118 protein-coding genes and 2 tRNA genes (2 of these 120 cut by a window edge) are annotated in these 108,078 nt (G+C 66.7%); 73 read left to right on the top strand and 47 right to left on the bottom strand.

Features of this window, described 5'->3' with window-relative positions; translation table 11 throughout:
* The 7 genes from secY to rplQ all read left to right on the top strand — a co-directional run.
* Positions 1–909, top strand: partial view of a preprotein translocase subunit SecY gene (secY, locus tag FVF75_RS13930; RefSeq protein WP_148379018.1) — the 3' portion only. It extends 468 nt beyond the left edge of the window; the window shows 909 of its 1,377 coding nt (coding positions 469–1,377); its start codon lies beyond the left edge, outside the window; it ends in the stop codon at positions 907–909.
* Positions 906–1,547, top strand: a complete 642-nt coding sequence (locus FVF75_RS13925) for an adenylate kinase (RefSeq protein WP_148379016.1) — start codon at positions 906–908, stop codon at positions 1,545–1,547. Before secY ends, FVF75_RS13925 begins: the two co-directional genes overlap by 4 nt.
* Before the next feature lie 25 nt (positions 1,548–1,572).
* Complete coding sequence (locus FVF75_RS13920) at positions 1,573–1,998, top strand: hypothetical protein (protein WP_148379014.1); 426 nt, start codon at positions 1,573–1,575, stop codon at positions 1,996–1,998.
* A gap of 203 nt (positions 1,999–2,201) precedes the next feature.
* Positions 2,202–2,570, top strand: a complete 369-nt coding sequence (rpsM, locus tag FVF75_RS13915) for a 30S ribosomal protein S13 (RefSeq protein WP_148379012.1) — start codon at positions 2,202–2,204, stop codon at positions 2,568–2,570.
* 14 nt (positions 2,571–2,584) lie between these two features.
* Entirely contained in the window at positions 2,585–2,974 is a 390-nt protein-coding gene (gene rpsK / locus FVF75_RS13910; RefSeq protein WP_148379010.1) for a 30S ribosomal protein S11, read from the top strand.
* 105 nt (positions 2,975–3,079) lie between these two features.
* On the top strand, positions 3,080–4,096 hold the full coding sequence (locus tag FVF75_RS13905) for a DNA-directed RNA polymerase subunit alpha (RefSeq protein ID WP_148379008.1): 1,017 nt from the start codon (positions 3,080–3,082) through the stop codon (positions 4,094–4,096).
* 108 nt (positions 4,097–4,204) lie between these two features.
* Positions 4,205–4,630: a 50S ribosomal protein L17 gene (gene rplQ / locus FVF75_RS13900; RefSeq protein WP_148379006.1), complete on the top strand. Its 426-nt coding sequence runs from the start codon at positions 4,205–4,207 to the stop codon at positions 4,628–4,630.
* Between the two features lie 87 nt (positions 4,631–4,717).
* On the opposite strand, the gene FVF75_RS13895 is transcribed toward rplQ, so the two are convergent.
* Positions 4,718–4,900 (bottom strand): lysozyme family protein, encoded by a 183-nt coding sequence (locus FVF75_RS13895; RefSeq protein WP_148379004.1) that lies wholly within the window; start codon positions 4,898–4,900, stop codon positions 4,718–4,720.
* Between the two features lie 122 nt (positions 4,901–5,022).
* Between FVF75_RS13895 and FVF75_RS13890 the strand changes: the two genes are divergently transcribed.
* The 9 genes from FVF75_RS13890 to FVF75_RS13850 all read left to right on the top strand — a co-directional run bounded on the left by FVF75_RS13890 (position 5,023) and on the right by FVF75_RS13850 (position 14,119).
* Positions 5,023–5,634, top strand: coding sequence for a helix-turn-helix transcriptional regulator (locus tag FVF75_RS13890; protein WP_148379002.1), 612 nt, complete (start codon positions 5,023–5,025; stop codon positions 5,632–5,634).
* 84 nt (positions 5,635–5,718) lie between these two features.
* A complete protein-coding gene (locus tag FVF75_RS13885) occupies positions 5,719–7,029 on the top strand; it encodes a replication-associated recombination protein A (RefSeq protein WP_148378999.1) in 1,311 nt (436 codons plus the stop codon).
* 30 nt (positions 7,030–7,059) lie between these two features.
* On the top strand, positions 7,060–7,440 hold the full coding sequence (gene crcB, locus FVF75_RS13880) for a fluoride efflux transporter CrcB (RefSeq protein ID WP_148378997.1): 381 nt from the start codon (positions 7,060–7,062) through the stop codon (positions 7,438–7,440).
* On the top strand, positions 7,437–8,483 hold the full coding sequence (locus tag FVF75_RS13875) for an RluA family pseudouridine synthase (protein ID WP_148378995.1): 1,047 nt from the start codon (positions 7,437–7,439) through the stop codon (positions 8,481–8,483). The genes crcB and FVF75_RS13875 overlap by 4 nt, the downstream gene beginning before the upstream one ends.
* Before the next feature lie 24 nt (positions 8,484–8,507).
* Positions 8,508–9,218, top strand: a complete 711-nt coding sequence (locus FVF75_RS13870; protein ID WP_148378993.1) for an ATP12 family chaperone protein — start codon at positions 8,508–8,510, stop codon at positions 9,216–9,218.
* Between the two features lie 213 nt (positions 9,219–9,431).
* Positions 9,432–10,448 carry an amino acid ABC transporter substrate-binding protein gene (locus FVF75_RS13865; RefSeq protein ID WP_148378991.1) on the top strand — a complete coding sequence of 339 codons (1,017 nt, stop codon included), beginning with the start codon at positions 9,432–9,434 and terminating at the stop codon, positions 10,446–10,448.
* A gap of 119 nt (positions 10,449–10,567) precedes the next feature.
* On the top strand, positions 10,568–11,836 hold the full coding sequence (locus FVF75_RS13860) for an amino acid ABC transporter permease (protein WP_148378989.1): 1,269 nt from the start codon (positions 10,568–10,570) through the stop codon (positions 11,834–11,836).
* Between the two features lies 1 nt (position 11,837).
* Entirely contained in the window at positions 11,838–13,322 is a 1,485-nt protein-coding gene (locus tag FVF75_RS13855) for an amino acid ABC transporter permease (protein WP_246138094.1), read from the top strand.
* 11 nt (positions 13,323–13,333) lie between these two features.
* Positions 13,334–14,119, top strand: a complete 786-nt coding sequence (locus FVF75_RS13850) for an amino acid ABC transporter ATP-binding protein (protein WP_148378987.1) — start codon at positions 13,334–13,336, stop codon at positions 14,117–14,119.
* Here FVF75_RS13850 and FVF75_RS13845 read toward each other — a convergent pair.
* From FVF75_RS13845 to rpmH, 12 genes are all read right to left on the bottom strand, one after another.
* Positions 14,116–14,628: a SixA phosphatase family protein gene (locus FVF75_RS13845; protein ID WP_148378986.1), complete on the bottom strand. Its 513-nt coding sequence runs from the start codon at positions 14,626–14,628 to the stop codon at positions 14,116–14,118. The two genes, FVF75_RS13850 and FVF75_RS13845, sit on opposite strands and share 4 nt — an antisense overlap.
* Entirely contained in the window at positions 14,625–15,242 is a 618-nt protein-coding gene (locus FVF75_RS13840) for a ferredoxin (RefSeq protein ID WP_148378984.1), read from the bottom strand. Before FVF75_RS13840 ends, FVF75_RS13845 begins: the two co-directional genes overlap by 4 nt.
* A complete protein-coding gene (argB, locus tag FVF75_RS13835) occupies positions 15,242–16,105 on the bottom strand; it encodes an acetylglutamate kinase (protein ID WP_148378982.1) in 864 nt (287 codons plus the stop codon). The genes FVF75_RS13840 and argB overlap by 1 nt, the downstream gene beginning before the upstream one ends.
* A 48-nt stretch (positions 16,106–16,153) precedes the next feature.
* On the bottom strand, positions 16,154–16,798 hold the full coding sequence (yihA, locus tag FVF75_RS13830) for a ribosome biogenesis GTP-binding protein YihA/YsxC (RefSeq protein ID WP_148379106.1): 645 nt from the start codon (positions 16,796–16,798) through the stop codon (positions 16,154–16,156).
* 40 nt (positions 16,799–16,838) lie between these two features.
* On the bottom strand, positions 16,839–18,662 hold the full coding sequence (gene yidC, locus FVF75_RS13825) for a membrane protein insertase YidC (RefSeq protein WP_148379104.1): 1,824 nt from the start codon (positions 18,660–18,662) through the stop codon (positions 16,839–16,841).
* A 165-nt stretch (positions 18,663–18,827) separates the two neighbouring features.
* Positions 18,828–20,375 (bottom strand): putative bifunctional diguanylate cyclase/phosphodiesterase, encoded by a 1,548-nt coding sequence (locus tag FVF75_RS13820; protein ID WP_148378980.1) that lies wholly within the window; start codon positions 20,373–20,375, stop codon positions 18,828–18,830.
* 68 nt (positions 20,376–20,443) lie between these two features.
* Positions 20,444–21,301 carry a tRNA 2-thiocytidine(32) synthetase TtcA gene (gene ttcA, locus FVF75_RS13815; protein WP_148378978.1) on the bottom strand — a complete coding sequence of 286 codons (858 nt, stop codon included), beginning with the start codon at positions 21,299–21,301 and terminating at the stop codon, positions 20,444–20,446.
* A 72-nt stretch (positions 21,302–21,373) separates the two neighbouring features.
* Entirely contained in the window at positions 21,374–21,595 is a 222-nt protein-coding gene (locus tag FVF75_RS13810; RefSeq protein ID WP_148378976.1) for a hypothetical protein, read from the bottom strand.
* 317 nt (positions 21,596–21,912) lie between these two features.
* Positions 21,913–22,161 carry a membrane protein insertion efficiency factor YidD gene (yidD, locus tag FVF75_RS13805; protein ID WP_148378974.1) on the bottom strand — a complete coding sequence of 83 codons (249 nt, stop codon included), beginning with the start codon at positions 22,159–22,161 and terminating at the stop codon, positions 21,913–21,915.
* Between the two features lie 71 nt (positions 22,162–22,232).
* The gene (locus FVF75_RS13800; protein ID WP_148378972.1) at positions 22,233–22,574 is read right to left on the bottom strand and encodes a TusE/DsrC/DsvC family sulfur relay protein; all 342 of its coding nucleotides are present in this window, start codon (positions 22,572–22,574) and stop codon (positions 22,233–22,235) included.
* 80 nt (positions 22,575–22,654) lie between these two features.
* Entirely contained in the window at positions 22,655–23,083 is a 429-nt protein-coding gene (rnpA, locus tag FVF75_RS13795; protein ID WP_148378970.1) for a ribonuclease P protein component, read from the bottom strand.
* 23 nt (positions 23,084–23,106) lie between these two features.
* The gene (gene rpmH, locus FVF75_RS13790) at positions 23,107–23,241 is read right to left on the bottom strand and encodes a 50S ribosomal protein L34 (RefSeq protein ID WP_012177012.1); all 135 of its coding nucleotides are present in this window, start codon (positions 23,239–23,241) and stop codon (positions 23,107–23,109) included.
* 242 nt (positions 23,242–23,483) lie between these two features.
* Here rpmH and FVF75_RS13785 point away from each other — a divergent pair, with 242 nt between their 5' ends.
* The 4 genes from FVF75_RS13785 to FVF75_RS13770 all read left to right on the top strand — a co-directional run bounded on the left by FVF75_RS13785 (position 23,484) and on the right by FVF75_RS13770 (position 27,143).
* A complete protein-coding gene (locus tag FVF75_RS13785; RefSeq protein WP_148378968.1) occupies positions 23,484–24,203 on the top strand; it encodes a TVP38/TMEM64 family protein in 720 nt (239 codons plus the stop codon).
* Positions 24,200–25,570, top strand: coding sequence for a dihydrolipoyl dehydrogenase family protein (locus FVF75_RS13780; protein ID WP_148378966.1), 1,371 nt, complete (start codon positions 24,200–24,202; stop codon positions 25,568–25,570). The genes FVF75_RS13785 and FVF75_RS13780 overlap by 4 nt, the downstream gene beginning before the upstream one ends.
* 32 nt (positions 25,571–25,602) lie before the next feature.
* A complete protein-coding gene (locus tag FVF75_RS13775; protein ID WP_148378964.1) occupies positions 25,603–27,012 on the top strand; it encodes a sensor histidine kinase in 1,410 nt (469 codons plus the stop codon).
* A gap of 54 nt (positions 27,013–27,066) precedes the next feature.
* Positions 27,067–27,143, top strand: a tRNA-Arg gene (locus tag FVF75_RS13770).
* Positions 27,144–27,166: 23 nt separating this feature from the next.
* On the opposite strand, the gene FVF75_RS13765 is transcribed toward FVF75_RS13770, so the two are convergent.
* Complete coding sequence (locus FVF75_RS13765; protein ID WP_148378962.1) at positions 27,167–27,637, bottom strand: MarR family winged helix-turn-helix transcriptional regulator; 471 nt, start codon at positions 27,635–27,637, stop codon at positions 27,167–27,169.
* A 272-nt stretch (positions 27,638–27,909) separates the two neighbouring features.
* Between FVF75_RS13765 and ectA the strand changes: the two genes are divergently transcribed.
* Genes ectA through FVF75_RS13745 form a run of 4 tightly spaced genes read left to right on the top strand, consistent with a single transcriptional unit; the run spans position 27,910 to position 31,586 of the window.
* Entirely contained in the window at positions 27,910–28,404 is a 495-nt protein-coding gene (gene ectA / locus FVF75_RS13760; protein WP_246138092.1) for a diaminobutyrate acetyltransferase, read from the top strand.
* 34 nt (positions 28,405–28,438) lie between these two features.
* Positions 28,439–29,728 (top strand): diaminobutyrate--2-oxoglutarate transaminase, encoded by a 1,290-nt coding sequence (ectB, locus tag FVF75_RS13755; RefSeq protein WP_148378958.1) that lies wholly within the window; start codon positions 28,439–28,441, stop codon positions 29,726–29,728.
* A 4-nt stretch (positions 29,729–29,732) separates the two neighbouring features.
* The gene (locus FVF75_RS13750; protein ID WP_148378956.1) at positions 29,733–30,125 is read left to right on the top strand and encodes an ectoine synthase; all 393 of its coding nucleotides are present in this window, start codon (positions 29,733–29,735) and stop codon (positions 30,123–30,125) included.
* 33 nt (positions 30,126–30,158) lie between these two features.
* Entirely contained in the window at positions 30,159–31,586 is a 1,428-nt protein-coding gene (locus FVF75_RS13745; RefSeq protein ID WP_148378953.1) for an aspartate kinase, read from the top strand.
* A 90-nt stretch (positions 31,587–31,676) separates the two neighbouring features.
* Here FVF75_RS13745 and FVF75_RS17615 read toward each other — a convergent pair whose 3' ends face one another.
* Complete coding sequence (locus FVF75_RS17615; RefSeq protein ID WP_222861231.1) at positions 31,677–32,129, bottom strand: hypothetical protein; 453 nt, start codon at positions 32,127–32,129, stop codon at positions 31,677–31,679.
* Positions 32,130–32,282: 153 nt separating this feature from the next.
* Between FVF75_RS17615 and FVF75_RS17610 the strand changes: the two genes are divergently transcribed.
* The 3 genes from FVF75_RS17610 to FVF75_RS13730 all read left to right on the top strand — a co-directional run bounded on the left by FVF75_RS17610 (position 32,283) and on the right by FVF75_RS13730 (position 35,283).
* A complete protein-coding gene (locus FVF75_RS17610) occupies positions 32,283–32,978 on the top strand; it encodes a hypothetical protein (RefSeq protein WP_187393081.1) in 696 nt (231 codons plus the stop codon).
* Positions 32,975–34,468 (top strand): O-antigen ligase family protein, encoded by a 1,494-nt coding sequence (locus FVF75_RS13735; RefSeq protein ID WP_187393080.1) that lies wholly within the window; start codon positions 32,975–32,977, stop codon positions 34,466–34,468. The genes FVF75_RS17610 and FVF75_RS13735 overlap by 4 nt, the downstream gene beginning before the upstream one ends.
* 92 nt (positions 34,469–34,560) lie before the next feature.
* A complete protein-coding gene (locus FVF75_RS13730) occupies positions 34,561–35,283 on the top strand; it encodes a metallophosphoesterase (protein WP_166131593.1) in 723 nt (240 codons plus the stop codon).
* 41 nt (positions 35,284–35,324) lie between these two features.
* On the opposite strand, the gene FVF75_RS13725 is transcribed toward FVF75_RS13730, so the two are convergent.
* Both FVF75_RS13725 and FVF75_RS13720 read right to left on the bottom strand, forming a co-directional pair.
* Positions 35,325–35,398: transfer RNA gene (locus FVF75_RS13725), tRNA-Gly, on the bottom strand.
* Between the two features lie 84 nt (positions 35,399–35,482).
* Positions 35,483–36,649, bottom strand: coding sequence for a nucleotide sugar dehydrogenase (locus FVF75_RS13720; RefSeq protein WP_148378945.1), 1,167 nt, complete (start codon positions 36,647–36,649; stop codon positions 35,483–35,485).
* Positions 36,650–37,117: 468 nt separating this feature from the next.
* Between FVF75_RS13720 and FVF75_RS13715 the strand changes: the two genes are divergently transcribed.
* A complete protein-coding gene (locus FVF75_RS13715) occupies positions 37,118–37,576 on the top strand; it encodes a hypothetical protein (RefSeq protein ID WP_148378943.1) in 459 nt (152 codons plus the stop codon).
* A gap of 15 nt (positions 37,577–37,591) precedes the next feature.
* Here the strand turns inward: FVF75_RS13715 and FVF75_RS13710 are convergent, their stop codons facing one another.
* Positions 37,592–37,852 carry a DUF6455 family protein gene (locus FVF75_RS13710; RefSeq protein WP_148378942.1) on the bottom strand — a complete coding sequence of 87 codons (261 nt, stop codon included), beginning with the start codon at positions 37,850–37,852 and terminating at the stop codon, positions 37,592–37,594.
* Between the two features lie 104 nt (positions 37,853–37,956).
* Here FVF75_RS13710 and FVF75_RS13705 point away from each other — a divergent pair, with 104 nt between their 5' ends.
* The gene (locus FVF75_RS13705) at positions 37,957–38,202 is read left to right on the top strand and encodes a hypothetical protein (RefSeq protein ID WP_148378939.1); all 246 of its coding nucleotides are present in this window, start codon (positions 37,957–37,959) and stop codon (positions 38,200–38,202) included.
* A 7-nt stretch (positions 38,203–38,209) separates the two neighbouring features.
* On the opposite strand, the gene FVF75_RS13700 is transcribed toward FVF75_RS13705, so the two are convergent.
* Positions 38,210–38,464, bottom strand: a complete 255-nt coding sequence (locus FVF75_RS13700) for a DUF167 domain-containing protein (protein WP_148379102.1) — start codon at positions 38,462–38,464, stop codon at positions 38,210–38,212.
* A gap of 76 nt (positions 38,465–38,540) precedes the next feature.
* Between FVF75_RS13700 and FVF75_RS13695 the strand changes: the two genes are divergently transcribed.
* From FVF75_RS13695 to FVF75_RS13685, 3 genes are read left to right on the top strand one after another with little or no spacing between them, the layout of a single operon-like run.
* Positions 38,541–39,656: a class II histone deacetylase gene (locus tag FVF75_RS13695; RefSeq protein ID WP_148378937.1), complete on the top strand. Its 1,116-nt coding sequence runs from the start codon at positions 38,541–38,543 to the stop codon at positions 39,654–39,656.
* 46 nt (positions 39,657–39,702) lie between these two features.
* On the top strand, positions 39,703–40,281 hold the full coding sequence (locus FVF75_RS13690; RefSeq protein WP_148378935.1) for a nitroreductase family protein: 579 nt from the start codon (positions 39,703–39,705) through the stop codon (positions 40,279–40,281).
* Positions 40,281–40,973, top strand: coding sequence for an EI24 domain-containing protein (locus tag FVF75_RS13685; protein ID WP_148379100.1), 693 nt, complete (start codon positions 40,281–40,283; stop codon positions 40,971–40,973). The genes FVF75_RS13690 and FVF75_RS13685 overlap by 1 nt, the downstream gene beginning before the upstream one ends.
* Here the strand turns inward: FVF75_RS13685 and FVF75_RS13680 are convergent.
* Both FVF75_RS13680 and mce read right to left on the bottom strand, forming a co-directional pair.
* On the bottom strand, positions 40,970–41,251 hold the full coding sequence (locus FVF75_RS13680) for a DUF1467 family protein (protein ID WP_148378933.1): 282 nt from the start codon (positions 41,249–41,251) through the stop codon (positions 40,970–40,972). The two genes, FVF75_RS13685 and FVF75_RS13680, sit on opposite strands and share 4 nt — an antisense overlap.
* Positions 41,251–41,655: a methylmalonyl-CoA epimerase gene (gene mce, locus FVF75_RS13675; RefSeq protein WP_148378931.1), complete on the bottom strand. Its 405-nt coding sequence runs from the start codon at positions 41,653–41,655 to the stop codon at positions 41,251–41,253. Before mce ends, FVF75_RS13680 begins: the two co-directional genes overlap by 1 nt.
* 139 nt (positions 41,656–41,794) lie before the next feature.
* On the opposite strand from mce, the gene FVF75_RS13670 reads away from it, so the two are divergent.
* A complete protein-coding gene (locus FVF75_RS13670; protein ID WP_148378930.1) occupies positions 41,795–42,487 on the top strand; it encodes a response regulator in 693 nt (230 codons plus the stop codon).
* A 2-nt stretch (positions 42,488–42,489) separates the two neighbouring features.
* Here the strand turns inward: FVF75_RS13670 and FVF75_RS13665 are convergent, their stop codons facing one another.
* Positions 42,490–43,209: a GNAT family N-acetyltransferase gene (locus FVF75_RS13665; RefSeq protein WP_148378927.1), complete on the bottom strand. Its 720-nt coding sequence runs from the start codon at positions 43,207–43,209 to the stop codon at positions 42,490–42,492.
* Positions 43,210–43,364: 155 nt separating this feature from the next.
* Between FVF75_RS13665 and FVF75_RS13660 the strand changes: the two genes are divergently transcribed.
* Together FVF75_RS13660 and FVF75_RS13655 are read left to right on the top strand one after the other, a co-directional pair.
* Positions 43,365–43,553: a hypothetical protein gene (locus FVF75_RS13660; protein WP_148378925.1), complete on the top strand. Its 189-nt coding sequence runs from the start codon at positions 43,365–43,367 to the stop codon at positions 43,551–43,553.
* A 136-nt stretch (positions 43,554–43,689) separates the two neighbouring features.
* Positions 43,690–44,166 carry a hemerythrin domain-containing protein gene (locus FVF75_RS13655; protein ID WP_148379098.1) on the top strand — a complete coding sequence of 159 codons (477 nt, stop codon included), beginning with the start codon at positions 43,690–43,692 and terminating at the stop codon, positions 44,164–44,166.
* Positions 44,167–44,195: 29 nt separating this feature from the next.
* Here FVF75_RS13655 and aspS read toward each other — a convergent pair whose 3' ends face one another.
* Positions 44,196–45,974, bottom strand: coding sequence for an aspartate--tRNA ligase (aspS, locus tag FVF75_RS13650; protein WP_148378923.1), 1,779 nt, complete (start codon positions 45,972–45,974; stop codon positions 44,196–44,198).
* Positions 45,975–46,232: 258 nt separating this feature from the next.
* Here aspS and FVF75_RS13645 point away from each other — a divergent pair, with 258 nt between their 5' ends.
* The 4 genes from FVF75_RS13645 to lfb1 all read left to right on the top strand — a co-directional run bounded on the left by FVF75_RS13645 (position 46,233) and on the right by lfb1 (position 52,662).
* Complete coding sequence (locus FVF75_RS13645) at positions 46,233–47,471, top strand: SAM-dependent methyltransferase (RefSeq protein WP_148378921.1); 1,239 nt, start codon at positions 46,233–46,235, stop codon at positions 47,469–47,471.
* 108 nt (positions 47,472–47,579) lie between these two features.
* Positions 47,580–48,863 (top strand): glycosyltransferase family 87 protein, encoded by a 1,284-nt coding sequence (locus FVF75_RS13640; protein WP_187393079.1) that lies wholly within the window; start codon positions 47,580–47,582, stop codon positions 48,861–48,863.
* A 64-nt stretch (positions 48,864–48,927) separates the two neighbouring features.
* Positions 48,928–52,260, top strand: a complete 3,333-nt coding sequence (carB, locus tag FVF75_RS13635; RefSeq protein WP_148378917.1) for a carbamoyl-phosphate synthase large subunit — start codon at positions 48,928–48,930, stop codon at positions 52,258–52,260.
* 69 nt (positions 52,261–52,329) lie between these two features.
* The gene (gene lfb1, locus FVF75_RS13630) at positions 52,330–52,662 is read left to right on the top strand and encodes an LIC10280 family protein (RefSeq protein ID WP_148378915.1); all 333 of its coding nucleotides are present in this window, start codon (positions 52,330–52,332) and stop codon (positions 52,660–52,662) included.
* A gap of 9 nt (positions 52,663–52,671) precedes the next feature.
* Here lfb1 and rimO read toward each other — a convergent pair whose 3' ends face one another.
* Positions 52,672–54,036 carry a 30S ribosomal protein S12 methylthiotransferase RimO gene (rimO, locus tag FVF75_RS13625; RefSeq protein ID WP_148378913.1) on the bottom strand — a complete coding sequence of 455 codons (1,365 nt, stop codon included), beginning with the start codon at positions 54,034–54,036 and terminating at the stop codon, positions 52,672–52,674.
* A gap of 114 nt (positions 54,037–54,150) precedes the next feature.
* Positions 54,151–54,732: a GcrA family cell cycle regulator gene (locus tag FVF75_RS13620; RefSeq protein ID WP_148378911.1), complete on the bottom strand. Its 582-nt coding sequence runs from the start codon at positions 54,730–54,732 to the stop codon at positions 54,151–54,153.
* 350 nt (positions 54,733–55,082) lie between these two features.
* Between FVF75_RS13620 and FVF75_RS13615 the strand changes: the two genes are divergently transcribed.
* Together FVF75_RS13615 and argF are read left to right on the top strand one after the other, a co-directional pair.
* Entirely contained in the window at positions 55,083–56,264 is a 1,182-nt protein-coding gene (locus FVF75_RS13615) for an aspartate aminotransferase family protein (protein WP_148379096.1), read from the top strand.
* On the top strand, positions 56,261–57,187 hold the full coding sequence (gene argF / locus FVF75_RS13610) for an ornithine carbamoyltransferase (RefSeq protein WP_148378909.1): 927 nt from the start codon (positions 56,261–56,263) through the stop codon (positions 57,185–57,187). The genes FVF75_RS13615 and argF overlap by 4 nt, the downstream gene beginning before the upstream one ends.
* 102 nt (positions 57,188–57,289) lie before the next feature.
* Here the strand turns inward: argF and FVF75_RS13605 are convergent, their stop codons facing one another.
* Complete coding sequence (locus FVF75_RS13605; RefSeq protein ID WP_148378907.1) at positions 57,290–58,036, bottom strand: GNAT family N-acetyltransferase; 747 nt, start codon at positions 58,034–58,036, stop codon at positions 57,290–57,292.
* Positions 58,037–58,118: 82 nt separating this feature from the next.
* Here FVF75_RS13605 and FVF75_RS17605 point away from each other — a divergent pair, with 82 nt between their 5' ends.
* Complete coding sequence (locus tag FVF75_RS17605; protein WP_187393078.1) at positions 58,119–58,256, top strand: hypothetical protein; 138 nt, start codon at positions 58,119–58,121, stop codon at positions 58,254–58,256.
* Between the two features lie 84 nt (positions 58,257–58,340).
* Here FVF75_RS17605 and FVF75_RS13600 read toward each other — a convergent pair whose 3' ends face one another.
* On the bottom strand, positions 58,341–59,165 hold the full coding sequence (locus FVF75_RS13600) for a sulfotransferase family protein (RefSeq protein ID WP_148378905.1): 825 nt from the start codon (positions 59,163–59,165) through the stop codon (positions 58,341–58,343).
* A 143-nt stretch (positions 59,166–59,308) separates the two neighbouring features.
* Here FVF75_RS13600 and FVF75_RS13595 point away from each other — a divergent pair, with 143 nt between their 5' ends.
* The 4 genes from FVF75_RS13595 to polA all read left to right on the top strand — a co-directional run bounded on the left by FVF75_RS13595 (position 59,309) and on the right by polA (position 64,386).
* Positions 59,309–60,886 carry a DUF5928 domain-containing protein gene (locus FVF75_RS13595; protein ID WP_148378903.1) on the top strand — a complete coding sequence of 526 codons (1,578 nt, stop codon included), beginning with the start codon at positions 59,309–59,311 and terminating at the stop codon, positions 60,884–60,886.
* A 9-nt stretch (positions 60,887–60,895) separates the two neighbouring features.
* The gene (locus tag FVF75_RS13590) at positions 60,896–61,282 is read left to right on the top strand and encodes an HIT domain-containing protein (protein WP_148378901.1); all 387 of its coding nucleotides are present in this window, start codon (positions 60,896–60,898) and stop codon (positions 61,280–61,282) included.
* 80 nt (positions 61,283–61,362) lie between these two features.
* Complete coding sequence (locus FVF75_RS13585; RefSeq protein ID WP_148378899.1) at positions 61,363–61,542, top strand: zinc-finger domain-containing protein; 180 nt, start codon at positions 61,363–61,365, stop codon at positions 61,540–61,542.
* Between the two features lie 45 nt (positions 61,543–61,587).
* The gene (gene polA / locus FVF75_RS13580) at positions 61,588–64,386 is read left to right on the top strand and encodes a DNA polymerase I (RefSeq protein ID WP_148378897.1); all 2,799 of its coding nucleotides are present in this window, start codon (positions 61,588–61,590) and stop codon (positions 64,384–64,386) included.
* Between the two features lie 81 nt (positions 64,387–64,467).
* Here polA and FVF75_RS13575 read toward each other — a convergent pair whose 3' ends face one another.
* The 5 genes from FVF75_RS13575 to FVF75_RS13555 form a co-directional block, all read right to left on the bottom strand.
* Positions 64,468–65,025 carry a F0F1 ATP synthase subunit B gene (locus FVF75_RS13575; RefSeq protein WP_148378896.1) on the bottom strand — a complete coding sequence of 186 codons (558 nt, stop codon included), beginning with the start codon at positions 65,023–65,025 and terminating at the stop codon, positions 64,468–64,470.
* Between the two features lie 4 nt (positions 65,026–65,029).
* Entirely contained in the window at positions 65,030–65,572 is a 543-nt protein-coding gene (locus tag FVF75_RS13570; RefSeq protein ID WP_148378895.1) for a F0F1 ATP synthase subunit B', read from the bottom strand.
* 81 nt (positions 65,573–65,653) lie between these two features.
* On the bottom strand, positions 65,654–65,890 hold the full coding sequence (locus tag FVF75_RS13565; RefSeq protein ID WP_148378893.1) for a F0F1 ATP synthase subunit C: 237 nt from the start codon (positions 65,888–65,890) through the stop codon (positions 65,654–65,656).
* A 48-nt stretch (positions 65,891–65,938) separates the two neighbouring features.
* On the bottom strand, positions 65,939–66,703 hold the full coding sequence (locus tag FVF75_RS13560) for a F0F1 ATP synthase subunit A (RefSeq protein WP_148378891.1): 765 nt from the start codon (positions 66,701–66,703) through the stop codon (positions 65,939–65,941).
* Positions 66,693–67,040: an AtpZ/AtpI family protein gene (locus FVF75_RS13555; protein ID WP_148378889.1), complete on the bottom strand. Its 348-nt coding sequence runs from the start codon at positions 67,038–67,040 to the stop codon at positions 66,693–66,695. Before FVF75_RS13555 ends, FVF75_RS13560 begins: the two co-directional genes overlap by 11 nt.
* A 231-nt stretch (positions 67,041–67,271) precedes the next feature.
* On the opposite strand from FVF75_RS13555, the gene FVF75_RS13550 reads away from it, so the two are divergent.
* On the top strand, positions 67,272–67,613 hold the full coding sequence (locus tag FVF75_RS13550; protein ID WP_148378887.1) for an ArsR/SmtB family transcription factor: 342 nt from the start codon (positions 67,272–67,274) through the stop codon (positions 67,611–67,613).
* Here FVF75_RS13550 and FVF75_RS13545 read toward each other — a convergent pair.
* The 3 genes from FVF75_RS13545 to FVF75_RS13535 all read right to left on the bottom strand — a co-directional run bounded on the left by FVF75_RS13545 (position 67,610) and on the right by FVF75_RS13535 (position 70,080).
* Positions 67,610–68,365: an FCD domain-containing protein gene (locus FVF75_RS13545; RefSeq protein WP_148378886.1), complete on the bottom strand. Its 756-nt coding sequence runs from the start codon at positions 68,363–68,365 to the stop codon at positions 67,610–67,612. The genes FVF75_RS13550 and FVF75_RS13545 overlap by 4 nt on opposite strands.
* Positions 68,366–68,473: 108 nt before the next feature.
* Complete coding sequence (locus FVF75_RS13540) at positions 68,474–69,103, bottom strand: YiaD family glycine zipper/OmpA-like lipoprotein (RefSeq protein WP_148378877.1); 630 nt, start codon at positions 69,101–69,103, stop codon at positions 68,474–68,476.
* A 110-nt stretch (positions 69,104–69,213) separates the two neighbouring features.
* Complete coding sequence (locus tag FVF75_RS13535) at positions 69,214–70,080, bottom strand: methylated-DNA--[protein]-cysteine S-methyltransferase (RefSeq protein WP_187393077.1); 867 nt, start codon at positions 70,078–70,080, stop codon at positions 69,214–69,216.
* A 116-nt stretch (positions 70,081–70,196) separates the two neighbouring features.
* Here FVF75_RS13535 and nth point away from each other — a divergent pair, with 116 nt between their 5' ends.
* Entirely contained in the window at positions 70,197–70,841 is a 645-nt protein-coding gene (gene nth / locus FVF75_RS13530) for an endonuclease III (protein ID WP_148378875.1), read from the top strand.
* 35 nt (positions 70,842–70,876) lie between these two features.
* Positions 70,877–71,839, top strand: a complete 963-nt coding sequence (locus tag FVF75_RS13525) for an adenosine kinase (protein WP_246138096.1) — start codon at positions 70,877–70,879, stop codon at positions 71,837–71,839.
* Here the strand turns inward: FVF75_RS13525 and FVF75_RS13520 are convergent.
* The gene (locus FVF75_RS13520) at positions 71,836–72,585 is read right to left on the bottom strand and encodes a hydroxypyruvate isomerase family protein (RefSeq protein WP_148378870.1); all 750 of its coding nucleotides are present in this window, start codon (positions 72,583–72,585) and stop codon (positions 71,836–71,838) included. The two genes, FVF75_RS13525 and FVF75_RS13520, sit on opposite strands and share 4 nt — an antisense overlap.
* 55 nt (positions 72,586–72,640) lie before the next feature.
* The gene (locus FVF75_RS13515; RefSeq protein ID WP_148378867.1) at positions 72,641–73,240 is read right to left on the bottom strand and encodes a DUF1285 domain-containing protein; all 600 of its coding nucleotides are present in this window, start codon (positions 73,238–73,240) and stop codon (positions 72,641–72,643) included.
* A gap of 57 nt (positions 73,241–73,297) precedes the next feature.
* Between FVF75_RS13515 and FVF75_RS13510 the strand changes: the two genes are divergently transcribed.
* The 4 genes from FVF75_RS13510 to FVF75_RS13495 all read left to right on the top strand — a co-directional run bounded on the left by FVF75_RS13510 (position 73,298) and on the right by FVF75_RS13495 (position 80,115).
* Positions 73,298–74,305 (top strand): AAA family ATPase, encoded by a 1,008-nt coding sequence (locus tag FVF75_RS13510; RefSeq protein ID WP_148378865.1) that lies wholly within the window; start codon positions 73,298–73,300, stop codon positions 74,303–74,305.
* A 109-nt stretch (positions 74,306–74,414) separates the two neighbouring features.
* Positions 74,415–75,287: a DUF58 domain-containing protein gene (locus tag FVF75_RS13505; protein WP_148378863.1), complete on the top strand. Its 873-nt coding sequence runs from the start codon at positions 74,415–74,417 to the stop codon at positions 75,285–75,287.
* A complete protein-coding gene (locus tag FVF75_RS13500) occupies positions 75,287–78,046 on the top strand; it encodes a DUF4159 domain-containing protein (RefSeq protein ID WP_148378862.1) in 2,760 nt (919 codons plus the stop codon). Before FVF75_RS13505 ends, FVF75_RS13500 begins: the two co-directional genes overlap by 1 nt.
* Positions 78,043–80,115: a hypothetical protein gene (locus FVF75_RS13495; protein ID WP_148378860.1), complete on the top strand. Its 2,073-nt coding sequence runs from the start codon at positions 78,043–78,045 to the stop codon at positions 80,113–80,115. Before FVF75_RS13500 ends, FVF75_RS13495 begins: the two co-directional genes overlap by 4 nt.
* On the opposite strand, the gene FVF75_RS13490 is transcribed toward FVF75_RS13495, so the two are convergent.
* Positions 80,099–80,509 (bottom strand): CopD family protein, encoded by a 411-nt coding sequence (locus FVF75_RS13490; RefSeq protein ID WP_148378857.1) that lies wholly within the window; start codon positions 80,507–80,509, stop codon positions 80,099–80,101. The genes FVF75_RS13495 and FVF75_RS13490 overlap by 17 nt on opposite strands.
* A 104-nt stretch (positions 80,510–80,613) precedes the next feature.
* On the opposite strand from FVF75_RS13490, the gene FVF75_RS13485 reads away from it, so the two are divergent.
* The 4 genes from FVF75_RS13485 to FVF75_RS13470 all read left to right on the top strand — a co-directional run bounded on the left by FVF75_RS13485 (position 80,614) and on the right by FVF75_RS13470 (position 85,441).
* On the top strand, positions 80,614–82,050 hold the full coding sequence (locus FVF75_RS13485) for an FAD-linked oxidase C-terminal domain-containing protein (protein ID WP_148378854.1): 1,437 nt from the start codon (positions 80,614–80,616) through the stop codon (positions 82,048–82,050).
* Positions 82,051–82,120: 70 nt separating this feature from the next.
* A complete protein-coding gene (gene glcE, locus FVF75_RS13480) occupies positions 82,121–83,293 on the top strand; it encodes a glycolate oxidase subunit GlcE (RefSeq protein WP_148378852.1) in 1,173 nt (390 codons plus the stop codon).
* Positions 83,293–84,591, top strand: a complete 1,299-nt coding sequence (gene glcF / locus FVF75_RS13475; RefSeq protein WP_148378850.1) for a glycolate oxidase subunit GlcF — start codon at positions 83,293–83,295, stop codon at positions 84,589–84,591. Before glcE ends, glcF begins: the two co-directional genes overlap by 1 nt.
* Positions 84,592–84,622: 31 nt before the next feature.
* On the top strand, positions 84,623–85,441 hold the full coding sequence (locus tag FVF75_RS13470; protein WP_148378848.1) for a trypsin-like serine peptidase: 819 nt from the start codon (positions 84,623–84,625) through the stop codon (positions 85,439–85,441).
* Between the two features lie 48 nt (positions 85,442–85,489).
* Here the strand turns inward: FVF75_RS13470 and FVF75_RS13465 are convergent, their stop codons facing one another.
* From FVF75_RS13465 to rpmB, 3 genes are all read right to left on the bottom strand, one after another.
* Positions 85,490–85,981 carry a copper chaperone PCu(A)C gene (locus tag FVF75_RS13465; protein WP_148378846.1) on the bottom strand — a complete coding sequence of 164 codons (492 nt, stop codon included), beginning with the start codon at positions 85,979–85,981 and terminating at the stop codon, positions 85,490–85,492.
* A gap of 51 nt (positions 85,982–86,032) precedes the next feature.
* The gene (locus tag FVF75_RS13460) at positions 86,033–86,374 is read right to left on the bottom strand and encodes a hypothetical protein (protein ID WP_148378844.1); all 342 of its coding nucleotides are present in this window, start codon (positions 86,372–86,374) and stop codon (positions 86,033–86,035) included.
* A 97-nt stretch (positions 86,375–86,471) separates the two neighbouring features.
* A complete protein-coding gene (rpmB, locus tag FVF75_RS13455) occupies positions 86,472–86,762 on the bottom strand; it encodes a 50S ribosomal protein L28 (protein WP_148378842.1) in 291 nt (96 codons plus the stop codon).
* A gap of 228 nt (positions 86,763–86,990) precedes the next feature.
* On the opposite strand from rpmB, the gene hypF reads away from it, so the two are divergent.
* The 5 genes from hypF to FVF75_RS13430 all read left to right on the top strand — a co-directional run bounded on the left by hypF (position 86,991) and on the right by FVF75_RS13430 (position 93,788).
* Positions 86,991–89,234, top strand: coding sequence for a carbamoyltransferase HypF (gene hypF, locus FVF75_RS13450; RefSeq protein ID WP_187393076.1), 2,244 nt, complete (start codon positions 86,991–86,993; stop codon positions 89,232–89,234).
* A gap of 66 nt (positions 89,235–89,300) precedes the next feature.
* Positions 89,301–89,591 carry a HypC/HybG/HupF family hydrogenase formation chaperone gene (locus FVF75_RS13445; protein WP_148378838.1) on the top strand — a complete coding sequence of 97 codons (291 nt, stop codon included), beginning with the start codon at positions 89,301–89,303 and terminating at the stop codon, positions 89,589–89,591.
* Complete coding sequence (hypD, locus tag FVF75_RS13440) at positions 89,588–90,745, top strand: hydrogenase formation protein HypD (protein ID WP_148378836.1); 1,158 nt, start codon at positions 89,588–89,590, stop codon at positions 90,743–90,745. The genes FVF75_RS13445 and hypD overlap by 4 nt, the downstream gene beginning before the upstream one ends.
* Positions 90,742–91,764, top strand: a complete 1,023-nt coding sequence (hypE, locus tag FVF75_RS13435; protein ID WP_148378834.1) for a hydrogenase expression/formation protein HypE — start codon at positions 90,742–90,744, stop codon at positions 91,762–91,764. Before hypD ends, hypE begins: the two co-directional genes overlap by 4 nt.
* Before the next feature lie 194 nt (positions 91,765–91,958).
* Complete coding sequence (locus tag FVF75_RS13430) at positions 91,959–93,788, top strand: ABC transporter ATP-binding protein (protein WP_148378832.1); 1,830 nt, start codon at positions 91,959–91,961, stop codon at positions 93,786–93,788.
* A gap of 3 nt (positions 93,789–93,791) precedes the next feature.
* On the opposite strand, the gene meaB is transcribed toward FVF75_RS13430, so the two are convergent.
* Positions 93,792–94,769: a methylmalonyl Co-A mutase-associated GTPase MeaB gene (gene meaB / locus FVF75_RS13425; protein WP_148378830.1), complete on the bottom strand. Its 978-nt coding sequence runs from the start codon at positions 94,767–94,769 to the stop codon at positions 93,792–93,794.
* A gap of 201 nt (positions 94,770–94,970) precedes the next feature.
* On the opposite strand from meaB, the gene FVF75_RS13420 reads away from it, so the two are divergent.
* The 4 genes from FVF75_RS13420 to FVF75_RS13405 all read left to right on the top strand — a co-directional run bounded on the left by FVF75_RS13420 (position 94,971) and on the right by FVF75_RS13405 (position 100,153).
* On the top strand, positions 94,971–95,558 hold the full coding sequence (locus FVF75_RS13420; protein ID WP_187393075.1) for a DUF3108 domain-containing protein: 588 nt from the start codon (positions 94,971–94,973) through the stop codon (positions 95,556–95,558).
* 24 nt (positions 95,559–95,582) lie between these two features.
* Positions 95,583–98,021: an ATP-dependent helicase HrpB gene (gene hrpB / locus FVF75_RS13415; protein WP_148378826.1), complete on the top strand. Its 2,439-nt coding sequence runs from the start codon at positions 95,583–95,585 to the stop codon at positions 98,019–98,021.
* 139 nt (positions 98,022–98,160) lie between these two features.
* On the top strand, positions 98,161–98,574 hold the full coding sequence (locus FVF75_RS13410) for an NUDIX hydrolase (protein WP_246138090.1): 414 nt from the start codon (positions 98,161–98,163) through the stop codon (positions 98,572–98,574).
* 97 nt (positions 98,575–98,671) lie between these two features.
* A complete protein-coding gene (locus FVF75_RS13405; protein WP_148378822.1) occupies positions 98,672–100,153 on the top strand; it encodes an inorganic phosphate transporter in 1,482 nt (493 codons plus the stop codon).
* Here FVF75_RS13405 and FVF75_RS13400 read toward each other — a convergent pair.
* Entirely contained in the window at positions 100,150–101,076 is a 927-nt protein-coding gene (locus tag FVF75_RS13400; RefSeq protein ID WP_148378821.1) for a cation diffusion facilitator family transporter, read from the bottom strand. The genes FVF75_RS13405 and FVF75_RS13400 overlap by 4 nt on opposite strands.
* 66 nt (positions 101,077–101,142) lie before the next feature.
* Here FVF75_RS13400 and FVF75_RS13395 point away from each other — a divergent pair, with 66 nt between their 5' ends.
* Positions 101,143–101,547 carry a MerR family transcriptional regulator gene (locus FVF75_RS13395; RefSeq protein ID WP_148378819.1) on the top strand — a complete coding sequence of 135 codons (405 nt, stop codon included), beginning with the start codon at positions 101,143–101,145 and terminating at the stop codon, positions 101,545–101,547.
* Between the two features lie 19 nt (positions 101,548–101,566).
* On the opposite strand, the gene FVF75_RS13390 is transcribed toward FVF75_RS13395, so the two are convergent.
* Positions 101,567–102,268, bottom strand: coding sequence for an NAD-dependent deacylase (locus FVF75_RS13390; RefSeq protein ID WP_148378817.1), 702 nt, complete (start codon positions 102,266–102,268; stop codon positions 101,567–101,569).
* Between FVF75_RS13390 and FVF75_RS13385 the strand changes: the two genes are divergently transcribed.
* The 3 genes from FVF75_RS13385 to FVF75_RS13375 are packed head-to-tail and all read left to right on the top strand — an operon-like array spanning position 102,255 to position 103,463.
* Positions 102,255–102,563 (top strand): YdeI/OmpD-associated family protein, encoded by a 309-nt coding sequence (locus FVF75_RS13385; RefSeq protein ID WP_222861230.1) that lies wholly within the window; start codon positions 102,255–102,257, stop codon positions 102,561–102,563. The two genes, FVF75_RS13390 and FVF75_RS13385, sit on opposite strands and share 14 nt — an antisense overlap.
* Entirely contained in the window at positions 102,560–102,982 is a 423-nt protein-coding gene (locus tag FVF75_RS13380; RefSeq protein ID WP_148378815.1) for a hypothetical protein, read from the top strand. Before FVF75_RS13385 ends, FVF75_RS13380 begins: the two co-directional genes overlap by 4 nt.
* Positions 102,983–103,019: 37 nt before the next feature.
* Positions 103,020–103,463, top strand: a complete 444-nt coding sequence (locus FVF75_RS13375) for a low molecular weight protein-tyrosine-phosphatase (protein WP_148378813.1) — start codon at positions 103,020–103,022, stop codon at positions 103,461–103,463.
* A gap of 3 nt (positions 103,464–103,466) precedes the next feature.
* Here FVF75_RS13375 and FVF75_RS13370 read toward each other — a convergent pair whose 3' ends face one another.
* The 3 genes from FVF75_RS13370 to FVF75_RS13360 form a co-directional block, all read right to left on the bottom strand.
* On the bottom strand, positions 103,467–103,775 hold the full coding sequence (locus FVF75_RS13370) for a hypothetical protein (RefSeq protein WP_148378811.1): 309 nt from the start codon (positions 103,773–103,775) through the stop codon (positions 103,467–103,469).
* A gap of 95 nt (positions 103,776–103,870) precedes the next feature.
* The gene (locus FVF75_RS13365; RefSeq protein ID WP_148378809.1) at positions 103,871–104,818 is read right to left on the bottom strand and encodes a 1-phosphofructokinase family hexose kinase; all 948 of its coding nucleotides are present in this window, start codon (positions 104,816–104,818) and stop codon (positions 103,871–103,873) included.
* 72 nt (positions 104,819–104,890) lie between these two features.
* Positions 104,891–105,172, bottom strand: coding sequence for an acylphosphatase (locus tag FVF75_RS13360; RefSeq protein WP_148378808.1), 282 nt, complete (start codon positions 105,170–105,172; stop codon positions 104,891–104,893).
* A 73-nt stretch (positions 105,173–105,245) separates the two neighbouring features.
* Between FVF75_RS13360 and FVF75_RS17880 the strand changes: the two genes are divergently transcribed.
* The 3 genes from FVF75_RS17880 to lepA form a co-directional block, all read left to right on the top strand.
* Positions 105,246–106,874: a DNA methyltransferase gene (locus tag FVF75_RS17880; RefSeq protein WP_148378806.1), complete on the top strand. Its 1,629-nt coding sequence runs from the start codon at positions 105,246–105,248 to the stop codon at positions 106,872–106,874.
* A gap of 86 nt (positions 106,875–106,960) precedes the next feature.
* Positions 106,961–107,116 (top strand): hypothetical protein, encoded by a 156-nt coding sequence (locus FVF75_RS17600; RefSeq protein WP_166131737.1) that lies wholly within the window; start codon positions 106,961–106,963, stop codon positions 107,114–107,116.
* A 79-nt stretch (positions 107,117–107,195) separates the two neighbouring features.
* Positions 107,196–108,078: the 5' portion of a translation elongation factor 4 gene (gene lepA, locus FVF75_RS13350; protein ID WP_148378804.1), read on the top strand. The gene runs 917 nt beyond the window's last position; only the first 883 of its 1,800 coding nucleotides appear in the window; its start codon is at positions 107,196–107,198; its stop codon lies off the right edge, out of view.

Raw genomic sequence — 108,078 nt, 5'->3', positions numbered from 1 at the left:
ATCGCCTCGGCGGTGATCACGCTGGTCGGCGGCACGATGTTCTTGATGTGGCTGGGCGAGCAGATCACCGCGCGCGGCATCGGCAACGGCATCTCGCTGATCATCTTCGTCGGCATCGTGGCCGAGATTCCGGCCGCCGCGGCGCAGTTCCTGAGCCAGGGCCGGTCCGGTGCGGTCAGCCCGGCGGTGATCATCGGGGTGATCGTGATGGTGGCCGCGGTGATCGGCTTTGTCGTGTTCATGGAACGCGCGCTGCGCAAGATCCACATCCAGTATCCGCGCCGCCAGGTCGGCATGAAGGTCTATGACGGTGGCTCCAGCCACCTGCCGATCAAGGTCAACCCCTCGGGCGTGATCCCGGCGATCTTCGCCTCGGCGCTGTTGCTCTTGCCGACCACGATCTCGACCTTCAACACCGGCACGACCGGGCCGGTGATGGCCACGATCATGGCCTATTTCGGGCCGGGCCAGCCGCTTTACCTGCTGTTCTACGCGCTGATGATCGTGTTCTTCACCTTCTTCTATACCCGCGAGGTCGCGTTCAAGACCGACGAGGTTTCGGACAACCTCAAGAACCAGAACGGGTTCGTTCCCGGCATCCGCCCGGGCAAGAAGACGCAGGAATACCTCGACTATGTCGTGACCCGCATTCTCGTGCTCGGCTCGGCCTATCTGGCGGCGGTGTGTCTGCTGCCCGAGATCCTGCGCGCGCAACTGGCGATCCCGTTCTACTTCGGCGGCACGTCGGTTCTGATCGTCGTGTCGGTGACGATGGACACGATCAACCAGGTCCAGTCACATCTGCTGGCCTATCAGTATGAAGGCCTGATCGAGAAATCGCAGCTTCGCGGCAAGCGTGGCGGCGCGAAAGGCAAGGCCGGCAAGAAGAAGGGGCCCGCAAGACGATGAACATCATTCTGCTCGGACCGCCGGGGGCCGGAAAAGGCACCCAGGCGCGCAAACTTGTCGACGAACGCGGCATGATCCAGTTGTCCACCGGCGACATGCTGCGCGCCGCGCGCTCGTCGGGCACCGACATGGGCAAGAAGGTCGCCGCGATCATGGACGCGGGGGAACTGGTCACCGACGAGATCGTCATCGGCCTGATCGAGGAACAGCTCGATGCCCGGCCCGAGGGCGGGTTCATCTTCGACGGCTTCCCGCGCACGCTGGGCCAGGCCGATGCGCTGGGCGCGCTTCTGGCGCGGCACGGCATGACGCTGGATGCGGTGATCGAGATGCAGGTGGACGACGACGCGCTGGTGGCGCGGATCTCGGCCCGTTCGACCTGTGCCAAGTGCGGCGAGGTCTACAACGACCACACCAAGCCGATCCCCGCCGACGGCACCTGCACCAACTGCGGCGGCACCGAGTTTACCCGCCGCGCCGACGACAACGAGGAAAGCCTGCGCACCCGGCTGATGGAATATTACAAGAAGACATCGCCGCTGATCGGCTACTACTATGCCAAGGGCGACCTGCGGCAGATCAACGGTCTGGGCGAGATCGACCAGGTGGCCGGCGAGATCAAGGCGATCCTGGGCTGACATCCTTCGCCGTGGCACCCTAGCCATGCTATCCTTCGGAGACATCGTTTCCGAAGGATTTCTTTTGTCATGTTTTCGCCGTGCCGCCCTCGCGACCATCCTGCTCTTTCCTGGGCCCGCCCTTGCCGAAGGTCTGATCATCGTCAGCGATCCCCTGGCCTGCGGGCTGACCGAGGACTCCAGAGATGTTTCGGTTTTCAAGATCGTCGACGCGGGCCATCTCGTGTTGCAGGAACACGGCATCGACGGGTTCGAATACACCTGCGAATTCGAGCGTCCCATCGCGTTCGACTGGGCCGATTTCAAGATCGACAGCCGGTCAGGATATTGCAACGAACCGGGCTTTCTCGAACCCGGAGTATTCGCTATGATGTTCACCGAACCGGGCGAAATCATCGTCCACGCGACGATGTGGGACGAGCCCATTCCCTTTCGTGCCTGCCCGCGCTAGCGACGGTGGGTGCCGCCCCCTTGACGGCAGGGTGAATCCCATCTAAAGCACCGCATCCCACACGGGAATCGGTGCAATTCGGGCGGCGCGCGCCCTTCGCATCAGACCAGAACATCAGCTGCGGCCCGCAGGGACTTCCCCGCGGGCTTACGTTGTGAAAAAAGGACCTGGGGCTACGGGTCCGCAACGAAAGGAAGACCGACTTGGCACGTATTGCCGGCGTGAACATCCCGACGCACAAACGCGTCCCTATCGCCCTCACCTACATCACCGGAATTGGCCAATCGACGGCGAAATCCATCTGCGAGGCCGTCAACATCGACGAAGCCCGCCGCGTCAACGAGCTGTCCGATGCCGAAGTGCTCGCCATCCGCGAACATATCGACGCCAACATCATGGTCGAAGGCGACCTGCGCCGTGAAGTTCAGATGAACATCAAGCGCCTGATGGACCTCGGCGCCTACCGCGGCCTGCGTCATCGCCGCAACCTCCCGGTGCGCGGTCAGCGCACCCACACAAACGCCCGCACCCGCAAGGGCCCGGCGAAGCCGATCGCCGGCAAGAAGAAATAAGGGAGGGATAGGAAATGGCTCGCGAAAAACGCGCCCCGAAGCGCAAGGAACGCAAGAACATCGCCGCCGGTGTGGCGCATGTGAACTCGTCCTTCAACAACACCAAGATCCTGATCTCCGACGTGCAGGGCAACGCGATCGCGTGGTCCTCGGCCGGCACCATGGGCTTCAAAGGCTCGCGCAAGTCGACGCCCTACGCCGCCCAGATGGCCGCCGAAGACGCCGGCAAGAAAGCCCAGGAACATGGCGTCAAGACCCTCGAGGTCGAGGTCCAGGGCCCCGGTTCGGGGCGCGAATCGGCGCTGCGCGCGCTGGCTGCCGTCGGTTTCAACATCACCTCGATCCGTGATGTGACCCCGATCGCGCACAACGGATGCCGTCCGCCGAAGCGCCGCCGCGTCTGACTTTTTTGGCTCGGGCCCTGGGATTCCCCATGGCCCGAGTCCGCATTTTTGATCCTCGGGCGTTCTGCCATTTGGACATGGGGCAGAACTGGAATGGAGGGACGCATGATCCATAAAAACTGGGCAGAGCTGATCAAGCCGACGCAGCTTGAGGTGAAACCGGGCAACGATCCGGCGCGCCAGGCGACGGTGGTCGCGGAGCCGCTGGAGCGTGGTTTCGGCCTCACGCTCGGCAACGCGCTGCGCCGCATCCTGATGTCGAGCCTTCAGGGCGCCGCCATCACCTCGATCCAGATCGACAACGTGCTGCACGAGTTCTCGTCGGTTGCCGGTGTGCGCGAAGATGTCACCGACGTGGTGCTGAACCTCAAGGGTGTCTCGATCCGCATGGATGTGGAAGGCCCCAAGCGGCTGTCGATCTCGGCCAAGGGGCCGATGGTGGTGACCGCGGGCGACATCTCGGAAAGCGCGGGTATCGAGATCCTGAACAAGGATCACGTGATCTGCCACCTCGACGATGGCGCCGATCTGTTCATCGAACTGACGGTCAACACCGGCAAGGGCTATGTCGCCGCCGACAAGAACCGCCCCGAAGATGCCCCGATCGGCCTGATCCCGATCGACGCGATCTATTCGCCGGTCAAGAAGGTCAGCTATGACGTGCAGCCGACCCGCGAGGGCCAGGTGCTCGACTATGACAAGCTGACGCTGAAGATCGACACCGACGGGTCGATCACGCCGGATGACGCCGTGGCCTTCGCCGCGCGCATCCTGCAGGACCAGCTGTCGATCTTCGTCAACTTCGAAGAGCCGGAAGCCGCCGGTCGCCAGGACGAGGACGACGGGCTGGAGTTCAACCCGCTGCTTCTCAAGAAGGTCGACGAGCTGGAGCTTTCGGTGCGTTCGGCCAACTGCCTCAAGAACGACAACATCGTCTATATCGGCGATCTGATCCAGAAGACCGAAGCCGAGATGCTGCGCACCCCGAACTTCGGCCGCAAGTCGCTGAACGAGATCAAGGAAGTGCTCTCGGGCATGAGCCTGCACCTGGGCATGGAAGTCGAGGAATGGCCGCCGGAGAACATCGAGGATCTGGCCAAGAAGTTCGAGGACCAGTTCTAGGCGGGAGTTACACCCGCCACGGGCACAACGCCCCAAGGAGAGCGGCTGACACGCATCGGCTGCCGGACAAAGCAAAACCGCCCGTAGAGGGCACCAGGAGTAAGACACATGCGTCACGCAAAAGGCTACCGCCGCCTCAACCGCACCCACGAGCACCGCAAGGCGCTGTGGGCGAACATGGCCGGCTCGCTCATCGAACATGAGCAGATCAAGACCACGCTGCCCAAGGCCAAGGAATTGCGCCGGATCGTCGAAAAGCTCGTCACGCTGGGCAAGCGCGGCGATCTGCACGCCCGCCGGCAAGCGGCCTCGCAACTCAAGCAGGATGCCTATGTGGCCAAGCTGTTCGAGGTTCTCGGACCGCGCTACAAGGACCGCCAGGGCGGCTATGTCCGGGTTCTCAAGGCGGGTTTCCGCTATGGCGACATGGCGCCGATGGCGATCATCGAATTCGTCGACCGGGACGAAAGCGCCAAGGGCGCTGCCGACAAGGCCCGCGTCGAAGCCGAAGAAGAAGCCGCGTTCGAAGGCTGATCGCCGGGGCATGGCGCCAAGCGCGCCGCGCCGGACAATCTCAGGAAACCCCGTGCATCCGCGCGGGGTTTTCGCGCTTTGGATGGGTCAGTTCAGCCTGTTCAGTCGCGCCGCCTCGGCCAGAGCGCGCGCCAGTGCCAGGTGTTCCGCGTTCCGGTCGGGTTTCGCCCTGTCGCCCCCACTCAGCCCGAGCGCGCGAAACAGGCGCGCCCGGGTTTCATCGGGCAGGGCGTTCATCCAGTCGAGTAGATCGGGGTCGGTGCGGTCCATTGCCTCGGGTCACGTCATTGCGGCTTGCCACATCGCAATGCTGCAATCTAAAGTTGTCAAGACAATTCGTAATGGCCCGATCACCTCGGGGCCTCTGCCACGCCTGACAGCGAAGGAACGCAATGACCGACACGGCAAGACTGGATCGGGGGCTGGCGCAACTGTCTGATCTGTCGCCCAAGGGCTATGCGCTGGCGCTGCATATCCGGTTCGCCTCGGCGCACATGATGCTCCAGACCTACGATCCGCGCTGGACCGAAATCTATACCGAGCGCGGCTATATGCTGGCTGATCCGATGGTGTTCTGGGGCTTCGGCCATGAGGGCGCGATCCGCTGGTCCGAGGTCAACCTGCCCGACCCGCATGACATCTGGACGCAAGCGCGCGAGTTCGGGCTGCTCTATGGCGTCGCGGTGTCCTGCGGCCCGACCTCGTCGCGCACCATCGGCGGCTTTGCCCGCGACGACCGCGAGTTCACCGACGACGAGATCGCCGAGCTGGAGCGCATCGTCAAGAAGCTGCACGCCGAATCGACGCCGCCGGAAAAGCTGACCCCGGCGCAGCGCATGGCGTTGAGGCTGGTGGCGACGGGCCGCCGTCATACCGAGGCGGCGGCGCTCTTGGGGATTTCGGAAAGCGCGCTGAAAGCACGGCTGCGCGCGGCGCGAGAGCGGCTTTTCGTGCGCACCACCGCCGAGGCGATCCAGCGGGCGCAGGAATACAATCTGCTCTAGTTGGTGTCGCCCGAGGTATTTTCAGAGCAAAGAAGCGATGGGATCATGCTGGTGGCGGGGGGGCTGCACGGGTAATCTGCAGCCATGGCCGATCTTTTCGACACCGCCGCCGACCCCTTGCCGACCAGTGCGCCGCGCCCGCTGGCCGACCGGCTGCGCCCGCGCGCGCTGTCTCAGGTGATCGGGCAGGATGAGGTGCTTGGCCCCGAGGGGCCGCTGGGCGTGATGCAGGCGTCGGGCAGCCTTGGGTCGTTGATCCTTTGGGGGCCGCCTGGGGTGGGCAAGACCACCATCGCCCGGTTGCTGGCCGATGAGACCGACCTGACCTTCGTGCAGATCAGCGCGATCTTCACCGGCGTGCCGGAGCTGCGCAAGGTGTTCGAGGCGGCGCGGCACAGGCGGGCGAACGGGCAGGGGACGCTGTTGTTCGTCGACGAGATCCACCGTTTCAACAAGGCCCAGCAGGACGGGTTTCTGCCGCATATGGAGGATGGGACCATCCTGCTGGTCGGGGCGACCACGGAGAACCCGTCGTTCGAGCTGAACGCGGCGCTGTTGTCGCGGGCGCAGGTTCTGGTTCTGAAGCGGCTGGGGCCGGCTGACCTTGAACGCCTCGCGCAGCGCGCCGAGGGCGAGTTGGGGCGCGCGCTGCCGCTCGATCCCGGGGCGCGCGAGGCGCTGATCGAGATGGCGGACGGCGACGGGCGCGCGATCCTGAACCTGATCGAGCAGGTGATGGCCTGGAAGGTCGAGGCGCCGCTGGACCGCGACCAGCTTGCCACCCGGCTGATGCGCCGTGCCGCGCGCTATGACAAGTCGGGGGACGAACACTACAACCTGATTTCGGCGCTGCACAAGTCGATCCGCGGATCGGACCCGGACGCAGCACTCTACTGGCTGGCGCGGATGCTGACCGGCGGTGAAGACCCGCGTTTCCTGGCCCGGCGGCTGACGCGGATGGCGGTCGAGGATATCGGGCTGGCCGACCCCGAGGCCAACACGGTTTGTCTCAATGCCTGGCAGACCTATGAGCGTCTTGGCAGCCCCGAGGGCGAGTTGGCGCTGGCGCAGGCGGTGATCTACCTGGCGCTGGCGCCGAAGTCGAACGCAGGCTACGGCGCGTTCAAGCAGGCAATGGCGGCGGCGAAGAAGACCGGGTCGGAGCCGCCGCCCAAGCATATCCTGAACGCCCCGACCCGTTTGATGAAGGACGAGGGCTACGGGGCCGGCTATGCCTATGACCATGACGCGCCGGATGCGTTTTCGGGGCAGAACTACTTTCCCGACGGGATGAAGCGTGGCGTCTATTACCTGCCGGTCGAACGCGGATTTGAGCGTGAGTTGAAAAAGCGCATCGACTGGTTCGCCAAGCTGCGCGACAAGCGCCAAGGTTGACATCGGGCGCGCTTCGGACAAGGAAGCGCCATGTTCACGACGCTCATCTCCGTGGCCCTTGGCGGGGCAGTCGGCGCCTCGGCGCGGTATCTGACCAATGTCGCGGTGGCGCGTGCGGTCGGGTTCGGCTTTCCGCTGGGCACGATGGTGGTGAACGTGGTCGGATCGTTCCTGATGGGGGTTCTGGTGGTGGTTCTGGCGCGTAAGGGCGGCAATGCGTTCGCACCCTTTCTGATGACCGGCGTGCTGGGCGGGTTCACCACATTCTCGGCGTTCTCGCTGGACACGCTGACACTGGTCGAGCGCGGTGCGTTCGGGCAGGCGGGGCTTTATGCCGGGCTGTCCGTGGCGCTGTCGCTGGGGGCGATCGTGCTGGGCCTTGTGGCCGCGCGCGCGGTGGTGCCGCTATGAGCCAGGTGCAGAATATTGTCGTGGCGGCAGGCGATGGCGATCAGCGGCTTGACCGCTGGTTCCGGCGGCAGTTTCCGCATGTGCAGCAGGGCCGGATCGAGAAGATGTGCCGCAAGGGCGAAATCCGGGTCGACGGGGGCCGGGTCAAGCCCGCGACGCGGCTGATCGAGGGCCAGAGCGTGCGCATCCCGCCCTTGCCCGACACCGGCCCGCCGGAGCCGTTGCCGCAACCGCCGCGCGTTTCGGAGGCCGATGCCAGGCTGATCCAGTCCTGCGTGCTGTATCGTGACGATCACATCATTGCGCTGAACAAGCCCGCCGGTCTGCCCAGCCAGGGTGGCAGCAAGCAGACGCGCCATGTCGACGGGTTGGCCGAGGCGCTGCGCTTCGGGCTGGAGGAAAAGCCGCGCCTCGTGCATCGGCTGGACAAGGACACGTCCGGCGTGCTGCTCATGGCGCGCTCGCGGGCCGTGGCGGCGCGGCTGACGGATGCGTTCCGGTCGCGCGACACGCGCAAGATCTACTGGGCGGTGGTGGCGGGTGTGCCGCATCCGCGCATGGGCACGTTGAAATGGGGGCTGGTCAAGGCGCCCGGTCACGGCGCCAGGGGCGAGGCCGAGAAGATGCTGTGCATCCATCCCGCCGAGGTGGACAAGACCGAGGGCGCCAAGCGGGCCGTCACCGACTACGCGGTGTTGCAGGCGCTGGCCACCCGGGCGGCCTGGGTGGCACTGGTGCCGGTCACCGGGCGCACGCACCAGCTGCGCGCCCACATGGCCGAGCATGGCCACCCGATTGTCGGCGATGGCAAATATGGCGGCTCCGGGCAGGACAACCTGGGCGACGGCTGGGGGGCGATGCTGGGTGGCGAGATTTCGAAAAAGCTGCACCTGCACGCCCGCTCGGTCAGCCTGACGCATCCGATCACCGGCAAGCGCCTGACGATCACCGCGCCCCTTCCTGATCACATGGCGCGCACCTGGAAGACGCTGGGGCTGAGCGAGTCCGATGTGCCGGACGACCCGTTCGAACCCGAGGCATGACCACGCGATGAGTGAGGACAGAGGATGAACCGGGCACCCAAGCGGTTCTGGACGGCGACCGAAGTAGGCGAGGCCGAGGGCGGGTTGACCATCCTGCTGGATGGCCGGCCGGTGCGCACCCCGGCAAGGGCGCCGTTGATCCTGCCGACCCGTGCGCTGGCCGAGGCAGTGGCGGCGGAATGGCAGGCGCAGGAGGACGAGGTCAGGCCGGCGACGATGCCGCTGGCCCGGTTGGCGAACTCGGCCATCGACAAGGTCGCCCCGCAATTCACCGAGGTTGCCGAGATGCTGGCGGCCTATGCCGAGACCGACCTCTTGTGCCATCGCGCCGAGTATCCCGAGGCGCTGGCGGCGCGACAGTGCCAGGCCTGGGACCCGCCCCTTGGCTGGGCCGAGGTCGAGCTTGGCGCGCGGCTGGAGCCAACCGTCGGGTTGATTCCGCGCGAACAGGACCGGGCGGCGCTGTCCCGGCTGCGGGAATTGACGCATGCGCTGGATGCGTTCCAACTGGCGGCCTTTCACGACCTCGTGTCGATGTCGGGATCGCTGGTGCTGGGGTTTGCGACCATCCGCGGCTATGACGAGCCGGCGTCGATCTGGAATGTTTCTCGGGTGGACGAGACATGGCAGGAAGAACAGTGGGGTGTCGACGAAGAAGCCGCGGCGCACGCGGCTCTGAAACGCGCGGCATTCCTCGATGCGGCGCGGGCGTTTCGGCTGCTTCAGGACGATTGAGCCGGTGACAGGGGCCGTGCGCGGTAAAGAACCCGGTGCTTGCCCCTGGGTCAGGCGCGCGTATTCCCGAGCCTGCACTTGACCATCTGGACCGAATTTGACCACACTCGCCGGATGGAGGGGGGTTCATCCTTCTTCGACGTGCACCCGACCATTTCTGGTCGGGAATGAGATGCCCCTTTGCAAGGGGTGAAAGATCAGGAAGAGGTAAACATGAAAAAATCCGTTTTTCTTGGCGCGCTGACAGTGGCAGGCATGGTCGCCGGCTCCGCGGCGGCAGCCACACTGGACGACGTCAAGGCGCGTGGCACGCTGAACTGCGGCGTCTCCACCGGCCTGCCCGGCTTCTCCTCGGCTGACGAGAGCGGCCATTGGGAGGGCTTCGATGTGGCCGTCTGCCGTGCCGTTGCGGCCGCGGTTCTGGGTGACCCGGAAGCCGTCGAATTCGTGCCGACCACCGGCAAGACGCGCTTTACCGCGCTGGCCTCGGGCGAGATCGACCTTTTGGCCCGCAACACCACCTGGACGCTGTCGCGCGACGTCGACCTCAAGTTCGAATTCGTCGGCGTGAACTATTACGACGGTCAGGGCTTCCTGGTCCCCAAAGAGCTGGGCGTGACCTCGGCCAAGGAACTTGATGGCGCCACCGTCTGCATCCAGACCGGCACCACCACCGAGCTGAACCTCGCGGACTTCTTCCGCGCCAACAACATCAGCTACGAGCCGGTGCCGATCGAGACCAACACCGAAGCGCGCCAGCAATACATCGCCGGCGCCTGCGACGCCTACACCACCGACGCCTCGGGCCTCGCCGCCAGCCGCGCGACCTTCGAAGATCCGACGGCGCACGTGATCCTGCCCGAGATCATCTCGAAAGAGCCGCTCGGCCCGCTGGTTCGCCACGGCGACAACGCCTGGGGCGACATCGCGCGCTGGACGCTCAACGCGCTGATCGCGGCGGAAGAGTATGGCATCACCTCGACCAATATCGACGAGATGCTGGCCGGCACCGACAACCCGGAAATCAACCGGATCCTCGGCACCGAAGGCAACCTGGGCGAGATGCTCGGGCTTGACGCCGACTGGGCCGTGCGCGCCATCAAGGCCGGCGGCAACTACGGTGAGATCTTTGCCAAGAACATCGGCGAGGACACCACCATCGGCCTTGCCCGTGGTCTGAACGCGCAGTGGAAGGATGGCGGCATCCTCTACTCGATGCCGTTCCGGTAGGAACACCGGCGAAGGGCGCGGAGAAATCCGCGCCCTTCCCAACTTGAGGCAACCAAGAACAAACATCCGGTCAAGAGCGCGCCAACGCGCCGGGACACCGGGGGCAACGGGGAATACATATGACGACAATGACCGACCCGCACCGCGAGTCGTTCCGGCTGTCCATGCTCTTGTACGACAGCCGTTATCGGTCGATGACCATCCAGATCGTCGCGCTGATCGGCTTTCTCACCCTGATCGGCTGGCTGTTCAACAACACCGCACAGAACCTCGCCGATCTGGGCAAGGAGCCGAGTTTCAGGTTCCTGGGCGAAGCCGCCGGCTACGACATCAACCAGATGCTGGTGGAATACAACAACCAGGACACCCATCTGCGCGCCGCCTTCGTCGGGGTTCTCAACACCCTGCTGGTCGCCGTGCTGGGCTGTCTCGCGGCGACCATCGTGGGGGTGCTGATCGGGGTTCTCAGGCTGTCGAACAACTGGATCGTATCGCGCCTGATGACCATCTATGTCGAGATGTTCCGCAACGTCCCAGTGCTGCTGTGGATCGTGTTCACCATGGCGGTGCTGATTGAGACGCTGCCCGCGCCACGGGATTTCCGCGGCGATGACCCGAGCGCCACGATGTATCTCTGGGACACCGTCGCCTTCACCAACCGGGGCTTCTATATTCCCGAGCCGCTGTTCACCCGCAGCCTTGGCGACATTCACCTGTTCGGTGATGCCATGCTGCGCTTCAACCTCAGCCTCGATCTGATCGCGATCGCCTCGACGCTGCTTGCGGGCATCCTGATTTCCGGGCTGTTCAAGAAGCGCGCCGACCGGGTGCAGGAGGCCACCGGGCTGCGCCCGAAGACGTGGTATTGGCGTCTGGGCGTGGTCTTTTTGCCGACCATCGCGGTGCTGATGATCCTCGGGCTGAACTGGGGCCACCCGGAGCTCAAGGGCTTCAACTTCCAGGGCGGCACCTACATGCGCAATTCGCTGATCGCGCTGTGGCTGGCCCTGTCGCTCTATACCGCCGCCTTCATCGCCGAGATCGTGCGCGGCGGCATCCTGGCGATTTCCAAGGGCCAGACCGAGGCCGCCGCGGCGCTGGGCCTGCGCAACCGGCGCATCATGAGCCTGGTGATCCTGCCGCAGGCGCTTCGGGTCATCATCCCGCCGCTGATCTCGCAATACCTGAACCTCACCAAGAACTCGTCGCTGGCGATCGCGGTGGGCTACATGGACCTGACCGGCACGCTGATGGGCATCACCGCCAACCAGACCGGGCGCGAGCTTGAGACGGTGCTGATCGGGATGCTGATCTATCTCACCATCTCGCTGGCGATCTCGGCGGTGATGAACGCCTACAACAACCGCGTGAAGCTGAGGGAGCGCTGAGATGGAAAACACGTCCTTCGTCCGCACCGAAATGCTTCCCGAGACCGAGCCGCCGCGCTCGACCACCGGGGTTCTGGGCTGGATTCGCGACAACCTGTTCAACGGCGTGCTGAACTCGATCCTCACGATCCTGTCGCTGGCCTTCATCTACTACCTGCTGTCGATGCTGCTGCCCTGGTCGATCTCGCCGACCTGGGGCGCGAAATCGCTGAACGAATGCCGCGAGATCCTTGGCGCGACCGGGCGCGAGCACGGCGGCGCCTGCTGGGGCGTGATCAACGAACGCTGGTCGCAGATCCTCTACGGGTTCTACCCGGAGGAACTGCGCTGGCGCCCGACGCTGACCTTCTTCCTGCTGTTCGTCGCGATGATCCCGATCCTGTTCAACATGATCTCGCGCCGAATGAACTGGCTGCTTCTGGTGCTTGTGCTGTTCGGCGCGTCCTTTGCGGTCGAGAACTCGGCGCTGATGGTTGTGGTCAAGATCGTCCTCGGGCTGTCTCTGGCCTACCTTGCCTATACGGTGGTGAAAACCGACCGGGACGACCGCGCCGAGCAGATCAAGGAAGGCGCGAAGCGTCTGCCCAACCCGCTCTATTTCACCGCCATTTACGTCTTTCTGATGCCCTGGCTGTTGTGGGGCGGGTCGATCTGGTCGCCGGTGGCGGCGGCGCTGGGGTTCCTCGTCGGCTGGCTGGCCTTTCGCCTGCTGGCCCCGATCGCGGGAAACCTCGCGTCCCTGATCCTTGCGGTCATTGCCGCCGGCGTCTGGTGGCTGCTGCTGATCGGTCCGTTCACTGGCCTGATGAACGGCTTGGCCCCGATCGGGCTGATCCCGGTCGAAAGCCGGCTGTTCGGCGGGATGCTTTTGTCGCTGACCATCGGGGTGGTTGCGATTGCCGCCTCGCTGCCCCTGGGTATCGTGCTGGCGCTGGGTCGCAAATCCGACCTCTTGATCGTCAAGTGGCTCTCGGTCGGGTTCATCGAGTTCATCCGCGGCGTGCCGCTGATCACGCTATTGTTCGTGGCCTCGATGCTGCTGAACATCTTCATGCCGCCGGGCACGGATTTCGACATCATCCTGCGGGTCATCATCATGGCCACGCTGTTCGCCTCGGCCTACATGGCCGAAGTGGTGCGCGGCGGGCTGGCGGCTCTGCCGACCGGGCAGTATGAGGCCGCCGACGCGCTGGGGCTGGACTACTGGAAGGCACAGCGGCTGGTCATCATGCCGCAAGCGCTGAAAATCTCGATCCCGGGCATCGTCTCGACCTTCATCGGCCTGTTCAAGGACACCACGCTGGTGTCGATCATCGGGCTGCTGGACCCGATCGGGTTGTCCAGCACGATCCGCGCGGACCTGGCCTGGAACGGCATCGTCTGGGAGCTTTACGGCTTCATCGCGCTTCTGTTCTTCATCTTCACATTCCTGATGTCCCGCTATTCCATGTATCTCGAGCGCCGTCTGCGCACCGATCACAGTTAAAGGAGTTAACAATGGCACAAACGCAGACTGACCGCGAAATCGACCGGTCGCACATGCACGTGTCCGATCAGGTTGCGATCGAGATCACCGACATGAACAAGTGGTTCGGCAGCTTTCACGTGCTGCGCGACATCAACCTGACGGTCTACGAGGGCGAGCGGATCGTGATCTGCGGCCCCTCGGGCTCGGGCAAGTCGACGCTGATCCGCTGCATCAACCGGCTGGAGGAACACCAGACGGGGTCCATCGTGGTCGACGGGATCGAGCTGACCTCGGATCTCAAGAACGTCGACAAGGTGCGTTCCGAGGTCGGGATGGTGTTCCAGCATTTCAACCTGTTCCCGCATCTGACGGTGCTGGAAAACCTGACGCTGGCCCCGATCTGGGTGCGCAAGGTGCCGCGCAAGGAGGCCGAGGAAACGGCGATGCACTTCCTCGAGAAGGTCAAGATCCCGGAACAGGCGCGCAAGTTCCCCGGCCAGTTGTCGGGCGGGCAGCAGCAGCGGGTCGCCATCGCGCGCTCGCTCTGTATGAAGCCGCGGATCATGCTGTTCGACGAACCGACCTCGGCGCTTGACCCCGAGATGATCAAGGAGGTTCTCGACACCATGATCGAGCTGGCCGAAGAGGGCATGACCATGCTCTGCGTGACGCACGAGATGGGCTTTGCCGAGAAGGTCGCGAACCGGGTGATCTTCATGGACGCCGGCCAGATCGTCGAGCAGAACGAGCCGACCGAGTTCTTCAACAACCCGCAGTCGGAGCGGACCAAGCTGTTCCTCAGCCAGATTCTCTAACGGCCCGCAAGCAGGTCGCGCGGCACCACGAATGCGGTGATCCGCCCCGTGGTGTGCGCGATGTCGGCCCAGGTTCCGAGGTCGAACTCGAACACGGTGGTCGCGGCGGTCGGGTATTGCCAGAAGCGCGCATCCTCGGGCGGCGCGATGGCCAGGGCGCGTGCCAGGGACGCGGTGCCGGGGTTATGCGTGACCATCATCACCGTTGCCCCGGTCGCCTTGCGCAGCACCGCCAGCATCTGCGACGCGTCGGCAAGGTAAAGGTCATCGCGGAAAGTGGCCTCGGGCGGGGCGGGCAGTTGTGCGGCGATCCGCGCCCAGGTCTCGCGGGTGCGCGCCGCCGACGAGACCAGCGCCGAATCCGGCGCCTCGTTTCGGGATGCCAGCCATTTGCCGATGGCGTCCGCCGAGGCGCGGCCCCGGTCGTTCAGCGGGCGGTGGTGATCGTCCATCCGGGGGTCGTCCCAGGCGGATTTGGCGTGGCGGGTCAGGATCAGGCGCAGGGTCATTTCGGGTGAAACGCTTTCATGTGAAATCGGGATTGAGCCGGATCGCGGCCATAGGCGCGGCTGACCGGACAGGCCCGCCGCGCCGCGCAGCCCTTGTCGCGGCAGTCGTGCCCGGCGGGCGTGTCGAGAAAGGCGCGGCAGGCGGCGACGTCGTAGGCATCGGGTTTCAGCGCGTCGACCGGGCAGGCGGTGCGGCAGGGCTGGCCCTTGCAGGTGTCGCAGGGGCGGATGCCGGTTGCCAGATCAAGCCGGCCGGGCAACCGCACCGCGCCGCGAAAGCTCAGCCACAGGCCCTGGCGGTCATGCACCAGCAGCCCCACCGGCGACACCCAGGCCCGGCCTGACGCCAGAGCCCAGGTGATGAACGGCGGGTAAGGCGGCCCGTCCGAGGGAAACACCGCCGTGCCGCCCCAGTCCCGCGCCAGCGCCCAGATCAGCCGTTTCGACCAGCGGTCAAGCGGGTCGGGCGCCCCGTCGGCATACTCGGACGACGCGGTGAAGGCGGGCCAGAAACCGGGTTCGCGCGGGCCGAGCAGCAGAATCGTGTCATCGCCATCGGGGGCACCCCCGAGCAATTCGAGATCGACCCGCGCGGCGTCGGCGCCCGGGTCCATCAGCCTTTTCGGATGATCGAGCCGGCGCCGTGCTCGGTATAAAGCTCAAGCAGGCAGGCATTCGACGCGCGCCCGTCAAGGATCACCACGGCGCGCACCCCGGCGTCGATGGCCATCAGCGCGGTCTCGGTCTTGGGGATCATGCCGCCCGAGATCACGCCCTCGGCGGTCAGGTCCATGATCTGCTGCGAGGTCAATTCGGTCAGCACCGCGCCGGTGGCGTCCTTGACCCCCTCGACATCGGTCAGCAGCAACAGCCGATCAGCCTTGAGCGCGCCGGCAATCGCGCCGGCGGCGGTGTCGCCGTTCACATTGTAGGTCTCGCCTGACCGGCCCATGCCGATCGGCGCGATCACCGGGATCATCTCGGCCTCGAACAGCTTGGTCAGCACCGAGGGGTCCATCTCGGTCGGGGTGCCGACAAAGCCCAGGTCGGGATTGGTCTGGTCGCAGATCATCAGCCGTGCGTCCTTGCCGGACAGCCCGACCGCCTTTCCGCCAGCGTCGTTGATCGCCTGCACGATGCGCGCGTTGACGCGCCCGGCCAGCACCATCTCGACCACCTCGACGGTGGCGGCGTCGGTCACCCGCTTGCCGCCGACGAACTCGCTTTTGATGTCGAGCCGTTTCAGCATCTCGTTGATCATCGGTCCGCCGCCGTGCACCACCACCGGGTTCACGCCGACCTGGCGCATCAGCACGATGTCGCGGGCAAAGCTGGCCATCGCGTTGTCGTCGCCCATGGCGTTGCCGCCGAACTTGATGACCACCGTCGCGCCCTCGTAGCGCTGCAGGTAGGGCAGCGCCTCGTTCAGCGTGCGGGCGGTGGCGATCCAATCTCGGTTCATGGTCTGCTTTCTCATCGGCTGGTCCCCGGGATGCGCCGCAATGGTGTAACCAGCCGACTGCGGCTAGTCCAGCGCGGCGATGATGGCGCGCAGCGTCTCGATGCCATCGCCTTTTTCCGACGATGTCAGCACCAGTTCGGGGTAGGCGGCCGGATGTTTGGCCAGCGCCGTTCGCACCTGGGCCAGAACCGTGTCGCGGTCCTTGTCCTTGACCTTGTCGGCCTTGGTCAGCACCGCCTGGAAGGTCACCGCCGCGCGGTCGAGCAACGCCATGATCTCGTCGTCGACCGCCTTCACCCCGTGGCGGGCGTCGATCAGCACGAAGGCCCGGCGCAGGGTGGCACGCCCGGCGAGGTAGGACTTGAGCAGTCGTTGCCATTTCTCGACCACCGCCACCGGCGCATTGGCATAGCCATAGCCCGGCAGGTCGACCAGGTAGGGGCCGCCGGTGGTGGTGAAAAAGTTGATTTCCTGCGTCCGGCCCGGGGTGTTGGAGGCGCGCGCCAGCCCCTTGCGCCCGGTCAGCGCATTGATCAGCGAGGATTTCCCGACGTTCGAACGCCCGGCGAAACAGACCTCGGGCCGGTCGCCCGGCGGCAGGCCGTCCATCGCCACCACGCCCTTGAGAAACTCGGTCGGGGCCGCGAACAGAAGCCGCCCGGCCTCGCGCGCCGCGGCATCCGGCGGCTCGGCCAGCGGGAAGGGCATCGGCCCGCTCACTGGGTCACCCGGCGCGTCGCGAACGCGGTCACTTGGCGTCCTTTTCCTTGGGCTTTCGCTTGAAGGACTTGATGATGTTGCCGAAAACGTTCGGTTTGTGCCCGTGCAGGCGCATGATCGAATACTGCTGAATGAAGGTGAGCAGGTTGTTCGAGATCCAGTAAAGCACCAGGCCCGAGGCAAAGCGGCCCAGCATGAACATGAATACCCAGGGCATCCAGGCCATGATCGTTGCCTGGGTCTGGTCGGTGGGGGCCGGGTTCAGTTTCTGCTGCATCCACATCGAGATACCGAGCAGGATCGGCATCGCGCCGAGCGAGAAGAAGTAAAACCAGCTTTCCGGGCCGGGCGCGGCATAGGGCAGGAGGCCGAACAGGTTCAGGATCGAGCTTGGGTCAGGCGCGGACAGGTCCTGGATCCAGCCGATCCACGGCTGATGGCGCAATTCGAGGGTGACGAAGATCACCTTGTAGAGTGAAAAGAAGATCGGGATCTGCAAAAGCAGCGGCAGGCAGCCCGAGGCCGGGTTCACCTTTTCGCGCTTGTAGAGCTCCATGATCGCCTGTTGCTGCTTGGTCCGGTCGTCGCCGGCGTTTTCCTTGATCTTCTCCATCTCGGGCTGAAGCTCGCGCATCCTGGCCATCGAGATGTAGGATTTGCGCGCCAGCGGGAACAGGATCATCTTGATGATGACGGTCAGGCCGATGATCGCCCAGCCCATGTTGCCGATGAATCCGTGCAGCCAGTGCAGCACCGCGAACATCGGCTTGGTCAGGAAAAAGAACATCCCCCAGTCGATCGAATCGATGAACCGGTAGATGCCCAGGTCTTTCTCGTAATCGCGGATCGTGTCCCATTCCTTGGCCCCGGCGAACAGCATCGTCGTGGTTTCGGAACTGGCACCCGGGGCAAGCTCGACGGTCGGCAGGCGCACCTCGGTCTGGTAGATATCCGCACCCTGCACCCATTTCACCACGCTGGTGAACGGCTGGCCCGGCGCCGGGATCAGCGTTGTCATCCAGTAGTGATCGGTGAAGCCGATCCAGCCGTTCTGGCTGACCGGCACGGCTTCGGCATGGGCGGCCTCGCGCGGGTCGATGGCCAGATCCGCGGCGTCGTCGTAGTCGATTTCGGCGAGTTCGTTGTCGGCCTGGCGGATCACCCCTTCGTGGAGGATGAAGAACCCCATGAGATCGTCGGGTTCGCCGTGGCGCGCGATGATGCCGTAGGGCGCCAGGCGCTGGATCTCGTCGGAGCCGTTTTCGACCGATTGGGTGACCGAGAACATGAACTTGTCGTCGACGGCGATGGTGCGCCGGAAGGTCATGCCGCGGTCGTTGGTCCAGGCCAGGGTGATCGGGCTGTCCGGGGTCAGGGTTTCGCCTTCCACGAGTTCCCATTCGGTGGCCGCGCCGGGAACGTCGGCGGCCTCGAGCGCCCCGCCGGGGGCCCAGCCGTAGAGTGCGTAATAGGCGTGGTCGGTGCCCGCCGGCGTGAGCAGGGTGACGGTGTCGGACTTGGGGTCGATGGTTTCGCGGTAGGCTTTCAGGTGCAAGTCGTCGATCCGGCCGCCGATCAGCGACACCGAGCCGGCGAGGTCCGGGGTTTCGATCGGGATGCGCACGGTCTCGGCCAGGGCGGCGGCCCGGTCGTTCACCGGTGCGGCGGCCAATTCGCCGGCAACGGTGGGTGCCGTCGACGGGGTCGTCGCATCCCCGGGCGCGGTCGCGCCGGGGGCCGTGGCCTGCGGCGCCACTTCGGGTTCGGCCGGCGGAAACAGGATCATCCAGCCGGTGATCACCAGAAAGCTCAGCACCGTTGCCAGAAGGAGGTTCTTGTTCTGGTTTTCCATCGTGGCCCACCACGTCGTTTTCAGGTCACGGTGGTTCAACAGGCCACGGGCAGGAAGGTCAAGCGATTTTCCCTGTTTCGGTTCGGTCGGACGCGGGATGTCTGGGGGTTCGCGCCGGGGTTCGGGCCGTGTTCGATCTGTTTGTTCAGGGCTGGGACTGACGCGTCAGGCGGCGCCATGCGGGATTTGTGGTGGCCGCACAAGCTTTTGCCGGTGATCGCGGACCCAGGCGGCGACGTCTCCGGGCGGCATCGGTTTGGCGATCGAATAGCCCTGGACGTTGCGGCACCCCAATTGCGCAAGCATCGCGTGTTCGCCGTGCGACTCGACACCTTCGGCGACGGTGTCGAGGCCCAGTCGGTCGGCCATGGTCAGGATCGCGTCGACCATGTTCTGTTGGTCGCGGTCGGTGTCGACATGGGTGACGAAGGAGCGGTCGATCTTGATCCGGCTGACGGCGAAACGGCGGATGTTCGCGATCGAGGCATGTCCGGTTCCGAAATCGTCGAGGTCGATGCCGCACCCAAGCTGCGACAGGGCTGCGATGTTGCGGGTGATGGCGTCGTCGTCGGAGCGGGCGACGACATCCTCCAGCACCTCGAGTGTCAGGCGGTTCGGGGCGAGGTCGAAGCGGTCAAGCTCCCACCGGATCCGGTCGAACAGTTTCGGGTTCTGAAGTTCGTCGGATGACAGGTTCACCGCGACGGCGGGCACCTCGAGACCGGCGCGGTCCCATTCGCGGATGGCGGACAGGCTCTGGAACAGCATGATCTCGCCCAGACGCTCGAACAGCCCCGCCTCGGCGATGGCGGGCAGGAAGGCGCCGGGGGCAACCAGACCCTTGGCGGGGTGCTGCCAGCGGGCCAGCGCCTCGAGCCCCGAGAGGGCGCCGGTGTCGGTTGAAATCTGCGGCTGGAACCATGCCTGGATTTCGCCCGCCTCCAGCGCATGAACGACATCCTTGAGGATATTCTCCGGCAGTTCGACCCATGGCCGCATCCCCTTGGCGAAGGCCCGAACCGAGCCGGGGCCGGCGCGCCGCGCCTCGTCCAGCGCGCTTTCGGCGGCACCTACGAAGGCTTCGCCGGTTTGGGCCGCGACACGGGAGGGCAGGGCGAAGCCGACCGAGGCGGTCACCGCAACCCGGGCGGCGTCGACCATGATCGGCGCGGCGAAGGCGTCCTGCAAACGGGCCGACAGTTGCAGCATGGTTTCCAGGTCGACGCGCGGTGACTTGCCCAGCGCGATGCCGAACCTTGCCCGGCCCAGAGACGCGATGAAATCGGATTCGCGCAGCGTGTCGCGCAGGCGCACGGTTGCGGCGCGCAGGATCTTTTCAAGCCCTTCGGGGCCATAGGTGTCGCGCAATCGCGCGATATCGTCGATTTCGAGGGCAAGGCAGATTCGCAGGTCGCCGTCCGCCGTTGCCCCCGGCGTGAAGGCGGCGTCGACGTGGTGCACCAGCGCCTGCCGGTCGGGCAGGCCGGTGGTGCCGTCGCGCCGCCCGGGGCGGGTGTTTGGCCGCGTCACAAGGCCGGCGAAGGCCATCAGGGCCGGAAAGATCACCGCGACGGTCAGCAGGACGCCTTCGCCGCCGAACCAGTAGGCCCCCAACATGATCGCCGGCAGAAACGCGGCAAGCTGCGGGCCGACGAGCACGGTGCGCGCCGAGTTGCGCAGCGCGGCAAAGCTGGGTCTGGTCCTGTGCGCCATGCGCCCTCCAACCGGCAAGAGACGGGTGCCTACCGGAGCGACGCTAAACCATGGACGTCAAGCAAGGGTTAACGGGGCGAACTTTCCGCCGGATTGTCGGGCGCAGACGTGACTAGCCCCTGAAAATCAAACAGCTTCGGGTCGAGCAGATGCGACGGCCTCGTGTTCATCAGGGCGCGGAACATCTTTTGCCGCCGACCCGGGCTGCGGCGTTCCCATTCGTCGATCATCGCCTTGACCTGCTGGCGCTGCATCCCGTCCTGCGAGCCGCAGAGATCGCAGGGAATGATCGGGTAGTTCATCGCGATGGCAAAGCGCGCGCAATCGGCCTCGGCGACATGGGCGAGCGGGCGGTAGACGAAGAGATCGCCCTCTTCGTTGACCAGTTTCGGGGGCATCGTGGCCAGCCGCGAGCCGTGAAACAGGTTCATGAAGAAGGTCTCGAGAATATCGTCGCGGTGGTGGCCGAGCACCACGGCGCTGCACCCTTCCTCGCGCGCGATCCGATAGAGATTGCCGCGCCTCAGCCGCGAACACAGCGAGCAATAGGTGCGGCCCTCGGGCACCTTGTCCATCACGATGGAATAGGTGTCTTGGTATTCGATCCGGTGCGGCACCTGCATCCGTTCTAGAAACTCGGGCAGCACGGTCGCGGGAAAGCCCGGTTGGCCCTGGTCGAGGTTGACGGCGAGAAGCTCGACCGGCAACAGCCCGCGCCATTTCAGTTCGAAAAGCGCCGCCAGAAGCGTGTAGCTGTCCTTGCCGCCCGACAGCGCCACCATCCATTTCGCGCCGGGCTGGATCATGGCGTACTGGTCGATCGCCTCGCGCACGTTGCGCACGATCCGCTTGCGGAGTTTCTTGAACTCCGTGGTCGCGGGCGCGCCCTGAAACAGCGGGTGGATGTCGTCGGTTTCATCGAACATGGGCGCGGTTTACGCCGGGCGGGGCGGTCGGGCAAGCGGCATGATGCAAGGGGAAAGGGAGGGACACCCGCGTCAGCGGATGTCCCAGTAGCGTGGCGATTGCGCCTCGGGCGGCAGACCCAGGTCGCGCCGCAGGTGGTCGCCGAGGCCGTTCGGCACGCCGGGGCGGCGGCGGCGGGCGAACATCGCGGCGACAAGCGCGCGCAGGGTCGCCCAGGTTCCGTGGGCATCGAGTGCCCGGTCGAGCAGATGGCGGGCTGAAAGCTCCGCTGGCATGGGTTCAATACGGGTCATTGTTTCGCCCGGCAGATGCCGGGCCCCTGTCAAAAGAAATGGAGGATGCGCCGCGCGAATGGGCGCGGGCGGGACGTCATGTGTCTGAAAGGAAGCCCGAAAGGGCGTTGGCGCTTGGTGTCTAGGCGGTCTGGGTATGCAGACAGGCCCAGCCGAGGCCGAGGTTTCCGACACGGAGGTGCGCGGTGCTGGTGCTGGTCATCATGTCACGCCCTCCTTTGCTTGTGTGGGACGGCGCGTTTCTACCGTGCTGCGGGCATATGGCAAGAAAAACCTGCGACATCCCGCCGCAGCCGTGGCGGTTTCGCAACAGGATGTCAGGGCTTGTGGTCGTGCTCCGGGTCGGCGCCGGGCACCGGATCGTAGCCCGACCCGCCCATCGGGTGACAGGACAGGATGCGTTTGGCGGAGAGGTAGCCGCCCTTGAACGCCCCGTGCCGCTCCAGCGCCTCGAGCGTGTAGGCCGAACAGGTCGGCTGGTAGCGGCAGGAATGCCCCACCCAGGGGCTGAGAAGCAGCCGGTAGGCGCGCACGGGCAGGGCGAGGATATGGGCGAGCGGCGACATGGCAGGGATATAGGGTGCCACCGCAGGCGGGGCCAGAGGCGGGCGCGACGCGGTGCGCGCGCCCGCTGGCGTCAGTAGCCGCCCTTGCGCCGGCTTTCCGGCAGGCCGGCGATGCGCCCGCCCTGTTTCGACGGGTCGAGCGGGAACAGAGCATAGAGGTCGCCCTGCTTGATCTTCTCGCCCCATTCGTCGCTCATCGCCTTGATGATGGCGCGGGTGTTGGGCTGATTCTCGCGGTTGTCGAAATACTCGGACCGCAGATAGTTGATCACGTCCCAGTGCCGCTCGGTCAGCTCGCCGATGTCCTCGGCGGCGGCCATCGCACGGGCGAGGTCTTCGGACCAGTCGTCGTGATTGACCAGATAGCCGCTATCGGTGGTCTCAATGGTCTTGCCGTTGAGTTCAAGTGCCATGCGCAGTCCTCCCTAACCGGTCGATGGTCTGAATATGCAAATATAGCGATAAACGATTTTCATGGAACGCGCCGCCGCGGTCAAGTGCCTTTGTGCGGCTTTCGCGGCGCATGCACCTTGGCGATGGCGCGCTCAAGGTCGTGCTGCATAGCGGCAAAGTCGCGGCTGACGGTCTCGCCGGCGCGTGCCACCAGCACGTAATCCCAGCCGGGCTGGCCGTGGCCGGGCAGGGCGGCGCGGGCAAGCGCCCTGAGCCTGCGCTTGGCGCGGTTGCGCGCGACCGCGTTGCCGACTTTCTTCGAGGCGGTAAAGCCGACCCGGATCGCGGCGCTGTCATCGTGCCGGTCGCGGGCCTGGAGCAGAAACGCCGGCATCGGCTGCTTGCGCGCCCGGGCGGCGGCAAGGAAATCCGCGCGTTTCCTGATGGTCTCGAGACAAACGGAAACCGCCGGGGGCCTGTCCTCATGCCCGGCGCTGTTGCCGTTCATGGGGGCCTCCGGCGGTTTCATACCGATTGGGCTGGCCTGCGCGCTTACGCGCTCAGCGACTTGCGGCCCCGGGCGCGACGCGCGTTCAGGATCTTGCGGCCGGCCTTGGTCGCCATGCGCGCACGAAAGCCGTGACGGCGCTTGCGGACCAGATTCGATGGTTGAAAGGTGCGTTTCATCGCCCGTCTCCGTGGTTTTCATCGCAGCCCGAGAACCCCGGTGGATTCGGGGGCCGTTACATTCGAAGCCCGTCCTATAGGCGGGTGCGGACGGCAAGTCAAACCCGGATGCGGGATTTTCCGTCCCTGTTCTGCCAGCCGGTCCGCCGGTTGTAACAAAACGTCCCGCCGGATCAATCGGGCGTGATGGGGGTGGGAATATGCCGCGCGGCCCCGCATGTTGACCGGCAAACGGAGATGACATGCAGGACAAGCCCCAAACCCTGGCGCGACGTGCGCCCTTCGTCGCGATCATGGTGATTGCGGTGCTTGGCCTCGTGTTCCTGCGCGACCGGCTGGGCTTCGATGCGCTGGCCGATCATCACGAGACGCTCCTGGCCTATCGCGATGCGAACATGGCCCTGACGATGCTGCTGTTCATGACCGCCTATGTGGCCATCGTGGCGTTCTCGCTGCCCGGCGCGACGGTTGCGACGCTGACCGGCGGCTTTCTGTTCGGGCTGTTTCCCGGGGCGTTGATCAACGCCGCGGCGGCCACGATGGGCGCGATCCTGATCTTCAGCGCCGCGCGCAGCGGCTTTGGCGCCCAGCTTGCCGCGCGGATCGACACCGGCGAAGGCGCGGTCAGGCGGCTCAAGCGCGGGATCGACGACAATCAGTGGTCGGTGCTGTTCCTGATGCGGCTGGTGCCTGCGGTGCCGTTCTTCGTGGCCAACGTGGTGCCGGCCTTTCTGAACGTGCCGCTCTATCGGTTCGTCATCACCACGGCGCTGGGCATTCTGCCCGGGGCGCTGGTCTATACCTCGATCGGGGCGGGGCTGGGCGACGTGCTGGCGCGCGGCGAACGCCCCGACCTGGGCGTGCTGTTCGAGCCGCATATCCTGTGGCCCCTGATCGGCCTGATCGCCCTGGCCACGCTGCCGATCGCGCTCAAGCTCATGGGCCGCGAGGCCCGGGCATGAGCAAGGCCATCAAGACCGACATCTGCATCATCGGGGCGGGGTCCGGCGGGCTGTCGGTGGCCGCAGGCGCGGTCCAGATGGGCGCGCGGGTGGTGCTGATCGAAAAGGGCGCGATGGGCGGCGATTGCCTCAATACCGGCTGCGTGCCGTCCAAGGCGCTGCTGCATGCCGCCGCCACCGGCATGGGCTGGCGCGCGGCGCATGAGCATGTGCGCGAGACCATCGCCAGCATCGCGCCGCACGATTCGGTCGAGCGGTTCGAGGAACTGGGCGTTACCGTCATCAAGGGTGCGGCGCGCTTTTCCGGGCGGCGCAGCGTGACGGTCGGTGACACCGAAGTGCACGCCCGCCGGATCGTCATCGCCACCGGATCGGTGCCCTTCGTGCCGCCGATTCCAGGTATCGAGGACGTGCCCTACCTGACCAACGAAACCATTTTCGACCTGGCCCAGGCGCCCGGGCACCTGATCGTGCTGGGTGGCGGGCCGGTCGGGGTCGAAATGGCGCTGGCGCATCGCAGGCTCGGGGCCGAGGTGACGGTAATCGAGGCCGAACGCGCGCTGGGCCGGGAAGACCCCGAGGCGGCGGCGCTGGTGCTCGACGCGCTCCGGGCCGAGGGCGTCACAATCGAAGAAGGGGCCAAGGCGGTGCGCCTGCGCAAACTCGATGACGGCGTCGAACTGGTGACGCAGGACGGGCGGGTCATCACCGGCTCGCACCTCATGGTCGCGGTCGGGCGCAAGGTGGTGACCGAGGGTCTGGACCTCGACAAGGCCGGGATCGAGACCACCGGCACAGGAATCAAGGTCAATGCCAGGCTGCGAACCACGAACCGCCGGGTCTTTGCCATCGGCGATGCGGCGGGCGGGCTGCAATTCACCCATCTGGCGGGCTACCATGCCGGGGTGATCATCCGCTCGATGCTGTTCGCGCTGCCCGCAAAGGCCACCACCGCCCATATCCCCCGCGCCACCTATACCGACCCCGAGCTTGCCCAGATCGGCCCGACCGAGGCCGAAGCGCGCGAGACCTATGGCGACCGGCTGACGGTTGCGCGGATCGGCTTTGCCGCCATCGACCGGGCCATCGCCACCGGGCGCGGCGCCGGGTTCATCAAGGTGATGGTGGTCAAGGGGCGGCCTGTCGGGGCCACCATCGTGGGGGCGGATGCGGGTGAGCACATCGGGCTCTGGTCGCTGGCCATCGCCTCGAAACTCAAGATGAGCGCGATCTCGGGCATGGTCGTGCCTTACCCGGTGATGTCGGAAATCAACAAACGCGCGGCTGGCACCTATTTCTCACCGCGCCTATTTGATAGTGCATCTGTGAAGCGTGTGGTTCGGGTGGTGCAAAAGCTCGTTCCGTGACGCGCAGCCACCGGGGCAGTCATGGGGCCGGCATGTTCAATTCGCTATCGGGCCGCTTTCTGATCCTGACCACCGCCTTCGTGATGCTGGCGGAGGTGCTGATCTTCGTGCCTTCGGTGGCGCGGTTTCGCGAAGACTACCTGCTCGACCGGCTGCAACGGGCGCAGATTGCGTCGCTGGTGCTTCTGGCCGACGACATGATCGACCCGGACCTCGAGGCCGAACTGCTGCGCAATGCCGATGTGTTCAACGTGGTTCTGCGCCGTGACGAGGCGCGCGAGTTGATGCTGTCCTCGCCAGTGCCGGGGCCGGTGGCGAATACCTATGACCTGCGCGATGCCTCGGCGCTGGTGCTGATCCGCGATGCGCTGTCGCGGATGCTGTCGTCGGGCGACTCGGTGATCCGGGTGATCGGCGATCCGGTGCGCGAGGGCGGTCTGGTGATCGAGGTCACGATGGAAAGCGCGCCGCTCCGGGTAGCGATGATCGACTATGGTTTGCGGATTTTCCTGCTGTCGCTGGTGATCTCGGTGATTACCGCGTCGCTTCTGTTCCTCGCCGTGCGCGTCCTCATGGTGCGCCCGATCAAGAGCGTGGTGGGGCATATGCAATCCTACAGCCAGGCGCCCGAGGATGCCCGCCGGGTGATCGAGCCGTCGTCCTCGGTGCGCGAGATTCGCGAGGCCGAGGTGGCGCTGCACGACCTGCAGACGCAACTGTCCGCCGCCCTGAAACAGAAAGAGCGTCTGGCCCAGCTTGGCGGCGCGGTGGCGCGCATCAGCCACGATCTGCGCAACATCCTGACCACGGCGCAACTGTTCGCGGACCGCGTGGAGATGAGCGAAGACCCCTCGGTCCAGCGCACGGTGCCCAAGCTGATCGGCTCGATCAACCGCGCGGTGAACCTGTGCGAATCGACGCTCGCCTTCGGGCGTGCCGAGGAACCTGCGCCGCGTCTGGCCCGTTTCAATCTGGCCGAAGTGGTGAACGACGTGGTCGAGAGCGAGCGGCTTGCGACCGGCGGCGAGGACATTTCCTTTGGCGAGGACATCCCCGCCAGCCTGACCCTGCGCGCCGACCCCGAACAGCTCTACCGCGTGCTTCGCAACCTGGTGCGCAATGCCCGTCAGGCCATCGTCGCCTCGGGCAAGGGCGGCGAGATCCTGGTGTCGGCGGTCGAGGGCGTATCGGAATGGACCATCAAGGTCAGCGACACCGGCCCCGGCCTGCCACCGCGGGCGCAGGAGTTGCTGTTTCAGCCCTTCGCGGCGGGCGGCCGCAAGAAGGGCGGCTCCGGGCTGGGGCTGGCGATTGCCTCCGACCTGGTGCGCGGCCACGGCGGGCGGCTCGACCTGGTCTCGACCGGCCCCGAGGGCACGGTCTTTGCCGTCCACCTGCCCAAAGGGCTGGACGTGGCGGCAGAAGCGACGACCGAAGAATAGCGGGATTTGCCCCTTGCAATGCCCGGTCGGGGCCGTTAATTCCCACCTGTCCGCGCGCTGGTAGCTCAGTTGGATAGAGTACTTGACTACGAATCAAGGGGTCGGGGGTTCGAATCCTCCCCAGCGCGCCATTTTCCAGATTTGACCAGTCCACCTATTTGCGGATATCGCCCACGTCCAGCACCGGCGAGGCGTCGAGGCTTTCGGCGTCCAGCATCGCGGCGACACGTTCCAGCGATGAGATCAGTTGCGCCTGTTCCCAGTCCTCGAGCTTGCCGAATTCGCGCACATAGCGCTGTTGCAGCGGGTCGGGAGCGTTGTCGATGGTGTCGCGACCAAGCGGAGACAGGACCACGTTGGTCTGGCGCCGGTCGGTCTCGGAGCGTTCGCGCGTCACCATGCCCTTGCTCACCAGCTTGTCGACCAGCGAGGTGATGGTGGCCAGCGACACGCCCATGCGGTTGGCGATGGTGGTGGGCGTGGTGCTGCCGGTCTCGGCCACGATCTGGAGCACGCGAAACTGCACCGGCGTGAGGCCGGCAGCGGTGGCCAGTTCGCGGCCATAAAGCTCGGTCGCCCGCAGGATGCGCCTGAGCGCGATCAGGCTGATGTCGATCCGGTCCATCGCGATCCCCCTTGTCCCCCCGTGTTTCGACAATCGCATGCGATCCCGGCCCCGTTCAATCCCAAAGCGGCGGGGCGGAAATGCCGCTTGCGCAAATCAATACATACAACAAAAGCTAAGCAAATTAGGCACAATAGAGCTAACATATGCTTATTGAACAGATTTTTACTTAGATACTTGAAATGAAATCATCGTTGTAATACTTAGTAAAGCGAACCAAGCAGGAGGCCGGTGGACCGATGTCGAAGCAAAAGCTCAAACCCCGAACGCAGATGCCCCGTTTGCGCAAGCCCGAAAAGCGGGACGGGGCCGCAATCTGGGAGTTGGTGCGCGCCTGCAAGCCGCTCGACGAGAACTCGATGTATTGCAACCTGATCCAGGCGGATCATTTTGCCGATACCTGCGTGGTGGCCGAGCTTGACGGCGATATCGTAGGCTGGATTTCCGGCCATATCGTGCCGGGCGAGAACACCGTGTTCGTCTGGCAGGTCGCGGTTTCGGAAAAGGCCCGCGGCATGGGCCTCGGGCGCGCGATGCTCGAGGAGTTGCTGGAGCGCGACGCTTGCGACGATGTCGAGCGCCTGCAGACCACGATCACCGAGGACAATGCCGCAAGCTGGGCGCTGTTTCGCAGTTTCGCCCGGTCGATGGGCGGCAAGCTCAGCGATGACCCGCACTATGAGCGCGAGGCGCATTTCGACGGCCACCACGACACCGAACACATGGTGACGATCACGCTGCCAGAGCCGCTGGCACGCGCCGCCTGATCCGCCACAATCCAATAAAACCGAAGGACACGCCATGACCGCTGACATGTCAGCCAACCAATCCGTATTCAAACGACGCGAGAGCGAGGCCCGCAGCTATTGCCGCGGCTTCGACACCGAGTTCGTCCGCGCCCAGGGGTCGGAAATGACCGACCGTGCCGGGCGCAGCTACATCGACTTTCTCGCCGGGTGTTCGTCGCTCAACTACGGCCACAACGACCCGGACATGAAAGCCGCGCTGATCGAGCACATCTCGGGCGACGGCGTCGCGATGGGTCTTGACCTGCACACCGACGCCAAGCGCGGGTTTCTCGAAGCGTTCGAGAAACACATCCTTGCCCCGCGCGGCATGGATCACCGCGTGATGTTCACCGGCCCGACCGGCGCCAATGCCGTCGAGGCGGCGATCAAGGTGGCGCGCAAGGTGACGGGGCGGTCGAACGTGATCGCCTTCACCAACGGCTTTCACGGCGTCACCCTCGGCGCGCTGGCCGCGACCGGCAATTCCTATCACCGGGGCGGCGCCTCGACCGAGCTTTCCGGTGTCACCCGGATGCCGTTCGATGGCTATTTCGGTGAAGGCACCGACACCGCCGAGTATCTCGACAAGATGCTGTCGGACCCCTCGGGCGGCATCGACGCGCCCGCCGCGATCATGTTCGAGACCGTGCAGGGCGAGGGCGGGCTGAATGCCGCGCGGCCCGAATGGGTCAAGCGCATGGCCGAGATCGCGAAAAAGCACGGCGCGCTCTTGATCATCGACGATATCCAGGCCGGGATCGGTCGGTCGGGCACGTTCTTTTCCTTCGAGGACATGGGCGTCACCCCCGACATCGTGACCCTGGCCAAGTCGATCTCGGGCTTCGGTCTGCCGATGGCGCTGATGCTGGTGCGGCCTGAGCACGACATTTTTGGCCCGGCCGAGCACAACGGCACCTTCCGGGGCAACACCCATGCCTTCGTGACCGCCCGTGTGGCGATCGAGAAGTTCTGGGCCGACGACGCGTTCCAGAAGTCGATCGCGCGCAAGGCCGACCTTTTGACCCGTGCGCTCGAGGAAATCGCCGGGCTGGTGCCGGGCGCCTTCCTCAAGGGGCGCGGCATGATGCAGGGCGTTGATGTCGGCTCGGGCGAGCTGGCCGGGCAGATCTGCGCGATGGCCTTCGACAAGGGCTTGATCGTCGAGACCTCGGGCAGCGAAGATCAGGTGGTGAAAATCCTCGCCCCGCTGACGACGCCGGAAGAGAGCTTTGTGAAAGGCCTCAACATCCTGCTCGACGCGGCGCGCGACGTGACCACCGAGCACAAGATCGCAGCGGAGTGACCCGATGATTGTCCGAGACCTGAACGAACTCAAGAACACCGACAAGGCCGTGTCGGATGCGAACTGGACCTCGGTCCGGATGCTTCTGGCCGACGACGGCATGGGGTTCTCGTTTCATATCACCTACCTCTACGCGGGGTCGGAGCATGTGTTCGAATACAAGAACCATTTCGAAAGCGTGTTCTGCATCAGTGGCAAGGGGTCGATCACCGATCACGCCACCGGCGAGACGCACGAGATCAAGCCGGGCGTCATGTATGCCCTGAACGAGCATGACCGCCACACGCTGCGCGCCGAGGACGAGCTGGTCATGGCCTGCGTCTTCAACCCGCCGGTGACCGGCACCGAGGTGCATCGCGAAGACGGCTCCTATGCGCCCGCCGAAGAACTTGCATGACAGAGGGTCCGGGCCAACACCCGGGCGGATCATTTGACACATAACAGACATACCGTCGAGAAAATCGGCGGCACCTCCATGAGCCGCCTGTCGGAGCTGCGCGATACCCTTCTCGCTGCTGAACGGGATGGCAGCCGCTACCGCCGGATCTTCGTGGTCTCGGCCTTCGGCGGCATCACCGACCTGCTGCTTGAGCACAAGAAATCCGGCATGCCGGGCGTCTATGCCTCGTTCGCCAACAATGAGGACGATCACGGCTGGCTCGATGCGCTCAGCAAGGTCGGCACCGCGATGGACGACGCACACCGCGCCGTGCTGGACCATCCCGGCGACCTGGCGGCGGCGGGCGATTTCGTGCGTGACCGGATCGAGGGCGCGCGGTCCTGCCTGTTCGACCTTCAGCGGTTGAATTCCTACGGCCATTTCCGCCTGACCGAGCAACTCCAGATCGTGCGCGAGCTGCTGTCAGGGCTGGGCGAGGCGCATTCCGCCTTCGTGGCCACGCTGATGTTGCAGCGGGCCGGGGTGAACGCGCGTTTCGTCGACCTGTCGGGCTGGCGCGACGAGGCTGATATCAGCCTCGACGACCGGATCACGACCGGGTTGGCCGATGTCGACCTGGAAACCGAGATGCCCATCGTCACCGGCTATGCCCAGTGCCGCGAAGGGCTGATGGGCGAGTTCGACCGGGGCTATTCCGAGGTGACGTTCTCGCGCATCGCCGCGCTGACCGAGGCGCGCGAGGCGATCATTCACAAGGAGTTCCACCTGTCTTCGGCCGACCCCAAGCTGGTGGGCGAGGTGGTGAAGCTGGGCCGCACCAACTACGACGTGGCCGACCAGTTGGCCAATCTCGGGATGGAGGCGATCCACCCCAAGGCCGCCAAGACGCTGCGCCGGGCCGAGATCCCCTTGCGCGTGACCAACGCCTTTGAGCCCGACGACCCCGGCACCCTGATCGACGACCGCCCCGCCGAGACGCCGGGGGTCGAGATCGTGACCGGCCTCGACGTCACCGCCATCGAGCTGTTCGAGCAGGACATGGTGGGGGTCAAGGGTTATGACACCGCCGTTCTGGAGGTTCTGACCCGCCACAAGGTGCGGATCGTGTCCAAGACCTCGAACGCCAATACCATCGTGCACTACGTCGAAACCTCGCTGAAGGCCGCACGCCGGGTCGAGCGCGATCTCAAGGAGCGTTTCCCCTCGGCCATGGTCACGCTGCGCAAACTGGCGCTGATATCGGCGGTCGGGCGCGACATGTCGCGGCTTGCCGTGCTCCGGCGCGGCCTCGAGGCGCTGGAACGCGCCGAGGTCGATGTCGTCGCGGCGATGCATGGGATGCGTGGCGTCGATGCTCAATTCCTGGTTGAGCGCGACGGCAAGGAGCCGGGCATCCGCGCGCTGCACGATGAACTGGTTTTGCCGCAACCGGCGGTCGCCCAACGCAAGGCCGCCTGATCGGCCTGCGCGGTCGATCCGGCGATATCGGAAATGAAAAAGGCCCGGGCACTCGGTGACCGGGCCTTTACATTCGCTCTGTGGAATGGATCAGATGCCGCTGGCGTCCTGTTCGGCGACCTGCACTTCCTCGTCGATCCGCTGGACCGCGGCAAGCGTCTGGGCCTGGGGCGGCAATTCTGCGATGACAAAGACTTGCAACTGACGCACCGCCGCGAGGCGCTGCGTCGGCGGCAGCAGCGCGGCGCCATTGAGGAATGCGGCGATCGCGGCGTCACAGGCCGCCGGATCGGCCAGACCGCCGCCGGCACCGGCAGCACAAGCCGCCTGCACGGCGCTCAGATCGAAGGTCTGCGCCGAGGCGGATTGAACCGAGCCGATCAGTCCCGCGGTTGCCATCGCCGACGCCAAGAGGATGTTACGCATGTCCATACCAGTTCCTGCAAAGGTGTTTGTTGCGGGCGGTATAGCACAGGAATCCCGGTGCCACAATTGCAGTGGACAACCGTAGCGATAGTTTGCCGAATCGTGTTCGATCTGCATCGCCACCCGCCTGTCGCGTGCAAAACAGGGGAAAACCGAGGCAAAAACCGCCTTCGTTGCATGGACAGGTCCCGGCGCATCGGGCAAAAGGCGGGCAGACGACGGACCGGGCGTCTTGAGGCGCCCCGTGGTCGGCGCGTATTGGAGTGATGAATGGCGGTTGCCCGCATCGGCTTTGCCCTGTTCGGCGTCCTGGTCGCGGCGCTGGCGTCGGTGATGGCGTTGACCGAATATCGCGCGTTCCTGCAATGGAGCCTGCCGACCGCGGACTTCGTGGCCAGCGCCGGGGACGCGCCGCTGGACATGCCGCCGGCCAAGTCGATCCGCACCGAAGATGAACAGATGTCCGCCTGTCTCTATGCGATCCAGTGGGTGCAGGTCTTTCCCGAGAGCGCGGCGCAGACCGAGGCCATCGTGAAGGGATGCCATGCCCGCGCGCGCGACATCCTCGACCGCTCCCCGACCCGCTCCATCGCCCATCTGGTCGTGGCTTTCGCCGCCGACCAGGAGGGCCGGCCCGACGCGGCCGTCGTGGCCCTGCGGCACTCGGCCGAGACCGGGTCGCAGAAGGGCTGGCTGGCCGCGGAACGGCTTGGTTTCGCGTTGTCGCTCGCGCGGCAACGACCGGACGGCGACCCGGGCCGGACCGCCATTCTCGATGCCGTGGCGCAGGATGTCGCGACCCTGGCCGGAGAGGCTTCGCTGACCGGATATGTCGCTGGCCAGTTCGTGCGGTTTCCCCAGTTTCAGGACTGGATGATCGCCCTGATCGAGGCCCAGCCACCCGAGGTGCAGCGCCGGTTCCTCGCGCGGGTGAGAACCGCCCGGCAAGCCATGGCCGGCTCATGATCGACTTCGACAAACCCCGTTCGGCGCAGGCCCAGGCGCGGGCTGAGGCACGCGCCGACGAGACCCGCCGCGCGGCCTTGCCCGACGACGCATTCGGGTTCGAGGAGATCCGTCTCGAGGGCGAAAACGGACAGGCGACCGGCGCGCTGGCGCGCCGGATCAACGACCGCGTCGGCGCCGTGCTGGTGGCGGTGGTGGTGCTCGCGGCCATTCCGCTGGCCTCGGCCCGCCCGGTGTTCTGGATGATCTGGGCGGCGGTGCTGGGGCTGATGCTGGCGGTCTACATGGTGACCGTCGCGCTGGTCGATCCCGCGCGCCCGATCAACAGCCTCAAGCTGAAAGCGGTGTTGTTGCCGGCGCTGGCGATGCCGCTGTTCGGGCTGGTGCAATACCTGGTCGGCGGGCCGCTGGCGCTGGACGATCTGCCCGGCGGGCTGCGCACCCCGGTCGGCACGCTGGCACCCGAAGCCACGTTCATGGCGGTGGTGCGGCTGTTCGGCCTGTTTGCCCTCTTCGTGCTGGTGCACGAGGTGTCGACCCGAGCGCGGCGCGTGACCGCGATGGCCTGGGGGCTGTTCGCCGGGGTCGCGCTGCACGCGGTCTGGGCGCTGATCGCGCTGGTGTTTCTCGACGACGTGGCGTTCTGGGGCGAAAAGACCGCCTATTTGGGCGTCGCCACCGGCACCTTCGTGAACCGCAATTCCTTTGCCAATTTCCTCGGCATGGGCCTTGGCCTTGGCGTCGCCCTGATCCTCGCGCGGGCCGCGAGGCCGCATCTGCGCATGCCCGGCGGGCGGACGCTGCTGAGCGAGCGCAACCTCGAAACTGCCGCGCTTTGGCTGGTGGCCGGGATCATCCTGATCGCGATGCTGGCCACGCAGTCGCGCATGGGCGTGGTGTCGGGTGGGATCGGGGCGCTGCTGGTCTATTTCGTGATGAAGCTCAAGCGTGACCACACCGTGCTTGCCGCCGCGACGCGCACGGCGGTGATCGCGCTGGCCGGGATCGTGGTCGGCTTCGGCGTATTCGGTCGGGGCCTGCTCGAACGCGGGCTGTTCACGGCAACCGAGGCGGTCAACCGGTCCGAGATCTACAAGCAGGTGATCGGCATGATCGCCGAGAGGCCGCTTGCGGGCACCGGGCTCGATACCTTCCAGCCGGCGTTCGAGATCGCCCAGCAACCGCCCGTAAGCGCCGCGCTGGTCTGGCGGCTGGCGCACAACAGCTATCTCACGCTCTGGTCCGAGATGGGCCTGATCGTCGGAACCCTGCCGCTGATCGCCGTCGCCGTGATCGCGGTCAAACTCGTCACCATCATCCGCCGCCGCCGGACGGACTACGCCGTGGCCGCCGCCGGGCTGGGCGTGATCGTCCAGCAGGCCCTGCACGCGACGGTGGATTTCAGCCTCGAAATCCAGGCCAACCTGATGCTGTTCATCGTCATCCTCGCGATGGGCCTCGGACGCCTGCGCCGCAAGGCCACCCGGTGATGCGCGGGCTGGGCGGGCTCTTGCGTGGTCGGTCGCAGGCGAAGGCGCCGCAGCCGAAGGGACAAACGCACCGTATCCTTGCCCTGCCCAGGATGCCGGTTGCGGTCTACGCGATCGGTGATCTGCACGGCTGCCGCCAACTCTACCACGCGCTCGAGGCCGAAATCGTCGCCGATGCGCGGGCACGCGGGTTCGAGGGCCCCAAGCTGATCGTGTCGCTGGGCGACGTGGTCGATCGTGGACCGGATTCGGCGGGGCTGATCGCGGACCTGATGGCCCCGGCGCCGGACGGGTTCCGGCGCGTGGTCCTGCGCGGCAACCACGAAGACAAGATGGAGGCGTTCCTCGACGATCCCGACGGGCACCGCATATGGTTGAAGTTCGGCGGCGATGCCACGTTGCGCTCCTACGGGTTGCAACCCGAGGATGAGGACCGCGGCTTCGACCTGCCAACGTCGCGGCTGGCGGCGATGATCCGCACCGCGATTCCAGATGATCACCGCGCGTTCCTGCGCGGCCTTCCGCTGGCGCTGACGCTCGACCGTTACATCCTCTGCCACGCCGGTATCGACCCGGCGCGCAAGGTCGACGCGCAAGACCCCGACCAGCTGATGTGGGGCGACCCCGCACTGGTCGACGGCACCGAGGGGCTGCCGACCGTCGTGCATGGCCACGTCATCACCGAGGCGCCTCTGGTCACGCCGGCGCGCATCAATATCGACACCGGCGCCTATCTCAGCGGCCAACTCACCGCGGTCTGCCTGACACGCGACGCCGCGCCCCGACTGCTGGGGGTCAGTGGCCATCCGGGCTGACCATTCGGGCGGGACAAGTCGTTTGCGGAGATCGTAAGGTTTGGAGCGGGCGGCGGGAATCGAACCCGCGTCATCAGCTTGGAAGGCTGAGGTCTTACCACTACACAACGCCCGCTCTAACCCGGCCATAGGTATTTTGCACAGGTTGCGGCGTCAAGGCCCCCTTGGGCCTGCGACAGCTTGCAGCGTTGGCCGCCTCTCAGCCGTTGCCGAACAGGTCGCGGGTAAAGACACGCCCGGCAACATCGGCGATCTCGTCGGTCAGGCGGTTCGCGATGATCAGGTCTGCCTCGGCCTTGAGCGTCTCGAGGTCGGGCACCACCCGGCTTCCGAAAAACAGGTCTTCGGTCATGATCGGCTCATAGACGATCACCTCGATGCCCTTGGCCTTGATCCGTTTCATGATGCCCTGCACCGAGCTTTGCCGATAGTTGTCCGACCCCGCCTTCATCACCAGCCGGTAGATGCCCACCACCTTGGGCTGCATCGCCACGATCCTCTCGGCGAGGTAGTCCTTGCGTGTCCGGTTGGCGTCGACGATGGCGCGGATCAGGTTCTGCGGCACCTCGGCATAGTTCGCCAGAAGCTGCTTGGTGTCCTTCGGCAGGCAATAGCCGCCGTATCCGAACGACGGGTTGTTGTAGTTGGCGCCGATCCTGGGGTCGAGGCTGACGCCCTCGATGATCTGGCGCGTGTCCATGCCGCCCGCCATCGCGTAGCTGTCGAGTTCGTTGAAAAAGGCCACCCGCATGGCAAGGAAGGTATTGGCGAAAAGCTTGATCGCCTCGGCCTCGTCGGGGTCGGTGAACAGGACCGGCACGTCCCGGTCCTCGGCCCCCTCGACCAGCAGATCGGCAAAGGCACGGGCGCGGTCGGAGCGTTCGCCGACGATGATCCGGCTGGGGTGCAGGTTATCGAACAGCGCTTTGCCCTCACGCAGGAATTCCGGCGAGAACATGACCTGCTCGGTGCCAAGCTCGGCCCGGATGCGCCGGACGAAGCCGACCGGCACGGTCGACTTGATGACGATCGGAACGCTTGCGTTTGCCGCGATGACGTCGCGGATCACCGCCTCGACCGACGAGGTGTCGAAGGTGTTGAAGGCCGGGTCGTAGTCGGTCGGCGTCGCCACGATCACGAAATCGGCGGCACGGTAGGCGCCGGCTGGGTCTGTCGTGGCCACCAGATCGAGCGTGCCGGAGGCGAGAAGCTCCTCAAGTTCGGCGTCGATGATCGGGCTTTTTTGCGCATTGACCAGATCGACGCGACCCGCGTCGATATCCACCGCCACGACCGGGTGATTGCGCGCCAAAAGGGCCGCGTTCGACAGCCCGACATAGCCAAGCCCGACGACGACGATGTTCATGGCGCAGTCCTTTCGCCGGAAAGTGTGGTGGGTGCCGCGAAGGGCGCATGCGCATCGCACATAGCGGAAGCGAAAGCGTGCCGCAACTGCGGGGCGGGACCGTCCTTTAGCTGGATATCGCCACGGGTGGATGACGGCGCCGCATCGGGCCGCCGGATGGCGGGATGCGAGTGGGGAATGGGCAGCGGCAAACTTTACCAAGGTCCGGGGCGCGCGAACGCCCTGGGGATGGAACAGACCTGAACACCTCATACGCGCCGAAGCGCCATTGCCGGGAAGATTCAAACCCGGCCCCGCCAGAAAACATGGCGGACCCCCACTCACGCCGGCACCGAAGCGCCGGGCACTGGTCACACGACCGTCGGGATGCGGTCGAGTTCATTAAGGCATTCACAAAAGCGCGGTTTAATGGGAAAAGTAACGAAGTTTTCCCCGTAAGCGGTGCGGCGGGGCGGTCCAGGGGGCAGTATGAACGGTTTTAACGATTATCTCAGAAAGCACACGGAGGCGCTGGTCAAGGATGTGGGCATCGAGAATGCCTGCACGCTGTCGGGCAAATCCAAGGCGACGCTCGGGCGCTATTATTCCGATGCACCCGAGCACGCCGACCGCTTCATGCCGATCGACACGGTGGCCAAACTTGAGGAGGCGGCGCGCTATCCGCATGTGACCTCGGCGCTGGCGGAAATCTCGGGCCACACCGTCAATGCCAACGAGGACCGGCGCAACGCGCCGCCCGGCGGCGTCAATGCCGATGTCATCGCGCTGGCGCAGCGGTTCGCGATGCTGATGTCGGAGTATCAGCAGGCGATCGAGGACGGCATCATCACCATGAACGAGGCCAAACGGCTGTTGCGCGAGACACTGGCGCTGCAGCAGGTGCTGGTCGACATGAAACTGCACCTCGAGGAAGAGGCGGAAAACTGATCCGGCAGGCCGGGGCTAGTAGGTGTTGCGCAGGTGTTCGAGCAGCGCCTTGTTGCGGCACAGTTCCGGCGCGCTGGTGGCGCCGCCGGAATGCTCTTCCAGCCAAAGCTCGCAGCCCTGAGAATCCGGGCATTGGCTGCACCTCGCGATCGCCTGTTCCAGCTTGGCGCGGCTCAGGCGGGTCAGGTCGACCTCCAGGTCCAGGTCGAGGCCCAGCACATCTGCCATCCGGTCCAGCAGGTATTGGTGATAAGCGTTATGAGCGGCGTCTTTCATGGTCTCCTCGCGTGCCCGTGACAAAAAACCGCAACCGGGGCTGCGGTCTTTGATCAAGATCAAATCCGCTTTCGTCCCGATGCGGCCCGGCCTAGAGTGAGCGCATGTTTACCATTGAGCACGAATTCGACTCGACCCTCGTGACCCTCGTGGACGAAGGCAGCCCGCATCTGCGTGAGGATGTGGTCATCAATGCCTTCGACGACTGCGTGACGCTGGAGCAATGGGAGCCGACGACCGACCGGATGATGCGGGTGACGCTGTCGCTCAGCCAGTTGCGCGATCTGGCCGCGGCACTGGACCTGCCGGAAGGGGCCTATCAGCTCACCCGCGCGCCGCAGGGCGAATAGGCGGGCGTCAGTCCAGCCGGAACAGCTTGTCGCGCGACGTGGCCCCGCGCACCAGCGTCAGGCGCGACTTCGCCACCCCCAACGCATTGGCCAGGAGCTTGACCACCGCCGCGTTGGCCTTGCCGTCCTCGGGCACCGCGGTCACCGATACGCGCAGCCCTTCCTCTGCCACGCTCACGTCATTGCGCGCCGCCTTCGGGGTCACCCTGACGGCAATGTCGCGGCCCGGGACCGCAAGATGAGACAGCGCGCCTTTCTTCATCATCGCCCGACACTGGCCGATGGGGCTTGCAGCCGCAAGCCGGCCCGGCCAGTCTGCGCCAAACGGCGGAGGGATCATGCGCAGGACCGGATTTTTCGTGGACGAGCGGTGTTTTTGGCATTCGGGCGGCAACTATGCCGGGATGCTGCCGGTCGGCGGGCTGGTGCAGCCGACCGCGGCCGGCGGCCTGCCGGAAAACCCCGAGACCAAGCGGCGGCTGAAGAACCTGATGGAAGTCACCGGGCTGATCCGCGAGGTCGCGGTGCAAAGCGCCGCCCCCGCCAGCCGCGACGAGTTGGAGCGGGTGCATCCTGCCAGCTACCTCGATGCGTTTCAGCAGATGTCGGACGCGGGCGGCGGCCAGTTGGGGCTGCGCACGCCGTTCGGGCAGGGCGGATACGAGATCGCGACGCTGTCGGCGGGGCTGGCGCGCGCGGCGCTGCTCTCGGTCCTGCGCGGCGAGCTTGACAATGCCTATGCCTTGTCGCGCCCGCCCGGCCACCACGCGCTGCCGGATTTTCCCAACGGGTTCTGCCTGCTCAACAACATCGGCATCGCGATCCACGCCGCCCGCGCCGCGGGGCTGGTGCGGCGCGTCGCGGTGATCGACTGGGACGTGCACCACGGCAACGGCACCGAGGCGGTGTTCTACGACGATCCCGACGTGCTGACGATCTCGATCCATCAGGAACACAACTACCCGCTGGATACCGGCGAGATCGACAAGCGTGGTGCGGGCGCGGGCGAGGGAGCGAACATGAACATTCCCCTGCCACCCGGCGCGGGGCATGCCACATGGCTCGAGGTGATGGAGCGGCTGGTGCTGCCCAGGGTCCGCGCCCACAAGCCCGAGGTCATCGTCATCGCCAGCGGCTACGACGCCGCCGCCGCCGACCCGCTGGCGCATATGCTGCTGCATGCCGACAGTTTCCGCCAGATGACCCGGATGCTGCGAGACCTTGCCGATGAGATGTGCGCCGGCCGGCTGGTGGCGGTGCACGAGGGCGGCTATGCCGACTGGTATGTGCCGTTCTGCGGCCATGCGGTGATCGAGGAGATGGCCGAAAGCCCGACCACCGCCGCCGACCCGATGGCCGAAACCTATCGCATTCGTCAGCCAAATGCCCGCTCGCAGGCGTTTTTCTCGGGCCTGATCGACGAGTTCGAGCGCTATTTCCTGCCGGACCGTTGACCTTGGCCGCCCCAACCCCGACATGGGCCATGTGAAGGAGACTAACATGCCCGACAGAAACCAGTCCGCGCTGGATTTTTTGCTCACCCGCCGCTCGCGCCCGGCCAAGACCCTCAAGGCCCCGGTGCCGACCGCAGAGGAACTTGCCCCGATCCTGACCGCCGCCGCACGCTCGCCCGATCACGGCAAGCTCGAGCCGTGGCGCTTCATCGTGCTGCAAGGCGCGTCGCTGGACCGGCTGGCGGGGCTTGCCGTCGAACGCGGGCAGGCGCTGGGGGTGGAGCCCGAGAAGGTCGAAAAGGCCCGGCGCCAGTTCGCCGATGCCGATCTCGCGGTGGCCGTGGTCACCTCGCCGGTCGCCTCGGACAAGGTGCCCGAGATCGAGCAGGTCTATTCCGCCGGCGCGGTCTGCCTTGCAATGCTGAACGCGGCGCTGGCCTCGGGCTGGGGCGCCAACTGGCTGACCAGCTATGCCGCCCATGACCGCGATTTCCTGCGCGACGGGCTTGGCCTTGCCGAACACGAAAGTCTCGCCGGCTTCATCCATATCGGCACCGAGACCGTCGCCCCGCCGGAACGCCCGCGCCCGGATATCGACGCGATCACCACCTGGGTGAACACATGATGTTTTCGGATTTCGCCAAGGCGCTGGGCCAGTTGACCGACCCGCGCTTTCGCCGGGTTCTGCTGCTTGGCGTCGGCCTGACCATCGCGCTTCTGGCGGTGGCGACGGTGGGGTTTGCCTGGCTGGTCGGGTTGTTCGTGCCCGACACGGTCAGCCTGCCGTGGATCGGCGACGTGAACTGGCTCGACAACGTGGCAAGCTGGGCGACGGTGGGTCTGATGCTGGTGCTGTCGGTGGTGCTGATGGTGCCGGTTGCCGCCGCCTTCACCGGCATTTTTCTCGATGATGTGGCGGCGGCGGTCGAGGACCGCTATTACCCCGGCCTGCCCAAGGTCGGTTCGGTGCCGCTTATGGATACGCTGCGGGATTCGACCAGCCTGATCCTCGTCACCATCGGCGTGAACCTGGTGGCGCTGATCCTGTTGTTCTTCGTCGGACCGCTGGCGCCGGTGCTGTTCTGGGTGGTGAACGGCTATCTATTGGGCCGGGAATTCTTCCAGATGGCGGCGATGCGACGCGAGGGGCGCGAGGGCGCGACCCGGATGCGCAAGCGTCATACCGCCCAGATCTGGGTTGCCGGCACGCTGATGGCGGTGCCCTTGACGATCCCGGTCGTGAACCTGTTGATCCCGGTGATCGGCGCGGCGACCTTCACCCACATGTATCACCGGCTGGCGGGGCGGCCCGCCTAGTTCGGGATTCGCTCGTCCAGCAGGTTCATCCAGTCGAGATCCTCGACCGAGATCCAGCCCGACAGCAGCACACCGGCGCAGATCGCCCAGATTCCCACCGCCCAGAGCGTCACGATCAGAACCGTGCGCCCCAGCCGGAAATTGGCCGGCGCGCCCTCGGGGGTGCCGGGCACGACGCTGCCATCCTCGGCCTGGCTGCGGGCGCGGATCGGCAGGACGATGAACATCGTCATGAACCAGATCACGATGAACATGACCAGGCCGGCGGTGACCGACATCAGACTTGCTCCAATTCGACCAGGCAGCCGTTGAAATCCTTGGGATGCAGGAACAGGACCGGTTTGCCATGCGCGCCGATCTTCGGCTCGCCGGTGCCCAGCACCCGCGCGCCAGCGGCCTTCAGCCGGTCACGCGCGGCGATGATATCCTCGACCTCGTAGCAGATATGGTGAATGCCGCCTGCCGGGTTCTTTTCCAGAAACCCCGCGATCGGAGAGGTGTCGCCCAGGGGATAGAGCAGCTCGATCTTGGTGTTGGGCAGGGTGATGAACACCACGGTCACGCCGTGATCGGGTTCGTCCTGCGGTGCGCCGACATCGGCGCCCAGCGTGTCGCGGTATTGCGCGGCCGCCGCCTCGAGGTCGGGCACGGCGATGGCCACATGGTTCAAACGTCCGATCATCGGGCTCTCCATCCAGGTTCGGCCCGGTTATGCCCGCCGGCCCGCGCCGCCGCAAGGGTGGCCGGTTAAGGGCGCGCGCGGTGCTTTACCACCCTTTAAGGAGTTTCGTGTTTGGCTGGTGGCGAAAGGGATGAATGCCATGAGCGATGACCGTTTCTATCTGCCACCGGGAAACCCCGACCGCCCGTTGCAAGGGCTGACCGTGCTCGTGGTCGAGGACAGCCGATTTGCGTCCGAGGCGATCCGGCTGTTGTCGATCCGCTCGGGCGCCCGGATCAGGCGGGCCGACAGCCTGGCCGCCGCGCACCGGCACCTGGCCGTTTACCGCCCCTCGGTGGTGATCGTGGATATCGGGTTGCCCGACGGATCGGGCACCGACCTGATCGCCGAACTGGCGCGCGCACGACCCCGGGTGCCGGCGATCCTGGGCATGAGCGGCGATCCCGAGGCCGAACCGGCGGCGCGCGCCGCCGGGGCCGATGCCTTCCTCGCCAAGCCTGTGGAAAGCCTCGCCTGGTTTCAGCAGGCGTTGCTCGCGGCGCTGCCGGGCGGTGTGCTGCCGTCCGGTCCGCGTGCGGTGTCGGGCGACCGAATCCTGCCGGACCCCGTGGCGCTGGCCGACGATCTGCACCACGTGGCCGAGATGCTGCGCGGTGACGGCAGCGGCGCGCGCGCCTATATCGCGCAACTTCTGTCCGGCCTCGCCATCAGCGCCCATGACCCGGCCCTCGCCGCGGCGGCTGGCCAGCTTGCCCTGAGCGGCGCGGAAGGTGCCCGCAGGCGCGTGGTCGATCTGGTCGAGGAACGCCTGTCGCGGGCGCAGGCGGTCTGATGTCAGCGGTGCAGGGCCGGATCGTCCGCCACCCGCACCAGCCGGGTCAGGTCGCCCAGACGCTCGATCTGGCGGCCATCGGCATCGAAATTGGCGGGCGACAACCACCCCCGGAACGCCTCTTTCAGCCCGGGCCATTCCGCGTCGATCACGGCGAACCACGCCGTGTCGCGGTTGCGGCCCTTGACCACCGTGGCCTGCCGGAACGTGCCTTCATAGCTGAACCCCAGCCGTTGCGCCGCCCGGCGCGAGGCAAGGTTGCGCGCGTCGCACTTCCATTCGTAACGCCGGTATCCCGCCTCGAACGCCCATTGCATCATCAGATACATCGCCTCGGTCGCGGCGCGCGTGCGTTGCAGGGCCGGCGACAGGTTGATGTGCCCGACCTCGATCGATCCGGCCTGCGGCGTGATCCGAAGATAGCTTGCCACCCCCTGCCACTGGCCGCTGTCGCGGTTCTGGATCGCATAGAACAGCGGATCGTCCCCGGCTGTCGTCTCGCGCATCCAGCGGTGGTAGGCCGCCGACGAGGCAAAGGGTCCATAGGGCAGGAAATCCCAGATCGCGTCCGACACGCTGTTGGCCTTGAACAGGTCGGCCGCATGTCTGTCCGCCGACAGCCGCTCAAGCCGGGCATAGCGCCCGTCCAGCGCCTCGCCGCGTGGCGCAGGCGGCGGCTGCCAGCCTGCGACCGGCGCGCCGATGTCACGATCCTCGGCCATTTCCGCCCCCGGTTTGCTCCCCCGGCCAGCAATAGGGCAATGCGCACAGGCCCGCCACCGGGAATCCCCGAATCCGTCCGGGTTTTGGCCCAGACCGACCGCATTGCCGCCAGATTTCGCGGCCACAATCCAGACACGCCACAGGGGAAATGAGGATGTCGAAAGTTTTCAACCGTTTCACCGACAACCGGCTCGACAGCGCCGCGATCGACTGGCTGGTGTTTGCCACCGGCGTCGTGGTTCTGACCGTTTCGATTGCGGCCAGCGTGGCCGCGCCGGCCTATGGCCGGATGTCGGACGATGCCGCCCGTCGCGGGCTGCAGACAGAGGTTACCCCCAGCTGATCTCGTGAGTGGATCGAAGGGCAGGGCGGCGCGCTTGGCAGAGCGCGCCGCTTTTTCGCCTTGCGCCGCGCCTATCCGGGAACCGACAGCGGGATCGGCGCGTTGCCTTGACAGCAACACCCAGATGGAGACCCACATGACTTCGATCTACGAGGCCATCAAGGCCGACCACGACCGCCACCGCGAGCTGCTGAGCCGGATCGCCGACACCTCCGGCGCCTCGAAGGACCGCAAGACCGCCTGGCGGACCTTCTATTGCGACGTCAAGGCCCATGCCGCCGCCGAGGAAGAGACGTTCTATTCCCGGCTGATGTCGAAAACCTGGGGCCAGGACGCGGCCCGCCATTCGGTCGAGGAACACGCCGGGCTCGACGACCTGATGGAGGAACTGGACAACATGGACATGGCCTCGTCCGGCTGGCTCAACAAGTTTCACAAGCTTGACGAGGACTACCGGCACCACATGGACGAAGAGGAAAACGAGATCTTCGCCCGCGCGCGCGAGGTCATACCGGAGACCGAAACCCAAGGCTACGGCACGCGGTTTCGCGAGCGCAAGGCGAAGGAAGTGACCCTGGTCGAGGACAAGCTGGCCGATCACCTCGAGGACTGAGCGGGCCGGATCGCGGCCCGTCCGCCCGGTCAGCGGTCTTCCGTCACCACCCGCAGATGCAGTTCACGCAACTGTTCGTTGGTCGGTTCTGACGGGGCGTCCATCATCAGGTCTTCGGCGCGCTGGTTCATCGGGAACAGCACCACGTCGCGGATGGTTTCCTCGCCCGCCAGCAGCATCACGATGCGGTCGATCCCGGCGGCGCATCCGCCGTGCGGCGGCGCGCCGTATCTGAAGGCGTTGACCAGTCCACCGAACCGCTTGCGCACCTCGTCCTCGCCATAGCCCGCGATTTCGAAGGCCCGGAACATGATCTCGGGCTTGTGGTTGCGGATCGCGCCCGAGAGGATCTCGGCGCCGTTGCACGCCAAGTCGTATTGCCAGCCCAGCACCTCGAGCGGGTCGCCGTCGAGGGCTTCAAGCCCGCCCTGCGGCATCGAGAACGGGTTGTGCTCGAAGTCGATGTCGCCGGTTTCCTCGTCCTGTTCGTAGATCGGGAAATCGACGATCCAGGCAAAGGCGAAACGGTTTTCGTCGGTCAGGCCAAGCTCGGCCCCGATCACGTCGCGCGCCAGCCCGGCGACGCGCTGGAAACCCTTGGGCTTGCCGCCAAGGAAAAACGCCGCGTCGCCGACGCCAAGGCCAAGCTGCTGACGGATCGCCTCGGTGCGTTCCGGGCCGATGTTCTTGGCAAGGGGGCCGGCGGCTTCCAATCCATCGGCCCCGTCGCGCCAGAAGATATACCCCATCCCCGGCAGCCCCTCTTTCTGGGCAAAGGCGTTCATCCGGTCGCAGAACTTGCGCGAGCCGCCGCCCTGGGCGGGGATCGCGCGGATCTCGGTGCCGTCCTGTTCCAGCAGCTTGGCGAAGATGGCGAAGCCGGAGCCGCGGAAATGCTCGGACACGTCCTGCATCTTGATCGGGTTGCGCAGGTCGGGCTTGTCGGTGCCATACCATAGCGCCGCGTCGCGATAGCTGATCTGCGGCCAGACGCTGTCGACGGTCTTGCCGTCGGCGAATTCCTCGAACACGCCTTGCAGCACCGGCTTGATGGTATCGAACACCTCCTGTTGGGTGACGAAGCTCATCTCCATGTCGAGTTGGTAGAAATCGGTGGGCGAGCGGTCGGCGCGCGGGTCTTCGTCGCGGAAACACGGCGCGATCTGGAAATACTTGTCAAAGCCCGAGACCATGAGCAGTTGCTTGAACTGCTGCGGCGCCTGCGGCAGGGCATAGAACCGGCCCGGATGCAGGCGCGACGGCACGAGGAAATCGCGCGCGCCCTCGGGCGACGAGGCGGTGATGATCGGCGTCTGGTATTCGCGAAACCCCTGGTCCCACATCCGCCGCCGCATCGAGGCAACGACATCCGAGCGCAGTTTCATGTTCTCCTGCATCGCCTCGCGGCGCAGGTCGAGGTAGCGGTATTTCAGCCGGGTTTCTTCGGGGTATTCCTGGTCGCCGAACACCATCAGCGGCAGTTCCTCGGCGGCGCCCAGCACTTCCATGTCCTGGATGAACACCTCGATCTCGCCGGTGGGCAGTTTCGGGTTCACCAGGCTTTCGTCACGCGCCAGCACCTTGCCGTCGATGCGGATGCACCATTCCGAGCGCAGTTTCTCGACCTCGGCGAACACCGGGCTGTCGCTGTCGGCCAGCACCTGGGTGATGCCGTAGTGGTCGCGCAGGTCGATGAACAGCACGCCGCCGTGGTCGCGGACACGGTGCACCCAGCCCGAGAGCCGGACGGTGTCGCCGACGTCGGATTTGCGCAGATCTGCGCAGGTATGGCTGCGAAAGGGGTGCATGATGGTCCTCGGAACGCTGTGTGTGGTCCGGGGCGATACACCGTGCCGCCGGTGGAAAGTCAACCCTGATCGCCGGGCCGGACCCGCCCATCGGCCAGCATTTGCGGGAAAATGGTTTACATTCGAGGCCGAATGGAAAAACATCTGTGCCATATGACGGTAAAAACTGGCGCGGTAGCAAGGGGTTGAGGTTCCCGAGGCGTGGTGAGTCGCCAGTTACCAGAGACCGGCCGGAGGCCGGCGTGAAAGGAGACCGCTATGAGGAGCGTTTTTCTGGATCACCTACTTTCGCATATCGTGCAAGTGGGCACGTTGCGGGTGACATTCGCCGATGGACGCACGAAACGCTATGGACAGGGCGAGCCGGAGCTGGGGGTCACGGTCAAGGACCCCAGGCTGCCGGGGCGGATATTGCGCAGTCCGAACCTGGCGGTCGGCGAGGCCTATATGGACGGCACCTTCGAGGTCGAGAACGACGATCTGCGGGCCTTTTTCGACTTCATGATCCCCAACATCAACCGCGCCGGCGCGCCGTGGTTCCAGCGCCCGCTGGATCTGGGCCGGATGATGGCGCGGCGGTTTCGCCAGTTTGCGCCGGTGGGCAAGGCGCAGGCCAACGTGGCGCATCACTATGACCTGTCGGGCGAGCTTTACGACCTGTTCCTGGATGCCGACCGGCAGTATTCCTGCGCCTATTTCGCGCGTGAGGACATGACGCTGGACGAAGCCCAGGAGGCCAAGAAGCAGCATATCGCGAAAAAGCTCTTGATCGAGCCGGGGATGCGGGTGCTCGATATCGGCTGCGGCTGGGGTGGCATGGCGCTGACGCTGGCACGCGATTACGGCGCCAAGGTCGTGGGGGTGACCCTGTCCAGGGAACAGCACGCGGTGGCGGTGCGCCGGGCCGAAGAGGCGGGGCTGTCGGACCGGGTCGAGTTCCGGCTGACCGACTATCGCCAGGTGCCCGAGAGCTTTGACCGGATCGTGTCGGTGGGGATGTTCGAACATGTCGGCGTGCCGCATTACGACGAGTATTTCCGCTTTGTCCGCGATCACCTCAGCGATGACGGGCTGGCGCTGATCCATTCGATCGGCCATGTCGGCCCGCCCAACGAATCCGATCCGTGGATCGTGAAATACATCTTCCCCGGCGGCTATACCCCGGCGCTGTCAGAGATGCAGCGCGCGGTCGACCGGGCCGAGTTGGTCTCGACCGATATCGAGGTGCTGCGGCTGCATTACGCCAAGACGCTCGGCCATTGGTATGAGCGGTTCATGGCCAATGAAGACAAGGCCCGCGCCCTTTATGACGAACGGTTCGTGCGGATGTGGCGCTATTACCTGCTGTCGATGGAGGCGAGTTTCCGCGTCGGCACGCTGCTGGTCTACCAGGTCCAGATCGGCAAACACATGACCGCCGCGCCGATCACCCGCGACTATCTCTATCGCGACGCGGCGCATGACCGGGCGCATACCCACGCCAAGGCGGCCGAATAGCGCGCGGTTGTGTGATCCCGAAGATGCGCTAGTGTCGGGCCGGAGGCGGCGATACGGGCATCGGTCAGTGACAGCGCGACCACATCTTTCGACAACGCGGGCGGCGGTGTGACCCCGCGCGCGCAGGTCATTCTGGGCTGGGCCATCGTCGCGTTGGCCTCGGTCGGGCTGTGGCTGTTTCTGCGCGGCACGTGGTCGGTCGACCTGACGGCGATCTATTTCGCCGCGCATTTCATCGGGCAGGGCGACCCCGACCTGGTGTATCTGCCCGGCGCGAATATCCGCGTCGTCGATCCGCCTGCCGCGTGGGCGGCGCTGGCCGCGTCCCAGGGCAACCCCGATGGCAAACTCACGCCCTATCTCTACCCGCCGCTCTGGGCGGCGCTTCTGGCGCCGGTGGTCGAGCGGGTGTCGGCCCAAGGCTTCTTCGACGCCGTCAACGCGCTCAACATCGCGGCCCTTGCCGGGACGATCTGGCTGTCGTTCCGCCTGATCGGGTCGAGCCGGATCGGGTTTGGCACATGGGCCGCGCTGTCGCTTGCGCTGGGCGTGGGCAGCGGCTTCGGGTTCTTCGGGCTGTGGCTGGGCCAGCCGCAGATCATCGTCTCGTTCGTGACGCTGCTGGCCTTCGTTCTGCTCGCCGGGCGCCGCGACCTGGGGGCGGGCGCTGTTCTGGCGCTGGCGGCGGCGATGAAGCTTGGTCCTGCGCTTTTGGTCGTGATCTTCGTGATGGAGCGGCGCTGGCGCGCGCTCGCCGCCTTTGTGGTGGTGGGCGGTGCACTGGCCGCGGCCTCGGTTCTGATGGCGGGCTGGCCGATGCACCAGGCGTTCCTCGCCAAACTCGCCGCCCTTGACGACAGCGTGATGATTTCGCGCACCTCGGCGGGGCTGGAAATGATGCTCTACCAGATCGGCGCGGTGATCGACGGCACCGCCTATTGGTCGGTGCCGCTGCCGGTGCTGGAGCCGGAGCCGGTCTGGATCGGCTGGGTAATGCGGCTGGTTCTGATCGCCGGGGCGGTGGCGATCTGGGGCATGACCCGGACCCTGCGCAAGCGGCCCCGGATCTGGGCGCGGCTGTTCGCGATGCTGCTGCTTGCGGTTGTGACCAACCCGCTGCCCTGGCTACACTACCTGATCCTTCCGGCGCTGATGCTGCCGGGGCTGGTCGTGTTTCTGACACCGGCCCGGACCGTCACGGTGGCGCTGGCGGTCGCGGCGGTGCTTTCGCTGCCGTTGTTTCTGTGGATGGCGCGCGTTCCGGCGCTGACCTTCCCGCAGGCCGGATTGCATCTGGCGGTCGCTCTGGGGCTGCTTGCCTTGGTGTTTTGGCTGTCCCGACGCCCGGGCCCGGCCAATCGGCCCTTGCACCCGGAGCGCTCGCGTCTATAACCCACGAGAATTTGCGCGCGGCCGGCCCGGCCCGCGTGCCGGACCCGCTGCTTCAGGTGAGACCATGCCCAAAAGAACCGATATCAAGTCCATCATGATCATCGGCGCGGGACCGATCATCATCGGGCAGGCGTGCGAGTTCGACTATTCCGGCGCCCAGGCCTGCAAGGCGCTGCGCGAGGAAGGCTACCGGGTGATCCTGGTCAACTCGAACCCCGCCACGATCATGACCGACCCGGAAATGGCCGACGCCACCTATATCGAGCCGATCACCCCCGAGGTCGTCGCCAAGATCATCGCCAAGGAAAAGCCCGACGCGCTGCTCCCGACCATGGGCGGGCAGACCGGGCTGAACACCGCGCTGGCGCTGGCCGACATGGGTGTGCTGGACGAGCACGGCGTCGAGTTGATCGGCGCCAAGCGCGAGGCCATCGAGATGGCCGAGGACCGCAAGCTGTTTCGCGAGGCGATGGACCGGCTGGGCATCGAGAACCCCAAGGCCACCATCGTCGCGGCCCCGAAACTGCCGAATGGCAAGTTCGACCTGCGCGCCGGCATGGAACGCGCCATGGCCGCGCTGGACGAGGTCGGCCTGCCCGCGATCATCCGGCCCGCCTATACGCTGGGCGGCACCGGCGGCGGCGTGGCCTACAACCGCGAGGACTACGAAAAGATCTGCCGTTCGGGCATGGACGCATCCCCGGTCGGGCAGATCCTGGTCGACGAGAGCCTTCTGGGCTGGAAGGAATTCGAGATGGAGGTGGTGCGCGACACCGCCGACAACGCCATCATCGTGTGCTCGATCGAGAACGTCGACCCGATGGGCGTGCATACGGGCGATTCGATAACCGTGGCCCCGGCGCTGACGCTGACCGACAAGGAATACCAGTTGATGCGCACGCATTCGATCAACGTGCTGCGCGAGATCGGGGTCGAGACCGGCGGCTCCAACGTGCAATGGGCGGTCAACCCCGAAGACGGGCGCATGGTGGTGATCGAGATGAACCCGCGCGTCAGCCGCTCGTCGGCGCTGGCCTCCAAGGCCACGGGCTTTCCGATTGCCAAGATCGCGGCAAAACTGGCGGTGGGCTATACGCTGGACGAACTGGACAACGACATCACCAAGGTCACGCCCGCCAGCTTCGAGCCGACCATCGATTATGTCGTCACCAAGATCCCGCGTTTCGCGTTCGAGAAATTCCCCGGCGCCAAGCCCGAACTGACCACCGCGATGAAATCTGTGGGCGAGGCGATGGCGATCGGGCGCACGTTCCACGAGAGCATGCAAAAGGCCCTGGCCTCGATGGAGACCGGGCTGACCGGGTTCGACGAGATCACCATCGAAGGCGCGCCCGACAAGGCCGCCGTGACCAAGGCGCTGGCGGCCAAGACCCCCGACCGCATCCGGGTGATCGCCCAGGCCATGCGCCACGGGCTGTCGGACGCCGAGATCAACGGCGTCACCGATTTCGACCCCTGGTTCCTGGCCCGTATCCGCGAGATCGTGGAGGCCGAGGAAAAGGTGCGCGAGACCGGGTTGCCTGACACCGAACACGGCCTGCGTGCGCTCAAGATGATGGGCTTCACCGATGCCCGCCTCGCCACGCTCACCGGCCAGACCGAGGCCGAGGTGCGCCGCGCCCGGCTTGGCCTGGGTATCGCCGCCGTGTTCAAGCGGATCGACACCTGCGCAGCCGAGTTCGAGGCCCAGACGCCCTATATGTATTCCACCTACGAGACCCCGGTGATGGGCGAGGTCGAATGCGAGGCGCGGCCGTCCGACCGCAAGAAGGTGGTGATTCTCGGCGGCGGTCCCAACCGGATCGGGCAGGGGATCGAGTTCGACTATTGCTGCTGTCACGCCTGCTATTCGCTGACCGGCGTGGGCTATGAAACCATCATGGTCAACTGCAACCCCGAGACCGTTTCGACCGACTACGACACCTCGGACCGGCTGTATTTCGAGCCGCTGACCTTCGAGCACGTGATGGAAATCCTGCGCGTCGAGCAGGAAAAGGGCACGCTGCACGGCGTGATCGTGCAATTCGGCGGCCAGACGCCCCTGAAACTGGCCAATGCGCTGGAAGAGGCCGGCATCCCGATCCTGGGCACCACGCCGGACGCCATCGACCTGGCCGAGGATCGCGAGCGGTTTCAGGATCTTGTCAACCGGCTGGGGCTGAAACAGCCGGTCAACGCGATTGCCTCGACCGATCAGGAGGCGCTGGACCTGGCGCTCGAGATCGGCTTTCCGCTGGTGATCCGCCCGTCCTATGTGCTGGGCGGTCGCGCGATGGAAATCGTGCGCGACATGGACCAGTTGCGCCGCTACATCCGCGACGCGGTGGTGGTGTCGGGCGACAGCCCGGTGCTGCTCGACAGCTACCTGTCAGGCGCCACCGAGGTCGATGTCGATGCGCTCTGCGACGGCGAAACCGTGCATGTCGCGGGCATCATGCAGCATATCGAGGAGGCTGGCGTGCACTCGGGCGATTCCTCGTGCTGCCTGCCGCCGCACACCCTGCCCGCCGACATCGTCGCCGAGATCGAGCGTCAGACCGAGGCGCTGGCGCTCGCGCTCAAGGTCAAGGGGCTGATGAACGTGCAATTCGCGGTCAAGGACGGCGAAATCTACCTGATCGAGGTCAACCCGCGCGCCTCGCGCACCGTGCCTTTCGTGGCCAAGGCCACCGACAGCGCCATCGCCTCGATCGCCGCGCGGCTGATGGCGGGCGAACCGATGGCCAATTTCCCGCATCGCGCGCCCTATCCCGCCAGCGCCGCCTATGGCCAGCCGATCCCCTATGCCGACCCGATGACGCTGTGCGACCCGAACGTGCCGTGGTTCTCGGTGAAAGAGGCGGTGCTGCCCTTCGCGCGCTTTCCCGGTGTCGACACCATCCTCGGCCCCGAAATGCGCTCGACCGGCGAGGTCATGGGCTGGGACCGCTCGTTCCCGCGCGCCTTCCTCAAGGCGCAGATGGGCGCCGGCGCCGACCTGCCGCGCGAGGGCTGCGTGTTCATCTCGATCCGCGACGCGGACAAGACGGACGAGATGCTGGAGGCCGCCACGATCGTCGCGGGCCTCGGGTTTTCGATCCTCGCCACCCGCGGCACCGCCGCCTGGCTCACTGAAAACGGCGTCAAGGCAGAGACCGTGAACAAAGTCTACGAAGGCGGGCGCACCATCGTCGACCGGCTGAAGGACGGCGATGTGCAGCTTGTCTTCAACACCACCGAAGGCACCCAGGCGGTCGAAGACAGCCGCGACATCCGCGCCGTCGCGCTCTACGACAAGATCCCCTACTTCACCACCGCCGCCGGATCGAACGCCGCCGCGCTGGCGATGAAGGCGCGCGAGGAAGGCGAGATGGATGTGAGGGCGTTGCAGGCTTAGGGGGGTGGTGCGCACTTGTCTGAGTGGCGTTTTGGGCTAGGCTTGCGCCAGTCACAAGGAGCCCACCCCATGATCCGCTGCGTCATCCTCGCCCTGCCGCTTCTCTTCCTGCCTGCGCTTGCGCTGGCGCAGGACCTGACCGGCACCTACCGCGCCGAAGGGCGTAACCCCGATGGCTCGGCCTATACCGGCAGCGTGCGGATCGACGAGGACGGCAGCGCCATCCGGGTGCACTGGACGGTCGGGGCATCGAGCTACGACGGTCTCGGGTTTCGCGACGGCCGCGTGCTGGTGGTCGACTGGGGCGAGCAGGACCCGGTGGTCTACGTGGTCATGGCCAACGGCGCGCTGCATGGCACCTGGGCGGACGGCACGGCGCTGGAACGGCTGATCCCGTTCTGAGCCGCGATCTCAGACCAGCCGCCCCCACAGGTCATACTCTCCTGCCTCGTCGACCTCGACGGTCACGATATCGCCGGGGGAAAGCGCTGCGAAACCCTCGTCTATGAACAGGTTTCCGTCGATCTCCGGCGCGTCCGCCCAGGTCCGGCAGGTGGCCCCGTCCGCGTCCACCGCATCGACGATCACCGCGAGCCGCCGGCCCACCTTGGCCGCCAGTTTCGCCGCCGAAATCGCCTGCGCCTTCTGCATGAACCGGTCCCAGCGATCCTGCTTGACCTCGTCGGGCACATGGTCGGGCAAATTGTTCGCCGCCGCGCCCGCGACGTTCTCGTATTGAAAGCACCCGACCCGGTCGAGCTGCGCCTCGTCCAGCCAGTCGAGCAGCGTCTGGAACTCCGCCTCGGTCTCGCCGGGATAGCCGACGATGAAGGTCGAGCGCAGGGTGATGTCCGGGCAGTCGCGCCGCCAGGCCCCGATCTCGTCCAGCGTCTTCGCCGCCGCCGCCGGCCGCGCCATGCGGCGCAGCGTGTCGGGATGCGCGTGCTGGAACGGGATGTCGAGATAGGGCAGCACCAGACCCTCGGCCATCAGCGGGATCAACTTGCGCACATGCGGGTAGGGGTAAACATAGTGCAGCCGCACCCAGGCGCCGAGACTGCCAAGATCGCGCGCCAGGTCGGTGACATGGGCGCGGTGGCCGCCACTTTCCGCATGTTTCAGATCGACGCCATAGGCCGAAGTGTCCTGCGAGATGACCAGAAGCTCCTTCACCCCGGCCTCGACCAGCCGCTCGGCCTCGCGGATCACCGCATGTGCCGGGCGCGATTGCAGCCGGCCCCGCATCGACGGGATGATGCAGAACTTGCAGTGGTGATTGCATCCCTCGGAAATCTTCAGATAGCTGTAATGCCGCGGCGTCAGGCTGACCCCCGAGGCGGGCAGCAGGTCGATGAACGGGTCCGGGCTGGGCGGTACCGCGACATGCACGGCATCGAGCACCTGCTCATACTGATGCGGGCCGGTCACCGCCAGAACCGAGGGATGCGCGCCGGTGATATACTCGGGCTCGGCCCCGAGACAGCCGGTGACGATGACCCGCCCGTTCTCGGCCAGCGCCTCGCCGATCGCCTCGAGGCTCTCGGCCTTGGCGGAGTCGAGAAAGCCGCAGGTGTTCACGATCACCGCATCGGCTCCGCCATAGTCCGCACTGATCGCATAGCCCTCGGCGCGCAGCCGCGTCAGGATGCGCTCGCTGTCGACCAGCGCCTTGGGACAGCCAAGGCTGACCATCCCGATCCGGGGCTGACCCGGGCGGGCATCGCCCCGAACCTCTGCGCGCGCCCGGTCCGGGCGCAGGTCAGGCGGATTGGTCATTCGGGTTTCATCTTGGCAGAAATACTCCGGGGGGAACGGCTGATTCGCGTCAGCGAAACAGACGTGGGGGCAGCGCCCCCCGCCGGTCGGATCGGCGAAGCCGGTCCGACATCGCTACCGCTTGCGGTCGCGGCGCGAGGACATCGGCTGGAACGCCACGCCGACATGGGCCTCGCAATAGGGTTTGCCCTGTTGCACCGGCAGGCCGCAGAACCAGAACTCCGGCGTCGCGGGGTCGCCGATCGGCCATTTGCAGGTGCGCTCGGTCAATTCCATCAGGCTGATCCGCTTGGCCGTCTTCTCGACCTCGCGCACGCTGGCCAGCGCCTCGGGGCTGATCTCGTTGGCCGAGGGTTGCGGCGGCAAGGGCTGACCGGCCGGAATGATCTGCTTGCGGGCCGGGATCGCTGGCCGTTCGGGTGCCGGCTCGGCGGCCTCGGTCTTTTCCGGCTTCTTCTCGGCGGCGGCGGGTTTGGGCTTGGCGGCGGGCTTGGCCGGCTTTTCCTTGGCTTTCGCAGCCACCGCCGGGTTGGGCGTCGAGCCGCCGCCGGCGCGGTTGGACAGGCCCAGCCGGTGCACCTTGCCGATCACCGCATTACGGGTGACGCCGCCAAGTTCCTTGGCGATCTGGCTGGCCGACTGGCCCTCGGCCCACATTTTCTTGAGTGTTTCCACCCGGTCTTCGGTCCAGGACATGCGATTTCCCAAGTTCGGACGGGCCGTGCCCGCCTCTGAATTCTCCAGCACCCTATTTTAGTCATGCGCCGGGTGGATACAAGGCGCGCACGCGTGGCGGCCCGTCCATGCGGTTTCCCGTATCCCATGCCGGGCCGCTTGAAAAGGGGATGGACAGGATCGCGCGCTGCGCCTATTGCACGCGGCATGACCAAGGCCACGCTCTTTTTCGAACCCCGACGCCGGTGCTCGCGCGCCTGACGCCTCGCCTGCCTTGTTCGCGTGCCACCGTGGCACACCCCATCCAACAATATTGACACCGGCCTGCCCTTGCGGCACCCAAAGGCTTCTTTTTCCAAAGGATGACCGAGATGATCCCGTCCGTTCTGCCGACCTATGCCCGTGCGCCGCTTGCTTTCGAGCGCGGCGAAGGTTCCTGGCTCACGACAACCGACGGGCGCCGATTTCTCGACCTGGGGGCCGGGATCGGGGTGAACGCGCTGGGCCATGCCCACCCGGCGCTGGTGGCCGCGTTGACCGAACAGGCGGGCAGGCTCTGGCATGTCTCGAACCTCTACGAGATCCCGCAGCAGCAGGCGCTGGCCGACCGGCTGGTGGCGGCGACCTTTGCCGACAGCGTGTTCTTCACCAACTCCGGCACCGAGGCGGCGGAACTGGCGATCAAGATGGTGCGCAAGCATTTTCACGCCGCCGGCCAGCCCGGGCGCACCGAGATTGTGACCTTCTCCGGCAGCTTCCACGGCCGTTCCACCGGCGCCATCGCGGCGGCGGGCAGCGAGAAGATGACCGCAGGTTACGGTCCCCTGATGCCCGGCTTCGTGCATGTCCCCTTCGGCGACCATGACGCGCTCTATGCCGCGATCAACGACAACACCGCCGCGATCCTGGTCGAGCCGATCCAGGGCGAGGGCGGCATCCGCCAGGTGCCGGACCAATGCCTGAAGGGGCTGCGCGACCTGTGTGATCAGCACGGGTTGCTCTTGGTGTTCGACGAGGTGCAGTGCGGCATGGGCCGAACCGGCAAGCTGTTCGCGCATGAATGGGCCGGCGTTTCCCCCGACATCATGATGGTTGCCAAGGGCATCGGCGGCGGGTTTCCCCTGGGCGCGGTGCTGGCGACCGAGGCGGCGGCGGCGGCGATGACGGTGGGCAGCCACGGTTCGACCTACGGCGGCAACCCCCTGGGCTGTGCGGTGGGCGCCAAGGTGATGGAGATCGTGGCCGAGCCTGCCTTTCTGGACGAGGTGACCCGCAAGGCCGGACACATGCGCCAGAAACTCGAGGGGCTGGTGGCCGCACACCCGGAGGTGTTCACCGAGGTGCGCGGCAGCGGGTTGATGCTGGGGCTTGGCTGCAAGGTCACGAATACCGACGTGGTCAAGGCGGGCTATGACCAGGCGGTGCTGACCGTGCCGGCGGCGGACAATGTGGTGCGGCTGTTGCCGGCGCTGACCATTTCCGACGAGGACATCGACGAGGCGATCCGGCGGCTCGACGCCGCGGCAAGCGCGGTGAAAGGGGCCGGGGCATGAGGCATTTTCTCGACATCAACGCCACCGACCCGACCGATCTGCGCCAGATGATCGACAACGCGCGGCGGATGAAGGACGCGCGTGCCGGCATGCTCAAGGGCACGCCCGATGCCGAGCAGGCGCTGGCCAATCATGTCGTCGCGCTGATCTTCGAAAAACCCTCGACCCGGACCCGGGTGAGTTTCGACGTGGGCGTGCGCCAGATGGGCGGCGAGACGCTGGTGCTGACCGGCTCGGAAATGCAGCTGGGGCATGGCGAGTCGATCGCCGACACCGCGCGGGTGCTGAGCCGCTATGTCGACCTGATCATGATCCGCACCTTCGACGAGACCTCGCTGCACGAACTGGCCGAGCACGCCACGGTGCCGGTGATCAACGGGCTGACCGACCGCAGCCATCCCTGCCAGATCATGGCCGACGTGATGACCTACGAGGAACATCGCGGGCCGATTGCCGGCAAAAAGGTGGTCTGGGCCGGTGACGGCAACAACGTCGCGGCCTCGTTCATCCAGGCGGCGGGGCAGTTCGGGTTTCACCTGACCTTCACCGGGCCGCCGACGCTCGACCCGGACCGGGCCTTCGTCGAGGAGGCGCGGGCCAAGGGGGCGAAGATCGAGATCACGCGCGACCCGGTCGAGGCGGTGGCCGGGGCCGATCTGGTGGTCACCGATACCTGGGTGTCGATGCACGACGCGCTGTCGACCCGTGAAAGGCGGCACAACCAGTTGCGCCCCTACCAGGTGAACGAACGCCTGATGGCGGCGGCGGCACCCGACGCGCTGTTCATGCATTGCCTGCCGGCGCATCGCGGCGAGGAAGTGACCGATGCGGTGATGGACGGACCCAGTTCGGTGATCTTCGACGAGGCCGAGAACCGGTTGCACGCGCAGAAGGCGATCATGCGCTGGTGTCTCGGGGTCTGAGGCCGCCAGATTGTGCGCCTGCGGCGCGCAGGCCTGTCTCGGTCCCGGCCTCTGGCCGGTCCCTCGGGCATGAGTATTTGCCGCCAAGATGAAGCAGCAGGGTCAGGTCAGTGCCGCGAGGATCTGCTTTTCCAGCAGGTAGTGGTAGGCGAGGAGCTTGCCGTCGTGGACCAGCGCGTAGGTGCCGTAGGGCGTGGGTGAGTGCGCGCGCAGGTCGTCCGCGGTCTCGATCAGCCGGTCGGTGAAGGCGAGGCCGAGGTGGTCGGCGGCGCGTCTGGCGTGGGCCGCGGCGTCTTCGAGGTAGGGGCATTGGGCGCTGCGCAGCACGGTCAGGCCGGGGCCGCAGGCGGCGGCCTTGGCGTCCCAGTCGCCCGACAGGCGCGGGTCCGGGCCGGGTGAGAAGCGTTTCAGCATCAGGTCGAAGCCGGGGTCGGCGTGGTCGACCGAGGCATATCCGCGATGTTCGAGCACCCCCGGTTCGATCAGCCAGTTGCCGCTGGAGGTCAGCGCCGCGACGCCGCGGTAGCCGTTCGCGCGCGCCCAGTTCTCGACCTCGTTCATCAGGGCCGTGGCGTGGCTTTGCCCCTTGGACTTGCCGACCACCCAGAGACAGTGGATGACCACGACATCCCCGGCCCCGTCGATGGCCCGCCAGGACTTGTCGCCCGGCATGAATTCGACAAAGCCGCGTTCGCCGTCCCCGAGCAGACGCAGTTGCAGCCCCTCGTCGAAACGCGCCATCAGCCAGTCGCGCTTGGCCTGCCAGGCAGGTGTCTTGCGGGCGCTCATCTTGCAAAAGAAGCCGTGCTTGTCGACGGTCTCGGCGGTGACGGTGATGATTTCGGTCATGGCGCGGCCTTGTGGTTTGCGCTCAGAATAGGCAGGCGTGCGGACCGGTTGCCATGATCGCGGTCAAACCGGGAGGATGGGAATGGCGCTCATTCTGCCCGTTGGGCCGGTCGGGGCCGGCGTGTTGGTGATCCATTCGTGGTGGGGCCTGACGCCGAGCTATCGCGACCTTGCCGCGCCGGGTGCCGATGTATCGGACATTGGAGCGCGATATGAATGAGTTGCGCGCCGCCGGGGCTTACGATCCGAAGGCGGCAGGACTGGCGCTGGGCCGCACTGCCGGGTTCCTGCGCGAAACGCTGGCCTAGTTCTTCGGCCCCAGTTTCTTGTGCACCTCGTCGAGGTCGATCTTGCCGGTGGGTTTCGACTTGCCGGGGTTTTCGGCGTCGTATTTGAACACCTCGAAATCGCGTTTGTAGATCTCGTAGACCAGGTGCATCGACAGGTCGTCGAAGTAGTCCTCGACCGGATGGGCGCGTTTCGGCCCGTGGCCTTCGCTTTCGTTGAAGCGCGGGATCTTGGCGAGGTCGACCTTGTGCGGGGTCTCGATGTGATCCAGCACCACCTTCATGCCGGGATTGAAGTTCTCGATATGCAGGATGTGGTCGTAGGTGCCGCCGTTGTGGATGAAGGTCGAGACATGGCCCGACACCGCGCTCCAGTGGATGTCGGGGTCCATCGGGCGGCGCCAGCGGATGGTGTCGCGGGCGAACAGCAGAAAGCGGCGGAAGCTGGCGATCTGGTCGAACTCGAAGCCGTTTTCCGGATCTCCCACCTCGACCCCGTATTTCTGGATCAGGAGCGGCACGAGATTGCCGCGGTAGCGTTTTCCGTTGCGCTGAATGCCGCAGATCTTGTCGAAGAAGCTGGACAGGATGCGCGAGTAGGGGTTGCGCACGGCGGTGAAGGCATAGCTCTTGTGCGCCTTCACGTTGGCTTCGATCACCGGCTTGCTGTCATCGAAGGCCCATTTGTGCAGCCCCTCGGTGGCGTCATGCACGTCGCCGTCGTAGAACTTGCCGTGGTCGGAGTAATACATGATCTGGCCGATGGTCGAGCAGGCGCATTTGGGCACCACGCGGTAGACCACGCTTTCGCTTTCCGTCATCCAAGTTCCGGGAAACCCCATCGTGCCTGTCCGCCCTTGCCGCCCGCATCCTGTGCAGAATGTTCTTGTTGCGAAGAAAAAAGCAAACAAACACTGTTTATTCAATGGTTCGTTGCATTAGGTATGTCAACAATCGCCGCTGACCCAGCCAATTGGTATCCGAAATGGCAAGAATCGCCTTCATCCTGCTCAGCCACAAGGACCCGAAAGCCATCATCGAGCAGGCTGAGCGGCTGACCGCGGCCGGTGACTATCTGTCGATCCATTTCGATGCGCGCTCCAAGGCGTCGGATTACGAGATGATCCGGGCGGCGCTGGCGGGCAACCCTTCGGTGGCCTTCGCGAAGAAACGGGTCAAATGCGGCTGGGGGGAATGGTCGCTGGTCGAGGGCACGCTGGCGGCGGTCGAGGCGGCGGTCGAGGCGTTTCCGCGGGCCACGCATTTCTACATGGTGTCGGGCGATTGCATGACGATCAAGTCGGCCGAGTTCACCCATGATTTTCTCGATGCCGAGGACGTGGACTATATCGAGAGCTTCGATTTCTTCGAAAGCGACTGGATCAAGACCGGGATGAAGGAAGAGCGGCTGATCTACCGCCACTACTTCAACGAACGCACGCAGAAGTGGCGTTTTTATACCTCGGTCGAGTGGCAAAAGCGGTTGGGGCTGGCGCGCAAGATCCCCGACGACTTGCAGATCATGATCGGCTCGCAATGGTGGTGTCTCAGGCGGCGCACGATCGAGTGGATTCTCGAATTCACCCGCCGGCGCCGCGACGTGATGCGGTTCTTCGCGACGACATGGATCCCGGACGAGACGTTCTTTCAGACGCTGGTGCGCCACATGGTGCCGGACAGCGAGATTCGCACCCGCACGCTGACCTTCCTGATGTTCACCGATTACGGCATGCCGGTGACGTTCTACAACGACCACTATGACCTGTTGCTGTCGCAGGACTACCTGTTCGCGCGCAAGATCAGCCCCGAGGCGCGCGAGCTGCGGCGGCGGCTGGGGGCGCTCTATGCCACCGAAGGGGTCGAGTTCAAGATATCCAACGAGGGCCGGTCGCTGTTCAACTTCCTGGTCGGGCGGGGCCGGGTCGGGCAGCGCTTTGCGCCGCGCTTCTGGGAGGCGGAATCGACCCTGGGGCGCGAGCGTGAGCTGTTGATCGTGATCGCCAAGAAATGGCACGTCGGCAAGCGGCTGATGGCGCGGATCGCCCAGGCCACCAACATCCCGTCGATCGAATACCTGTTCGACGAGGAGGGCACGGCGCTGCCCGACCTCGGCGGCATCCAGACCACGATCGAAAAACGCACCCGGCATCGGCGCGCCCTGATGCGCATGCTGTTCGACTATTTCGAGACCGACCGGCTGGCGATCTGCCTCGATCCCGACAACCTGGACCTGTTGCGCGATTTCTACGCCGACCGTTCGACCACGCGGCTGCTCGAGATCGAGACCGAGTTCACCGACGACTGGATCAGGGGCCACGCCATGCGGATCGGGCTGGCGGGCGAGCGCACGCCGGAGGATGCGATCCTCAAGCTGATCCCGGCGATCCGCTCGGACTTTTACTTTGAAAGCGACCGTATCCGCGATGCCGATTTCGAACACAGCTACCTGATGCGCGAGACCGACAGCGCCGAGGAAAACGCGATCCCCCTTGCCAAGTTCCTCTCGATCCCCGAAGAGCGGGCGGTCGAGATTGCGCGCTCGGAGAACCTGTACTGCGACTAGGAGACCGCCATGGGTTACACCTATGACCATGAGAACATCTTCGCCAAGATCCTGCGCGGCGAGATCCCCAACGATACCGTGCTCGAGACCGAGCACAGCCTGGCCTTCAACGACATTGCGCCGCAGTCGCCGGTGCACGTGCTGGTGATCCCCAAGGGGCCCTACGTCACCTGGGACCACTTCATCGACGCCGCCAGCGACGCCGAGATCGCCGATTACCACCGCGCGATGCGGCAGGTGATCGACAAGCTGGGCCTGTCGCCCGGCGAGGACGGGCAGGGCTACCGCGTGATCGTCAACAGCGGTGCCGCCGGGGTGCAGGAGGTCATGCATCTGCACACCCATATCTGTTCCGGCCGCGATCTCGGCCGGATGATCCCGAACGAACCCAAGTAGACCCACCGCGCCCGCCGATGCCCCTTGTTCGCGCAAGGTGGCTTGGTATCATGCGCACGCGCAACGAACAGAGGCACGCCATGACGCTCCAAGCTCCCGAAACCAAGGTCGTCGACAAGAAAAAGGTCGCCTGCGACGGCGGCGGTCCGGCCACCGGGCATCCCCGCGTGTGGTTGACCATTCCCGACGATCAGGGCTGGGTCGAATGCCCCTATTGCGACACCCGGTATGTCCTGGCCGAAGGCGCGTCCGCGCACTGATCCGCAAGGCGCACGACATCGTCCAGCGCCAGAAAAGGAGCCGCCATGGCCTTCGGCAAGGGATGCCATCTTCACCTGGTCGACGGCTCGGCCTACATTTTTCGCGCCTACCACGCGCTGCCACCGCTGACGCGCAAGTCCGACGGGCTGCCGATCGGGGCGGTCGCGGGGTTCTGCAACATGCTGTTCAAGCAGATCGAGGACAACAGGGGCGATGACGCGCCGACCCATGTGGCGGTGATCTTCGACTATTCCGGCAAGTCGTTCCGCAACGAGATCTACCCGGACTACAAGGCCAACCGCCCGCACGCGCCCGAAGACCTGGTGCCGCAATTCCCGCTGACCCGCGACGCCACCCGCGCCTTCAACATCGCCAGCATCGAGAAAGAGGGCTTCGAGGCCGACGACATCATCGCCACCTACGCCCGCCAGGCGCGCGAGGCCGGAGGGCGCGTCACCATCATCTCGTCCGACAAGGACTTGATGCAACTGGTCGGCGGCGGCGTCGAGATGCTGGAGCCGATCAAGGGCCAGCGGATCGACCGCGAGGGCGTCGAGGCGAAATTCGGCGTTGGCCCTGAACGGGTGGTCGATGTGCAGGCACTGGCCGGCGACAGCACCGACAACGTGCCGGGGGCGCCCGGTATCGGGATCAAGACGGCGGCGCTGCTGATCAACGAATACGGCGATCTCGACACGCTGCTCGAGCGCGCCGCTGAGATTCCCCAGCCCAAACGCCGCCAGACCTTGCTGGAAAAGGCCGATCAGATCCGCATGTCGCGCGATCTGGTGCGGCTCGACGAGAACGTGCCGCTGGACGAGACGCTGGACGACCTGGAATTGCAGGACCCGGACCCGGAGGTTCTGTTGCCGTTCCTCGCCTCGATGGAATTCCGGTCACTGTCCAAGCGCATCGCCGACCGGATGGGCGTCGATATCTCCGATATCCCCGAACCGCCCGCCGCCGAGACCACGCCCGATGCCCCCGGCCTGCCGCCGATCGACCCGGCGGGGTATGAGCATGTGGCGACCGCCGAGGCGCTCGACCGCTGGATCGCGCAGATCTACGAGCGCGGCTATGTCGCGGTCGACACCGAGACCACGTCTTTGGACGAAATGCAGGCCGAACTGGTCGGGATTTCGCTGGCCGTGGTGCCGGGCGAGGCCTGCTATATCCCGCTCGGCCACAAGGCCGGGGGGGCGGACGATCTGTTCGGGTCGGACGATCTGGCCGAAGGGCAGATGCCGCTGGAGGCCGCTCTGGCCGCGTTGAAGCCGGTGCTGCAAGACCCGTCGATCCTGAAGATCGGCCAGAACATGAAATACGACGCCAAGATCTTCGCGCGCCTCGGCATCGACGTGGCACCCATCGACGACACCATGCTGATGTCCTACGCGCTTTACTCCGGCCTGCACAATCACGGCATGGACGCGCTGTCGGAGCGGTATCTGGGCCACATCCCGATCCCGATCAAGACGCTGCTGGGCAGCGGTAAATCCGCCATCACCTTCGACCGCGTGCCGGTGGAGGACGCGGTGAGATACGCCGCCGAGGACGCCGATGTCACGCTGCGCCTGTGGCAGACCTTCAAGCCGCAACTGCACCGCGCGCAGGTCACCACCGTCTACGAGACGCTCGAACGCCCGCTGGTGCCGGTTCTGGCCCGGATGGAGCGTAACGGCGTGGTGGTCGACCGCGAGGCGCTGGCGCGGATGTCAAACGTCTTTGCGCAGAAGATGGCGGCACTCGAGGACGAGATACACGCGTTGGCGGGCGGCAAGTTCAACGTGGGCAGCCCAAAACAGCTTGGCGAAATCCTGTTCGACCAGATGGGGCTGGACGGCGGCAAGAAGGGCAAGACCGGCGCCTATGCCACCGGCGCGGATGTTCTGGAAGACCTCGCCGCCGAAGGGCACGAACTGCCCGCGCGGGTTCTGGACTGGCGGCAATTGTCCAAGCTGAAATCGACCTATACCGACGCGCTGCAACAGCACATCAACCCCGAAACCGGGCGGGTTCACACCAGCTATGTGCAGACCGGGGCGAACACCGGGCGCTTGGCCTCGACCGATCCGAACCTGCAGAACATCCCGGTGCGCACCGAGGAAGGCCGGCGCATCCGCGAGGCCTTTGTCGCGCCCGAGGGCAAGCTCCTGGTCTCGCTCGACTACAGCCAGATCGAATTGCGCATCCTGGCCCATGTCGCCGGGATCGCCTCGATGAAACAGGCGTTTCTGGATGGCGAGGACATTCACGCCGCCACCGCGTCCGAGATGTTCGACGTGCCGCTGGACGAGATGACGCCAGAGGTGCGGCGGCAGGCCAAGGCGATCAATTTCGGCGTGATCTACGGCATTTCCGGCTTTGGCCTGGCGCGCAACCTGCGCATTCCGCGCAACGAGGCGCAGGGCTTCATCGACCGTTATTTCGAGAAATACCCGGGCATCAAGGAATACATGGACGCCACCATTTCCTTCGGCAAGGAACACGGGTTCGTCCAAACCCTGTTCGGGCGCAAGATCCACACGCCCGAGATCGGCGCCAAGGGGCCGCAGGCCGGGTTCGCGCGCCGCGCCGCGATCAACGCGCCGATCCAGGGCAGCGCCGCCGACATCATCCGCCGGGCGATGATCCGCATGCCCGCCGCGATCGAGGCGCTGCCGGTCAAGATGCTGCTGCAGGTCCACGACGAACTGATCTTCGAGATCGAGGAGGATGCCGTGGACCAGGCGATTGCGGTGATCCGCGAGGTGATGGAGGGCGCCGCCGACCCGGCGGTCAAGCTGTCGGTGCCGCTGGTGGTGGATGCGGGGCAGGGGGCGAACTGGGCCCAGGCGCACTGAGCCACGGCGCCGCAGCGGGCCGTGCGCGCAACAAAAAACCCGGCGCGAGGGCCGGGTTTTCCGTCTTCACTGTCCGCTGTCTCAGTGCAGCTTGGCCTCGACGTCGGCGATGGCATCCTCGATCAGCTTGTTTCCTTCGGCAGCACTCATCTGCTTGGCGATGATGTCCTTTGCCGCGCCGATGGCGACCGCGATGGCGGCATCGCGCACGTCCTTGATCGCGGCGGCTTCGGCCGAAGCGATGTGATCGTCGGCCGAGGCGAGGCGGCGGGCGATCGAATCCTTGAGGTCTTTCTTGGCGACCTCGGCGGCGACCTCGGCCTCGCGCTTGGCGTGTTCGACGATCTGCGCGGCCTGTTCGGCCACGTCCTGTTGCTTTCGTTCATACGAGGCCAGGATGGTCTGGGCCTCTTCACGCAGGGCGCGCGCCTCGTCCAGCTCGGCCTTGATGCCTTCGGCGCGCCGGTCGAGCAGACCGCCGATCATGCCGGGCACCTTGAAATAGACCAGCACCGCAAGGAACAGGATGAAGGCCAGCAGCACCACGAAGTTGGTGTTGTGCAGCGAGAAGAACGGCCCCGATGCGGCCAGCGCCGGGGTGGCGGCAAGGGCGAGAGGGGCGGCCAGAATGTGTTTCATCGCGTTACCCTTTCATCCGTGCGGTGACCGCGGCGGTGACCGCCTTGGCGTCCGCCGAAAAGCCCATCGACGCAACAACGTCCTGGGCCACGTCCTTGGCCACCACCTTGACGCTTTCGACCGCGCCGTCGCGGATCGCCGCGATGGCCTTTTCGGACTCGGCGGTGCGGGCGGCGATCTCGGCATCCGCCTTGGCGGCGGCTTCGTCGAGGTCGGCCTGAATTTCCGCCTTGGCCTCGGCGATGATGTCCTGCGCCTTGGCGCGGGCGTCGATCAGCGCCTGGTTATAGGCTTCCTCGGCCTCGACGGCCTTCTGCTTGAGGTCTTCGGCGGCCGCGATGTCATTGGTGATCGAGCTTTGGCGATCGTTCAGAACGCCCGCGATGCGGGGCAGCGCGATACGCGTCAGCACGAAATAGATGACGACCAGCGTCACCACGAGCCAGAAGATCTGGTTCCCGAATGTCGAGAAATCCAGTTGCGGCATGCCGGGGGCGGCTGCTGCGTCGGCTGCACCTGCGGCCACGTTATCGGTTTCGCTTGCCATGTTGTCCTCCTGGAACCCGGATCGGATCGGCGAGACCGGCCTCGGCCAGTCTCACCGTTCGTAAGGAAGGGTCGCGAAGGATCAGACGGCGAACATCAGCAGAAGCGCGACGAGGAACGAGAAGATCCCCAGGGCTTCCGCGAAGGCGATGCCGATGAACAGCATGGCGGTCTGACCACCAGCGGCCGACGGGTTGCGCAGCGCGCCCGACAGGAAGTTGCCGGCAACGTGGCCGACACCGATGGCGGCAGCACCCGAGCCGATGCCTGCGAGGCCGGCACCGATGTATTGACCGAGTTGAGCGAGTTCGCCTTCCATGATTTCTCTCCTTACGATGGAATTGCGTTGAACTTGAAGGGTCCGACCCTAGTGCGACGGATGCAGCGCATCCTTGAGATAGACACAGGTCAGAATGGTGAAGACGTAGGCCTGGACACCGGCCACGAGCATTTCCAGCCCGTAGATCGCGGTGATCGACAGCACCGCGAAGGGGCTGATGGCGGCGACCGCGGCGAAGCCCGCGAACACCTTCATCACCGCGTGGCCGGCCATGATGTTGCCGCCAAGACGAATGCTGTGGCTGACGGGCCGCACGAAGTAGGAAATCAGCTCGATGATCGCCAGGATCGGGCGCAGCACCAGCGGCGCCGACGAGACCCAGAACAGGCCCAGGAACCCGACGCCGTTCTTGACGAAACCGACGATGGTGACGGTCAGGAACACCGCCAGCGCCAGCACGCCGGTGACGGCGATATGCGAGGTGGTGGCGAAGCTGGCGGGGATCAGGCCCAGGTAGTTCGAGAACAGGATGAACATGAAAAGGGTCATGATGTAGGGGAAGAACTTGATCGCGTCCTTGCCGGCCACGTCCTCGACCATCTTGTAGGTGAAACCGTAGAGCACCTCGCCGATCGACTGGCTGCGCGAGGGCACCATGGCCCGGCCACGGGTGCCCAGAACGAACAGCGCGACGATGGCGACCACGGCCAGCGCCAGCCACAGGGTGACGTTGGTGATGGTATACCAGTGAACCGCGCCCTCCGGGTTGAACAGGGGCTTGACGATGAACTGGTCAAGCGGGTGAAACACCAGCCCGCCGGTCTCTTCTCCAGGTGCCGCTTCAGTCGCCACGTCTTTCTTCCTCGTCTTCGGCGGCTTTCGCTGCCAGTTGCCGTTCGACCTCCTTGGCGGAGCCCAGCATCGTCTTGATGCCCGCCGCCAGGCCCAGAAGGATGAAGATCACCATGAACAGGGGCAACGTCCCAAGCAGACGATCCAGCCCGTATCCAATGCCGAAACCGATCCCCAGACCGGCCACCAGCTCGATGACCATGCGCCAGGCCAGGTTTGCCTGGGCGTAATCCTTCTTCATGTGGTGGGCGTCGTCCTCGACCTTTTTCGCCTTGGCCAACCGGTCCTCGAGCGCCTTCAGGCGGTCCCTTGGAAAGTCGGTTTCTGGCTCGGTCACGGCGCGCAATGCCCCCTCACGTGCTTGGCGTGTTGCTAAGCGGCGCGGGGCGGTGAGTCAACTGGGTTTGGCGTTGGGGTCGGGGTCTGCAGGGCGTTGAATAAAAACGATAAAATCTGGTGTGCGAGTCTGTCGCGACCGGGCCGGGCGGGGGTTTGGCCGGTTTTGCGGGCTCCAGCCATATTCAACCTGCCGGTTGACCAATGCCGGGGCCCGGCGTATCGCGAGGGCATGCAGACCCGCCTCGACCTCGTCTTTGCTGCCCTTGCCGACCCGACCCGCCGGGCGATCCTGTCGATGCTGCTGGAAGACGACATGGCCGTGACCGACGTGGCCGAGCCGTTCGAGATGTCGCTGGCCGCGATCTCCAAGCACCTGGGCATCCTCAGCCGCGCCGGGTTGATCAGCCAGGAGAAACGCGGACGGGTGAAATGGTGCAAGCTGGAACCGGATGCGCTGAGGGGGGCGTCGGTCTGGATGCAGGGCTTTGGCCAGTTCGAGCCGGTCAACCTCGACAGTTTCGAACGCTTCCTGGCGCAGGAGTTGCGCGACGACGCCCGCGACGACGCCTAGGACCCGGTGTCGTGGTCGAGCCGCTGACGCGCCACCTGTTCGTTGGCCTCGGCGCGGATATGGTCGACAAGCGCCCCCGAGACGAAATCCAGATGCGCCTCGATGGCGGCGCGGGCGGCGTTCGCGTCGCGCGCCTGCAGCGCGTCGTTCATGGCGGCGTGCTGGCGCAGCAATTCCGCGCGGGTGGTGTTGCGCGCAAAGATCACCTGCCGGTTGTAGAATACACCCGCCGCCAGGAGGTCATACATTGCCCGCATCATGTGCAGCAGGATCACGTTGTTGCCGGCCTCGATGATCGCCATGTGAAAATCGGCGTCCCGCGCCGCCTCGTCGCCGGGCCGGGCCGAGGCCATCCTTGAAAACGCCGCGTCGATCACCGCAAGATCGGTGTCGGAGCCAAAGCGCGCGGCGCGCTCGGCGGCCAGCCCTTCCATGTCGCGGCGAAAGGCGATGGCGTCGAACAGCGCCTCGTCATAGGAGGCGAACAGGCGCACCAGCGCCGGTGAAAACGCCGACCCCAGCACATCCGCCACGTAAACCCCGGCCCCCCGCTTCGTGCTGAGCAGGCCCTTGTCGCGCAGATCCGCGATCGCCTCGCGCAGCGACGGGCGCGACACCGCGAGACGTTCGGCAAGCTCTCGCTCCGGCGGCAGACGCTCGCCGGGGCGCAGGATGCCGCGCAGGATGAACAGCTCGATCTGGCGCGTGACCGCCGCCGACAGCTTTTCCGGCTCGACCTTTTCGAACGGCATGTTTCGCCCCTGTCCGGTGATTGGTCAAAAGATATGACCGCAAGATGCGGCGGGCAACGAAAAAGGCCGGGCACGCGGCCCGGCCTCGATGTCGTGGAATCGACCCGATCAGTTCGGGATGATGATGATCTCGACCCGGCGGTTCTGGGCGCGGCCCGCCGCCGACAGGTTCGAGGCGATCGGTTGATCCTCGCCCTTGCCGATGGTCGCGATGCGCCCGGACGACACGCCGTTGGAAACCAGCACTGCCGTGACCGCCGCCGCCCGGCGGCGCGACAGGTTCAGGTTGTAGTTGGCTTCGCCCACGTTGTCGGTATGGCCAATCACCTGCACGGTCGAGTTGGGGTATTTCTGCAGGTGGCGCGCCAGCACGCCCAGATCGGATTGCAGCGTGCCGGTCAGGGTCGCGCTGTCGGTGGCGAACAGGATGTCCTGCGGCATCGTCACGATCAGCGCCGAGCCGGTGTTGACCACGCCGATCCGGCTGTCACCGAAGGCGCTGCGCAATTCGCCCGCCTGCTTGTCGAGACCGTGGCCGATGGCGCCGCCGACGATCCCGCCGGCCACCGCGCCCGCCGCCGCCGCACCGGGGCTTCTGCCCAGTGCCGCGCCCAGCAGGCCGCCGCCCACAGCGCCCACCGTGGCGCCGGTTCTTTCGCGTGGCCCCGCGGTTTCGCAGGCCGTGAGAGCAAGGACAGCAGCAAGCGGCAGCGCCAGTGCTGGTTTCAGGTTAGGCATGTTATCCCCCCTTTTGAAAACAGAAGCTTAACGCGACTGTAGGAGATTCGTTCCCCGGAACGAAGGTATTTTACCGCTTGACCTGCAATTCATGGCGATATCCCGCCGGTTCAGGCGGTTTTCCGGTCGTCTGCGTCGGCCCGCGCGGCCTCCCACGCCAGCAGCGCGCGTTTCACGGGCAGGCCCCAATGATAGCCGCCAAGCTCGCCGGATTTGCGCAGGGCGCGGTGGCAGGGGATCAGCCACGACACCGGGTTGCGCCCGACCGCGGTTCCGACCGCGCGCACCGCCTTGGGGTTGCCGACCGCCGCGGCGATCTCGGAATAGCTGGTGACGTGGCCGGACGGCACCGCCAGCAACGCCTCCCAGACCTTGATCTGAAACGGCGCGCCGATCAGGTGCAGGTGCGTTTCCCCCTTTTGCGCAAAGGCCGCCGTCACATCGGGGGCGAGCGCGCCGGGGTCTTCGACGAACTCCGCTTTCGGCCAGCGCGCCCGCATATCGGCCATCGCCGCATCGGCGCCGGTCTCGGCGGCAAAGGCCAGGCCGCACAGGCCCCGGTCGGTGCCCATCACCAGGGCTGGGCCGAACGGGCTGTCGAACCACCCCCAGCGGATCGTCAGCCCGGCACCCTGGCGGGCGAAATCGCCGGGGCTCATCGCCTCCCATTTCAAAAACAGGTCGTGCAGCCGCCCCGACCCCGACAGCCCGACCGAATTCGCCGTCTCCAGCGTGGTGAACCGGTCGCGCAGCAGCGTTTTGGCCAGCCCCAGCGTCAAGTATTGCTGATAGCGTTTCGGGCTGACCCCGACCCAGCGCGTGAACAGCCGCTGGAAATGCGCCGGGCTCATGTTCATCTCGCCGGCCAGTTCTTCGAGCGTCAGACCGGGTCCGCCCGCGTCGATCGCCTCGATGGCGCGGCGGATGATCTGGTAGTGATAGGCGGTTTCATCCGCGTGCTGGTCGATATGGCTCATGTCGGTCTCCTCGATGCAAAGACTAGGGATTTGCCCGCCCGCCCGCGACCCGATTCCTGCGCAAAGATGGCGAAACCGCGCTTGCCCTCGGCCCCTGGATTGGGGATACCCGCCCAATGGCAAAGCAGATGGATTTCCCGACCATTCGCGAGGTGTTCCGGCGGTTTCATGCCTCGGAACCCGAGCCGAAGGGCGAGCTTGAGCACGTCAACGCCTTCACGCTGGTGGTGGCGGTGGCGCTGTCGGCGCAGGCCACCGATGCCGGCGTGAACAAGGCGACGCGGGCGCTGTTTCAGGTGGCCGACACACCCGAAAAGATGCTGGCGCTGGGCGAAGAGGGCCTGACCGAGCATATCAAGACCATCGGGCTGTTTCGCCAGAAGGCGAAGAACGTCATCAAGTTGAGCCGGATTCTGGTCGAGGATTACGGCGGCGAGGTGCCCAATTCCCGCGCTGCGCTGCAAAGCCTGCCCGGCGTCGGGCGCAAGACCGCCAACGTGGTTCTGAACATGTGGTGGCACCACCCGGCGCAGGCGGTGGACACGCATATCTTTCGCGTCGGCAACCGCACCGGCATCGCGGTCGGCAAGGATGTCGTGGCGGTGGAGCGCGCCATCGAGGACAACGTGCCCGCCGACTACCAGCTTCACGCGCATCACTGGCTGATCCTGCACGGCCGCTATATCTGCGTTGCGCGCAAGCCCAAATGCGGTGCCTGCATCATCCGCGACCTCTGCCAATACGAGGAGAAGACCCTGTGACCAAACGCTTTCAGGTGGTCGGCATCGGCAACGCGATGGTCGACGTTCTGTCCCATTGCGACGATGCCTTTCTTGAGCGCAACGGCGTCGAGAAGGGCATCATGCAGCTGACCGACATGGCGCGCGGGGTCGAGCTTTACGGGCTCATCGGCCCGGCGACCGAGATGTCGGGCGGGTCCGCCGCCAACACCATCGCAGGCATCGCCCGTCTGGGCGGGCGCACCGCCTATGTCGGCAAGGTCAAGGACGACCAGTTGGGCGCGATCTTTGCCCATGACCTGCGCGCGCAGGGCGCGGTTTACGAGGTGCCGCTTGCCCCGAAGGACCATCCGCACGAAACCGGGCGCTGCATCATCCTTGTCACGCCGGACGGCGAGCGTTCGATGAACACCTATCTTGGCGTCACCGAACACCTGTCACCCGCCGATATCGACGAGGCGATGATGGCGGATGCCGAGTGGATTTTCCTCGAAGGCTACCGCTTTGATGGTCCCGAAAGCATCGAGGCTTTCGCCAAGGCGATCGCGGCGGCGCGGGGCGCGGGGGGCAAGGTGTCGCTGACCCTGTCCGACCCGTTCTGCATCGACCGCCACCGCGACGCCTTTTCGCGGATGCTGCGCGAGGATGTGGACCTGCTGTTCGCCAACCGGGCCGAGATCACCGCGATGTATCCCGACGCGGACAGCTTCGATGCGGCCCTTGCGGCGGCTGCGGATGAGGTCGAAACCGTGGTCTGCACCGAGAGCGAACACGGCGCGCATATCCTTTCGGGCGGCCAGCGCATCCACTGTCCCGCCGTGCCCACCAAGGTGGTCGACGCCACCGGCGCGGGCGATCTGTTCGCCGGCGCGTTTTTGTGGGGGCTGGCCGAGGGGTATGATCTCGAGACTTGCGGCGCGATGGCCAATATCGCGGGCAGCGAGGTGATCAGCCACCTTGGCGCGCGGATCGAGGCGGACCTCAAGGCGCGGTTTCGCGAGCATGGGCTGAAGGTCTAGCCGATCCAGCCCAGCCCGTCCGCGGTGCGCCCGGCCGGGTTGTATTCGCCCGACACCCAGCCGGCGTAGCCCTCGGCGTCCAGTTGGCGAAAGAACGCCGGATAGTCGATCTCGCCCGCCAGCGGCTCATGCCGGTCCGGCAGCCCGCCGACCTGGACATGGCGCGCGCGGTGGCCGTGGGCGGCCCAGGCCGCCAAGCCGTCGCCGGTGATCTTGTGGGCGTGATACATATCGAATTGAAGGCCCAGGTTGGGCGCGCCGACCTCGTCGAGGATCTCGGCGGCCATGTCGAAATCGTTGAGGAAATAGCCCGGCATGTCGCCCGGGTTGATCGGCTCGATGGTCAGGCTGGTCCGGGGTGCCTGCGCGGTGGCCCAGCGCAGGTTGTCCACGAAGGTGGCCCGCGCCACCAGCCCCTCGGCCTTGCCCGCCATGATGTGCAGATGCTGTGCGCCCAGCGCCTCGGCATAGCGCAGCGCGCGGCGGAAATCCTTTTGGAACCGCTCCGCCCCGCCCGGCACGGCGGCAAACCCGCGCGCGCCCCCGGCCCAGTTGGGCGGCGGGGCGTTGATCAGCACCATCGCCAGCCCGTGCATCTTCAGGCGGCGGGTGATTTCCGGGGTCGCGTCGTCATAGGGAAACAGAGCCTCGACGCCCAGAAACCCGGCCTCGGCGGCGGCTTCGAAACGCTCGAGGAACGGCAGATCGCGGAACAGGAAGGTCAGGTTGGCGGCAAATCTGGGCATGGTGTCTCCCCCATGCCAAAAAACCCCGCCGCGCGGCCCGGTGCAACCGAAACCGTCAGACCTCGAGCTCGGCGGAGGGGATGACCGGGAAGAACGCCCCATCCGACCACAGCCCGAACCAGTCTTTGCCGTCACGTTCCTCATGCGCGCCAATCTCGACCAGCCGGTAAAAGCTCTTGCGGTCGATCAGCGCCTCGAGGTTGGCGCGCACGTTGACATAGGGCGACGGCTCGCCGGTCTCGGGGTCGCGCACAACCCGGATCGGATGCTCGGGGCCGGCGGTCACGCTGTCGCCGACATGGGTGGTGAAGGTCAGGCGTTGGTCGCGCCCCGCGCCTTGGGCGGTGAAGTCGACCGCGACGAAGGGCGCATCGTCCACGGTGATCCCGACCTTCTCGACCGGGGTGACAAGGAAATAGTCGTCGCCGTCCTTTCGCAGGATCGAGGAAAACAACTTGACCAGTTCCGGCCGCCCGATCGGGGTGCCGAGGTAGAACCACGTCCCGTCCCGCGCGATGCGCATGTCGAGATCGCCGCAGAACTCGGGATTCCACAGGTGCACCGGCGGCAGGCCGTTTTTCGCCGCCTTCTTCGCCGCCCCGGCGAGGCTTTCGGCGGAAGGGGTGCGATTTGCGCTGTTTGTCGGTTTTGTCATTTGGTTCCGGTCCGCGTTCGGCTTTAATGGCCCCCGACTATGGATCGGAGATGGCGGATGGACAAGGCAGAGGACCTGGTGGGCGAAATCGAGGCGCTGGGCGCGCGGCTCGGGCAGGCGAAACAGATGATCGCCCGCCGAATCATCGGGCAGGAGGTCGTGGTCGAGCTGGTGCTGTCGGCGATGCTGGCGGGCGGGCATGCGCTGTTGATCGGCTTGCCGGGGCTGGGCAAGACGCGGCTGGTCGATACGCTCTCGACGGTGATGGGGCTGGATGGGGGGCGCATCCAGTTCACGCCCGACCTGATGCCCGCCGACATTCTCGGCTCGGAGGTGCTGGAGGAAGGCGCCGACGGCGCGCGCGCCTTTCGGTTCCTGCCCGGGCCGATCTTTTGCCAACTGCTTCTGGCCGACGAGATCAACCGCGCTTCGCCGCGCACCCAGTCGGCCCTCTTGCAGGCGATGCAGGAGCACGAGGTGACCATCGCGGGCCATGCCCACAAGCTGGCCGCGCCCTTCCACGTGCTCGCCACCCAGAACCCGATCGAGCAGGAGGGCACCTATCCGCTGCCCGAGGCCCAGCTAGACCGGTTCCTGTTGCAGGTCGATGTCGACTATCCCGACCGCGATGCCGAACGTGATATCCTGATCGCCACCACCGGCGCCGAGGACGCCGGGGTCGAGCCGGTGTTCGCCGCCGATGAGCTGATCGCGGCCCAGCGCCTGTTGCGCCGCATGCCGGTGGGCGAGACCGTGGTGGAGCTGATCCTCGACCTGGTGCGCGCCTGCCGCCCCGAGGACGCGACCGCGCCCGACCATGTGCGCGATGCGGTCGCCTGGGGGCCGGGGCCGCGCGCCTCGCAGGCGCTGATGCTGCTGGTGCGCGCCCGCGCGCTGCTGGACGGACGGCTGGCGCCCTCGCCCGACGACGTGCGCGCGCTGGCCCGCCCGGTCCTGGTTCACCGCATGGCGCTGGGCTATGCCGCGCGCGCCCGTGGCGACAGCCTTGCCGGGTTGATCGACCGGGTTGTGGGCAGCATGAATGCCCAAGAGGCGGCGGCGTGACTGGACGCTGCGCCTTCAAGTCCTTGCTCCTGAAACACCTCGAGGGGCGCATTCATATCGCGCAGCGCTATGAATGCGGGGAACAGACCCCCCAAGGCGCGCGCCACACATGACCCGGACCGTCCCCCTTCGCCCCCGGGCCGAGGCCCTTGCCCAGCCGCTGCCGCCGCTTCTGGCGCGGGCGCGTCATCTGGCGTCGGGCGTGGTGCTGGGCGAGCACGGTCGGCGTCGCCCCGGTCTGGGCGACAGTTTCTGGCAATACCGCCCGGCCCAGCCCGGCGACACGGCGCGGGCGATCGACTGGCGCCGGTCGGCCCGGTCGGACCAGCATTTCGTGCAGGAAAAGGAATGGCAGGCGGCGCAGGCGGTGGTGTTCTGGGTCGACCGGGCGCAATCGATGCGGTTCGCCTCGCGCCCCGACCTTTCGCCCAAGGCCGACCGCGCCGCGCTGATCGCGCTGGCGGCGTCGGTCCTGCTGAACCAGGGCGGAGAGCGGATCGGGCTGAGCGACATGGGCGCGCCGCCGATGCGCGGCAATCTTCAACTGGAGCGTATGGCCGAGGCGCTCGCCCACCCCGCCGCCGCCGATTACGGCGCGCCGGATGTCTCGGTGATGCCGCGCCACAGCCGGGCGGTGTTCCTGTCCGATTTCCTCGGCGACCCGGCCCCGGTCGAGGCGGCGCTGACCACGGCGGCGGATCGCGGTGTGACCGGCGCGCTGATCCAGGTGCTCGACCCCGCCGAAGAGGCGTTTCCCTATGACGGGCGCACGCTGTTTCGCTCGATGGGCGGCAGTCTGGAATACGAAACCCGCAAGGCCGGCGATCTCAAGGCCCGCTATCTCGACCGGCTGGCGGATCGCAAGGCGCGGCTCGACGGGCTTGCTCGCCTGACCGGCTGGCAGTTTCACATCCATCACACCGACGATGCCCCGACAAGCGCGCTGCTCTGGCTCTACCGCGCGCTGGAAGGTCGGGTCTGATGCTGGTGCTTGGCCCTATCGGTTTCACCGCGCCCTGGCTGCTGGTCGGGCTGATCGCGCTGCCGGTGCTGTGGTGGCTGCTGCGCGCGGTGCCGCCCGCCCCGGTGCGGCGGGCGTTTCCCGGCGTGGCGCTGCTGATCGGGCTGAAGGACGACGAGGCCGAGACCGACCGCACGCCGTGGTGGCTCCTGCTGTTGCGGATACTGGCCGTTGCGGCGCTGATCGTCGGGTTTTCCGGCCCGGTGCTGAACCCCGACCCGGGGCTGCCGGGCGAGGGGCCGCTGGTGGTGCTGGTCGATGACGGCTGGGCCGCCGCGCCCGACTGGCGCGCCCGGATCGAGGCCGCGCAGGCCCGGCTCGAGGCGGCGCAGGGCGAAGGGCGGCGGGCGGCGCTGATCCTGGCCAGCGCACCGCCGGAGCCGGGCGACCTGCCGCTGCGCGCCGCGGGCGATATCGCCGGAACCTTGGCCGCGCTGACCCCGCGCCCCTGGCCGGTGACCCATGCCGCGTTGCGCGACTGGGCGGCGTCGCTGGATCAGGAGGTCGAGACCATTTGGCTGTCCGACGGTCTGGCCAGCCCGGCGCGCGGGGCATTGGCCGATCTGTTGCAGAACTCAGGCAGGCTGACGGTGCTGGAGCCGGGGATGCCCCGGCTGGGCCTGTTGCCGGCAGAGATCGACGGCGGGTTGGTCCGGGTGACCGCGCTGCGCAGCCACGGCGTGGCCGGGCAGAGCCTGACCATCCAGGGCATCGGCCCCGATCCGGCGGGGGTCGAGCGGGTGCTGGCCGATGCCACGCTGGATTTCGCCGACGCAGATCACCGCGCCACGCTGGAACTGTCCCTGCCGCCCGAGCTTCGCAACCGCATCGCGCGGTTCGAGATTGCCGGGCAGAACTCGGCGGGCGCGCTGACGCTGGCCGACGATTCGCTCAAGCGGCGCAAGGTGGCGCTGGTCGCGGGCAGTGCCGGGCGCGAGGGGCTGGAGCTGCTGTCGCCGCTGCACTACCTGCGCGAGGCGCTGGCGCCAAGCGCCGAACTGGTCGAGGGCGCGCTGGGCGACCTGCTCAAGGCCAGCCCCGACGCGGTGATCCTGGCCGATGTCGCGGTGCTGGCCGAGCCGGACCGCGAGGCGCTGGCCGAATGGGTGGCGGGCGGCGGGCTGCTGGTGCGATTTGCCGGGCCGCGCCTGGCCGCCGCCGACACCGGGCGCGGCGGCGACGATGCCCTGATGCCGGTCAGGCTGCGCGCCGGCGGGCGCAGCGTCGGCGGCGCGATGAGCTGGGGCGAGCCGCGCAGCCTGGCGCCGTTCCCCGAGACCTCGCCGTTCTACGGGCTCGATATCCCCGGCGATGTCGATGTCACCTCGCAGGTGCTGGCCGAACCCGGCCCGGACCTCGCCGCCCGCACCATTGCAGCACTTGCCGACGGCACGCCGCTGGTGACGCGCAAGGCGCTGGGCGACGGGCAGGTGGTGCTGTTTCACGTCTCGGCCAACGCCGAATGGTCGAGCCTGCCGCTGTCGGGGCTGTTCGTCCAGATGCTCGAACGCCTTGCGGTGTCGAGCCGGGCGGGACGCCCGGACCGCGAGGCGCTGGCGGGCACCACCTGGATCGCGGCGCAGCTTGTCGACGGCTTCGGCCATCTCGACGCGGCGGGCGCGCGGCCCGGGGTGGATGGCGCGCGCCTGACAGACGCCCCCGGCCCGGATCTGCCGCCGGGCCTTTACCGTTCCGAGGCGCGGGTGCTGGCGGTCAACGTGCTGGGGGCCGAGGCGGTTCTGGAACCCGCGGACTGGCCCGCCTCGGTCACGCCGGAGTGGCAGGGCACGCGCGCCGAGACCGATCTGTCGGGCTGGCTCTTGCTGGCGGCGCTGGCGGCGCTTGGCATCGACCTGATCGCCTCGCTGGCGCTGTCGGGACGTTTGGCGCGCGGGGTTGGCGGCGCGGCGGCGCTGGTGCTGGCCGCGATGCTTCCGGTTGAAACCCGCGCGCAGGAGGCCGACCCGGCGATCATCGCGGCGGCTGGCAACGTCACGCTGGCCTATGTGCGGACCGGCGACGCGGCGCTTGACGAGATTTCCGAGGCCGGATTGCAGGGCCTGTCCGACCAGCTTTTCCGCCGCACCTCGATCGAGCCGTCGCCGCCGGTCGGGGTCGACCTCGAGACCGATGAACTTGCAGTGTTTCCGCTGCTCTACTGGCCGGTCAGTGCAGGCCAGCCCGCCCCGACACCGGGGGCTTACGCGCGGCTCAACGCCTATCTGCGTGCAGGTGGCATGATCGTGTTCGACACCCGCGACGGCGATGTCGCACGTTTCGGGTCGACCGCCACGCCCGAGGGCACGCGGCTGCGCACATTGGCCCAGCCGCTCGACGTGCCGCCGCTGGAGCCGGTGCCGGAGGACCATGTCCTGACCCGCACCTTCTACCTGCTGACCGATTTCCCGGGCCGCTTTGCAGGCCAGCCGGTCTGGGTGGAGGCCAGCCCGCCCGACGCCGAGCGCGCTGAGGGCATGCCGTTTCGCAACCTCAATGACGGGGTGACGCCGGTGGTGATCGGCGGCAACGATTGGGCGCGGGCCTGGGCGGTCGATGGCAATGGCATCGCGATGTATCCGGTCGGGCGCGGGCTGGCCGGTGAGCGTCAGCGCGAGATGGCGTATCGCTTCGGCGTCAACCTGGTGATGCACGTGCTGACCGGGAACTACAAATCCGACCAGGTGCATGTGCCCGCGCTCTTGGAAAGGCTGGGGCAATGAACGCGGCGTCGGTGGTGTTCGATCCGGCCTTTGCCTGGCCCGTGCTGTGGGCGGCGGCGGCGATCTTTGCCCTGCTGATCGCGGTGGCGCTGTGGCGCGGGCTGAAGGGCTGGGCGCTCAGGGCGCTGGCGGTGATGGCGATCCTTGCCGCCCTGGCCGGTCCATCGATCCAGACCGAAGAGCGCCGCCCGCTGGGCGATATCATGGTCGCCGTGGTGGACGACAGCGCCTCGCAAACCCTGTCCGACCGCGCCGCCCAGACCGAGGCGGCGCTGGCCGACCTCAGCCGCTCTGCCGAGGCGCGCGGGCTTGACCTGCGCGTGGTGCGGGTTGGCGATGGCGAGGATGATCGCGGCACGCTGGCGATGTCCGCGCTGGCCGGGGCGCTGGCCGAGTTGCCGCGCGACCGGGTGGCGGGGATGGTGATGATCTCGGACGGGCGCGTGCATGACATCGACGCCGCCCCCGCGCTGCCCGCGCCGCTGCACCTTTTGCAGACCGGGCGGGCAGCGGACTGGGACCGGCGGCTGGTGATCACCGCCGCGCCCGCGTTCGCCATCCTGGGCGAGGAACAGGCGATCCGGCTGAGGGTCGAGGACATGGGCGCCGCCCCCGGCGCGGCGCGTGTCACCCTCGATATCTCGATCGACGGGGATGAACCGTCGCGCCACGAGGTGCCGTTGGGCCGCGATCTGGAACTGCCGATCACGCTGAGACACGGCGGCCAGAACGTGATCCAGCTGACCACGCCGGTGGCCGAGGGCGAGTTGACCGACCGCAACAACGCCGCCGTGGTGGCGATCAACGGGGTGCGCGACCGCCTGCGGGTGCTGTTGGTCTCGGGCGAGCCGCATCCCGGCACGCGGACTTGGCGCAACCTGCTCAAGTCCGACAGCGCCGTGGATCTCGTGCATTTCACCATCCTGCGCCCGCCCGACAAGCAGGACGGGGTGCCGGTCAATGAACTCAGCCTGATCGCCTTTCCGACGCAGGAGCTGTTTCTCGACAAGATCGACGAATTCGACCTGATCATCTTCGACCGCTACATGTTGCGCGGCATTCTGCCAGCGAGTTACCTGGGGTCCGTGCGCGACTATGTCCGGGCCGGTGGCGCGGTGCTGATCGCGGCGGGGCCGGATTTCGCGGGCGTGCAAAGCCTCGCGCGCTCGCCGCTGGGCGAGGTGCTGCCGCTGTTGCCGACCGCGCGGCTGATCGACGCCGGATACCTGCCGGAAGTCACCGATCTGGGCGCGCGCCATCCGGTGACGCGCGGGCTTGAGGGCTTTGCGCCCGAGGTCGGCTGGGGCCGCTGGCTCCGGCAGGTCGAACTGGCGGGCGGCGGCGGCATGACGGTGATGTCGGGGGCCGAGGACGCGCCGCTTCTGGTGCTCGACCGGGTCGAGGAGGGGCGCGTCGCGCTCTTGGCCTCGGACCAGGCCTGGCTGTGGAGCCGGGGGTTCGAGGGCGGCGGGCCGCAGCTAGAACTCTTGCGCAGGCTGGCGCACTGGATGATGAAGGAACCGGAGCTTGAGGAAGAGGCGCTGACCGCCGAGGCCGAGGGCGGGGCGATGACCATCACCCGGCGCACCATGGACACCGGCGCGCGCTCGGTCACCGTGACCGGACCGGACGGGGCCGAGGTGGTCCTGCCGATGACCGAGATCGCGCCGGGGCTGTTTCAGGCGGACTACGACGCGCCTGCGATGGGGCTGTATCGGCTGGCCGAGGGCGACACCGACGCGGTGGTGGCGCTGGGTCCGTCCGCGCCCAAGGAATTCGAGGCGACCATCGCCACCCGCGAGGGGCTGGCCCCGGTGATCGCGCCGATGCGCGGCGGTGTGGCGGTGCTGGAAGACGGGATGCCGGGCCTGCGCCCGGTCGCCGAGGGCCGTGTCGCCGCCGGGCGCGGCTGGATCGGCTATACCCCGCGCGGTGCCTATGCGGTCGAGGATCTGCGCATCACCCCGCTTGCGCCCGCCTGGCTGATGCTCCTGCTGGCCGCCGGTCTGGCGGTTCTGGCCTGGCTGTGGGAAGGGCGGCGGCGGTCTGCGGTCAGAACGGGCGCGTGACCACCAGCCAGAGCACGCCGATTACCGCGATGACGCTGATCTCGTTGAAAACCCGAAGGTAGAAATCGGATTCCTCGAACCGACCGGCCCTGGCGCGGATCACCAGCCGCCCGGTCCAGATGTAGTGAACCGCGATAAGCGTGACGACGCCCAGCTTGACGAGGCTCCAGACCGGAAACCCCAGCGTCCAGGCCAGCCACAGGCCGGTCAGGATCGCGATCACCGCCAGCCCGGCAGAAAAGCGGTAGAGCCGGATGGTGAGGTCGCCCAGCGGTCCGAATTCGCCCAGCCGGTCCCATTCCCGGCGCCAGTAGATCATCGCGCGCGGCACCGCGAAAATGGATGTCATCCAGCCCATGACGGTGAGGATGTGAATGATCTTGATCCAGTCCATGCCTGCGTTCTGCCGGGTTTTCGCGGGGCTGTGCAAGTGGATTCGAAAGCGCTGGCGCAGGGGTGGTTTTGGTAATATAATGTTACCAATCTGGAGGAACGCCGATGCAGATGCCCGAACCCGAGGCCGACATTCTTGCCGGCAAGGCGCGGATCGTCGCGCGTTTGCGCGAGGTTCTGCCGAACGGGGCGGTGATCGACGATCCGGTCGCGCTGAAGGTCTATGAATGCGACGGGCTGAGCGCCTATCGCTGCCCGCCGATGTGCGCGGTCCTGCCCGGATCGACCGAGGAGGTTTCGGCGGTGATGCGGGTCTGCCACGAGGCGGGCGTGCCGGTGGTGCCGCGCGGCTCGGGCACGTCGCTGTCGGGCGGCGCGCTGCCGACGGCGGATAGCGTGATCCTTGGGGTCGCGCGGATGAACCGGGTGCTGGAAACCGACTACGACAACCGCTTCATCCGGGTCGAGGCCGGGCGCACCAACCTGAGCGTCACGGGCGCGGTCGAGGCGGACGGGTTTTTCTATGCCCCCGATCCGTCGAGCCAGCTGGCCTGCGCCATCGCGGGCAACATCGCGATGAATTCGGGCGGGGCGCATTGCCTGAAATACGGCGTCACCACCAACAACCTGATGGGCGTGACGGTGGTGATGGCGGATGGCGAGGTGATCGAGTTGGGCGGCGCGCATCTGGACGCGGGCGGGCTGGACCTTTTGGGGCTGATCTGCGGCTCGGAGGGGCAGTTGGGCGTCGTCACCGAGGCGACGCTGCGCATCCTCGCCAAGCCCGAAGGCGCGCGGCCGGTGCTGATCGGGTTCGACAGTAACGAGGTCGCGGGGGCCTGCGTGTCCGACATCATCCGGGCGGGCATCCTGCCGGTGGCGATCGAATTCATGGACCGCGTGGTGATCCGCGCCGCCGAGGCGCATGCCCACCCGGGCTATCCCGATTGCGAGGCGCTTCTGATCATCGAGGTCGAAGGCTCGGAGGCCGAGATCGACCACCAGCTTGGCCGGATCATCGAGATCGCCCGGCACCACGAGCCGGTGGCGCTGCGCGAAAGCGCCAGCGCCGAGGAGAGCGCGAAGATCTGGAAGGGCCGCAAGACCGCGTTCGGCGCGATGGGGCGGATCAACGACTACATGTGCCTCGACGGGACCATCCCGGTCAGCGAACTGCCCCTGGTGCTGCGCCGGATCGGGGAAATGGGCGAGGGCTACGGGCTGACGGTCGGCAACGTGTTTCACGCCGGCGACGGCAACATGCACCCGCTGATCCTGTTCGATGCCAACAAGCCGGGCGATCTGGAAAAGGCCGAGGCGCTGGGCGCGGATATCCTGACGCTCTGCGTCGAGGTCGGCGGCTGTCTGACCGGCGAGCACGGCGTGGGGGTGGAAAAACGCGACATCATGCGGGCGCAGTATTCCGACGACGATCTGGCGATCCAGATGGATGTGAAGGATGTGTTCGACCCGGCCTGGGTGCTGAACCCGGCGAAGGTGTTCCCACTGGACGCAAGTGCGCCCCGCAGGCTGGCAAAATGAGCGCCTGCGGCGCGCAGGTTTGGTTTGATTGGGGGTTCCACCCCCAAACCCCCGGAGTATTTCAGCCAAGATGAAACAGAGTGTTTCGAGCGAACAGGAGTTGGCCGAGGCGGTTGCGGCGGCTGCCGGGCCTTTGCGCATTCGCGGGGGCGGGACGCGCGATATCGGGCGGCCGGTGGTCGGCGAGGTGTTGTCGGTGGCCGGGCTGTCGGGGGTCGATCTTTACGAGCCGGGCGCGCTGACGCTGGTGGCGCGGGCGGGGACGCCTTTGGCCGAGATCGATGCTTTGCTCGCGGGCGAGGGGCAGCGGCTGGCGTTCGAGCCGATGGATCATCGGGTGTTGCTCGGGACCGGGGGTGAGCCGACCATCGGCGGCGCGGTGGCGGCGAACGTGTCGGGGCCGCGCCGGGTGCAGGCGGGGGCGGCGCGCGATTTCGCGCTGGGGGCGCGGTTCGTCGACGGGCGCGGGCGGGTCTTGAAGAACGGTGGCCGGGTGATGAAGAACGTCACCGGCTATGACCTTGTGAAGCTGCTGGCAGGGTCATGGGGCACGCTCGGGGTTCTGACCGAGGTCAGCCTCAAGGTGCAGGCGGTGCCGGAGACCGAGGCGACGCTGGTGGCGCGTGGGCTGGGGTTGGCCGAGGGTGTGGCGGCGCTGGCGCGTGCCTTGGGGTCGCCTTGGGACATCAGCGGGACTGTGCATCTGGAGGTCGGCGAGGCGAGCGAGACGCGGGTGCGCATCGAAGGCTCTGAGATGTCGGTGCGCTATCGCGCGGGCGCGTTGGCCGGGGCCGGGTTTGCGGGCTGGGAGGTGGTCGAGGGTGTGGCGAGTGCGGTGCTGTGGCGCGAGGTGCGGGACGTAGCGCCCTTTGCCGGGGATGGCCGCGTGATATGGCGGCTGTCGGTCAAGCCTTCGGATGCGCCGGTGATTTCGGCGGCGCTCACGGCGGCGGGGCTGGTGCATCGCGGCATCTACGACTGGGGCGGCGGGCTGATGTGGCTGGCGCTCGAGGATGGTGGCGACGATGCCGGGGAGGGGCTGATCCGGGGGCAGATCGCGGCACATGGCGGGCACGCGATGCTGGTGCGAGCCTCCGAGGCGCTGCGGGGCCGGATTGCCGTATTCCAACCGCAGCCCGCGCCGGTGGCGGCGTTGATGCGAGGTCTCAAGCAGAAATTCGACCCGAGAGGCATTCTGAACCCCGGCCTGATGATGTCGGAACATGACAAGGCGGCGGGCTGATGCAGACGTTTTTCACCGAGAGCCAGCTTGCCGAGCCCGGTATCGCCGAGGCCAACGATATCCTGCGCGCCTGCGTCCATTGCGGCATGTGCACCGCGACCTGTCCGACCTACCAGGTGCTGGGCGATGAGCTCGACAGCCCGCGCGGGCGCATCTACCTGATCAAGGACATGCTGGAGAGCGGGCGGCCTGCCGACGAGCGCACTGTCAGGCATATCGACCGTTGCCTGTCGTGCCTGGCCTGCATGACGACCTGTCCGTCGGGGGTGGATTACATGCACCTGGTCGATCACGCCCGCGCCCATATCGAGAAGACCTATCGCCGGCCCGTCATGGACCGGACGTTGCGCTGGGTGCTGGCGCGCATCCTGCCCTATCCGGGGCGGTTCCGGCTGGCGCTGTTGGCGGCCAAGGTCGGGCGGCCATTCAAGGGGCTGATGCCGGACAAGCGGTTGCGCGCGATGCTGGACATGGCGCCGAAGGCCATTCCGCCGGTCAGCCGCAATGACGATCCGCAGGTGTTTGCCGCCGAGGGCGAGCGCAAGATGCGGGTGGCGCTGATGACGGGCTGTGCGCAGAAGGCGCTGGATACCGATATCAACGACGCCACCATCCGGCTGCTGACGCGGCTGGGCTGCGAGGTGGTGATCGCGCGCGGGATGGGCTGCTGCGGGGCGCTGGTGCATCACATGGGCAAGGAGGACGAGGCGCACCGCGCGGCGGCGCGCAATATCCGCGCCTGGATGGCCGAGATCGGCGGTGAGGGGCTGGATGCGATCGTCATCAACACCTCGGGTTGCGGCACCACGGTCAAGGATTACGGGCATATGTTCCGGCTGGATGCGCTGGCGGACGATGCGGCGCGGGTGTCGGGGCTGGCGATGGACGTGACGGAACTGCTGGCCCGGCTCGATCTGCCCGAGGGCGATATGGATATGCGGGTGGCCTATCATGCGGCCTGTTCGTTGCAGCACGGGCAGAAGATCACCGACCATCCCAAGGCGCTGCTCCGGCGCGCCGGGTTCGAGGTGGTGGAGCCTGCCGACAGCCATCTGTGCTGTGGCTCGGCGGGGACCTACAACCTGATGCAGCCGGAGATTTCAGCCGAGTTGAAGGCGCGCAAGGTGGCCACGCTGGAGGCGCGGGCGGCGGAGGTGATCGCGGCGGGCAATATCGGCTGCATGATCCAGATCGGGTCGGGGACCGGGACGCCGGTGGTGCATACCGTCGAATTGCTCGACTGGGCGACAGGCGGGCCGAGGCCGGAAAAGCTCGGCCCGGTCGCATCGGTGCCATAATCCTGCCCCGAGGGCGGGTTACACCGGCGGGATGAAAACGAGAATTTCAGGACTGGCCGGCGCGCTTGCGGCCCTGGTGCTGGCAGGCACCGGCGCAATGGCCGACGGGGCCGGGCTGCGCGGGCTTGCAACCGGCGATGACAGCCGGGGCTGGGAAGGGGTCGGGCGGCTCGATCTTGGCGGTGCCGCGTTCTGCACCGGCGCGCTGATCGCCGACAACCTGGTGCTGACCGCCGCGCATTGTCTTTTCGACAAGGCGACCGGCGCGCGGATCGCACTCGACACGATGGAATTTCGCGCCGGATGGCGCAACGGGCGGGCCGCGGCCTATCGCGGCGTGCGGCGCGCCGTGGCGCACCCGGACTTTGTCTTCGAGGGCGAGGATCGGGGCATGGACGTTGCCCTGATCGAACTGGACCAGCCGATCCGCAATTCCACGGTGCTGCCGTTCGCGGTGGACGAGATGCCGCGGCGCGGGGCCGAGGTCGGGGTGGTGTCCTATGCCCATGACCGGGCCGACATGCCGTCGCTCGAAAACGTGTGCCACGTGCTCGGGCGCCAGTCGGGCACGCTGGTGCTGGATTGCGATGTCGATTTCGGCTCGTCCGGGGCGCCGGTGTTCGATTTCTCGTCCGGCGCGCCGCGAATCGTCTCGGTGGTGTCGGCCAAGGCGACGATGGCGGGCGATGTCATGGTCTCGCTGGGCACCAGCCTGACGGCGCCGCTGGCGGATCTGCATGCGATGCTGGATCAGGGCGACGGGGTGTTTTCCCGGGTCCGTCCGACCGCGACGGTGATGGGGCGGGACGAGGCCGGGTCATCGACCGGCGCGAAGTTCGTCCGGCCCTGACCCCAAGGGGCTGGCCGGGCGCGGAACTGGCCGCGCCCGACCGGATGATCAGTTGTGCGAATCCGTGTGGTCGCTCATGCCCTCCATCGGCATCTCGTCGGCGCGCTCGTTGTCGACCGGGATCTCGACCTCGATCCGCCCGGCGTTCTCGAACACCAGCGTGACGTTGAGGATCTTGCCCTGCTCCCACGGGGCGTTGAGGCCCATGAACATCACGTGATCCGAGCCGCGCTTGAGATGGTGCATGGTGCCGGCGGCCACGGGAAAGCCCTCTTCGACCTCGACCATGCGCATCACGCCGTCGGCTTCCTCGATATGGGTGTGCAGTTCGACGCGCTTGGCGGCATCGGATTCGGCGGCGACCAGCCGGTCGTCCTCGTCGCCCATGTTGTGAATGACGAAGAAGGCGGCCCCGGCCATGGCGGTCGGGCCGGACGCGCGGGCATAGGCGTCTTCGATGGTGATCTCGGAGCCTGCGAAAGCGGGCATGGCGAGCGAAATCGCGGCGGTGGCCGCAAGAAGGGTGCGTGAAAGGGACATTTGTCTCTCCGTTGTCTGACTGTCTGTCTGGTTGGTCTGGTCTGATGGGTGTCAGGCCAGGGCAGGCGGGCCGCGTGCAGACGGAGACAACTCGTGCCGGGGCGCGGGGATCGCGACCGGCACCGGGGCAAGACTGGCGATCAGGCGCGGGGCCGGATCGGGGGCGGAAGGCAGCGCCAGCGCGACGGCAAAGACCGAGGTGCCGTCCGGGCAAGGCTCGGTCTGTTCGACGGGTTGGCCGTCGGGGCCGATGGCGATGGTGGTCATGCCGACGCCGGAACAGATCACGATTTCCATGCCGATGTCGTCATTGGCCCCGCGCGCATTGGCCAGCACGAGGCTGGCCAGCGTCAGGGTCAGGGCCATCAGGCAGGAGATCGTCGCGCGCATCATGCCCAAAGGGGTAGGCTGTTGCGCGGTGCCGGGCAAGCGACAAAAAGAAGCGGCCCCGCCGGTGGGCAGGGCCGTTCGGGTCCGATCGGACGGCGGATCAGGCTTCGGCGGCTTGCGCCTTGGCGATCTGCTTCTTGATCTTCAGCGCGTTGGCCGAAAGATCCGCGTCCTTGGCTTTCGCCAGGAACAGGTCGAGGCCGCCCCGGTGGTCGACAGAGCGCAGCGCCGCGGCGGAGATGCGCATCTTGAAGCCCTTGCCAAGGGTTTCCGACACCAGCGTGACATCGTTCAGGTTCGGCAGGAACCGGCGCCGGGTCTTGTTATGGGCGTGGCTGACATTGTTGCCCGTCATCGGGCCCTTGCCGGTCAGTTCGCAGACGCGCGACATTGATCCATCCTCATTTCGCGGGCCGGTTCCGGGCTTGTCCCGGCCTTGCCTGTCAACACAAATGGGCGTCGCCACGGCAACGCCCCGAATTCCGTTCGCGGGCTTTAGGCGCTTTTCGGGGGACCGTCAAGTGAGTCGGGGGCGAAAAACCGGGTGGGTGCGGCGTGGTGGCGATTGCGCTTTCGTGCCTTCGGCGAGAGTATTTTCGCCAAGATGAAAGGGCAGTCAATGGACGGCAGGTTGATCCGGGTGCGCGGCCAGGTGCAGGGCGTGGGGTTTCGTCCCTTCGTCTGGGGCGTGGCGCGGCGCGAGGGGCTGGTGGGCCATGTCCTCAATGATGCCGAGGGGGTTCTGGTGGCGGTGGCGGGTGCGCCCGAGGCGCTCGACCGGATGGCGCGGGCGCTGGCGGAGGAAATCCCGCCGCTGGCCCGGGTCGATGCGGTCGAGGCGGTGGCGTGGGCGGTGCCCGATCCGGCGCCGACCGGCTTTTCCATCGCTGCGAGCGGAGCGCAGGGGGCCGAGACGCGGGTGACGCCGGATGCCGCCACCTGCCCGGCCTGTGCCGCCGAAATCCGCGAGGCCGGCGCGCGCCGTGCCGGATATGCCTTCACCAACTGCACCCATTGCGGGCCGCGCTATACCATCCTGCGCGGCCTTCCTTATGACCGGGGCCAGACCACGATGGCGCCGTTCGAGATGTGCCCCGAGTGCCGCGCCGAATACCGCGACCCCGGCGACCGGCGCTTTCATGCCCAGCCCATCGCCTGCCCGGCCTGCGGCCCGCGCCTTTGGTACGAGGAAGGCGGCGCCGAGGTCGCCGGTGACGCGATCGCGCTGGCGGCGGCGCGGCTGACGGCGGGCGGGATCGTGGCGATCAAGGGGCTGGGGGGCTTTCACCTGGCCTGCGATGCGACCGATGCGGCGGCCATATCGCTTTTGCGCACGCGCAAGAGGCGTCCGGCCAAGCCGCTGGCGCTGATGGCCTCGGCGGAGGTGCTGGCGCGGTTCGCCCGGCCGACGCCCGAGGAGTATTCGCTGCTGGCCGAGCCTGCCGCGCCGATCGTGCTGATCGGCAAGGGCGGCGGCAAGGGCGGCGGGTTGCCGGACGGGCTGGCGCCGGGGCAGGGCAGGCTGGGCTGGATGCTGCCCTATACGCCGCTGCACCACCTGCTGATGGAGGCGGTCGACCGCCCGCTGGTGATGACCTCGGGCAACCTGTCGGGCGAGCCGCAGGTGATCGGCAACGACGAGGCGCGGGGCAAGCTGGGCGGTTTCGCCGATGGCTTCGTGATGCACGACCGCGACATCGCGCGGCGGCTGGACGATTCGGTCGAGCGGGTGACCGGGGCCGGGCCGACGGTGCTGCGCCGGGCGCGCGGGCGGGTGCCGGGAACGCTGCCCCTGCCCGAGGGGTTTGACGACGCGCCGCAGGTGTTGGCGATGGGCGGGCAGATGAAGGCGGCGATCTGCCTGACCAAGAACGGCCAGGCGCTGCTGGGTCATCATCTGGGCGAGTTGGACGAGGCGCTGACCTGGGCCGCCTACCAGCAGGCGCTGGAGGATTACCGGGAGCTGTTCGACCACCGGCCCGATCTGGTGGCGGTCGATCTGCATCCCGGCTACCGCGCCACGCAGGCGGGCGAGGCGACGGGGCTGCCGCTGGTCCGGGTGCAGCATCACCACGCGCATCTGGCGGCGGTGCTGGGGGAAAACCACTGGCCGCTGGACGGCGGGCCGGTGGCGGGGATCGTGCTGGACGGGCTGGGGCTGGGGGCGGATGACACGATCTGGGGCGGCGAGCTGTTGCTGGGCGACTATCGCGGCTTCGAGCGGGTCGGCTGGCTGAAACCGGCACCGCTGGCCGGGGGCGATGCTGCCAACCGCGAGCCGTGGCGCAACCTGATGGTGCGGCTGGACGCCGCCGGGCTGGGCGATCTGGCCGACAGGCTGTTGCCGGAGGCGCCGCGCGATGTGCTCAGGCGCGCGGTGGCGGCGGGGGTGAACAGCCCGCTGTCGTCCTCGGCCGGGCGGCTGTTTGACGCCTTCGCCGCCGCGCTGGGCGTGGCGCCGGGGCGGATGAGCTATGAGGGTGAGGCGGGCATGGCGCTCGAGGCGCTGGCGGAGGGGGGTGGGCCGGCCGCGCCCTATCCGGTGGCGCTTGAGGGGGCCGAGATCGACCCCGCCCCGATGTTTCGAGCCTGGGCCGAGGCGAGTGAGCCGCCCGCCATCGCCGCCGCGCGGTTTCACGAGACATTGGCCGTGGCCTTCGCGGCGCGCGCCAGGGCGCTGGTCGAGGCCGGGCGCGCCGAGGCGGTCGCCTTGTCCGGTGGCGTGTTGCAGAACGCGCTCTTGCAGGACGCGCTGATCCGTCACCTCGCCGGGGTGCCGGTGCTTTTGCATCACGCGGTGCCGGCGAACGATGGCGGGCTGGCGCTGGGCCAGGCGCTGATCGGGGCCGCACGCGGCATTTGATTCAGCGCAAGTCGAGGCGGGCGGGACTGTGCTAACGCTCGCGGATTGCATGAGAGGAGCGGACAGATGTGCCTTGGCATCCCCGGACAGATCATTGAAATCACGGACCCGGATCGGTTGATGGCCATGGCCGATGTCTCCGGCGTGCGGCGCGAGGTCAGCGTGGCCTGCATTCTTGACGGGCCGATCGACGGGCTGATCGGCAAGTGGACGCTGATCCATGTCGGCTTTGCCATGAGCGTGATCGACGAAGCCGAGGCCGCCGCGACGCTGGAGGCGCTGCACGGGCTGGGCGAGGCGCAGGAGACATTGGAGCAGATGCGAGAGGGCGCCAAGGCGCTGGAGGCAGGCGCATGAGATATGTCGAGGAATTCCGCGACCCCAAGGCCGCAAAGGTTCTCTTGGCCGAGATTGCAAAGGTGGCCGACGAGATCGGGGCGACACCCGAAAAGCCGGTGCACATCATGGAGATCTGCGGCGGGCATACCCATGCGATCTTTCGCTATGGCCTTGACCGGCTGACCCATCCGGGGATCGAGTTCATCCACGGCCCCGGCTGCCCGGTCTGCGTTCTGCCGATGGCGCGGGTCGATGAATGCGTCGAGATCGCCGAGCAGGACAACGTCATCTTCACCACCTTCGGTGACGCGATGCGGGTGCCGGGGACGAAGAAATCGCTGCTGCAGGCCAAGGCGGACGGAGCCGATATCCGCATGGTCTACTCCCCGCTCGACGCGCTGGAACTGGCGCGGCGGCATCCCGAAAAAGAGGTGGTGTTCTTCGGGCTGGGGTTCGAGACCACGACGCCCTCGACCGCGCTGTCGATCCAGCAGGCGGCGCGCGAGGGGCTGACCAATTTCTCGGTGTTCTGCAACCATATCGCGGTGCCGCCGCCGATCCGGGTGCTGTTGAGCGATCCGCACATGGTGCTCGACGGTTTCATCGGGCCGGGCCATGTCTCGATGGTGATCGGCATCCATCCCTATGATTTCATCGCCGAGGAGTTCGGCAAGCCCATCGTCGTGGCCGGGTTCGAGCCGGTCGATCTGTTGCAATCGGTGCTGATGGTGCTGACCCAGATCCGCGATGGCCGGGCCGAGGTCGAAAACCAGTATGCCCGCGTCGTGCCGGAACATGGCAACCCGGTCAGCCTGGCGGCGATTGCCGATGTCTACGAGCCGCGCCCCAGTTTCGCCTGGCGCGGACTGGGCGAGATCGACGCCTCGGGGCTGTGCATCCGCCCGAAATACGCCGCCTATGATGCCGAGGCGAAATTCGGCATCGGGTATGGCGCCAAGCGCGCCCGCGACGTGGCCGAGCCGGAAGGCACCGGCTGTGCGCTGGTGATGACCGGGCGGATCAAGCCGACCGGCTGCGCGCTGTTCGGCACCACCTGCACGCCGGAAAACCCGTTGGGTGCGCTGATGGTCAGTTCCGAAGGCGTCTGCGCCGCCTATTACCAATACGGCGGGCGGCGAACGCCCGACCCGGCAACCGAGGCCGCTGAATGAGCCTGCGTGACAAGAGGGTATCGCTGGCCCACGGCGGCGGCGGCAAGGCGATGCGCGACCTGATCGACGAGATCTTCACCGGCGTGTTCGAGCCTGACAGCATGGAAGACCAGGCCCGGCTGAGTGCCGACGCGCTGCGCGACCCCGGCGCGCGGCTGGCCTTTACCACCGACAGTTTCGTCGTCACCCCGGTCGAGTTCCCCGGCGGCGATATCGGCAAGCTCGCGGTCTGCGGCACGGTCAACGATCTGGCTGTCGGCGGCGGCGTGCCGCGCTGGCTGTCGGCGGCGTTCATCATCGAGGAAGGCACCGATGTCGATCTTCTGCGCCGGATCGTGGCGACGATGAAGGTCGAGGCCGACAAGGCGGGGGTTCGGATCGTCACCGGCGACACCAAGGTGGTTGATCGCGGTTCGGCCGACAAGGTGTTCGTCACCACCACCGGCATCGGCATCATCCCGCCCGGGCGCGACATCGCGGCGGTGCATATCCGCCCCGGCGACGTGGCCATCGTCAACGGCGTGCTGGGCGACCACGGCGCCTGCATCCTTGGCGCGCGCGGCGATCTGGCCCTGTCATCGGCCCTGGAAAGCGACTGCGCCGGGCTTGGGCATCTGATGGAAGCGGCATTGGCGGCAGCCCCCAACCTGCGCGCCGCGCGCGATTGCACCCGGGGCGGGCTGGCCTCGGCGCTGAACGAAATTGCCGAGGCTGCTGGCGTTTCTGTCGAAATCGACGAAGAGGCGCTACCGCTGCGAGACGAGGTCAAGGGCACCTGCGAAATCCTCGGGCTCGATCCGCTCTACCTGGCCAATGAGGGCCGGTTGGTGCTGTTCGTGCCCGAAGACGAGGCCGAGGCGGCGCTGGCGGCGATGCGCGGCGTCGACACCGGGGCGGGGGCGGTGATCATCGGGCGTGCCGGCGACGGCCCGGCCGGACAGGTCACGATGCGCACGCTGTTTGGCGGGTCGCGCATCGTCGACATGCTGGTGGGCGAGCAGTTGCCGCGCATCTGCTGATGGCTTTCGCGCGCGTGATCCGGTGCAAAAAGGCGTGACAAGGCGGGGTGCTTGCGCTAACTGACCGCATCCCATGACGGAGGCGCGAATGTATCGACACAGGACTCCTATCCACGGCTAGGCCGTCGGTCCTGTCGGGCTGGCCGCCAGCCCTGATCCATTCGCTTGCCATCTTTCCATTTCGGTGACCCGTCATGTTCCGTTTCTTCGAAAACCTCGTAAATCCCTTCGCACCCCACGATCCGTCCACGCCGCCGGGCAAGATCTGGCCCTACCTGCGTTCGCACTACGGCAATTTCGGCGGCTGGATGGTGTGGATGGCGGCGACCGGCGTTCTGGTGGCGTTGGTCGAGACCGGGCTGATCTTCTACACCGGGCGGATCGTCGATCTGTTGGACATGACCCAGCCGGGGGCGTTCTGGGGCACGCACGGGCTGGAACTGTCGCTGGCCGCGGTCTTCATCCTGTTCCTGCGGCCCATCGTGATCGTCGCCAACCACCTTTTTCTCGAGCAGACTTTGGCCGGCAACATGCAGGATCAGGTGCGCTGGCGGGCGCACAAGCACATGCTTGGCCAGTCGATGGGGTTTTTCCAGAACGACTTTGCCGGGCGGCTGTCGAACCGGGTGATGCAGCTTGGCCCGGCGGTCGAGGATTCGACCTACATGCTGTTCGAAGGCATCTGGTATTCGCTGACCTACGTGCTGGCGGCGATTGCCATCCTTGGCCAGTTCGACTGGCGGCTGTCGCTGCCGCTGGCGGTCTGGCTGGTGCTCTATGTCGCCTATACCCGCTGGATCGCGCGGCGTGTCGCGGTGGCGTCGGAGAAATGGTCCGACGCGCGGTCCTTGGTGACGGGCCGGGTGGTCGATGCCTATGCCAACATCGAAAGCGTCAAGCTGTTCTCGCAGGCCGGGCGCGAAGAGGATTATGTCAAAAGCGCGATGCGCCGTCACCGGCTGCGGTTTCAACGCTTTCTGCGGCTGATGACCGAGCTTTCCTTCGGGCAGAACGTGCTGAACGGGCTGTTGGTGGTCGGGGTGCTCGGCCCGGCGATCTGGCTGTGGACGCAAGGCGTCGTCACGGTGGGCGAGGTCGCGGCGGCCTCGGCGCTGACGATCCGGCTCAACGGCATGTCGGGCTGGATCATGTGGGTGACGATCCGGCTCTTTGAACATGCGGGCGTGATCCGCGAAGGGCTGCGCTCGGTGGCGGTGCCGCATGCGATCACCGATGCGCCGGATGCCGCGCGGCTGAGGATCGAGGCGGGGGAAATCCGTTTCGACGATGTCTCGCATCACTACGGCAAGGGCGTGGGCGGACTGGATCACGTCAGCCTGACGATCCCCGCCGGGCAGAAGGTCGGGCTGGTGGGGCGCTCGGGCGCGGGCAAGTCGTCGCTGGTGAACCTGCTGCTGCGGTTTCGCGATGCCGAGGAGGGGCGCATCCTGGTCGACGGGCAGGAGGTGCGCGCGGTCACGCAGGACAGCCTGCGCGCCGCCATCGGCATGGTCAGCCAGGACAGTTCGCTTCTGCACCGTTCGGTGCGCGCCAACATCCTTTATGGCCGGCCAGAGGCGAGCGAGGACGAGATGATCGCCGCCGCGCGCCGCGCCGAGGCGCATGAGTTCATCCAGAACCTTGAAGACCCGAAGGGCGGCCGGGGCTATGCCGCGCAGGTGGGCGAGCGTGGCGTCAAGCTGTCGGGCGGACAACGGCAACGCATCGCCATAGCGCGGGTGATGCTGAAGGACGCACCGATCCTGGTGCTGGACGAGGCCACCTCGGCGCTCGACAGCGAGGTCGAGGCGGCGATTCAGGACACGCTTTATGGCATGATGGAGGGCAAGACGGTGATCGCCATCGCGCACCGGCTGTCGACCATCGCGCGGATGGACCGGATCGTCGTGCTGGACGAAGGCCGGGTGGTCGAGGATGGCAGCCACGACGAGTTGCTGGCGCTGGGCGGGCTTTATGCCGGTCTGTGGGCGCGGCAATCGGGCGGGTTCCTGGCCGAGGAATAGGCGCTATTCGTCCAGCGTCGCCAACAGGTGTTCGGCGGCGGCGGTGGGAGACATCTCTCCCGCCGCGACCCGGGCGTCCAGCCGTTCGGCCATGGCGCGGATCTTCGGGTCACGCTCCAGCCGTGCGATGAGGCCCGCGCGCAGTTCCTCGGCGAACCAGTGCCGGGCTTGTGCCGCGCGGTTGGCGGCCCAATGGCCCTGTTCGCGCCGCCACTCGGCCAGTTCGCGCATCGCGTCCCACGCCTCGGGCAGCCCGTCCTGCGTCAGTGCCGAGACCAGCAGCGCCTTGGGAAACCCCTCGGGGTCTTGCGGGCGCTTGCGCAGGAGCCGAAGCGCGCCGGAGTAATCGGCGCGGGTGCGCTGGGCGGTGTCGCGCAATTCGCCGTCGGCTTTGTTGACAAGGATCAGGTCGGCCATTTCCATGATGCCGCGCTTGACCCCCTGCAACTCGTCGCCGCCGGCAGGCGCGAGCAGCAGCAGGAACAAGTCGGCCATGCCCGCGACCATGGTTTCCGACTGCCCGACCCCCACGGTCTCGATCAGGACCACATCGAAGCCCGCCGCCTCGCACAGCGCCACGGCTTCGCGCGAACGGCGGGCAACGCCGCCAAGTTGCGTCTGCGAGGGCGAGGGTCGGATGAAGGCACTGGTTTCGCGCGACAGCCGCTCCATCCGGGTCTTGTCGCCCAGGATCGAACCGCCCGAGCGGGCCGAGGACGGATCGACCGCCAGCACCGCCACCTTCAGCCCCTGTTTGATCAGGAACATCCCGAAAGCCTCGATGAAGGTCGACTTGCCGACGCCGGGGGTGCCCGACAGGCCGATCCGCAGCGCCTCGCGCCCGGTGGCGCCGACCGCGTCAAGCAGGCGCGCGGCATTGGCGCGGTGATCGGCGCGGCCGCTTTCGACCAGCGTGATCGCGCGCGCCAGCGCCCGGCGTTCGCCCGCCACAACCCGCTTTGCCAGATCGTCGATATCCATGCCAAACCCCCGGTCTGGCCTCCGTCTTGCCCAGCGGGCCCGGCGATGTCCAGCCGATTTGTCCCGAAGGCAGGTGGTGCCGGGCGATCTGCTATGATGACCTTCTATCCGGGCCGAATCGTCAATTCCGGGGGTCTCATGCGGTTTCGTTTCCTGTTTGCCTTGGTTTGCGGTTTGCTTGGCAGCACCGGTTCGCCGGTGATGGCCGAAACCGAGCGGGTGAGTTTCGGGGTGCGCCTGTTCGGCCTGCCGGTGGGCGTGATGGCGACGGCGATCAACACCGAGGGCAACGGCTATGCCGCCGCGTCGCAGTTTCGCACCACGGGCGTGGTCGGGCTGATCGCGCGGGTGCGCTTCGAGATGGAATCGCGCGGGCGCGGCACCCATCCCGACTTTGACCCCAGCTATTACCGCGAGGATATGGACACCGGCTATCGCACCTCGTCCCGGGATCTGTCGTTCGCGTCGGGCGATCGCCGCGTCGATCCGCTGGCCGCGATCCTGTCGATCCTGTCGGACCGCGCGGTGGAACGGGGCTGCGCCGTGTCGGGGCGAACCTGGGACGGCAAGCGCGCGATGTCGTTCCAACTGGCCGAGCAAAGCCGGGGGGCCGAGGGCGTGACCTGCACTGGCGTCGCGGTGCGCCTGTCGGGCTATACCGCCGAGGAGATGGCCGAAGCGACGCATTTCCCCTTTTCAGTGGATTACGACCTGTCCGGCGCCTGGCTCAGGGTGAGGCAGGCGGTGGTCGATACGATCCACGGCAAGGTTGCGCTTGTCCGCCGCTAGGGCTGCACCGATAACGGGGCCATGATGCCCCGCCTTCCCATCGACGATGCGATCCCTGAAGTGCAGGCCGCGCTGGCCCGTGCCCGGCGTGCGGTGCTGGTGGCGCCGCCGGGGGCGGGCAAGACCACGCGGGTGCCGTTGGCGCTTCTCGGCCTGATCGAGGGCCGGATCCTGATGCTGGAGCCGCGACGGCTGGCGGCGCGCGCGGCGGCGGAGCGGATGGCCGAGACGCTGGGCGAGGCGGTGGGCGACACCGTCGGCTATCGCATCAGGGGTGAGGCCAAGGTGGGCAAGCCGACCCGGATCGAGGTGGTGACCGAGGGTATCCTGACCCGGATGCTGCAATCGGACCCGTCGCTCGAGGGTGTCGGCGCGGTGATCTTCGACGAGTTTCACGAACGCTCGCTCAACGCCGATCTGGGGCTGGCGCTGTGCTGGGAGGCGCGGGGGGCGCTGCGCGAGGATCTGGTGGTGCTGGTGATGTCGGCCACGCTCGACGCCGGGCCGGTGGCGGCGCTGCTGAACGATGCACCGGTGGTGCTGTCCGAGGGGCGGGCGTTCCCGGTCGAGACCATCTGGCTGGATTCGCCCTTGCCCAAGGCCGAGCGGTTCGAGGCGTCGGTGGCGGCGCTGGTCGAACGCGCTGTGGCCGAGACCGGGGGCGGCGTGCTGGTGTTTTTGCCGGGCGAGGGCGAGATCCGGCGGGTCGAGGCGACGTTGTCCGGGCGGTTGCCCGAGGGCTGCGTGATCCGGCCCTTGTTCGGGGCGATGGAGATGGCCGCCCAGCGCGCGGCGATCCGGGCGGAGGCGGGCGGGCGCAAGGTGGTGCTGGCCACGTCGATCGCGGAGACTTCGCTGACCATCGAGGATATCCGCGTCGTGGTCGATGCCGGTCGGGCCCGCCGCGCGCGGGTCGATCCGGGGTCGGGGATGAGCCGGCTGGTGACGGAGCGTGTCTCGCGCGCCGAGGCGGATCAGCGCCGGGGCCGGGCGGGGCGGGTGGCGCCCGGCACATGCTACAGGATGTGGACCAAGGGCGAAGAGGGGGCGCTGCCCGCCTTTGCGCCCGCCGAGATCGAGGTCGCCGACCTGACGCCGCTGGCGCTGGAACTGGCGCTGTGGGGGGCGGGCGACGGTGCTGGGCTCGCGTTCCTGACGCCGCCCAATCCGGGGGTTCTGGGCGAGGCGCGGGCGCTGCTCGAAAGCCTTGGCGCATTGGACGGGGGCCGGATCACCGCGCATGGCAAGGCGCTGGCGCGGCTGCCGCTGCATCCGCGCATCGGGCACATGCTGGTGCGCGCCGGAAAGGCGGCGGCGTCGCTGGCCGCCCTTCTGGAGGAGCGCGATCCGCTGCCGCGCGGCGGGCCGGTGGAGCTGTCCCTGCGGCTGGCGGCGATTGCCGATCCGGGGCGGTTTCAGCGCGAGCACGGTATCGCGCCCAACCGTGGCACGGTCGAGCGCATCCGCCTGGAGGCCAAGCGGCTGGCGCGGATGGTGGAGGCGGGGCCGGACCTTGCCCGGGCGCAGATGGCGGCGCTGGCCTATCCCGACCGGGTGGGCCTGCGCCGCCCGGGGGACGATCCGCGCTATGTGCTGTCGGGCGGCAAGGGCGCGGTGCTGGATGAGGCCGATCCGCTGGCCGGGCAGCGGCTGATCGTCGTCACCGACACCGACGGCAACCCGCGCGAGGCGCGGGTGCGCATGGCGACCGCGCTGACAGAGGCCGAGTTGCGCGCGGTGCATGGCGAGGCGATCGGCTGGGTGCGTGTCTGCGACTGGTCGCGGCGCGAGGGCCGCGTGGTGGCGCGCGAACAGGAACGCTTTGGCGCGCTGGTGCTGGATGACCGGGTTTGGCGCGACGCCGACCCGCAGGTGGTGGCACGCGCGATGCTGGACGGGGTGCGCCAGATCGGGCTGGCCCCCTCGCCGGGTGCGCGGCGGTTCATGGCGCGGGTCGAGCTTGTGCGCGCGGCGGACAGGGACTTGCCGGAGATGACCGAGGCGGCGCTGATGGACGGGCTGGAGGACTGGCTGTTGCCGCACCTGGCCGGGGTGCGAAGTGCCGCCGACTGGAAACGCTTCGACATCCTCGACGCGCTGCGCGCCCGGCTGGATTGGGGGCAGATGCAGCGGCTCGACGCGGCAGCACCGGCGCAGTTCGTCACCCCGCTGGGCCGCAAGGTGCCGGTGGACTATTCCGGCGAGGCACCGGAAATATCGGTGCGGCTGCAGGAGATGTTCGGGCTGACCCGGCACCCGACGGTGGGGACCACGCCGATGCGGGTGACGCTCTTGTCGCCCGCCGGGCGTCCGGTGCAGACCACCACCGACCTGCCGGGATTCTGGGCCAGTTCCTACGCCGATGTGCGCAAGGACATGCGCGGACGCTATCCCAGGCACCCCTGGCCGGAAGATCCGACCGCCGCCGCGCCGACCCTGCGCGCCAAACCGCGTGAAAAGTGATATTTGCGTGCACAAACCCGACAGTGGTTTGCATTTCGTCAACTATTTCCTTATATTCATCAGACAATAACAAGAAAAAACAGGCGGTTTCGAAATGTCGTCATTGATATCCAAAGCTTGGGGCGAGGTCTTTCGCCCCATGATCAAGCGTCCCAGCGGCTTCCAGGTCGCGGCGCTGTGCTATCGCAAATCCAAGGGCCGCAAAGAGGTGCTGTTGATCACCACCCTCGGCACCGGTCGCTGGATGCTGCCCAAGGGCTGGCCGATGGACGGCAAATCCGCCGCCGAGGCCGCGCGCATCGAAGCCTGGCAGGAGGCCGGGGTGAAAACCGCCCGCGTAGGGCGCAAGCCGGTGGGCGAATTCGCCTATGTCAAACACCATGACGACGGGTTGGAAGAGCCGTGCTCGGCCCGGGTCTATCCGCTCAAGGTCAAGGAATACGTCGAGGATTATCCCGAGGCGGGCCAGCGCAAGCGCCAGTGGGTGCCGCTCGAAACGGCCGCCGACCTTGTCGAGGAAGACAGCCTGAAAGTGCTTTTGCGCGCCTTCTGAGCAGGCGTCGAAAACGCGGCGTTGCATTACGTCCGCCAGTGCGGTAACCGCCCCCTGAACCGTTCGGTTTTCCAAAAACCGCCGCAGGGGGCGTGTCGTGAGCATCGGGAAAAAGGGTCGCCAGTGGCAAACACTGGACAAGGATCTCGGCCGCATCGGCCAGCTCGAACTTGCAACCCAGTATGTCGCGCGCCCGATGGTGGGCATGGGTATCGCGTTGGCCTTCATCGTCGTCGCCGCCCTGATCTCGACGGTATTTTTCGGCCAGAAACCAACCAATTACGTGGTGATCGCGGCGGCGGCGTTCGGCGCCTACATGGCGTTGAACATCGGCGCCAACGATGTTGCCAACAACATGGGCCCGGCGGTCGGCGCCAATGCGCTGACGATGGGCGGCGCCATCGTGATCGCGGCGCTGTTCGAAAGCGCGGGCGCGCTTCTGGCCGGTGGCGACGTGGTGTCGACCATTTCCAAGGGCATCATCGACCCGCATTCGGTCGAACAGGCGGACGTGTTCATCTGGGCGATGATGGCGGCGCTGATCTCGTCGGCGCTGTGGGTCAACCTGGCCACCTGGGTCGGCGCGCCGGTCTCGACCACCCATTCGGTCGTGGGCGGCGTGATGGGCGCGGGGATCGCCGCGGCCGGTCTGGGCGCGGTCAACTGGACCTCGATGAGCGCGATTGCCGCCAGCTGGGTGATTTCACCGGTGCTGGGCGGTGTCGTGGCGGCGGCGTTCCTGGCCTTCATCAAGCGCTATATCATCTACCAGGACGACAAGATCGCCGCGGCCCGGCGCTGGGTGCCGGTGCTGATCGGCATCATGGCGGGCGCGTTCGCGGCCTATCTCGGGGTCAAGGGCCTGCAGCGGATCGTGGATATCGACCTGCCGGTGGCGCTGATGATCGGCGTCGGGGTCGGCGCGCTGGCCTATGTCGCCGCCGCGCCGCTGATTCGCCGCCAGTCCGAGGGCATGGAGAATCGCAACAAGTCGCTGAAAACGCTGTTCGCCCTGCCGCTGGTGTTGTCGGCGGCGCTGCTGTCCTTTGCCCACGGCGCCAATGACGTGGCCAACGCGGTCGGCCCGCTGGCCGCCATCGTCCATGCCGAGAGCATCGGCGAGTTCGCCGGCAAGGTCACGATCCCGCTCTGGGTGATGGTGATCGGGGCGTTCGGCATTTCCTTCGGGCTGCTGTTGTTCGGGCCGAAGCTCATCCGCATGGTCGGCAGCCAGATCACCAAGCTCAACCCGATGCGCGCCTATTGCGTGGCGCTGTCGGCCGCGATCACGGTGATCGTGGCCAGCTGGCTGGGTCTGCCGGTCAGTTCCACGCATATCGCCGTGGGCGGTGTGTTCGGCGTCGGGTTCTACCGTGAATGGCACGCCACGCGGCGCCGGCGCGCGAACAACCAGAACCGCCCTGCCGAAACCCGGATTGCCGCCGAGGAAGTGCGCCGCCGCAAGCTGGTGCGCCGGTCGCATTTCATGACCATCGTTGCGGCCTGGGTGATCACGGTGCCGGCAGCGGCGCTGATGTCGGCGCTGATCTACCATATGCTCACGCTGATCGTCGACTAGGCCCCGATCTGCGCCGCCCCATCGCACGCCGCCCCCGGCTGCTCGGTGTCGAGCGTCACGTGGGTGATCGCGAACCGGTCCTTGAGGGCCGCCCGCACCCGCGCCTTGACCGCGGCGAGATCGTCGAGGGTTTCCGCCTCGGTCACCACATGCGCCTCGAGCGAGGTGGCGTGTTCCGAGATCTGCCAGATGTGCAGGTGATGGACGTTGACCACGCCCTCGACCGCCTGCATGACATCCAGCACCTCGCCCGGCTCGATATCCGGCGGGCTGCCCAGCATCAGGATGCGGATCACCGTGCGGATCTCGGTCAGGGCCAGCCACAGGATATAGCCCGCGATCCCCAGCGTCACGATCGGGTCGGCCAGCCGCCAGTCGAACCACAGGATCAGCACGCCCACCACGATCACCGCGACCGATCCCAGCGCGTCGGCGAGGTTGTGCAGGAACGCGGCGCGGATGTTCAGGCTTTGCCTGGACAGCCGGTAGGTCAGCAGCGCGGTCACCAGGTCGACCACCAGCGCAAATCCCGCCACCGCGATCATCAGTACGCCGTCGATGCCGGGCGGCTCGATGAAACGCTGGGCGGCCTCCCACACGAGGTAGAGGCCGATCAGGATCAGCGTGGAGTAGTTGATCAGCGCGGCCACCAGTTCGGCGCGCTTGTAGCCGAAGGTCATGGTCGCATCGGTGGGCCTGCGGGCGATCTTGCGCGCGCCCCAGGCGATGGCCAGCGAGGCGGCGTCCGACAGGTTGTGCACCGCATCGGCGATCAGCGCGACCGAGCCTGACAGGATGCCGCCGACGATCTCGGCGACCGTCAGCAGGACATTGATCGCAACCGCCGCTCCGACCGCGCGGTCGCCGGCGTCGGGGTCGACGTGATGGTGGTGGCCGTGGTGGCCGGAATGGTCGTGGGGCATGGGGTTTCCTTTCCGCCAGACCTATGTAATCTCTCTAGTCGCTAGAGGTTCAAGGGGAAAAATACGTTGTTTTCCATAGGCCAGTTGTCGCGTCGCACCGGGGTCAAGGTGCCGACGATCCGATACTATGAGGGGCTTGGGCTGATCGTGCCCGAGGGCCGCACCGAGGGCAACCAGCGGCGCTATGACAAGGCCGGGCTGGACCGGCTGGCCTTCATCCGCCATGCCCGCGCCCTCGGTCTGCCGCTGGAGGCGATCCGCGAGCTGATCATGCTCGACCCGACCAGCCATGCCGACACCCACCGCATCGCGACGACGCACCTGGCTGACGTGCGCAAGCGGATCGCGCGGCTGAGGCAGCTTGAGGCCGAGCTTGCCCGGATCGTGCAAAGCTGTGATGGCGGGCCGGGGCATGAATGCGATATTCTCGCAGCCCTTGGCGATCACGGGAAATGCGACGGGGCGCACTGAGCGGCGAAGGTCCGCGCGATCAGGCGGGGGGCGAACCGGCCAGCACCTCGTCGACCCAGGCGGGCACCACCTCGCTCGCCAGACCATAGCGGGCCTTGTCGAAGGCATGCGCGACATCGGAGGCTTCGAGGTTCAGTTCCAGTGTCCGCGCCCCGGCCTGCCGCGCCTCGGCCACGAAGCCCGCCGCCGGATAGACGCTGCCGGAGGTTCCGATGGCGACGAACAGATCGGCCCGGGAAAGGGCGGCCATGATCTCGTCCATGCGGTAGGGCATCTCACCGAACCACACCACGTCAGGCCGGGTCGCGGTCGCGGCGCAGGCCGGGCAGGGGTCGTCAGGGGCCATGATGTCGGGCGCGTCCCAGCGGTGGCCGCAGGCGGCGCAAAGCGCGCGGTCAAGCCGGCCATGCATGTGGATCACGCCCTTTGCCCCGCCGCGTTCGTGCAGGGTGTCGATGTTCTGGGTCACCAGCGTGGCCGTGTCCGGCATGGCGCGCATCAATCGGCCCAGGGCCAGATGCCCCGCATGCGCGGCCGCATCCCGGCAGACGGCGCGGCGGGCGTTGTAAAACTCGTGCACCAAGGCCGGGTTGCGCGCGAACCCCTCGGGCGTGGCCACTTCGTTCAGGTCGTACCTGGTCCACAGGCCGCCCACGTCGCGAAACGTGCCCAGCCCGCTTTCGGCGGAAATCCCGGCGCCGGTGAGGATGACGATGTTCATGGCGAAATCCTGCCCGCTTGACCGGATCGCCGCAAGCCGCCACGCTCAAACCATGCTCAGGCGCGATCCGAACCCGATGCCCGATGACATTGCCGACCGGCTCAGGGCCGAGGGGCTGGACGAGGCTTACCAGGCCCGTCCGCCCTATCAGCGCAATGACTACCTGGGCTGGATCGCGCGGGCGAAACGCGCCGAGACGCGGGAAAAACGCATACGGCAGATGCTGGACGAACTGGCCGGCGGGCGGCTTTACATGAAAATGGTCTGGCGCGAACGGGGAGGGGAGAACCGATGAGGACACCGTGGCACCTTTGGGTGATCGGGATCGTGTCGCTCGCGTGGAACGCGGGCGGGGTCTATGACTACCTGATGATGCAGATGGGGGTCGAAAGCTACCGCGCGATGATGACGCCGGACCAGGCCGCGTGGTACGACGCGCTGCCGGTCTGGCTGAACATCTTCTGGGCGCTCGGCGTCTGGGGGGCGATCCTCGGCTCGATCCTGCTTCTGCTGCGCTCGCGGCTGGCGGCGCTGTCGTTCTCGGTCTCGCTGATCGGGATCATCGTCAACATCTCGTTCACCATCGCCGGGGGCACCGATGTGGTTGATATGATGGGGCCCGGCGCGATGGCGTTCTCGGCGGCGGTGATCGTTGTTGCGCTGCTGTTGTGGCTCTATGCCCGCGCCATGCTGCGCGCCGGGGTGCTGCGCTGACTTGTCGGCCCGGCGGGCGGCGGCTAGAAGCCCGGGGATGACCCGGCGCGTTCTCTTCGTCTGTCTCGGCAACATCTGCCGCTCGCCCGCCGCCGAAGGGGTGGTGCGCGAGATCGTCGGGGACCGCCTGCGGCTGGACAGTGCCGGCACCTCGGACTGGCATCGCGGCAAGCCGCCCTATCGCCCGATGATCGACGCCGCCGCCCGGCGGGGGATCGACCTGCGCGGGCTGCGTGCGCGCCAGTTCACCCGGCGCGATTTCCTCGACTTCGATCTGATCGTGGCGATGGACCAGGACAACCGCGCCGATATCGAACGGCTGCGGCCCGAGGGCGCGACGACGCCGGTCCGCCTGTTCACCGACTATGTCCCCGAGACCGGGCTGGACCACGTGCCAGACCCCTATTACACGCGCGATTTCGAGGCCACGCTGGACCTGATCGAGCTGTGTGCGGCGGGGCTGGTCCGCGATCTGTTCTGAGGGTTACTGGCAGTATTTCTCGGCCGTCGCGCCGAACACCTGCCACTTTTGCCAGAACGCCGCGTCCGACCGGCTGGCCGACATCCTGAGAACCTGGGTCTCGTGCGGGTCCTTGAAGAACTTGGCGCCGCGCCGCTGTTCGCTGGACGACAACACCGTGTCCGCGACCTGCTGGATACAGTTGCAAAGCACCCGCGTGCGCCCGGGCCGGTCCGACCCCAGACAGGCGTTTTCGATGATGCCGCCGGCCTGGGCCGGGGCCGCGCTGAACATGGCCATGCCAAGGGCAAGGGCCGCTATCGTCCGTTTCATGGTCTGCCTCTTCGTTCCCGGCGTTCCCGGTTGTGATTGCGAGATTCGATAGCAGAAATCGCGGGTCGCCGCAATTTCATCGCGCGCGCCTGTGCTCAGATGCGGGCCAGTGTCGCGGCCTTTGCCAGCGCCTCGACATCGGCCTTCTGGCACAGGCCGGTCGCGTCGCTCATCACCGCCGCCGAGGCTGCGGCGACGCCCTGCACCAGCGCATCCTGCCAGGCCGCGCCGCGTTCGACCGCAAGCGCGAAGGCGCCGACGAAACTGTCGCCCGCGCCGACCTTGGACTTGACCGGCACCGGCGGCGTGTTGGAATGCCAACGCCCGCCCTTGGTGGCCAGCACCGAGCCATCGGGGCCGAGCGCCAGCACCACGACCTCGGCCACGCCGCGCTTGACCAGGTCTTCGGCAAAGTCCGCCACCTCGGTGTGCGAGGCGAACGACCGCCCGGCCAGATCCTCGCTTTCGGCGCCGTCAAGGCGCAGCACGTGCTGACGCGCCGACCCGACATTCAGAAGCGCGCGCAGCGGTGCGCCGGAGGTGTCGAGGATCAGCCTGGCCCCGGCCTCGTCGACCCGCGCGGCCAACTGGGTCGGGAAATGCAGCGGCACGCCGGGCGGCTGGCTGCCGGACAGGACCACATAGCCGCCCCTGGGCGTCACCGCCGCGATCGCGTCGAGCGCGCCATCGGCCTCGTCCGGCGACCAGCGCGGGCCGGGCATGACAAAGCGGAACTGCTTGCCGGTGGAGCGGTCGGTGACCGCCAGCGATTGCCGGGTTTCGCCGTGGATTTCGTAGACTTCGGGGGTCACAGGTTCGTGCCGGAGCAGGTCGAGATACTCCTGCCCGTGAAACCCCGACAGCGCCACGAAGGCGGTGGCCATGCCGCCAAGCTCGCCGATGGCGCGGGCCACGTTGATGCCGCCGCCGCCGGTGTCGCGCACCGGGGCGGCGCAGCGCAGCTTGTCGCCGGGGCGCACATGGTCGACCGTCGTCGAGATGTCGAGCGCGGGGTTGAGCGTGACGGTCAGGATGTCGGACATGGCGGCACTCGGGATCGGCTACGTTTGCGCTATCATTACGCCGCCCGGCGCGTGACCACAATACGCCCGGGGCTAATGGCGGATGGTGAACCCCGACAATCCCGGCTCGGCGGCCACGTCCTCGGCCTGCACGTCCTGAACCCGCGCCGCCCCCGGCCCCTGCCACATCAGGGTCAGCATCGCCTCGACCGCCTCGCGCGGCCCCTCGAGATGCGCCAGGACCGCGCCGTCGCCCCGGTTCATCACCCAGCCCGTCAGCCCCAGCCGCGCCGCCTCGGCCCGGGTCCAGGCTCGAAACGCCACGCCCTGCACCCGCCCGGTCACGCGCACCTGTTTTATGGCTGTCTGGGTCATCGCCCCTCGATCCTTGCCTGCCCGGTCAGGATGCGCAAAGATCGCGTCAACCATTTGGGCGTATCCGGGCAGTATGACAAATCATCTCTACTATGGCGACAACCTCGAAGTGCTGCGCAATTCCATCGCGGATGAGAGCGTCGATCTGATCTATCTGGACCCGCCGTTCAATTCGAATGCCAGCTATAACGTGCTGTTCAAGGGGCCGTCGGGCAACGAGTCCGCCGCCCAGATCGAGGCGTTCGACGACACCTGGCACTGGAACGATTCAGCCGAGGCGGCGTTTGGCGAGGTGCTGCGCTCGGGCAACGGGGCGGCGGCGGAAATGCTGCGCGCGATGCGCTCGTTTCTGGGCGAGAACGACATGATGGCCTATCTGGCGATGATGGCGGTCAGGCTGATCGAGCTGCACCGGGTCTTGAAGCCCACCGGCAGCCTCTACCTGCACTGTGACCCAACCGCGAGCCACTACCTGAAGATACTGCTGGATGCGGTGTTTGGTGCGAAGAGATTTGTGAACGAGATCAGTTGGCGCCGGACCACGGCAAAAGCGGATTACAAGCAGGGGGCAAAACACTTCCCCAGGGTGCGAGATATAATTTTTCGCTACTGGAAAGAAGGCACAGGTGAACTGATCTACAATCAGCCTTTCGGTGAATATGACGAAAAATATGTTGCAACAAAATATCGAAACAAAGACGAGAACGGTCGGCATTATCGGCTAGATAACCTGACCGGACCGGGTGGTGCGGCAAAAGGGAATGCGCACTATGAAGTGATGGGTGTTACGCGGTATTGGCGATACACTAGGGAGAAAATGGAGCAGCTCATACAGGATGGGCGTATAGTTCAAACAAAGCCGGGGGGTGTTCCGCAATACAAGCGCTACCTTGATGAGATGCCCGGCGTTCCGATTTCGGACGACTGGGACGACATTCGTCCGATCAACTCCCAAGCCCAAGAACGCCTCGGCTACCCCACCCAGAAACCCGTCGCCCTGCTGGAGCGCATCCTTTCGGCCTCGTCCAACCCCGGCGACGTGGTGCTCGACCCGTTCTGCGGCTGCGGCACCACGGTTCACGCGGCGCAGAAGCTGGGGCGGAAATGGATCGGCATCGACGTGACCCATCTGGCCATCGGCCTGATCGAAAAACGCCTGCGCGACGCCTTCGAGGACGTTGAGTTCACCACCCACGGCGTGCCGCAGGATATATCCGGCGCGCGCGACATGGCCCGGCGCGGGCGCGACGACAAGAACTACTATTTCGAGTTCGAGAAATGGGCGCTGTCCCTGATCAACGCCCAGCCCGGCAACATGTCGAAAAAGGGCGCCGACCGGGGCATCGACGGCAATATCTATTTCGGCAAGACCCACCGCGCCATCGTCTCGGTCAAGGCCGGCGACAACATCGGCGTCTCGATGGTCCGCGACCTGCGCGGTGTGATCGAGCGTGAGGGTGCCGAGGTCGGCATCTTCCTGACCCTCACGGAACCCAAGAAGACCATGATCGCCGAGGCCGCCGCCGCCGGGCTGTGCGAGATCGAGGGGTTCGAGCCGGTGCCGCGCATCCAGATCGTCAGCATCGAGGAGGCGCTGGAACTGCGCGACCGCGCCCTGCGCCTGCCGCTGTCGCGCTCCGACACCTTCAAGAAGGCCGCCCGCGAGGAGGATCGGGGGCGGCAGGGCAAGCTGGATCTGTGACCGAAGACCGCGACCCATTCAACCGATTGCCGCGCGGGCTGATCTGCGGACCCGACCGAAGCGATGACTTCAAGGCGGGACATCGCATGGCCCTGCGCGCGGCGGTCGCCTGGCTTCATGCCGAGGCCGAAACGATGAACGACCCCAAGGCGCGCGCCATCCTAAACTCCGCCGCCCACGGCCTTGGCGTCGTCGCCCGGCAATCGAAACAGCGTGCCGGGGGAGATACCCCGGACCCGTAGAGCCGTGTTCACCCCGCCGTCCGCCGCAGGGGTGGCATCCCCATTGACGAACGCCCCTTTCCCCCGCATATCCACGCCCATGACAGACCTCGCCCATATCCGCAATTTCTCGATTGTCGCCCATATCGACCACGGCAAATCCACCCTTGCCGACCGGCTGATCCAGGAGACCGATACCGTCTCGGCGCGCGACATGAAGGCGCAGATGCTCGATGCGATGGATATCGAGCGCGAGCGCGGCATCACCATCAAGGCCAACACGGTGCGGCTGAACTACACCAGCGACAACGGCGAGGCCTATGTGCTGAACCTGATCGACACGCCCGGCCATGTCGATTTCGCCTACGAGGTCAGCCGCTCGATGCGCGCGGTCGAAGGCTCGCTGCTGGTGGTCGATTCGACGCAAGGGGTCGAGGCGCAGACGCTGGCCAACGTCTACCAGGCGATCGACGCGGACCACGAGATCGTGCCGGTGCTCAACAAGATCGACCTGCCGGCGTCCGATTGCGACCGGGTGGCCGAGCAGATCGAGGACGTGATCGGCATCGACGCCTCGGGCGCGATCCGGGTTTCGGCGAAAACCGGCGTCGGCATCCACGAGGTGCTGGAGGCCATCGTCCACCACCTGCCCGCCCCCAAGGGCACGCGCGACGCGCCGCTCAAGGCGATGCTGGTGGACAGTTGGTATGACGCCTATCTCGGGGTGATCGTGCTGGTGCGCATCATGGACGGGGTTCTGAAAAAGAACGACCGGGTCAGGATGATGCAGAACGGATCGGTCCACCAGGTCGACCGGATCGGGGTGTTCCGCCCCGGCATGATGCCGGTGGACGAGCTTGGGCCGGGCGAGATCGGTTTCATCACCGCCTCGATCAAGCAGGTCCGCGACACGCGGGTGGGCGACACCATCACGCATGAGAAAAAGGGCACCGACCGCGCGCTGCCGGGCTTCAAGCCGTCGG

It is taken from the genome of Maritimibacter fusiformis (assembly GCF_008086115.1).
Taxonomy (GTDB): Bacteria; Pseudomonadota; Alphaproteobacteria; order Rhodobacterales; family Rhodobacteraceae; genus Muriiphilus; species Muriiphilus fusiformis.
Note: the sequence above shows the minus strand (reverse complement) of the source record. Positions and strands in the feature narration are given on the sequence as shown.

Excerpts from the sequence above, each read along its gene's own strand:
- FVF75_RS13485 (WP_148378854.1), top strand. The coding sequence starts at position 80,614 with ATGCAGATGCCCGAACCCGAGGCCGACATTCTTGCCGGCAAGGCGCGG.
- rpmB (WP_148378842.1), bottom strand. The coding sequence starts at position 86,762 with ATGTCGCGCGTCTGCGAACTGACCGGCAAGGGCCCGATGACGGGCAAC.
- polA (WP_148378897.1), top strand. The coding sequence starts at position 61,588 with ATGGCCTTCGGCAAGGGATGCCATCTTCACCTGGTCGACGGCTCGGCC.
- FVF75_RS13500 (WP_148378862.1), top strand. The coding sequence starts at position 75,287 with ATGCTGGTGCTTGGCCCTATCGGTTTCACCGCGCCCTGGCTGCTGGTC.
- ectB (WP_148378958.1), top strand. The coding sequence starts at position 28,439 with ATGACCGCTGACATGTCAGCCAACCAATCCGTATTCAAACGACGCGAG.
- FVF75_RS13620 (WP_148378911.1), bottom strand. The coding sequence starts at position 54,732 with ATGTCCTGGACCGAAGACCGGGTGGAAACACTCAAGAAAATGTGGGCC.
- FVF75_RS13855 (WP_246138094.1), top strand. The coding sequence starts at position 11,838 with ATGGAAAACACGTCCTTCGTCCGCACCGAAATGCTTCCCGAGACCGAG.
- glcF (WP_148378850.1), top strand. The coding sequence starts at position 83,293 with ATGCAGACGTTTTTCACCGAGAGCCAGCTTGCCGAGCCCGGTATCGCC.
- FVF75_RS13645 (WP_148378921.1), top strand. The coding sequence starts at position 46,233 with ATGAGGAGCGTTTTTCTGGATCACCTACTTTCGCATATCGTGCAAGTG.
- FVF75_RS13585 (WP_148378899.1), top strand. The coding sequence starts at position 61,363 with ATGACGCTCCAAGCTCCCGAAACCAAGGTCGTCGACAAGAAAAAGGTC.
- rnpA (WP_148378970.1), bottom strand. The coding sequence starts at position 23,083 with ATGAAACCGCCGGAGGCCCCCATGAACGGCAACAGCGCCGGGCATGAG.
- hypD (WP_148378836.1), top strand. The coding sequence starts at position 89,588 with ATGAGATATGTCGAGGAATTCCGCGACCCCAAGGCCGCAAAGGTTCTC.
- FVF75_RS13385 (WP_222861230.1), top strand. The coding sequence starts at position 102,255 with ATGACGATGTTCATGGCGAAATCCTGCCCGCTTGACCGGATCGCCGCA.
- FVF75_RS13495 (WP_148378860.1), top strand. The coding sequence starts at position 78,043 with ATGAACGCGGCGTCGGTGGTGTTCGATCCGGCCTTTGCCTGGCCCGTG.
- FVF75_RS13430 (WP_148378832.1), top strand. The coding sequence starts at position 91,959 with ATGTTCCGTTTCTTCGAAAACCTCGTAAATCCCTTCGCACCCCACGAT.
- FVF75_RS13710 (WP_148378942.1), bottom strand. The coding sequence starts at position 37,852 with ATGAAAGACGCCGCTCATAACGCTTATCACCAATACCTGCTGGACCGG.
- FVF75_RS13820 (WP_148378980.1), bottom strand. The coding sequence starts at position 20,375 with ATGGCGCACAGGACCAGACCCAGCTTTGCCGCGCTGCGCAACTCGGCG.
- FVF75_RS13505 (WP_148378863.1), top strand. The coding sequence starts at position 74,415 with ATGACCCGGACCGTCCCCCTTCGCCCCCGGGCCGAGGCCCTTGCCCAG.
- FVF75_RS13920 (WP_148379014.1), top strand. The coding sequence starts at position 1,573 with ATGCTATCCTTCGGAGACATCGTTTCCGAAGGATTTCTTTTGTCATGT.
- FVF75_RS13470 (WP_148378848.1), top strand. The coding sequence starts at position 84,623 with ATGAAAACGAGAATTTCAGGACTGGCCGGCGCGCTTGCGGCCCTGGTG.
- FVF75_RS17880 (WP_148378806.1), top strand. The coding sequence starts at position 105,246 with ATGACAAATCATCTCTACTATGGCGACAACCTCGAAGTGCTGCGCAAT.
- FVF75_RS13810 (WP_148378976.1), bottom strand. The coding sequence starts at position 21,595 with ATGACCCGTATTGAACCCATGCCAGCGGAGCTTTCAGCCCGCCATCTG.
- hrpB (WP_148378826.1), top strand. The coding sequence starts at position 95,583 with ATGCCCCGCCTTCCCATCGACGATGCGATCCCTGAAGTGCAGGCCGCG.
- glcE (WP_148378852.1), top strand. The coding sequence starts at position 82,121 with ATGAAACAGAGTGTTTCGAGCGAACAGGAGTTGGCCGAGGCGGTTGCG.
- FVF75_RS13775 (WP_148378964.1), top strand. The coding sequence starts at position 25,603 with ATGTTCAATTCGCTATCGGGCCGCTTTCTGATCCTGACCACCGCCTTC.
- yidD (WP_148378974.1), bottom strand. The coding sequence starts at position 22,161 with ATGTCGCCGCTCGCCCATATCCTCGCCCTGCCCGTGCGCGCCTACCGG.
- FVF75_RS13575 (WP_148378896.1), bottom strand. The coding sequence starts at position 65,025 with ATGAAACACATTCTGGCCGCCCCTCTCGCCCTTGCCGCCACCCCGGCG.
- carB (WP_148378917.1), top strand. The coding sequence starts at position 48,928 with ATGCCCAAAAGAACCGATATCAAGTCCATCATGATCATCGGCGCGGGA.
- aspS (WP_148378923.1), bottom strand. The coding sequence starts at position 45,974 with ATGCACCCCTTTCGCAGCCATACCTGCGCAGATCTGCGCAAATCCGAC.
- FVF75_RS13605 (WP_148378907.1), bottom strand. The coding sequence starts at position 58,036 with ATGACCGAAATCATCACCGTCACCGCCGAGACCGTCGACAAGCACGGC.
- FVF75_RS13660 (WP_148378925.1), top strand. The coding sequence starts at position 43,365 with ATGTCGAAAGTTTTCAACCGTTTCACCGACAACCGGCTCGACAGCGCC.
- FVF75_RS13520 (WP_148378870.1), bottom strand. The coding sequence starts at position 72,585 with ATGCCCAGATTTGCCGCCAACCTGACCTTCCTGTTCCGCGATCTGCCG.
- FVF75_RS13460 (WP_148378844.1), bottom strand. The coding sequence starts at position 86,374 with ATGATGCGCGCGACGATCTCCTGCCTGATGGCCCTGACCCTGACGCTG.
- FVF75_RS13845 (WP_148378986.1), bottom strand. The coding sequence starts at position 14,628 with ATGACCCTGCGCCTGATCCTGACCCGCCACGCCAAATCCGCCTGGGAC.
- FVF75_RS13525 (WP_246138096.1), top strand. The coding sequence starts at position 70,877 with ATGGTCGACGTTCTGTCCCATTGCGACGATGCCTTTCTTGAGCGCAAC.
- FVF75_RS13665 (WP_148378927.1), bottom strand. The coding sequence starts at position 43,209 with ATGGCCGAGGATCGTGACATCGGCGCGCCGGTCGCAGGCTGGCAGCCG.
- crcB (WP_148378997.1), top strand. The coding sequence starts at position 7,060 with ATGTTCACGACGCTCATCTCCGTGGCCCTTGGCGGGGCAGTCGGCGCC.
- FVF75_RS13445 (WP_148378838.1), top strand. The coding sequence starts at position 89,301 with ATGTGCCTTGGCATCCCCGGACAGATCATTGAAATCACGGACCCGGAT.
- rplQ (WP_148379006.1), top strand. The coding sequence starts at position 4,205 with ATGCGTCACGCAAAAGGCTACCGCCGCCTCAACCGCACCCACGAGCAC.
- yihA (WP_148379106.1), bottom strand. The coding sequence starts at position 16,798 with ATGCCCTTCCCGCTGGCCGAGCCGCCGGATGCCGCGGCGCGCGAGGCC.
- argB (WP_148378982.1), bottom strand. The coding sequence starts at position 16,105 with ATGAGAAAGCAGACCATGAACCGAGATTGGATCGCCACCGCCCGCACG.
- argF (WP_148378909.1), top strand. The coding sequence starts at position 56,261 with ATGAGGCATTTTCTCGACATCAACGCCACCGACCCGACCGATCTGCGC.
- FVF75_RS13540 (WP_148378877.1), bottom strand. The coding sequence starts at position 69,103 with ATGCCTAACCTGAAACCAGCACTGGCGCTGCCGCTTGCTGCTGTCCTT.
- FVF75_RS13840 (WP_148378984.1), bottom strand. The coding sequence starts at position 15,242 with ATGGACCCGGGCGCCGACGCCGCGCGGGTCGATCTCGAATTGCTCGGG.
- FVF75_RS13685 (WP_148379100.1), top strand. The coding sequence starts at position 40,281 with ATGTTTTCGGATTTCGCCAAGGCGCTGGGCCAGTTGACCGACCCGCGC.
- FVF75_RS13360 (WP_148378808.1), bottom strand. The coding sequence starts at position 105,172 with ATGACCCAGACAGCCATAAAACAGGTGCGCGTGACCGGGCGGGTGCAG.
- rpsK (WP_148379010.1), top strand. The coding sequence starts at position 2,585 with ATGGCTCGCGAAAAACGCGCCCCGAAGCGCAAGGAACGCAAGAACATC.
- FVF75_RS13875 (WP_148378995.1), top strand. The coding sequence starts at position 7,437 with ATGAGCCAGGTGCAGAATATTGTCGTGGCGGCAGGCGATGGCGATCAG.
- FVF75_RS13780 (WP_148378966.1), top strand. The coding sequence starts at position 24,200 with ATGAGCAAGGCCATCAAGACCGACATCTGCATCATCGGGGCGGGGTCC.
- FVF75_RS13705 (WP_148378939.1), top strand. The coding sequence starts at position 37,957 with ATGTTTACCATTGAGCACGAATTCGACTCGACCCTCGTGACCCTCGTG.
- FVF75_RS17610 (WP_187393081.1), top strand. The coding sequence starts at position 32,283 with ATGGCGGTTGCCCGCATCGGCTTTGCCCTGTTCGGCGTCCTGGTCGCG.
- ectA (WP_246138092.1), top strand. The coding sequence starts at position 27,910 with ATGCCCCGTTTGCGCAAGCCCGAAAAGCGGGACGGGGCCGCAATCTGG.
- hypF (WP_187393076.1), top strand. The coding sequence starts at position 86,991 with ATGGACGGCAGGTTGATCCGGGTGCGCGGCCAGGTGCAGGGCGTGGGG.
- FVF75_RS13670 (WP_148378930.1), top strand. The coding sequence starts at position 41,795 with ATGAGCGATGACCGTTTCTATCTGCCACCGGGAAACCCCGACCGCCCG.
- FVF75_RS13750 (WP_148378956.1), top strand. The coding sequence starts at position 29,733 with ATGATTGTCCGAGACCTGAACGAACTCAAGAACACCGACAAGGCCGTG.
- FVF75_RS13865 (WP_148378991.1), top strand. The coding sequence starts at position 9,432 with ATGAAAAAATCCGTTTTTCTTGGCGCGCTGACAGTGGCAGGCATGGTC.
- hypE (WP_148378834.1), top strand. The coding sequence starts at position 90,742 with ATGAGCCTGCGTGACAAGAGGGTATCGCTGGCCCACGGCGGCGGCGGC.
- ttcA (WP_148378978.1), bottom strand. The coding sequence starts at position 21,301 with ATGTTCGATGAAACCGACGACATCCACCCGCTGTTTCAGGGCGCGCCC.
- FVF75_RS13535 (WP_187393077.1), bottom strand. The coding sequence starts at position 70,080 with ATGAGCCATATCGACCAGCACGCGGATGAAACCGCCTATCACTACCAG.
- FVF75_RS13765 (WP_148378962.1), bottom strand. The coding sequence starts at position 27,637 with ATGGACCGGATCGACATCAGCCTGATCGCGCTCAGGCGCATCCTGCGG.
- FVF75_RS13870 (WP_148378993.1), top strand. The coding sequence starts at position 8,508 with ATGAACCGGGCACCCAAGCGGTTCTGGACGGCGACCGAAGTAGGCGAG.
- FVF75_RS13715 (WP_148378943.1), top strand. The coding sequence starts at position 37,118 with ATGAACGGTTTTAACGATTATCTCAGAAAGCACACGGAGGCGCTGGTC.
- FVF75_RS13510 (WP_148378865.1), top strand. The coding sequence starts at position 73,298 with ATGGACAAGGCAGAGGACCTGGTGGGCGAAATCGAGGCGCTGGGCGCG.
- FVF75_RS13380 (WP_148378815.1), top strand. The coding sequence starts at position 102,560 with ATGAGGACACCGTGGCACCTTTGGGTGATCGGGATCGTGTCGCTCGCG.
- FVF75_RS13400 (WP_148378821.1), bottom strand. The coding sequence starts at position 101,076 with ATGCCCCACGACCATTCCGGCCACCACGGCCACCACCATCACGTCGAC.
- FVF75_RS13370 (WP_148378811.1), bottom strand. The coding sequence starts at position 103,775 with ATGAAACGGACGATAGCGGCCCTTGCCCTTGGCATGGCCATGTTCAGC.
- rimO (WP_148378913.1), bottom strand. The coding sequence starts at position 54,036 with ATGACCAATCCGCCTGACCTGCGCCCGGACCGGGCGCGCGCAGAGGTT.
- FVF75_RS13655 (WP_148379098.1), top strand. The coding sequence starts at position 43,690 with ATGACTTCGATCTACGAGGCCATCAAGGCCGACCACGACCGCCACCGC.
- FVF75_RS13615 (WP_148379096.1), top strand. The coding sequence starts at position 55,083 with ATGATCCCGTCCGTTCTGCCGACCTATGCCCGTGCGCCGCTTGCTTTC.
- FVF75_RS13390 (WP_148378817.1), bottom strand. The coding sequence starts at position 102,268 with ATGAACATCGTCATCCTCACCGGCGCCGGGATTTCCGCCGAAAGCGGG.
- FVF75_RS13860 (WP_148378989.1), top strand. The coding sequence starts at position 10,568 with ATGACGACAATGACCGACCCGCACCGCGAGTCGTTCCGGCTGTCCATG.
- FVF75_RS17605 (WP_187393078.1), top strand. The coding sequence starts at position 58,119 with ATGGCGCTCATTCTGCCCGTTGGGCCGGTCGGGGCCGGCGTGTTGGTG.
- FVF75_RS13595 (WP_148378903.1), top strand. The coding sequence starts at position 59,309 with ATGGCAAGAATCGCCTTCATCCTGCTCAGCCACAAGGACCCGAAAGCC.
- FVF75_RS13550 (WP_148378887.1), top strand. The coding sequence starts at position 67,272 with ATGCAGACCCGCCTCGACCTCGTCTTTGCTGCCCTTGCCGACCCGACC.
- FVF75_RS13410 (WP_246138090.1), top strand. The coding sequence starts at position 98,161 with ATGATCAAGCGTCCCAGCGGCTTCCAGGTCGCGGCGCTGTGCTATCGC.
- nth (WP_148378875.1), top strand. The coding sequence starts at position 70,197 with ATGGCAAAGCAGATGGATTTCCCGACCATTCGCGAGGTGTTCCGGCGG.
- yidC (WP_148379104.1), bottom strand. The coding sequence starts at position 18,662 with ATGGAAAACCAGAACAAGAACCTCCTTCTGGCAACGGTGCTGAGCTTT.
- FVF75_RS13565 (WP_148378893.1), bottom strand. The coding sequence starts at position 65,890 with ATGGAAGGCGAACTCGCTCAACTCGGTCAATACATCGGTGCCGGCCTC.
- lfb1 (WP_148378915.1), top strand. The coding sequence starts at position 52,330 with ATGATCCGCTGCGTCATCCTCGCCCTGCCGCTTCTCTTCCTGCCTGCG.
- FVF75_RS13465 (WP_148378846.1), bottom strand. The coding sequence starts at position 85,981 with ATGTCCCTTTCACGCACCCTTCTTGCGGCCACCGCCGCGATTTCGCTC.
- FVF75_RS13695 (WP_148378937.1), top strand. The coding sequence starts at position 38,541 with ATGCGCAGGACCGGATTTTTCGTGGACGAGCGGTGTTTTTGGCATTCG.
- FVF75_RS13850 (WP_148378987.1), top strand. The coding sequence starts at position 13,334 with ATGGCACAAACGCAGACTGACCGCGAAATCGACCGGTCGCACATGCAC.
- FVF75_RS13600 (WP_148378905.1), bottom strand. The coding sequence starts at position 59,165 with ATGGGGTTTCCCGGAACTTGGATGACGGAAAGCGAAAGCGTGGTCTAC.
- FVF75_RS13590 (WP_148378901.1), top strand. The coding sequence starts at position 60,896 with ATGGGTTACACCTATGACCATGAGAACATCTTCGCCAAGATCCTGCGC.
- FVF75_RS13800 (WP_148378972.1), bottom strand. The coding sequence starts at position 22,574 with ATGGCACTTGAACTCAACGGCAAGACCATTGAGACCACCGATAGCGGC.
- FVF75_RS13490 (WP_148378857.1), bottom strand. The coding sequence starts at position 80,509 with ATGGACTGGATCAAGATCATTCACATCCTCACCGTCATGGGCTGGATG.
- meaB (WP_148378830.1), bottom strand. The coding sequence starts at position 94,769 with ATGGATATCGACGATCTGGCAAAGCGGGTTGTGGCGGGCGAACGCCGG.
- FVF75_RS13570 (WP_148378895.1), bottom strand. The coding sequence starts at position 65,572 with ATGGCAAGCGAAACCGATAACGTGGCCGCAGGTGCAGCCGACGCAGCA.
- FVF75_RS13420 (WP_187393075.1), top strand. The coding sequence starts at position 94,971 with ATGGCCGAAACCGAGCGGGTGAGTTTCGGGGTGCGCCTGTTCGGCCTG.
- FVF75_RS13365 (WP_148378809.1), bottom strand. The coding sequence starts at position 104,818 with ATGTCCGACATCCTGACCGTCACGCTCAACCCCGCGCTCGACATCTCG.
- FVF75_RS13730 (WP_166131593.1), top strand. The coding sequence starts at position 34,561 with ATGCCGGTTGCGGTCTACGCGATCGGTGATCTGCACGGCTGCCGCCAA.
- FVF75_RS13895 (WP_148379004.1), bottom strand. The coding sequence starts at position 4,900 with ATGGACCGCACCGACCCCGATCTACTCGACTGGATGAACGCCCTGCCC.
- FVF75_RS13890 (WP_148379002.1), top strand. The coding sequence starts at position 5,023 with ATGACCGACACGGCAAGACTGGATCGGGGGCTGGCGCAACTGTCTGAT.
- FVF75_RS13885 (WP_148378999.1), top strand. The coding sequence starts at position 5,719 with ATGGCCGATCTTTTCGACACCGCCGCCGACCCCTTGCCGACCAGTGCG.
- FVF75_RS13515 (WP_148378867.1), bottom strand. The coding sequence starts at position 73,240 with ATGACAAAACCGACAAACAGCGCAAATCGCACCCCTTCCGCCGAAAGC.
- FVF75_RS13925 (WP_148379016.1), top strand. The coding sequence starts at position 906 with ATGAACATCATTCTGCTCGGACCGCCGGGGGCCGGAAAAGGCACCCAG.
- FVF75_RS13905 (WP_148379008.1), top strand. The coding sequence starts at position 3,080 with ATGATCCATAAAAACTGGGCAGAGCTGATCAAGCCGACGCAGCTTGAG.
- FVF75_RS17600 (WP_166131737.1), top strand. The coding sequence starts at position 106,961 with ATGGCCCTGCGCGCGGCGGTCGCCTGGCTTCATGCCGAGGCCGAAACG.
- FVF75_RS13690 (WP_148378935.1), top strand. The coding sequence starts at position 39,703 with ATGCCCGACAGAAACCAGTCCGCGCTGGATTTTTTGCTCACCCGCCGC.
- FVF75_RS13545 (WP_148378886.1), bottom strand. The coding sequence starts at position 68,365 with ATGCCGTTCGAAAAGGTCGAGCCGGAAAAGCTGTCGGCGGCGGTCACG.
- rpmH (WP_012177012.1), bottom strand. The coding sequence starts at position 23,241 with ATGAAACGCACCTTTCAACCATCGAATCTGGTCCGCAAGCGCCGTCAC.
- FVF75_RS13720 (WP_148378945.1), bottom strand. The coding sequence starts at position 36,649 with ATGAACATCGTCGTCGTCGGGCTTGGCTATGTCGGGCTGTCGAACGCG.
- FVF75_RS13700 (WP_148379102.1), bottom strand. The coding sequence starts at position 38,464 with ATGAAGAAAGGCGCGCTGTCTCATCTTGCGGTCCCGGGCCGCGACATT.
- FVF75_RS13785 (WP_148378968.1), top strand. The coding sequence starts at position 23,484 with ATGCAGGACAAGCCCCAAACCCTGGCGCGACGTGCGCCCTTCGTCGCG.
- FVF75_RS13680 (WP_148378933.1), bottom strand. The coding sequence starts at position 41,251 with ATGTCGGTCACCGCCGGCCTGGTCATGTTCATCGTGATCTGGTTCATG.
- FVF75_RS13735 (WP_187393080.1), top strand. The coding sequence starts at position 32,975 with ATGATCGACTTCGACAAACCCCGTTCGGCGCAGGCCCAGGCGCGGGCT.
- FVF75_RS13375 (WP_148378813.1), top strand. The coding sequence starts at position 103,020 with ATGACCCGGCGCGTTCTCTTCGTCTGTCTCGGCAACATCTGCCGCTCG.
- mce (WP_148378931.1), bottom strand. The coding sequence starts at position 41,655 with ATGATCGGACGTTTGAACCATGTGGCCATCGCCGTGCCCGACCTCGAG.
- FVF75_RS17615 (WP_222861231.1), bottom strand. The coding sequence starts at position 32,129 with ATGCAGATCGAACACGATTCGGCAAACTATCGCTACGGTTGTCCACTG.